This window comes from Kitasatospora sp. NPDC053308, from assembly GCF_055585785.1.
The window spans coordinates 1-114,889 of sequence record NZ_JBVJJY010000006.1; the positions used below are offsets into that span (position 1 = coordinate 1).

At 73.4% G+C, this 114,889-nt stretch carries 94 protein-coding genes, 5 tRNA genes and 1 rRNA gene (1 of these 100 cut by a window edge); 73 read left to right on the plus strand and 27 right to left on the minus strand.

Features of this window, described 5'->3' with window-relative positions; all coding sequences use genetic code 11:
• The 5 genes from rrf to ACZ6Y7_RS15470 all read left to right on the plus strand — a co-directional run.
• Nucleotides 1-69 (plus strand): 5S ribosomal RNA (gene rrf / locus ACZ6Y7_RS15450); the annotation flags it as partial.
• A 242-nt stretch (nt 70-311) separates the two neighbouring features.
• Nucleotides 312-2,918, plus strand: a complete 2,607-nt coding sequence (locus ACZ6Y7_RS15455; protein WP_465758403.1) for an ATP-binding protein — start codon at nt 312-314, stop codon at nt 2,916-2,918.
• A gap of 106 nt (nt 2,919-3,024) precedes the next feature.
• Nucleotides 3,025-3,705 (plus strand): response regulator, encoded by a 681-nt coding sequence (locus tag ACZ6Y7_RS15460; RefSeq protein ID WP_049657530.1) that lies wholly within the window; start codon nt 3,025-3,027, stop codon nt 3,703-3,705.
• A gap of 65 nt (nt 3,706-3,770) precedes the next feature.
• On the plus strand, nt 3,771-4,178 hold the full coding sequence (locus ACZ6Y7_RS15465) for an OB-fold nucleic acid binding domain-containing protein (RefSeq protein WP_402215585.1): 408 nt from the start codon (nt 3,771-3,773) through the stop codon (nt 4,176-4,178).
• A 2-nt stretch (nt 4,179-4,180) separates the two neighbouring features.
• Complete coding sequence (locus ACZ6Y7_RS15470; protein ID WP_465758404.1) at nt 4,181-4,909, plus strand: DUF3159 domain-containing protein; 729 nt, start codon at nt 4,181-4,183, stop codon at nt 4,907-4,909.
• 174 nt (nt 4,910-5,083) lie between these two features.
• On the opposite strand, the gene ACZ6Y7_RS15475 is transcribed toward ACZ6Y7_RS15470, so the two are convergent.
• Nucleotides 5,084-5,755: a potassium channel family protein gene (locus tag ACZ6Y7_RS15475; protein ID WP_030060763.1), complete on the minus strand. Its 672-nt coding sequence runs from the start codon at nt 5,753-5,755 to the stop codon at nt 5,084-5,086.
• The gene (locus tag ACZ6Y7_RS15480; RefSeq protein WP_465758405.1) at nt 5,755-6,423 is read right to left on the minus strand and encodes a potassium channel family protein; all 669 of its coding nucleotides are present in this window, start codon (nt 6,421-6,423) and stop codon (nt 5,755-5,757) included. Before ACZ6Y7_RS15480 ends, ACZ6Y7_RS15475 begins: the two co-directional genes overlap by 1 nt.
• Nucleotides 6,424-6,670: 247 nt before the next feature.
• On the opposite strand from ACZ6Y7_RS15480, the gene ACZ6Y7_RS15485 reads away from it, so the two are divergent.
• Nucleotides 6,671-8,746: an APC family permease gene (locus tag ACZ6Y7_RS15485; protein WP_465758777.1), complete on the plus strand. Its 2,076-nt coding sequence runs from the start codon at nt 6,671-6,673 to the stop codon at nt 8,744-8,746.
• A gap of 344 nt (nt 8,747-9,090) precedes the next feature.
• Nucleotides 9,091-10,437, plus strand: a complete 1,347-nt coding sequence (locus ACZ6Y7_RS15490) for a class I SAM-dependent RNA methyltransferase (protein WP_465758778.1) — start codon at nt 9,091-9,093, stop codon at nt 10,435-10,437.
• Nucleotides 10,438-10,504: 67 nt separating this feature from the next.
• Here the strand turns inward: ACZ6Y7_RS15490 and ACZ6Y7_RS15495 are convergent, their stop codons facing one another.
• On the minus strand, nt 10,505-10,699 hold the full coding sequence (locus ACZ6Y7_RS15495) for a hypothetical protein (protein WP_465758406.1): 195 nt from the start codon (nt 10,697-10,699) through the stop codon (nt 10,505-10,507).
• 303 nt (nt 10,700-11,002) lie between these two features.
• Here ACZ6Y7_RS15495 and ACZ6Y7_RS15500 point away from each other — a divergent pair, with 303 nt between their 5' ends.
• Both ACZ6Y7_RS15500 and ACZ6Y7_RS15505 read left to right on the plus strand, forming a co-directional pair.
• Nucleotides 11,003-11,239 carry a toxin-antitoxin system HicB family antitoxin gene (locus tag ACZ6Y7_RS15500; RefSeq protein WP_350526055.1) on the plus strand — a complete coding sequence of 79 codons (237 nt, stop codon included), beginning with the start codon at nt 11,003-11,005 and terminating at the stop codon, nt 11,237-11,239.
• Nucleotides 11,236-11,664, plus strand: coding sequence for a fic family toxin-antitoxin system, toxin component (locus tag ACZ6Y7_RS15505; protein ID WP_402215597.1), 429 nt, complete (start codon nt 11,236-11,238; stop codon nt 11,662-11,664). Before ACZ6Y7_RS15500 ends, ACZ6Y7_RS15505 begins: the two co-directional genes overlap by 4 nt.
• Before the next feature lie 102 nt (nt 11,665-11,766).
• On the opposite strand, the gene ACZ6Y7_RS15510 is transcribed toward ACZ6Y7_RS15505, so the two are convergent.
• Entirely contained in the window at nt 11,767-12,624 is an 858-nt protein-coding gene (locus ACZ6Y7_RS15510; protein WP_465758407.1) for a GNAT family N-acetyltransferase, read from the minus strand.
• Between the two features lie 224 nt (nt 12,625-12,848).
• Here ACZ6Y7_RS15510 and ACZ6Y7_RS15515 point away from each other — a divergent pair, with 224 nt between their 5' ends.
• The 6 genes from ACZ6Y7_RS15515 (at nt 12,849) to ACZ6Y7_RS15540 (ending at nt 18,692) form a co-directional block, all read left to right on the plus strand.
• Nucleotides 12,849-13,754 carry an ATP-grasp domain-containing protein gene (locus tag ACZ6Y7_RS15515; protein WP_465758408.1) on the plus strand — a complete coding sequence of 302 codons (906 nt, stop codon included), beginning with the start codon at nt 12,849-12,851 and terminating at the stop codon, nt 13,752-13,754.
• Nucleotides 13,751-14,623, plus strand: coding sequence for an ATP-grasp domain-containing protein (locus ACZ6Y7_RS15520; protein WP_465758409.1), 873 nt, complete (start codon nt 13,751-13,753; stop codon nt 14,621-14,623). The genes ACZ6Y7_RS15515 and ACZ6Y7_RS15520 overlap by 4 nt, the downstream gene beginning before the upstream one ends.
• A gap of 128 nt (nt 14,624-14,751) precedes the next feature.
• Nucleotides 14,752-15,600: a putative RNA methyltransferase gene (locus tag ACZ6Y7_RS15525; RefSeq protein ID WP_465758410.1), complete on the plus strand. Its 849-nt coding sequence runs from the start codon at nt 14,752-14,754 to the stop codon at nt 15,598-15,600.
• A gap of 244 nt (nt 15,601-15,844) precedes the next feature.
• A complete protein-coding gene (locus tag ACZ6Y7_RS15530) occupies nt 15,845-17,335 on the plus strand; it encodes an AAA family ATPase (protein WP_465758411.1) in 1,491 nt (496 codons plus the stop codon).
• Complete coding sequence (locus ACZ6Y7_RS15535) at nt 17,332-17,706, plus strand: nucleotide pyrophosphohydrolase (RefSeq protein WP_465758412.1); 375 nt, start codon at nt 17,332-17,334, stop codon at nt 17,704-17,706. The genes ACZ6Y7_RS15530 and ACZ6Y7_RS15535 overlap by 4 nt, the downstream gene beginning before the upstream one ends.
• 227 nt (nt 17,707-17,933) lie before the next feature.
• Nucleotides 17,934-18,692, plus strand: coding sequence for a DUF6099 family protein (locus ACZ6Y7_RS15540; RefSeq protein ID WP_465758413.1), 759 nt, complete (start codon nt 17,934-17,936; stop codon nt 18,690-18,692).
• On the opposite strand, the gene ACZ6Y7_RS15545 is transcribed toward ACZ6Y7_RS15540, so the two are convergent.
• Nucleotides 18,638-18,874: a hypothetical protein gene (locus ACZ6Y7_RS15545; protein ID WP_465758414.1), complete on the minus strand. Its 237-nt coding sequence runs from the start codon at nt 18,872-18,874 to the stop codon at nt 18,638-18,640. The genes ACZ6Y7_RS15540 and ACZ6Y7_RS15545 overlap by 55 nt on opposite strands.
• 316 nt (nt 18,875-19,190) lie before the next feature.
• On the opposite strand from ACZ6Y7_RS15545, the gene helR reads away from it, so the two are divergent.
• Nucleotides 19,191-21,362 carry an RNA polymerase recycling motor ATPase HelR gene (gene helR / locus ACZ6Y7_RS15550; RefSeq protein WP_465758415.1) on the plus strand — a complete coding sequence of 724 codons (2,172 nt, stop codon included), beginning with the start codon at nt 19,191-19,193 and terminating at the stop codon, nt 21,360-21,362.
• A gap of 204 nt (nt 21,363-21,566) precedes the next feature.
• Here the strand turns inward: helR and dapD are convergent, their stop codons facing one another.
• Nucleotides 21,567-22,571: a 2,3,4,5-tetrahydropyridine-2,6-dicarboxylate N-succinyltransferase gene (gene dapD, locus ACZ6Y7_RS15555; protein ID WP_465758416.1), complete on the minus strand. Its 1,005-nt coding sequence runs from the start codon at nt 22,569-22,571 to the stop codon at nt 21,567-21,569.
• A gap of 147 nt (nt 22,572-22,718) precedes the next feature.
• Here dapD and ACZ6Y7_RS15560 point away from each other — a divergent pair, with 147 nt between their 5' ends.
• The 3 genes from ACZ6Y7_RS15560 to argF all read left to right on the plus strand — a co-directional run bounded on the left by ACZ6Y7_RS15560 (nt 22,719) and on the right by argF (nt 28,289).
• Nucleotides 22,719-24,446, plus strand: coding sequence for a 3' terminal RNA ribose 2'-O-methyltransferase Hen1 (locus ACZ6Y7_RS15560; RefSeq protein WP_465758779.1), 1,728 nt, complete (start codon nt 22,719-22,721; stop codon nt 24,444-24,446).
• A complete protein-coding gene (locus tag ACZ6Y7_RS15565; RefSeq protein WP_465758417.1) occupies nt 24,443-27,058 on the plus strand; it encodes a polynucleotide kinase-phosphatase in 2,616 nt (871 codons plus the stop codon). The genes ACZ6Y7_RS15560 and ACZ6Y7_RS15565 overlap by 4 nt, the downstream gene beginning before the upstream one ends.
• Nucleotides 27,059-27,287: 229 nt before the next feature.
• Nucleotides 27,288-28,289: an ornithine carbamoyltransferase gene (gene argF / locus ACZ6Y7_RS15570; protein ID WP_465758418.1), complete on the plus strand. Its 1,002-nt coding sequence runs from the start codon at nt 27,288-27,290 to the stop codon at nt 28,287-28,289.
• 36 nt (nt 28,290-28,325) lie between these two features.
• Here the strand turns inward: argF and ACZ6Y7_RS15575 are convergent, their stop codons facing one another.
• The 3 genes from ACZ6Y7_RS15575 to ACZ6Y7_RS15585 form a co-directional block, all read right to left on the minus strand.
• Entirely contained in the window at nt 28,326-28,859 is a 534-nt protein-coding gene (locus tag ACZ6Y7_RS15575) for a superoxide dismutase family protein (RefSeq protein WP_465758419.1), read from the minus strand.
• A gap of 156 nt (nt 28,860-29,015) precedes the next feature.
• Complete coding sequence (locus ACZ6Y7_RS15580) at nt 29,016-29,432, minus strand: type II toxin-antitoxin system VapC family toxin (RefSeq protein WP_465758420.1); 417 nt, start codon at nt 29,430-29,432, stop codon at nt 29,016-29,018.
• A 406-nt stretch (nt 29,433-29,838) separates the two neighbouring features.
• On the minus strand, nt 29,839-30,213 hold the full coding sequence (locus ACZ6Y7_RS15585) for a hypothetical protein (protein WP_465758421.1): 375 nt from the start codon (nt 30,211-30,213) through the stop codon (nt 29,839-29,841).
• A gap of 29 nt (nt 30,214-30,242) precedes the next feature.
• Between ACZ6Y7_RS15585 and ACZ6Y7_RS15590 the strand changes: the two genes are divergently transcribed.
• The 4 genes from ACZ6Y7_RS15590 (at nt 30,243) to ACZ6Y7_RS15605 (ending at nt 35,733) form a co-directional block, all read left to right on the plus strand.
• Nucleotides 30,243-31,280 (plus strand): hypothetical protein, encoded by a 1,038-nt coding sequence (locus tag ACZ6Y7_RS15590; protein ID WP_465758422.1) that lies wholly within the window; start codon nt 30,243-30,245, stop codon nt 31,278-31,280.
• A complete protein-coding gene (locus ACZ6Y7_RS15595) occupies nt 31,277-31,432 on the plus strand; it encodes a hypothetical protein (RefSeq protein ID WP_465758423.1) in 156 nt (51 codons plus the stop codon). Before ACZ6Y7_RS15590 ends, ACZ6Y7_RS15595 begins: the two co-directional genes overlap by 4 nt.
• A 183-nt stretch (nt 31,433-31,615) precedes the next feature.
• On the plus strand, nt 31,616-34,261 hold the full coding sequence (acnA, locus tag ACZ6Y7_RS15600; RefSeq protein WP_465758424.1) for an aconitate hydratase AcnA: 2,646 nt from the start codon (nt 31,616-31,618) through the stop codon (nt 34,259-34,261).
• Between the two features lie 149 nt (nt 34,262-34,410).
• Complete coding sequence (locus ACZ6Y7_RS15605) at nt 34,411-35,733, plus strand: glycoside hydrolase family 18 protein (protein WP_465758425.1); 1,323 nt, start codon at nt 34,411-34,413, stop codon at nt 35,731-35,733.
• Between the two features lie 164 nt (nt 35,734-35,897).
• On the opposite strand, the gene pepN is transcribed toward ACZ6Y7_RS15605, so the two are convergent.
• Nucleotides 35,898-38,534: an aminopeptidase N gene (gene pepN / locus ACZ6Y7_RS15610; protein ID WP_465758426.1), complete on the minus strand. Its 2,637-nt coding sequence runs from the start codon at nt 38,532-38,534 to the stop codon at nt 35,898-35,900.
• A 245-nt stretch (nt 38,535-38,779) separates the two neighbouring features.
• Between pepN and ACZ6Y7_RS15615 the strand changes: the two genes are divergently transcribed.
• Entirely contained in the window at nt 38,780-39,412 is a 633-nt protein-coding gene (locus tag ACZ6Y7_RS15615) for a mycothiol-dependent nitroreductase Rv2466c family protein (RefSeq protein WP_465758427.1), read from the plus strand.
• 128 nt (nt 39,413-39,540) lie between these two features.
• Here ACZ6Y7_RS15615 and ACZ6Y7_RS15620 read toward each other — a convergent pair whose 3' ends face one another.
• Nucleotides 39,541-40,950, minus strand: a complete 1,410-nt coding sequence (locus ACZ6Y7_RS15620) for an amino acid permease (RefSeq protein WP_465758428.1) — start codon at nt 40,948-40,950, stop codon at nt 39,541-39,543.
• A 265-nt stretch (nt 40,951-41,215) separates the two neighbouring features.
• Here ACZ6Y7_RS15620 and ACZ6Y7_RS15625 point away from each other — a divergent pair, with 265 nt between their 5' ends.
• The 4 genes from ACZ6Y7_RS15625 (at nt 41,216) to ACZ6Y7_RS15640 (ending at nt 44,644) form a co-directional block, all read left to right on the plus strand.
• Entirely contained in the window at nt 41,216-41,815 is a 600-nt protein-coding gene (locus tag ACZ6Y7_RS15625; protein ID WP_465758429.1) for a biotin transporter BioY, read from the plus strand.
• A 67-nt stretch (nt 41,816-41,882) separates the two neighbouring features.
• On the plus strand, nt 41,883-42,368 hold the full coding sequence (locus ACZ6Y7_RS15630; RefSeq protein WP_402215670.1) for a ribose-5-phosphate isomerase: 486 nt from the start codon (nt 41,883-41,885) through the stop codon (nt 42,366-42,368).
• 405 nt (nt 42,369-42,773) lie between these two features.
• Nucleotides 42,774-43,913 (plus strand): PP2C family protein-serine/threonine phosphatase, encoded by a 1,140-nt coding sequence (locus tag ACZ6Y7_RS15635; protein ID WP_465758430.1) that lies wholly within the window; start codon nt 42,774-42,776, stop codon nt 43,911-43,913.
• Between the two features lie 533 nt (nt 43,914-44,446).
• Nucleotides 44,447-44,644 (plus strand): hypothetical protein, encoded by a 198-nt coding sequence (locus ACZ6Y7_RS15640; protein WP_030058274.1) that lies wholly within the window; start codon nt 44,447-44,449, stop codon nt 44,642-44,644.
• A 3-nt stretch (nt 44,645-44,647) separates the two neighbouring features.
• Here ACZ6Y7_RS15640 and ACZ6Y7_RS15645 read toward each other — a convergent pair whose 3' ends face one another.
• Nucleotides 44,648-45,439, minus strand: a complete 792-nt coding sequence (locus ACZ6Y7_RS15645) for a DUF6348 family protein (protein WP_465758431.1) — start codon at nt 45,437-45,439, stop codon at nt 44,648-44,650.
• Nucleotides 45,440-45,629: 190 nt separating this feature from the next.
• Between ACZ6Y7_RS15645 and ACZ6Y7_RS15650 the strand changes: the two genes are divergently transcribed.
• Nucleotides 45,630-46,202 (plus strand): DUF6197 family protein, encoded by a 573-nt coding sequence (locus ACZ6Y7_RS15650; protein ID WP_465758432.1) that lies wholly within the window; start codon nt 45,630-45,632, stop codon nt 46,200-46,202.
• Nucleotides 46,203-46,279: 77 nt separating this feature from the next.
• Here ACZ6Y7_RS15650 and ACZ6Y7_RS15655 read toward each other — a convergent pair.
• Nucleotides 46,280-46,350 (minus strand) — tRNA-Gly (locus tag ACZ6Y7_RS15655).
• A 188-nt stretch (nt 46,351-46,538) separates the two neighbouring features.
• On the opposite strand from ACZ6Y7_RS15655, the gene ACZ6Y7_RS15660 reads away from it, so the two are divergent.
• The 5 genes from ACZ6Y7_RS15660 to clpX all read left to right on the plus strand — a co-directional run bounded on the left by ACZ6Y7_RS15660 (nt 46,539) and on the right by clpX (nt 51,470).
• Nucleotides 46,539-46,612 (plus strand) — tRNA-Pro (locus ACZ6Y7_RS15660).
• Between the two features lie 292 nt (nt 46,613-46,904).
• A complete protein-coding gene (gene tig, locus ACZ6Y7_RS15665; protein WP_465758433.1) occupies nt 46,905-48,293 on the plus strand; it encodes a trigger factor in 1,389 nt (462 codons plus the stop codon).
• A gap of 268 nt (nt 48,294-48,561) precedes the next feature.
• Nucleotides 48,562-49,179 carry an ATP-dependent Clp protease proteolytic subunit gene (locus ACZ6Y7_RS15670; RefSeq protein ID WP_465758780.1) on the plus strand — a complete coding sequence of 206 codons (618 nt, stop codon included), beginning with the start codon at nt 48,562-48,564 and terminating at the stop codon, nt 49,177-49,179.
• Between the two features lie 56 nt (nt 49,180-49,235).
• Nucleotides 49,236-49,898: an ATP-dependent Clp protease proteolytic subunit gene (locus ACZ6Y7_RS15675; RefSeq protein ID WP_391489865.1), complete on the plus strand. Its 663-nt coding sequence runs from the start codon at nt 49,236-49,238 to the stop codon at nt 49,896-49,898.
• Between the two features lie 282 nt (nt 49,899-50,180).
• Entirely contained in the window at nt 50,181-51,470 is a 1,290-nt protein-coding gene (gene clpX, locus ACZ6Y7_RS15680; protein WP_465758434.1) for an ATP-dependent Clp protease ATP-binding subunit ClpX, read from the plus strand.
• Nucleotides 51,471-51,547: 77 nt separating this feature from the next.
• Here the strand turns inward: clpX and ACZ6Y7_RS15685 are convergent, their stop codons facing one another.
• Entirely contained in the window at nt 51,548-52,369 is an 822-nt protein-coding gene (locus tag ACZ6Y7_RS15685; protein WP_465758435.1) for a hypothetical protein, read from the minus strand.
• Between the two features lie 191 nt (nt 52,370-52,560).
• On the opposite strand from ACZ6Y7_RS15685, the gene ACZ6Y7_RS15690 reads away from it, so the two are divergent.
• Nucleotides 52,561-55,200: a valine--tRNA ligase gene (locus ACZ6Y7_RS15690; protein ID WP_465758436.1), complete on the plus strand. Its 2,640-nt coding sequence runs from the start codon at nt 52,561-52,563 to the stop codon at nt 55,198-55,200.
• Nucleotides 55,201-55,530: 330 nt separating this feature from the next.
• Entirely contained in the window at nt 55,531-56,055 is a 525-nt protein-coding gene (locus ACZ6Y7_RS15695) for a hypothetical protein (protein WP_465758437.1), read from the plus strand.
• Nucleotides 56,056-56,084: 29 nt separating this feature from the next.
• On the opposite strand, the gene wecB is transcribed toward ACZ6Y7_RS15695, so the two are convergent.
• Together wecB and ACZ6Y7_RS15705 are read right to left on the minus strand one after the other, a co-directional pair.
• Nucleotides 56,085-57,245: a non-hydrolyzing UDP-N-acetylglucosamine 2-epimerase gene (gene wecB / locus ACZ6Y7_RS15700; RefSeq protein ID WP_465758438.1), complete on the minus strand. Its 1,161-nt coding sequence runs from the start codon at nt 57,243-57,245 to the stop codon at nt 56,085-56,087.
• A gap of 53 nt (nt 57,246-57,298) precedes the next feature.
• Complete coding sequence (locus ACZ6Y7_RS15705) at nt 57,299-58,732, minus strand: glycosyltransferase family 2 protein (RefSeq protein ID WP_465758439.1); 1,434 nt, start codon at nt 58,730-58,732, stop codon at nt 57,299-57,301.
• 197 nt (nt 58,733-58,929) lie between these two features.
• Between ACZ6Y7_RS15705 and folC the strand changes: the two genes are divergently transcribed.
• The 8 genes from folC (at nt 58,930) to rodA (ending at nt 67,872) form a co-directional block, all read left to right on the plus strand.
• Nucleotides 58,930-60,321: a bifunctional tetrahydrofolate synthase/dihydrofolate synthase gene (gene folC, locus ACZ6Y7_RS15710; protein ID WP_465758440.1), complete on the plus strand. Its 1,392-nt coding sequence runs from the start codon at nt 58,930-58,932 to the stop codon at nt 60,319-60,321.
• Between the two features lies 1 nt (nt 60,322).
• Nucleotides 60,323-60,676 carry a DUF4233 domain-containing protein gene (locus tag ACZ6Y7_RS15715; protein WP_465758441.1) on the plus strand — a complete coding sequence of 118 codons (354 nt, stop codon included), beginning with the start codon at nt 60,323-60,325 and terminating at the stop codon, nt 60,674-60,676.
• Between the two features lie 110 nt (nt 60,677-60,786).
• Complete coding sequence (gene ndk / locus ACZ6Y7_RS15720) at nt 60,787-61,200, plus strand: nucleoside-diphosphate kinase (RefSeq protein ID WP_465758442.1); 414 nt, start codon at nt 60,787-60,789, stop codon at nt 61,198-61,200.
• A gap of 321 nt (nt 61,201-61,521) precedes the next feature.
• Entirely contained in the window at nt 61,522-62,547 is a 1,026-nt protein-coding gene (locus ACZ6Y7_RS15725) for a rod shape-determining protein (protein WP_030233797.1), read from the plus strand.
• A gap of 95 nt (nt 62,548-62,642) precedes the next feature.
• Entirely contained in the window at nt 62,643-63,593 is a 951-nt protein-coding gene (mreC, locus tag ACZ6Y7_RS15730) for a rod shape-determining protein MreC (protein WP_465758443.1), read from the plus strand.
• Between the two features lie 3 nt (nt 63,594-63,596).
• Complete coding sequence (mreD, locus tag ACZ6Y7_RS15735; protein ID WP_402215708.1) at nt 63,597-64,241, plus strand: rod shape-determining protein MreD; 645 nt, start codon at nt 63,597-63,599, stop codon at nt 64,239-64,241.
• Nucleotides 64,242-64,291: 50 nt separating this feature from the next.
• The gene (mrdA, locus tag ACZ6Y7_RS15740; RefSeq protein WP_465758444.1) at nt 64,292-66,676 is read left to right on the plus strand and encodes a penicillin-binding protein 2; all 2,385 of its coding nucleotides are present in this window, start codon (nt 64,292-64,294) and stop codon (nt 66,674-66,676) included.
• The gene (gene rodA, locus ACZ6Y7_RS15745) at nt 66,673-67,872 is read left to right on the plus strand and encodes a rod shape-determining protein RodA (RefSeq protein ID WP_465758445.1); all 1,200 of its coding nucleotides are present in this window, start codon (nt 66,673-66,675) and stop codon (nt 67,870-67,872) included. Before mrdA ends, rodA begins: the two co-directional genes overlap by 4 nt.
• 102 nt (nt 67,873-67,974) lie before the next feature.
• Here rodA and ACZ6Y7_RS15750 read toward each other — a convergent pair whose 3' ends face one another.
• Nucleotides 67,975-69,273, minus strand: a complete 1,299-nt coding sequence (locus tag ACZ6Y7_RS15750) for a M14 family zinc carboxypeptidase (protein ID WP_465758446.1) — start codon at nt 69,271-69,273, stop codon at nt 67,975-67,977.
• Nucleotides 69,274-69,766: 493 nt separating this feature from the next.
• On the opposite strand from ACZ6Y7_RS15750, the gene ACZ6Y7_RS15755 reads away from it, so the two are divergent.
• The 6 genes from ACZ6Y7_RS15755 (at nt 69,767) to obgE (ending at nt 79,088) form a co-directional block, all read left to right on the plus strand.
• A complete protein-coding gene (locus ACZ6Y7_RS15755; RefSeq protein ID WP_465758447.1) occupies nt 69,767-71,695 on the plus strand; it encodes a TIGR03960 family B12-binding radical SAM protein in 1,929 nt (642 codons plus the stop codon).
• A 255-nt stretch (nt 71,696-71,950) separates the two neighbouring features.
• The gene (locus tag ACZ6Y7_RS15760) at nt 71,951-72,751 is read left to right on the plus strand and encodes a TIGR03936 family radical SAM-associated protein (RefSeq protein ID WP_465758448.1); all 801 of its coding nucleotides are present in this window, start codon (nt 71,951-71,953) and stop codon (nt 72,749-72,751) included.
• A 397-nt stretch (nt 72,752-73,148) separates the two neighbouring features.
• Nucleotides 73,149-76,670, plus strand: coding sequence for an Rne/Rng family ribonuclease (locus ACZ6Y7_RS15765; protein ID WP_465758449.1), 3,522 nt, complete (start codon nt 73,149-73,151; stop codon nt 76,668-76,670).
• 228 nt (nt 76,671-76,898) lie between these two features.
• Nucleotides 76,899-77,216, plus strand: a complete 318-nt coding sequence (rplU, locus tag ACZ6Y7_RS15770) for a 50S ribosomal protein L21 (protein ID WP_045696828.1) — start codon at nt 76,899-76,901, stop codon at nt 77,214-77,216.
• 14 nt (nt 77,217-77,230) lie between these two features.
• Complete coding sequence (gene rpmA, locus ACZ6Y7_RS15775; RefSeq protein WP_030058248.1) at nt 77,231-77,488, plus strand: 50S ribosomal protein L27; 258 nt, start codon at nt 77,231-77,233, stop codon at nt 77,486-77,488.
• 121 nt (nt 77,489-77,609) lie between these two features.
• Nucleotides 77,610-79,088, plus strand: coding sequence for a GTPase ObgE (gene obgE / locus ACZ6Y7_RS15780; RefSeq protein WP_465758450.1), 1,479 nt, complete (start codon nt 77,610-77,612; stop codon nt 79,086-79,088).
• Between the two features lie 84 nt (nt 79,089-79,172).
• On the opposite strand, the gene ACZ6Y7_RS15785 is transcribed toward obgE, so the two are convergent.
• Nucleotides 79,173-79,946: a hypothetical protein gene (locus tag ACZ6Y7_RS15785; RefSeq protein WP_465758451.1), complete on the minus strand. Its 774-nt coding sequence runs from the start codon at nt 79,944-79,946 to the stop codon at nt 79,173-79,175.
• Between the two features lie 313 nt (nt 79,947-80,259).
• Here ACZ6Y7_RS15785 and proB point away from each other — a divergent pair, with 313 nt between their 5' ends.
• From proB to ACZ6Y7_RS15810, 5 genes are all read left to right on the plus strand, one after another.
• Complete coding sequence (proB, locus tag ACZ6Y7_RS15790) at nt 80,260-81,396, plus strand: glutamate 5-kinase (RefSeq protein ID WP_402215734.1); 1,137 nt, start codon at nt 80,260-80,262, stop codon at nt 81,394-81,396.
• Nucleotides 81,397-81,570: 174 nt separating this feature from the next.
• Entirely contained in the window at nt 81,571-82,095 is a 525-nt protein-coding gene (locus ACZ6Y7_RS15795; protein ID WP_465758452.1) for a hypothetical protein, read from the plus strand.
• A gap of 221 nt (nt 82,096-82,316) precedes the next feature.
• Nucleotides 82,317-83,639 (plus strand): glutamate-5-semialdehyde dehydrogenase, encoded by a 1,323-nt coding sequence (locus ACZ6Y7_RS15800; protein WP_465758453.1) that lies wholly within the window; start codon nt 82,317-82,319, stop codon nt 83,637-83,639.
• A 160-nt stretch (nt 83,640-83,799) separates the two neighbouring features.
• On the plus strand, nt 83,800-84,384 hold the full coding sequence (locus ACZ6Y7_RS15805) for an SCO2584 family spore wall biosynthesis protein (RefSeq protein ID WP_465758454.1): 585 nt from the start codon (nt 83,800-83,802) through the stop codon (nt 84,382-84,384).
• Between the two features lie 169 nt (nt 84,385-84,553).
• The gene (locus ACZ6Y7_RS15810; protein WP_465758455.1) at nt 84,554-85,615 is read left to right on the plus strand and encodes an SCO2583 family membrane protein; all 1,062 of its coding nucleotides are present in this window, start codon (nt 84,554-84,556) and stop codon (nt 85,613-85,615) included.
• Between the two features lie 206 nt (nt 85,616-85,821).
• Here ACZ6Y7_RS15810 and ACZ6Y7_RS15815 read toward each other — a convergent pair whose 3' ends face one another.
• The gene (locus tag ACZ6Y7_RS15815) at nt 85,822-86,913 is read right to left on the minus strand and encodes a M48 family metallopeptidase (RefSeq protein ID WP_465758456.1); all 1,092 of its coding nucleotides are present in this window, start codon (nt 86,911-86,913) and stop codon (nt 85,822-85,824) included.
• 248 nt (nt 86,914-87,161) lie between these two features.
• On the opposite strand from ACZ6Y7_RS15815, the gene ACZ6Y7_RS15820 reads away from it, so the two are divergent.
• The 8 genes from ACZ6Y7_RS15820 to ACZ6Y7_RS15855 all read left to right on the plus strand — a co-directional run bounded on the left by ACZ6Y7_RS15820 (nt 87,162) and on the right by ACZ6Y7_RS15855 (nt 92,070).
• On the plus strand, nt 87,162-87,308 hold the full coding sequence (locus ACZ6Y7_RS15820; RefSeq protein WP_465758457.1) for a hypothetical protein: 147 nt from the start codon (nt 87,162-87,164) through the stop codon (nt 87,306-87,308).
• Nucleotides 87,309-87,572: 264 nt separating this feature from the next.
• Nucleotides 87,573-87,728 carry a hypothetical protein gene (locus ACZ6Y7_RS15825; RefSeq protein WP_179852881.1) on the plus strand — a complete coding sequence of 52 codons (156 nt, stop codon included), beginning with the start codon at nt 87,573-87,575 and terminating at the stop codon, nt 87,726-87,728.
• A 147-nt stretch (nt 87,729-87,875) separates the two neighbouring features.
• Entirely contained in the window at nt 87,876-88,508 is a 633-nt protein-coding gene (nadD, locus tag ACZ6Y7_RS15830) for a nicotinate-nucleotide adenylyltransferase (RefSeq protein WP_465758458.1), read from the plus strand.
• Between the two features lie 14 nt (nt 88,509-88,522).
• A complete protein-coding gene (locus tag ACZ6Y7_RS15835) occupies nt 88,523-90,445 on the plus strand; it encodes a LytR C-terminal domain-containing protein (protein WP_465758459.1) in 1,923 nt (640 codons plus the stop codon).
• A 139-nt stretch (nt 90,446-90,584) separates the two neighbouring features.
• Entirely contained in the window at nt 90,585-91,043 is a 459-nt protein-coding gene (gene rsfS / locus ACZ6Y7_RS15840; RefSeq protein WP_224284631.1) for a ribosome silencing factor, read from the plus strand.
• A complete protein-coding gene (locus ACZ6Y7_RS15845; RefSeq protein WP_402216340.1) occupies nt 91,040-91,690 on the plus strand; it encodes a histidine phosphatase family protein in 651 nt (216 codons plus the stop codon). Before rsfS ends, ACZ6Y7_RS15845 begins: the two co-directional genes overlap by 4 nt.
• 191 nt (nt 91,691-91,881) lie before the next feature.
• Nucleotides 91,882-91,954: transfer RNA gene (locus ACZ6Y7_RS15850), tRNA-Ala, on the plus strand.
• A 43-nt stretch (nt 91,955-91,997) separates the two neighbouring features.
• Nucleotides 91,998-92,070: transfer RNA gene (locus ACZ6Y7_RS15855), tRNA-Ala, on the plus strand.
• 161 nt (nt 92,071-92,231) lie between these two features.
• Here the strand turns inward: ACZ6Y7_RS15855 and ACZ6Y7_RS15860 are convergent.
• On the minus strand, nt 92,232-93,131 hold the full coding sequence (locus ACZ6Y7_RS15860; RefSeq protein WP_465758460.1) for a helix-turn-helix transcriptional regulator: 900 nt from the start codon (nt 93,129-93,131) through the stop codon (nt 92,232-92,234).
• A 103-nt stretch (nt 93,132-93,234) separates the two neighbouring features.
• On the opposite strand from ACZ6Y7_RS15860, the gene ACZ6Y7_RS15865 reads away from it, so the two are divergent.
• From ACZ6Y7_RS15865 to ACZ6Y7_RS15900, 8 genes are all read left to right on the plus strand, one after another.
• Nucleotides 93,235-94,674 (plus strand): MFS transporter, encoded by a 1,440-nt coding sequence (locus ACZ6Y7_RS15865; RefSeq protein ID WP_465758461.1) that lies wholly within the window; start codon nt 93,235-93,237, stop codon nt 94,672-94,674.
• A 220-nt stretch (nt 94,675-94,894) separates the two neighbouring features.
• Nucleotides 94,895-94,967, plus strand: a tRNA-Ala gene (locus ACZ6Y7_RS15870).
• A 97-nt stretch (nt 94,968-95,064) separates the two neighbouring features.
• Nucleotides 95,065-96,363: a hypothetical protein gene (locus tag ACZ6Y7_RS15875; protein WP_465758462.1), complete on the plus strand. Its 1,299-nt coding sequence runs from the start codon at nt 95,065-95,067 to the stop codon at nt 96,361-96,363.
• A gap of 499 nt (nt 96,364-96,862) precedes the next feature.
• Nucleotides 96,863-99,751 (plus strand): leucine--tRNA ligase, encoded by a 2,889-nt coding sequence (gene leuS, locus ACZ6Y7_RS15880; RefSeq protein ID WP_465758463.1) that lies wholly within the window; start codon nt 96,863-96,865, stop codon nt 99,749-99,751.
• Between the two features lie 380 nt (nt 99,752-100,131).
• Nucleotides 100,132-100,914 carry a hypothetical protein gene (locus ACZ6Y7_RS15885; protein WP_465758464.1) on the plus strand — a complete coding sequence of 261 codons (783 nt, stop codon included), beginning with the start codon at nt 100,132-100,134 and terminating at the stop codon, nt 100,912-100,914.
• Between the two features lie 84 nt (nt 100,915-100,998).
• Nucleotides 100,999-101,844, plus strand: a complete 846-nt coding sequence (locus ACZ6Y7_RS15890) for a DegV family protein (RefSeq protein ID WP_465758465.1) — start codon at nt 100,999-101,001, stop codon at nt 101,842-101,844.
• Nucleotides 101,845-102,190: 346 nt separating this feature from the next.
• Nucleotides 102,191-103,315, plus strand: a complete 1,125-nt coding sequence (locus ACZ6Y7_RS15895) for a ComEA family DNA-binding protein (RefSeq protein ID WP_465758466.1) — start codon at nt 102,191-102,193, stop codon at nt 103,313-103,315.
• 42 nt (nt 103,316-103,357) lie between these two features.
• Entirely contained in the window at nt 103,358-105,997 is a 2,640-nt protein-coding gene (locus ACZ6Y7_RS15900) for a ComEC/Rec2 family competence protein (RefSeq protein WP_465758467.1), read from the plus strand.
• A gap of 525 nt (nt 105,998-106,522) precedes the next feature.
• On the opposite strand, the gene ACZ6Y7_RS15905 is transcribed toward ACZ6Y7_RS15900, so the two are convergent.
• Nucleotides 106,523-106,816 (minus strand): hypothetical protein, encoded by a 294-nt coding sequence (locus ACZ6Y7_RS15905; RefSeq protein ID WP_465758468.1) that lies wholly within the window; start codon nt 106,814-106,816, stop codon nt 106,523-106,525.
• 82 nt (nt 106,817-106,898) lie between these two features.
• Here ACZ6Y7_RS15905 and holA point away from each other — a divergent pair, with 82 nt between their 5' ends.
• Entirely contained in the window at nt 106,899-107,897 is a 999-nt protein-coding gene (gene holA, locus ACZ6Y7_RS15910) for a DNA polymerase III subunit delta (protein ID WP_465758469.1), read from the plus strand.
• A 143-nt stretch (nt 107,898-108,040) separates the two neighbouring features.
• Here the strand turns inward: holA and ACZ6Y7_RS15915 are convergent, their stop codons facing one another.
• The 3 genes from ACZ6Y7_RS15915 to ACZ6Y7_RS15925 form a co-directional block, all read right to left on the minus strand.
• Nucleotides 108,041-108,712 carry a hypothetical protein gene (locus tag ACZ6Y7_RS15915; RefSeq protein WP_465758470.1) on the minus strand — a complete coding sequence of 224 codons (672 nt, stop codon included), beginning with the start codon at nt 108,710-108,712 and terminating at the stop codon, nt 108,041-108,043.
• A gap of 518 nt (nt 108,713-109,230) precedes the next feature.
• Nucleotides 109,231-109,500, minus strand: coding sequence for a 30S ribosomal protein S20 (gene rpsT, locus ACZ6Y7_RS15920; protein ID WP_329931122.1), 270 nt, complete (start codon nt 109,498-109,500; stop codon nt 109,231-109,233).
• 234 nt (nt 109,501-109,734) lie between these two features.
• Complete coding sequence (locus ACZ6Y7_RS15925; RefSeq protein ID WP_465758471.1) at nt 109,735-110,040, minus strand: antibiotic biosynthesis monooxygenase family protein; 306 nt, start codon at nt 110,038-110,040, stop codon at nt 109,735-109,737.
• A gap of 189 nt (nt 110,041-110,229) precedes the next feature.
• Between ACZ6Y7_RS15925 and lepA the strand changes: the two genes are divergently transcribed.
• A complete protein-coding gene (gene lepA / locus ACZ6Y7_RS15930) occupies nt 110,230-112,098 on the plus strand; it encodes a translation elongation factor 4 (protein WP_465758472.1) in 1,869 nt (622 codons plus the stop codon).
• Between the two features lie 144 nt (nt 112,099-112,242).
• Here the strand turns inward: lepA and ACZ6Y7_RS15935 are convergent, their stop codons facing one another.
• From ACZ6Y7_RS15935 to ACZ6Y7_RS15945, 3 genes are all read right to left on the minus strand, one after another.
• A complete protein-coding gene (locus tag ACZ6Y7_RS15935) occupies nt 112,243-113,325 on the minus strand; it encodes an NAD(P)/FAD-dependent oxidoreductase (protein ID WP_465758473.1) in 1,083 nt (360 codons plus the stop codon).
• A 143-nt stretch (nt 113,326-113,468) separates the two neighbouring features.
• Entirely contained in the window at nt 113,469-114,380 is a 912-nt protein-coding gene (gene sigJ / locus ACZ6Y7_RS15940) for an RNA polymerase sigma factor SigJ (RefSeq protein WP_465758474.1), read from the minus strand.
• Between the two features lie 206 nt (nt 114,381-114,586).
• Nucleotides 114,587-114,889, minus strand: partial view of an ABC transporter ATP-binding protein gene (locus ACZ6Y7_RS15945; RefSeq protein ID WP_465758781.1) — the final stretch only. 1,596 nt of this gene lie beyond the right edge of the window; the window shows 303 of its 1,899 coding nt (coding positions 1,597-1,899); its start codon lies beyond the right edge, outside the window — the gene reads right to left on this strand; the stop codon is at nt 114,587-114,589.

The window sequence follows — 114,889 nt, forward strand, 5'->3', positions numbered from 1 at the left end:
GAAGCTAAGCCTCACAGCGCCGATGGTACTGCAGGGGGGACCCTGTGGGAGAGTAGGACGCCGCCGAACAATCATTCAGAAGAACCCCCGTCCGGGATCCGGACGGGGGTTCTTCGCATTTCCGGCAAAAGTCGGCCGGACCCTGCCGAGTGACCCCCGCCGACTGGCTGCTGCACCGTCAATATGTCGCTAAAACCGCCCGAGCAGTGGCCTGATCAGCGGAAAATCGCTGCTCACGCCGTAGTCTCGAAGGGAAGGGGAACAGGTGTCCGGGGGTGCTCCCGGGCATGGGCGGATCAAGAATGGTGCTCATGGGACGAGGAAGGCTGCGCATCTACCTCGGGGCGGCCCCCGGGGTCGGCAAGACGTACGCCATGCTCGCCGAGGCGCACCGGCGGCGGGAGCGCGGCACGGACGTGGTGGTGGCGTTCGTGGAGGACCACGGGCGTCGGCGCACCGCCGACATGGTCGCCGGTCTGGAGGTCGTGCTGCGGCAGCAGGTGCTGCACCGCGGCGCGAGGTTCTCCGAGATGGACCTGGACGCCGTCCTCGCCCGCCGGCCGCAGGTGGCGCTGGTGGACGAGCTGGCGCACACCAACGTCCCCGGGTGCCGGAACGAGAAGCGCTGGCAGGACGTCGAGGAGCTGCTGGCGGCCGGGATCGACGTGATCTCCACCGTCAACGTGCAGCACCTGGCGTCGCTGGGCGACGCCGTCGCGGGCATCACCGGGGTGCGCCAGCGCGAGACCGTCCCGGACGAGGTGGTCCGCCGGGCCGACCAGATCGAGCTCGTGGACATGTCCCCGCAGGCGCTGCGACGCCGGCTGGCGCACGGCAACGTGTACGCGCCGGAGAAGATCGACGCGGCCCTCGCCAACTACTTCCGCCCGGGCAACCTGACCGCGCTGCGCGAACTGGCGCTGCTGTGGACCGCCGACCGGGTGGACGAGTACCTGCAGAAGTACCGTGCCGAGCAGGGGATCGAGGGCATCTGGCAGGCGCGGGAGCGGATCGTCGTGGGCCTGACCGGCGGGCCCGAGGGAGCGACCCTGATCCGCCGGGCGGCCCGGATCGCGGCCCGCGTCTCCGGCGGTGAGCTGCTCGCCGTGCACATCTCCCGGTCGGACGGCCTGGTGGGCGCGGGCTCGCCGCAGGCCCTGATCGAGCAGCGAGCCCTGGTGGAGAGTCTCGGCGGCTCGTTCCACGCGGTCCTGGGCGACGACCCGGCCGAGGGGCTGCTGGACTTCGCCCGGGGCGTCAACGCCACCCAGATCGTGCTGGGTACCAGCCGCCGGCCCGGTTGGCAGTTCCTGTACGGGCCGGGCGTCGGCACCACGGTCACCCAGAAGGCCGGGGACATCGACGTCCACATGGTCACCCATGAGCATGCCGGGCACGGGCGGGGCCGGGTACCCGTCCGCCGGATCACCGACCTGGGCCGGACCAGGACGATCGCGGGCTGGCTGATCGGGCTGGCCGGTCCGCCGCTGATGGCGATCGTGCTGACGGCGATCGGCGGGCTTGGGCTCTCCACCGACATGCTGCTGTTCCTGTCGCTGACGGTGTGCGCAGCCCTGGTCGGTGGGCTGCTGCCGGCGATCGGCTCGGCGCTGGTCGGCTCCTCCGTGCTGAACTACTACTTCACGCCGCCGGTGCACACGTTCACCATCAACGAGCCGCAGAACATCATGGCGGTGGCGATATTCACCATCGTCGGCATCTCGGTGGCGTCCGTGGTGGACCTGGCGGCCCGGCGCACCCATCAGGCGGCCCGCAGCCAGACCGAGGCGCAGACGCTCAGCGCGCTGGCCGGCACCGTGCTGCGCGGGGCGCCGAACGGCGACGGGGTGCTGACCGCGCTGATGGAGCAGGTCCGGGAGACCTTCGGACAGGAGAGCGCCGCCCTGCTGGAGCGTGCCGATCCGCTCGGCCCGTGGGTGCCGGTGGCCGCGGCCGGCCCGCGGCCACCGGACCGGCCGGAGGAGGCCGACGTGGACGTCCCGGTCGGCGACAGCCTGGCGCTGGTGCTGCGCGGCCGGGTGCTGCCGGGGGCGGACCGGCGTCTGCTCGGGGCCTTCGCCGCGCAGGCCGCCGTGGTGCTGGAGCGCCGCCGGCTGTCCCGGGAGGCGGCCGCGGCCCGGCGGGAGGCCGAGGGCAACCGGATCCGGACCGCCCTGCTGGCCGCCGTCTCGCACGACCTGCGCACCCCCCTCGCGGGCATCAAGGCCTCGGTGACCTCGCTGCGCGCCGCGGACGTCGAGTGGGACCCGGAGGACGAGGCCGAGCTGCTGGCCGGGATCGAGGCCGGGGCCGACCGGCTGGACCACCTGATCAACAACCTGCTCGACATGAGCCGGCTGCAGACCGGGACCGTCACCCCGCTGATCCAGGAGACCGACCTGGACGAGGTGGTGCCGTACGCGCTCGGTGGCGTGGCGCCGGGGTCTGTCCGGCTGGACGTCCCGGAGACGCTGCCGATGATCCGGGCCGACGGCGGGTTGCTTGAGCGCTCGCTGGCCAACCTGGTCGAGAACGCCGTCAAGTACAGCCCGGACGGCGTCAAGGTGCTCGTGAAGGCCGACGTCCTGGAGCAGCCGGGGGTGCCGAACCGGGTCGAGCTGCGGATCGTGGACCGCGGGCCGGGCGTGCCCGAGGAGGCCAAGGAGAAGATCTTCGCGCCGTTCCAGCGCTACGGCGACGCGCCGCGCGGCGCCGGCGTGGGCCTCGGGCTCGCGGTGGCGCGCGGCTTCGTCGAGGCGATGGACGGTAGCGTCACCGCCGAGGACACCCCCGGCGGCGGTCTCACCATGGTCGTCAGTCTGCCCGCCGTCGAACGGCCGCCGGAGCCGCCGGAGCCGGAGGAGCCGGGCGGGGCGCACGGCGACGGCAGCGGTCCGCTGTCGGAGCTGATCACATGAGAACCGGCGCGCCGGCCGGGCCTCCGGCTCCCGGGCGCCGTACGTCGTACCGCAAGCCAGTCCCACAGTCCTCAACCCAGACAGCCCTGAAAGGCGGAGCCCGTCAATGACCCGGGTCCTCGTCGTGGACGACGAACCGCAGATCGTCCGCGCGCTGGTGATCAACCTCAAGGCCCGCAAGTACGAAGTGGACGCGGCCCACGACGGCGCGAGCGCGCTGGAGCTGGCCGCCGCCCGCCATCCGGACGTGGTCGTCCTCGACCTGGGCCTGCCCGACATGGACGGGGTCGAGGTGATCCGGGGACTGCGCGGCTGGACCAGGGTGCCGATCATCGTGCTGTCGGCCCGGCACGCCTCGGACGAGAAGGTCGAGGCCCTGGACGCTGGGGCCGACGACTACGTGACCAAGCCGTTCGGCATGGACGAGCTGCTCGCCCGGATGCGGGCTGCCGTGCGGCGGGCCGAGCCGGTGGCCGGTGAGGCCGACTCGCTGGTCGTCACCGAGAGCTTCACGGTCGACCTCGCGGCCAAGAAGGTCAACCGGGACGGCGCCGACGTCCGCCTCACCCCGACCGAGTGGCACCTGCTGGAGGTGCTGGTCCGCAACGCCGGGCGGCTGGTCAGCCAGACCCAGCTGCTCCAGGAGGTGTGGGGCCCCGCCTACCGCACGGAGACCAACTACCTGCGGGTCTACCTCGCCCAGCTGCGCCGCAAGCTGGAACGCGACCCCTCGCACCCGCGCCACTTCATCACCGAGCCGGGCATGGGATACCGGTTCGAGAGCTGACCGCCGTTGCCCCCGGCGGCTGAACGGCCTGCCGCCGGGGGCCCGGAAACCGGTACCCTTCCGGCATGAGTGGTGACAACAGCAGCGGCCAGCCCCAGGGGCGGTTCCGCCGCATGCTCAGTCGGCTGACCTCCTCGGCCGAGGAACTGGACGCGGAGGACCTGCGCCAGGAGAGCGCCGCGGAGTCGGGATGCACGCCGATCGCCGGCTGCGCGGACCGCGAGCTGGTCACCGTCGCGGGCACGCTGCGCACGGTGACGCTCCGCCCGCGGGCCGGGGTGCCGGCCCTGGAGGCCGAACTATTCGACGGCACCGAGGCGCTGGACGTGGTCTGGCTCGGCCGCCGCTCGATCGCGGGCATAGAACCCGGCCGCAAGCTGGTCGCCAGCGGTCGGATCAGCCACGCACGCGGGCGCCGCGTGCTGTTCAACCCCCGCTACGAGCTGCGTCCGGTCGGACACGGGAGCGAATGAGCGTGAGCAACCAGCCCGGCGGCGACGCCGCCGCCCAGCTCGACCCGGTCCGTGACGCGGCAGCGGAGGAAGCCGCTCGCAAGGCAGCCTCCAAGGAGGCCGCCGACACCGTCCTGCAGGCCTTCGGCGGCGTGCGCGGCATGATCGACATGACGCTGCCCGGCCTGGTCTTCATCGTCACGTACAACCTCACCCACCAGGTCAGTGCCGCCGCGTGGGCCGCGCTCGGCCTGAGCGCCCTGTTCGTGGTGGTCCGGCTGGCGAAGCGGGAGACCATCCAGCACGCCTTCAGCGGGGTCTTCGGGGTCGCGCTCGGGGCCTGGATCGCGATGAAGAGCGGCAAGGCCGAGGACTTCTACCTGCCCGGCCTGCTCTGGAACGTCGGCTACTGCATCGCCCTGGCGGCCTCCGCCCTGGTGCGCTGGCCGATGATCGGCGTGATGCTCGGCCCGATCACCGGTGAGATGTTCACCTGGCGCAAGGAGAACCCGGGCCGCCTCGCCGCCTACACCAAGGCGACCTGGGCCTGGGTGGTGATCATGGGCCTCAAGCCGGTGATCCTCTTCCCGCTGTACTTCACCCACAACGTCAACCTGCTCGGCTGGCTCAAGGTCGCCCTCGGCATCCCGCCGATGCTGCTGGCGATGTACGTCACCTGGCAGATCCTGCTGAAGGCGCCGCCGCCGATCAAGGCGCAGCTGGACGAGGACGAGGAGGAGCCGGCGAAGTAGCCGCCTCCACCGGAGCCGGGCGGCGCGCCGCACACGGCGAGCCCGGCACGGCGATCCCGGCATCGAGAACCCGGCACGGAGAGCCGGACACCGCGGCCAAGCCACGGCGAAGGGCCCGCACCCCACGGGGTGCGGGCCCTTCGCCGTGTGGTCCGCGCGCGGACCGCGGGGCCGCTACTGGGCGCCGGAGGTGGCCGACAGCAGCTCCTCCAGCTCCTCCTCGCGCTCCTGCGCGGCGACGAAGAGCAGTTCGTCGCCGCCCTCCAGGGTGTCGTCCTTGCCCGGCACGAGCACCCGGCCCTCGCGGATGATGGTCACCAGCGCGGTGTCCTGCGGCCAGGCCACGTCCCCGACCCGGGTGCCGACCAGCTCGGTGTCCGAGGCCAGGGTGAGTTCGACCAGGTTGGCGTTGCCCTGGCTGAAGCGCATCAGGCGGACCAGGTCGCCGACGCTGACCGCCTCCTCGACCAGGGCGGACATCAGTCGCGGGGTGGACACGGCCACGTCCACGCCCCAGGACTCGTTGAAGAGCCACTCGTTCTTCGGGTTGTTCACCCGGGCGACCACCCGCGGCACCGCGTACTCGGTCTTGGCGAGCAGCGAGACGACCAGGTTGACCTTGTCGTCACCGGTCGCGGCGATCACCACGTGGCAGCGCTGCAGGGCGGCCTCGTCCAGCGAGGTGATCTCGCAGGCGTCGGCCAGCAGCCACTCCGCCATCGGGACCCGCTCCACCGAGATGGAGTTCGGGTTCTTGTCTATCAGCAGGACCTCGTGGCCGTTCTCCAGCAGCTCGCCCGCGATCGAGCGGCCCACGGCACCGGCCCCGGCAATGGCGACCCGCATCAGTGACCCTCCTCCTTCGGCCCCTGCGCGAACGCGGCCTCGACGGCCGTCAGGTCGGCCCGGCGCAGCATCACGTGCACCAGGTCGCCCTCCTGCACCACCATCTGCGGCGTGGGCAGGATGCCCTCGCCGAGTCGGGTGACGAACGCCACCCGGGCACCGGAGGCCTCCTCCAGCTCGCCGAACCGGTGGCCGATCCAGCGCGGGTCGTAGGCGACCTCGGCCAGCTGGACGCTGCCGCTCGGGTCCTGCCAGAGCGGCTCGGCGCCGCTCGGCAGCAGTCGGCGCAGCATCTGGTCGGCCGTCCAGCGGACGGTCGCCACGGTCGGGATGCCCAGGCGCTGGTACACCTCGGCGCGGCGGGGGTCGTAGATCCGGGCGGCGACGTTCTCGACGCCGAAGTTCTCCCGGGCCACCCGAGCGGCGATGATGTTGGAGTTGTCGCCGCTGGAGACGGCGGCGAAGGCGCCGGCCTCCTCGATGCCGGCCTCGCGCAGGGTGTCCTGGTCGAAGCCGACGCCGGTCACCCGGCGCCCGTTGAACCCGGCGCCCAGCCGACGGAAGGCGGTCGGGTCCTGGTCGACCACGGCCACCGAGTGGCCCTGTTTCTCCAGCGCTCTCGCGAGGGCCGAGCCCACGCGGCCGCAGCCCATGATGACGATGTGCACCGGCGCTACCTCACCCGTTCCGTCGGGGTACTGACCTGCGCAAACACCGTTCATCTCCCTTTCCCGCCCGGCTACCCGGGGCGAGCGTTCTCGTGGGGCGCCGGCCCCGGCAACACCGGCCAATCCGAGTGTTGCCCACCGACTCGTATCCGACACGCTAGCCGGTCCGTAGAACGCAGTCGCGACGAAGGGGGGGACAAACGGCGGAGCCTCGTCCGGGGAACCCCTACGATTCCTTAACGTGCCTATGCCGAAAGACCTTCCGAAACGCATCCTGATCGGGCGAGCGCTGCGCAGCGACAAGCTGGGCGAAACCCTTCTTCCCAAGCGGATCGCGCTGCCCGTGTTCGCCTCGGACGCGCTCTCCTCGGTCGCGTACGCCCCCGAGGAGATCCTGCTCACGCTCTCCGTGGCGGGCGCCTCGGCGATCCACTTCTCGTGGCAGATCGGCCTCGTGGTCGCGATCGTCATGCTCGCCGTGGTCGCCTCGTACCGCCAGAACGTGCACGCCTACCCGAGCGGTGGCGGCGACTACGAGGTCGCGACCGTCAACCACGGGCCCGCCGCCGGGCTGGTGGTCGCCAGCGCGCTGATGGTGGACTACGTGCTCACCGTGGCCGTGTCCACCACCTCGGGCGTCGCCAACGTCGTCTCCGCCGTCCCCGCGCTGCGGGGCCACGAACTGACCGTGTCGGTCGTCGTGGTCGTCCTGCTGATGGGGATGAACCTGCGCGGGGTGCGCGAGTCCGGCACGGCCTTCGCCGTCCCCACCTACGCCTTCATGATCGGCGTCATAGGAATGGTCGGGTACGGGTTCTTCCGGCACTTCGTGCTGGGTCAGGACATGCCGGCCGAGAGCTCCGGTTTCACGCTGGAGGCCACCGCGGGCAACGCCTCGCTGGGCGGCTTCGCGCTGGTGTTCCTACTGCTGAAGTCGTTCTCCTCGGGTTGTGCCGCGCTCACCGGCGTGGAGGCGATCTCCAACGGCGTGCCGGCCTTCCGCAAGCCCAAGAGCAAGAACGCCGCGACGACGCTGCTGATGATGGCGAGCATCGCCGTGGTGATGTTCATGGGCATCATCTGGCTGGCCCGGCTGACCGGTGTCCAGATGGCCGAGAACCCGGCCGAGCAGCTCGGCGGGGCCGCGTCCGGCTACCACCAGAAGACCGCGCTGGCCCAGATCAGCGAGGCCGTGTTCAGCAACTTCACGCCCGGCTTCTACTTCGTCGCCGCCGTGACCGGCCTGATCCTGGTGCTGGCCGCCAACACCGCCTTCAACGGCTTCCCGGTGCTCGGCTCGATCCTGGCCCAGGACCGCTACCTGCCGCGTCAGCTGCACACCCGCGGTGACCGGCTGGCGTTCTCCAACGGCATCATCCTGCTGGCGATCGCCGCGATCCTGTTCATCATCGCCTTCGACGCGGACCCGAACCGGCTGATCCAGCTCTACATCGTCGGCGTCTTCGTCTCCTTCAACATGAGCCAGTCCGGGATGATCCGGCACTGGACCAGGCTGCTGCGCACCGAGACCGACCCGGCCAAGCGCCGTCACATGCAGCGCAGCCGGGCGATCAACACCTTCGGCCTGGTGATGACGATGGCCGTGCTGATCGTCGTCCTGGTCACCAAGATCAGCCACGCCTGGATCGCGATCGCGGCGATGGTCGTGCTGTTCGTGATGATGAAGGGCATCCGCCGCCACTACGACCGGGTCTCCACGGAGCTCATCGCGGCCGAGGAGCCGGACGACGTGGTGCTGCCCACCCGTGTGCACGCCATCGTGCTGGTCTCCAAGCTGCACAAGCCGGCGCTGCGCGCCCTCGCGTACGCGAAGCTGGCCCGCGCGCACACGCTGGAGGCCGTCACGGTCAACGTGGACCCGGCCGACACGGCCGCGCTGCGCCAGGAGTGGGACGAGCGGGGCATCGAGGTGCCGCTGAAGGTGCTGGACTCGCCGTTCCGCGAGATCACCGGGCCGGTCCTCGACTACGTGAAGAACCTGCGCCGCAGCAGCCCGCGCGACGTGGTGTCGGTCTACATCCCCGAGTACGTGGTCGGCCACTGGTACGAGCATCTGCTGCACAACCAGAGCGCGCTGCGGCTCAAGGGGCGGCTGCTGTTCAAGCCCGGGGTGATGGTCACCTCGGTGCCGTGGCAGCTGGAGTCCTCGGAGCGGCGCAAGCCGCAGAAGGCCTGGTCCGCGCCCGGTGCCGTCCGCCGTGGCGAGCCCCGGGCGCCGAAGGCCGTACAGTCGAAGGATTCCGTCTCCGCCGGCGCGAGCGCCGGCGAAACCTCCGACCGCAGCAAGGACTCCTCCCAGTGACCCGCAACACTCCGCCCCGCTCCTCGGGCTCCTCCGGCAAGGGCTCCCGCCGGGGCGGCTCCCAGCCCGGGCAGGTCGCCCGGCCGCGCTGGGGCCGGCCGTCCCGTCCGGAGGCCACCGACCGCGACGGCCTGACCGCGCGGACGGCGCCGATCGTCCCGGGGGAGCAGACGCCGGCGGAGGACCGGACGCCGAACCGGGGCCCGGCCGCCAAGGGCGCGGGCAAGGGCGCCGGGACGGGCGGGGCCGGCAAGGGCGCCGCGGGTGGTGCTGCCGGGGCCAAGGGCGGCGCCGGCGGTGCCCGGAAGGCGCCGCGCAAGCAGGCGGTGCGGCCGCCCAAGGCGCTGCGCACCGCCGCGCCCGCGCGGCGGCCCGAGGCGCCGTCCGGCGAGCCGCTGGCCGGGCAGCGCTACGAGGTCGAGGTCGGCCCGGTCGCGCACGGCGGCGGGCACTGCGTGGCCCGGCACGAGGGGCGGGTGCTGTTCGTGCGGCACGCGCTGCCCGGCGAGAAGGTCGTCGCGCTGGTGACCGACGGCACCACCACCTCGCGGTTCCTGCGGGCCGACGCGGTGGAAGTCCTGGAGCCCGCCAAGGACCGGATCGAGGCGCCCTGCCCGTTCGCCGGGCCGGGCAAGTGCGGCGGTTGCGACTGGCAGCACGTCACCCCGGGCGGGCAGCGCAAGCTCAAGGCGGCGGTGCTGACCGAGCAGCTGGCCAAGCTGGCCGGGCTCACCCCGGCCGAGGCGGGCTGGGACGGCAGCGTCGAGCCGGTCGGCGGCAAGCTCCCGGCCGGGCAGGTGCCGGCCTGGCGCACCCGGGTCCAGTACGCGGTGGACCCGGGGAGCGGGAAGGTCGGACTGCGCAAGCACCGCTCGCACGAGGTGCAGCCGGTGGACCGCTGCCTGATCGCCGCCGAGGGCGTCACCGAGCTGGGCATCGAGGCCCGGGACTGGCCGGGCGTGGCGAGCGTCGAGGCGATCGCCGCGACCGGTTCCTCGGACCGCCAGGTGGTGCTGACCCCGCGCGACGGCGCCCAGCTGCCGCTGGTCGAGCTGGACAAGCCGGTGTCGATCGCCCGGGTGGACGACCAGGGCGACGTGCACAAGGTGCACGGGCGCGGCTTCGTCCGCGAGCGGGCGGCCGGACGGACCTGGCGGGTCAGCAACGGCGGCTTCTGGCAGATCCACCCGGAGGCGCCGGACACCCTGGTGGACGCCGTGCTGGACGGGCTGGACCCGCAGTGGGGCGAGAACGCGCTCGACCTGTACTGCGGCGTCGGCCTGTTCGCGGGCGCGCTGGCCGACCGGGTCGGCGAGGAGGGCGCGGTGCTCGGCATCGAGTCCGCCAAGCAGGCCGTGGTCGACGCCCGGCACAACCTGGCCGCGCTGGACAACGTGCGGATCGAGTGCGACCGGGTCGAGACGCTGCTGCCGCGCACCGGCATCACCGCCACCGACCTGATCGTCCTGGACCCGCCGCGCTCGGGTGCCGGGCGCGAGACCGTGGCGCACCTGGTCGGCCTGGAGGCGCGCCGGATCGCGTACGTGGCCTGTGACCCGGCGGCGCTCGCCCGGGACCTGAAGTTCTTCCGCGAGGGCGGCTACCGGCCGGTGTCGCTGCGGGCCTTCGACCTGTTCCCGATGACGCACCACTTCGAGTGCGTGGCGATCCTGGAGCCCGCCGGGGAGTGACCGGACGGTCGAGGAGGCGGCACCCCGTGTGTACGGGGGCCGCCTCTTCGGCGTTTTCGGTGCTCGGTCACTCGTTGTGCTCCTCCTCGTCGACGCTGTGCGGAAGGTCGATGCCGTGCTGGGCGGCGAGCCGCAGGAGGGAGGCGATCCGGCCCTCGTACGCCTGGACGCCGTCGGCGTCCCCTTCGGCCCGTGCCGCCGCGAGGTCCTGCCGGGCCCGGGCGAGCTGCTGGCGCAACTCCTGGTCGAACATGGCTGTCATTGCCGGCCTCCACACCGGTCGGTGCCGCTCGGGGGAACGCTCAGGGGAGTTCAGAGTCCCGGATGGTGAAGGACTCTTCAAGTCTCGCTCGTCCTGCCGGGGGTGGGGCGGCGGTGGGCGGGTATGGAAGGTGGGCGGCCCGGCGCGGCCCGGTGCGGTGGCGGGCGGGGTCCCGGTGACGGGTCCGGGCGGCGACAGGCGAGGGCTCGGTGACGGGGAGGTTGCGTGGGGGCGTGCGGCAGGTGTGCGGGCGGTGTGCGCGCGCCCTTGTTGTGCTAGCACTTCAGCGCTAGCTTGAGGGTCATGGCCAAGAAGCAGCTGAACGTCCGCGTGGACGCCACGACCGCGGAGATGGCCCGGGAACGGGCGGAGCAGCAGGGGATCAGCATGAACCAGTACATCGAACGCCTCGTCCAGCAGGACATGGGCGAGTCCGGCCGGGCCTTCGTCGACGCGGCCGCGCAGTTCATGAAGGAGTACGAGACGGCCTTCCTCGCCGAGTTCGGGGAGCCGGGCGACCTCCAGGACGTGCGCCGTTGAACCTGGAGGTCGACCTCTCATGGCTGCTCATGACCGCGGAGCAGTACACGCCCGGTGACCCGCAGGTCACCGACTACGGCTCCCTGCTCGCGGCCGTCACCCGGCACCAGGCCGAGATATTCGACATCGCCGTCTACCCCGAGCCCCAGGACCGCGCCGCCGCGCTGATGCACCAGCTGATCCGGGTGCCGGCCCTGGAGAAGACCAACGAGCTCTTCGCGACCGCCGTCGCGTACGCCTACCTCGTCGCCAGCGGCTGCACCGTCGCCACCACCGCCCGCGAGGTGCGCAGCCTCTCCCGGGCCATCCGCGAAGGACGGCTCGGGGTGTCCGGTGTCGCCGAGCGGCTGGCGGCGTGGGTGGTGGACGAGGCCGAGGGGGAGGGCGTCAGCGGGGCGGACGAGGAGGACGAGGACGACGACTGACCGTCGCCCCCGTCCGCGTCGGCGTCCCAGCCCCCTTTCCGTCCCCGTGGTCGCCGTGCCCGCCGCCCTCCGCTCGTCCGGGCCGGCCGGTTCCGGGCCCGGTCAGGCGCCGGGTGCGGCGGGCTCGGCGATCAGGGCCGTCGCGCAGGGGCGGAAACCCGCCCGGCGGTAGATCCGGGCGACGTCCTCGTCGGCGGCGGACAGGAACACCGTCCGCGCGCCGTGGGCCCGGGCGTGCGCGACCAGGGCCGCGGTGACCGCGAGGCCGAGGCCCCGGCGGCGCGCGACGGGCAGGGTGCCCACGCCGACCACCTCGGCGACCGGGCCGACCGGGATGTACTGGCCCGCGCACAGCGCCGAGCGGTCCCTCAGCGCGGCGGCCAGCACGGTGGTGCCGTCGGTGATCCGCCGAGCGATCCGCGCCACGCCGTCCTCGGCGCGCAACGCCGCCACGCTCTGCGCCAGTTCGGGCGCGCCGGCGGTGCCGATGGCCGTGCCCCGCGAGCCGAAGGCCACGTGCGGGACGGCAACCGCTTCCGCCAGCTCGGGAGCGTCCGCGTCCAGCACCCGTACCCGGACCCCGTCCGGCAGCGCCGGCGCGCCGGCCGGTTCGTCCTGCGGGCGCAGCACCAGCAGCGGGTGCTCATGCACCGTCAGGCCCGCCTCCTCCACGGCCGCGCGCAGCTCGGGGTTCTGCTCGGCCACCCACTCGAAAGCCTCCGGCGCGCCCAGCTCGCGCTGGCGCTCCAGCACCCGGCGGACGTCCTCGGCCGTGGCGGCCGGGCCGTCGTGGCCGAGGGTGGGGCGGGCGTAGTAGTGCCAGCCGGTCTCGCCCCGGCGGACGAAGAGGGTCAGCGGGCCGAAGTCCTCGGCCCGGGCGGCGCTGCGCGGTGCGGCGTCGTAGTAGCGCTCGATCTCGTCGAGGAGGGGTCCGTCGGGGGCATGATCAGCAGAAGTCACGGCGTGCATCCAAGCAGGGGCGCGGGTGGGCTGCCAGCGATTAACGGAGGCCCGTCCGGGCGGTCGGGGTCGTTCCGACGCGGCCCGGGCGCCGATTGTTGCCGAACGCTTACCCGCTCGCAGCGATCTTGTGCGCACACGGCGTGCATGCTGATGCCTTTACAGCTCTGCCGAGGGGGACGGCGGACGTCTGCACTCGGCGAGGCAAGGGGGAAGACAGGCCCATGAGGCTCTGCTTTCTGGTGGAGGAACACTACCGGCACGACGGCATGCCGCTCGACGTGGTACGCCGGCTCACCGCGTGGGGGCACCGGGTGGACGTGCTGCGCCCCGGGGACTCGCTGCTGGCGATCTCCGAGGCGGTCCGGGCCGGGAGCCACGACGCCTGGGTGCTCAAGACCGTCTCCGGCGGCCCCGGGTTGACCCTGCTGGAGGCGGCCGCCGCCGTCGGTCTCACCACGGTGAACGACGTGCGCTCGATCCGCGGCGTCCGGGACAAGGCGCTCGCCGCGGTGATCGGCCGCACCCGCGGGCTGCCCGTCCCGGTGACGTACGCGGCCGCCCGCTGGGAGCGGCTGGCGGAGATCCCGGCCGCCGAGTACCCGCTGGTGGTCAAGCCCGCCGACGGCAGCTCGGGGCGCGCCGTCCGGCTGGTGCGCAACCCCGACCACCTGCTGGAGGTCGGGCCGGAGCTGGCCGGGGAGGGGCTGCTGATCGCCCAGCCGTACGTGCCGAACTCCGGGACCGACCTCAAGGTGTACTGCGTCGACGGCGAGTTCTACGCGACGGAACGTTCCTCTCCGCTGCACCCCGGGCAGGGCGTCCGGGAGCGGCAGGTGCCGCTGCCGGGGAGCGTCGCGCGGATCGTGGCGCAGGTCGGTGAGGTGTTCGGGCTCGACCTGTACGGCGTCGATGTGTTGCTCGGGCCGGACGGGCCCGTGGTGGTCGACATCAACGACTTCCCGAGCTTCCGGCAGGTGCCGGACGCGGTCTCCCGGGTCGCCCGGGCGGTGCTGCGGCTCGCGCGCAGCGGTACCGCCGTGTCGGTGCCCGGCGAGCCCGTCGCGCTGGTGGACGCGGGTGGCGCCGCGTACGGTCGACTGGGCTTCGGCAGCGGGGAGTTGCTGTGAGGGTCGGGCTGATCGCGGGGGATCCGGGACACCCGCTGCTGGCGGCGACGGCCGCACTGCTGGTGGAGCGGGGGCACGAGGTGGTGGCCGTCCCGCCGGTGGAGCCCACGGGCGGGGGCGGTGAGCTCGCGGGCAGCGGAGGTGGGCTCGCGGGCAGCGGCGGTGCGTGCGCGGGTGGGGGCGGTGAGCTCGCGGACGTCTATCTGCTGAAGGCCCGGACGCCCCGGGCACTGGCGCTGGCCCGGGAGTTGGAGCGGCGGGGCGCGCCCGTGGTGAACTCGGCGGCGGCGACGGAGCTCTGCCAGGACCGGGTGCGGATGGCCGACCTCGCGCGCGCCGCCGGGTTGCCGTTCGCGGCGACGGCCGACGCCGGGCGGCTGGGCGAACTCCCCGATCCGTCCTACCCGTTCGTGGTCAAGAGCCGGCGCAGCAGGCGCCACGACCTGGTCGCCCGGGTCGACGGCCCGGACCGGCTGCGCGAACTCGCCGAACAGTGGCCCGGGGAACCCGTCGTCACCCAGCCGTTCGTCCCCGGGACCGGCTGGGACCAGAAGCTGTGGGTGATCGACGGGCGGGTGTTCGCGGCCCGGCGGCGGTCCGAGCTCGCCTCCGCGGCGGGGCGGTCGGGGCCGGCGGAGGACTGGGAGCCGCCCGCCGACCGGGCCGCGCTCGCGCTGCGGGTCGGCGAGGTGTTCGGGCTCGACGTGTACGGGGTCGACCTGCTGGACGGCGCGGCCGAGCCCGTCATCGTGGACGTCAACGCCTTCCCCGGAGCCCGGGGCCGGTCCGGCGCGCCCGAGGCGCTCGCCGAACTCGCGCTGCGGGTCGCGGCGGGGCGGGGGCGGGTGCTCGTGGCGGGCGGGCGGTAGCCGGACGGGTCGGCGGGCGTCGTGGTCGGCAGGTCGGCGGACGGCGGGCGTCGTGGTCGGGCGGGCCGGGTCGTTAGGCTGGCTGGCGCCCCGACCGGCCGGGGCGTACGGCGAGAGAAGACGGAACGTTGCTGCAGGACATCGAGCCCTACCTGGCCTGCCCCCTCTGCGCGCAGGCCCTCACCCGGCACGACCGCAGCCTGCGCTGCCCCGCCGGGCACAGCTTCGACCTCGCCAAGCAGGGCTACGTCAGCCTCCTCGCCGGCGACGCCCACACCGGCACCGGAGACACCGCGGAGATGGTCGCCGCCCGGGCGGACTTCCTCGCCGCCGGGCACTACCGGCCCATCGCGGACGCCCTCGCGGAGGCCGCGGTCGCGGCGGCCCCCGTGCCGGGTGGTGCGCCCGACGGGCTGGTCGCCGACCTCGGTTCCGGGACCGGTCACTACCTGGCCCAGGTCCTGGACGCCCTACCGGACCGGGTCGGAGCGGCGCTCGACATCTCCAAGTACGCGCTGCGGCGTGCCGCCAAGGCGCACCCGCGGGTCGGCGCCGTGGTCTGCGACGCCTGGCGACCGCTGCCGCTGCGCGACGCCTCCGCCGAGCTGATGCTGAACGTCTTCGCGCCGCGCAACGGGCCCGAGATCCGCCGGGTGCTGCGCCCCGGCGGCACCCTGCTGCTGGTCTCGCCCACCGCCCGCCACCTGCGCGAACTCGTGGATGCGCTGGGGCTGTTGTCGGTGGACGAGGAGAAGCAGCGGCGGATCGACGAGAAGCTCGGGCCGTACCTGACGCCGGTGGGGCGCCGGGAGGTCGAGTTCACCCTGCGGCTCGGCCCGCAGGACGTGCGCACCGTCGTCGGCATGGGGCCCAGCGCCTGGCACACCGACCCGGAGCGGCTGGATGCCGCGCTCGCCGCGCTGCCGGACCCGGTCGAGGTGGCCGCCTCCGTGACGGTGGCCGGCTACCGGCGCTGAGGGCGTCCGGGGACGAGGCGGGGGCCGCTTCCGAGCGGATCCCGGGGACCCCCGGGGCGCTCCGGCGCTCTGCGGGGCGTTCAGGTGATGTGCGGGGCGTTCCGGCGCTCTCCCGGGGCGTTCCAGGACGGCTGCGCGCCCGGTCGGGGCGGGTGGTCAGCCGGTCGGGGTGGGGCGCCTCGTTGGGATGAATCTGCCGAGCAGGCACGTTTCTGCCGGTCGGCCTGCGGCTAACGTCCGACGGGTGAACCGCGACGCCACCAGGCCCGCTGGGCCGGCCCCCCTCCGACCGGGTGCCCCGGGGCCCGACAGGTCGCCCGTACCACGCCCCACCGTCGAGGAGCTCCGGCTGACCTCGTTCAAGTCCTACCGGCGCGCGGTCCTGCCCCTCGCGCCCCTCACCGTGCTCCACGGGCCCGCTGGGGTCGGCAAGTCCAACGCCCTCGACGCGCTCGCGGTGCTCTCCCGGCTCGCGCTCGGCGAGGAGATCGCCGACTCGCTGGACGGGCTGCCCGACCGCACCGGCCCGCTCGCCCTGCCCGTCCGGGGCGGCCTGGCCGGCTGCGTGCCGCACGGGCGGGACGCGATCATCCTCGGCTGCACCGTCCGCTCCCCGCACGGCCGGGTCCGGCTCGACGTCGTGATCCGCACCGACGGCCCGGTCCGGATCGCCCGGGAATCGCTCACCCTCGGCGGCCGGACCCTCATGGACACCGGCGAGCAGGACCTCCGCAGCCACCGGGTCAACGTCTGCTGGCACAACGACACCCGCCAGGGTGACATCCGGGCGCCCTTCCCCAGCGGCACCATGATCACCGCGCAGCTGCCGCTGCGGGTCGCGGGGTCGTCGGCCGGCGAGTGCCTGGTCCTGGCCGCTGCCGAGGACCTGCTCACCGCGTTGCGCGAGGTCTTCCCGCTGCACCCCGTCCCCGCTCTGATGCGCGGCTGGGCCACGGCCGACCCGCAGGCCCGGCTGCGCGGCAACGCCGCCAACATCTCCGCCGTCATCGCCCGGCTCAGCGAGGAGTGCCAGCGCCGGTACGGGCAGCTCCTGCGCGTCGTGCAGTCCGCCGCGCCGCACCCGCTGCTCGGGCTCACCGTGGCCGAACGGGAGACCGACGCGGGTGTGCGGCGCGTCCTGGCGGTCTTCGACGAGGGAGTCCTCGGGCGCACCGGGGCCGACCAGGCCTCCGACGGCATGCTGCGCCACCTCGCGTTCGCCGCGGTGCTGCTGACCGGCGCGGGAGTGCTCGACCTCGACGTGGCCGCCGAGGTGCCGTGGGCGCAGCGGCAGCTCACCGTGCTGGCCGAGGACCTGGGAGCCGGGCTCTCCGCCGAGCAGACCGCCACGCTGCTGCGGCTGGCCCGGGACATGGCGGAGCGCAGCCAGCTGCGGGTGGTGGCGGCGCTGCAGGAGCCGACGGCGGTGCGGGCGGCGCTGGACGCGGGCGGCGCGCGGGCGGGCGGGGCGCTGGTGGTCGAGTGCCGACGCGATCCGGCCTCGGGGTTCACGGTGCTGCGGCCGGAGACGGTTCCGGTGCCGGGCCGGGTGCCGCCCCAGGGCGGGCGCGGGGAGGCGGTCGACGGGGACGTGGTGACGGGGGACGCGGTGCCGGACGAGGGTCCGGTGACGGAGGACCCGGTGGCCCAGGGGCGGGCGGCCGAGGGGGTCGGGCCGGGGGTGGAGGGGCCCGGGGCGTCGGCGGGCGGCGATGCGGTAGACCTGGAGGGGTGAGCGAACGAGTGACGGGACCGGGGGAGCCGACCCTGGAGGACCTGCGGCAGCGGCTGGTGGACTTCGCCGCGGCCCGGCGGTGGCAGCCCTTCCACACGCCGAAGAACCTGGCGGCGGCGCTGTCCGTGGAGGCGGGGGAGCTGCTGGAGATCTTCCAGTGGCTGACGCCCGAGCAGGCGGCCGAGGTGATGGCCGAGGCGGAACGCGCTCACCGGGTGCGCGACGAGGTCGCCGACGTCCTGGCGTACCTGCTGCAGTTCTGCACGGCGGTCGGGGTGGATCCGCTGGAGGCCCTCGCGGCCAAGATCGAGCGGAACGAACTCCGCTTCCCGGTGCCGGACGGGCCGGTTGACGTCGACGGGACCGACTGAACGTCGACGGGACTGCCTGAGACCGACGGGACGGCCTGACGTCAACTCGGGTGTGGCAAACCACCCTTGCGAGGGACGAAAGTTATCCACAACCCCTGACTTGTCCACAGGTTCTGACAAGGCGGATGCGGCTTCGCGCTCCGCCTCGCACGCTGTCGCCGTGACCACCCGGCCCGCCACCGCGGGGCCCGGGTCGACGGTGACAGCGAGCGAGAGGAGCGGTGGCCATGCAGGCGCTGCGACTGATCAAGACGGCCCGGCACGCGGTGGCCGAGGCCAGGCACGTCCCGGATGTGCTGGCCGAGGCGCGGCAGGCCGCGCTGCTCACCGAGGCGGTGGGCGTCCGGCTGGCCGAGTCGGAGGACGAGGAGCTGACCGGGCTGGGCCAGCAGCTGGCCGAGGCGGGGGCGCACGCGGCGGTCTGCCTGGACCGCTCCGTCGTCCGGGCCGCCCTGGTGGGCGGGGGCCGGGCCGCGCGGCTCACCGAACTCGGCGAGCCGGCCGAGGCCTTGGGAGCGCTGGACGGGCTGCTGCGGGAGGTCGGGGAGACGCTCGTCGTGCTGGCCTGCGGGGCCGACACCGAGAGCCTCTACTGGACGTGCATCGACGGCGTCGACGCGATGTCGGAGTGCAAGGACCTCACCGGGCGGCTGCGCGAGGCGGCGGAGCGGGCCGGGGGAGCGGAGCGTACGGCGCCGGGCGGGGCGGAGCCCGAACCGGCCGACTGCGGCTCGCCGTTACTCGTCGTCCGGCTCGGCCCGCCCGACGGCGACCGTGCGACGGTCGACAGCACACGGGCAGACAGAGCGCGGGCAGACAGCGCACGGTGCGACAGAGCGCGGGGTGGCAGCCCGCCGGAGGCCGACGGGGCTCCGGACGACGACGGCCCGCCGGGGGCGGTCGGGCCCTCGGAGCGGGAGCGGGCGGCCGGCTACCGGGTGCCCGGGGCGGCCGGTGTCCCGGAGGTGTCCGTGCCGGTCGGATAGCTGTGGGGTTCGGCGTCCCGGACGCCGAAGGCCTGCAGTGCGGCGAGGTCCGCGGTCACCGAGGCGAGCAGTTCCTGCATCTGCTCCAGCAGGCTCGTGGGCGCGGCGGGCCCGGCCCAGACGCCGTCGGCCGAGCCGGTAGGGCTGCTCGGGAGCTGTGGCGTGGCAGAGGGTTCGGACATGGCGGGACCTCTTCGGTTCGGCGGTGCGGTGTGCCGCAGCGACCAACGAACCGTTCCGGCACCCGGTCACCGCACACCACTCGATGAGGTCCGACTCCGGTGCGCGGTAAGCCTCCCGGGTGACCCGGGGTTGCCGCCGCACCGGCCTCTGGGCTAGGCGCGCCGTCGTCCGAGCCGGGCCCGGCCGAGGGCGGAAGGAGAGCGGAAAGAGGGAACACCCACCCCTTGCCACTCTCAACCTATAGCGCATGGGGGGCCTTGCGGCAAGGCCCCGTCGTTGGCGCACAATCGCAGGCCTCAGATCGGAGCTGATGCCATGAACCCCCTGACCACCAGCGCGTTCGACCTTCCCGACCGTCTCGCCGCCAAGGCCGACCCGGCGTTGATCGGCGGCGACGAGCGGCACTTCGCGGCCATCGCGGAGAGCCTGGAGCAGACGGTCACCGAGCTGTCCGACCGCCTCGACGCCCTGCGCCGGGCACCGGGCGGCCTGGGCCGGGAGGCGATGGACCGGGACATCGAGGTGCACAAGCTGACCGGGCGGCTGCGTGCCCTGCGTCGCTTCGGTCTGGACCTGTGCCTCGGCCGCGTCGTCGGCGCGGACGACCCGGAGCCGGTGTACATCGGGCGGCTCGGCCTCACCGACAGCGAGGGACGCCGACTGCTGGTCGACTGGCGCTCACCCGCCGCCGAGCCCTTCTTCGCGGCGACCCACGCCGACCCGATGGGCCTGGTCAGCCGGCGCCGGTACCGCTGGAGCGGCGGCCGGATCGCCGACTACTGGGACGAGGTGTTCAGTGCCGAGGCGCGGGAGGGCCACGCCGCCCTGGACGACCAGTCCGCGTTCATCGCCAGTCTGGGCGGCAACCGCTCGGCCCGGATGCGGGACGTGCTGGCCACCATCCAGTCCGATCAGGACGCCATCATCCGGGCCGGCTCCCGGGGCGCCCTGGTGGTCGACGGCGGGCCGGGCACCGGAAAGACCGTGGTCGCCCTGCACCGCACCGCGTACCTGCTCTACTCCGATCCGCGGCTCGGCCACCGGCGCGGCGGCGTGCTGTTCGTCGGCCCGCACCAGCCGTACCTGGCCTACGTCGCCGACGTCCTGCCGAGCCTCGGCGAGGAGGGCGTGCGGACCTGCACCGTGCGCGATCTCGTCGCCGAGGGGGCGCGGGCGCGGGCCGAGGCCGATCCGGAGGTGGCCCGGCTGAAGTCCTCGGTCGACATGGTGAAGGCGATCGAGAAGGCCGTCCGGTTCTACGAGGAGCCGCCCGCCGAGGGGATGACGGTCACCACGTACTGGTCCGACCTCCGGCTGAGCGCCCAGGACTGGTCCGACGCGTTCGACGCGCCGGATCCGGGCACCCCGCACAACGAGGCGCGCGAGCAGATCTGGGAGGAGCTCGCCACGATCCTGATGGACAAGCTGGACACGGACGAGCAGGACGTGTCACCCGAGCTGTTCCGCCGCTCGCTGCGCCAGGACCGGGAGTTGGTGGAGACCCTCCACCGCGCCTGGCCGCTGCTCGACGCGGCCGATCTGGTCGGCGACCTCTGGTCGGTGCCCGCCTACCTGCGGATGTGCGCGCCCTGGCTCGACCCCGAGCAGGTCCGCGCGCTGCAGCGCAAGGACGCGCCCCAAGCCTGGACGCTGTCCGACCTGCCGCTGCTGGACGCCGCCCGCCAGCGGCTCGGAGATCCGGAGGAGGTGCGGCGTCGGCGCCGGCGCGAGGCCGCGGCCGCCGCGGAGCGCGCCCGCATGGCCGACGTCATCGGCGACCTGCTGCAGGCGGACGACGACGGCGAGGGGGCGGTGACGATGCTGCGCGGACGGGACCTCCAGGACAGCCTGGTGGACGAGAACGCCCTGCCCGTCGCCGATCCGGAACCGCTGGCAGGCCCGTTCGCGCACATCGTCGTCGACGAGGCGCAAGAGCTGACCGACGCGGAGTGGCAGATGCTCCTGCTGCGCTGCCCGTCCCGGAGCTTCACCATCGTCGGCGACCGCGCGCAGGCCAGACACGGCTTCAGCGAGTCCTGGCAGGAGCGGCTGGAGCGCATCGGGCTCGACCGCACCACGGTGGCCTCGCTGAGCATCAACTACCGGACGCCGGCGGAGGTCATGGCCGAGGCCGAACCCGCCATCCGGGCCGCGCTGCCGGACGCCAACGTGCCGACCTCCGTCCGCAGCGGCGGCGTTCCCGTCGTGCACGGGGCGGTGTCGGAGCTGGACGCGGTGCTGGACGGCTGGCTCGCCGAGCACGCCGAGGGCGTGGCCTGTGTGATCGGTGCCCCCGACTTCCGGCCCCGGCCGCAGATCCGGTCGCGGGTCCGGTCATTGACCCCGGAGCTCTCGAAGGGGCTCGAATTCGACCTGGTGGTCCTGGTCGATCCGGAGGCGTTCGGGGGCGGCGTCGAGGGCGCCGTCGACCGCTACGTCGCGATGACCCGGGCGACCCAGCGGCTGGTGGTCCTCAGGAGTTCGTGAGGCTGGAGAAGGCCGAGAGCAGAGGAGGCCGAGAGCAGAGGAGGCGGAGCGCTGAGAAGGCGGAGAGCCGGGTGGAGCACGGAGGAGGCGGAGGCCCAAGGAGGCGACCGGCGAGGCGGCGGACCGGGGGCCCGGAAGCGCGATCGGGGTCCGGCACCGTCGGCGCCGGACCCCGATCAGGACTCAACGGCCCCTGCTCACAGGTCAGTTGTGGGCGTGCAGGTCGGCGTTCAGACCGCCCCAGGACCCGGAGCGGGCGATGACCTCGACCGCGCCGGTCTGCGAGTTGCGGCGGAACAGCAGGTTGTCCTGGCCGGACAGTTCGACGGCCTTGGCCACCGTGCCGTCGGGGGTGGTGACCCGCGTGCCGGCGGTGACGTACAGGCCGGCCTCGACCACGCAGTCGCTGCCCAGCGAGATGCCGATGCCCGCGTTGGCGCCGAGCAGGCAGCGCTCGCCGACCGAGACGACCTGCTTGCCGCCGCCGGACAGGGTGCCCATGATCGAGGCGCCGCCGCCGATGTCGCTGTGGTCGCCGACGACGACGCCCGCGCTGATCCGGCCCTCGACCATGGAGGTGCCCAGCGTGCCGGCGTTGAAGTTGACGAAGCCCTCGTGCATCACGGTGGTGCCGGCGGCCAGGTGCGCGCCGAGCCGGACGCGGTCGGCGTGGGCGATGCGCACACCGGTCGGGGCGACGTAGTCGGTCATCCGCGGGAACTTGTCGACCCCGTACACGGCCAGCTGGCCGCCCTGGGCGCGCACGGCGAGGCGGGCCTGCTCGACCTTGTCCACCGGGACGGGGCCGATGCTGGTCCACGCGACGTTGGCCAGCAGGCCGAAGATGCCGTCCAGGTTCTGGCCGTGCGGCTTGACCAGTCGGTGGCTGAGCAGGTGCAGGCGCAGGTACACGTCGTGCGTGTCGAGCGGCTTCTCGTCCAGCGAGGCGATGGTGGTGCGCACGGCGACCACCTCGACGCCGCGGCGCGCGTCGGCGCGCAGCGCCTCGGCCGCGCCGGTGCCGAGCTCGGCCTCGGCCTGCTCGGCGGTCAGGCGGACGGTGCCGGCCGGGCCGGGCTCGGCGGCCAGCGCGGGGGCGGGGAACCAGGTGTCGAGGACGGTGCCGTCGGCGGCGATGGTGGCCAGGCCGGTGGCCACGGCGCCGGTCAGCGGGGAGGTCGATTCGAGGGAGGTGGATTCAGCAGTCACATCGTGCACGTTAACCAATGCGGGGCTCCAGTGCCGAACACGACCACCGTCCGGACATGCCCGGCGGATGTCCCGGCCACCGGGGCACCGGGCGGGAAAACCCGGTGCTCAGCGGCCGTGCGCTCGGCAATACTTCGGCGGGTGTTCATGTCGATCTCCACCACCGGCAGCGCCGAGGACCCGGCGACGGATCTCGGGTTCCTGCTGCACAAGCATCCCGGCAAGGTCCAGCGGTTCACGACGTCCCACGGCGAGGCCCACGTCTTCTACCCCGAGGCGGGGGACGAGGTCTGCACGGCGGCGCTGCTGCTGGACATCGACCCGGTCGCACTGGTCCGCAAGGGCCGGGGCGACGGCAGGGGGCGCGGCGGCTCGCCCGACTTCGCGCTCTCCCAGTACGTCAACGACCGCCCGTACGCCGCGTCCTCGCTGCTCGCGGTGGCGCTGCGGACGGTGTTCCGGTCCGCGATGAAGGGCGCCTGCCCGGCCCGCCCCGAACTGCCGGGCCAGGCCCGCCCGCTGCGCATCGAGCTGCCCGCCGTGCCCGCGAACGGCGCGGGCGAGGGCGGCGGTCCGGCGATGGTGTCCCGGCTCTTCGAGCCGCTGGGCTGGCGGGTCGAGGCGGCGGCGATCCCGCTGGACGAGGCGTTCCCGGAGTGGGGCGACTCCCGCTACGTGCGGATCGCGCTCACCTCCCAGACGGTCCGGCTCGCCGAGGCGCTCCAGCAGCTGTACGTGCTGCTGCCGGTGCTGGACGGCGCCAAGCACTACTGGGTCGCCCCGGACGAGGTGGACAAGCTGCTCGCGGCGGGCGAGGGCTGGTTGGCCACCCACCCGGAACGTGCCCTGATCACCCGTCGCTACCTGGCCCGGCGCTGGTCGCTGACCCGGTCCGCGATGGAGCGCCTGGAGCTGGCCCGGCTCGCCGAGGCGGACGACCGCGAGGTCGAGGAGATCGACAACGCGGTCGACGACCGTCCCGAGGAGGAGGCCGGCCCGGGAACCGCCGGGGACGACCCGCAGCACCCCGCAGACCAGCGCCCCGCGCACCCGCAGCACCCCGGGGACCTCGGGCACGCGGAGCCGGAGCAGCCGCCCCGCCCGCCGTCCCTCGCCGAGCAGCGCCGCGGTGCGATCCTCGACGCCCTGCGGGAGACCGGCGCCTCCCGGGTCGCCGACCTCGGCTGCGGCCAGGGCGAGCTGATCGGCGAGCTGCTCAAGGACGCCCGGTTCACCGGCATCCTCGGCGTGGACGTGTCCGTGCGGGCGCTGCAGGCGGCGAACCGGAAGCTGCGCCTGGATCGGTTGCCCGAGCGGCAGGCGGCCCGGGTGACGCTGACGCAGGGCGCGCTGACCTACACCGACGCCCGGCTGAAGGGCTTCGACGCGGCGGTGCTGTGCGAGGTGATCGAGCACCTGGACCTGCCGCGGCTGCCCGCCCTGGAGTACGCCGTGTTCGGCGCCGCCCGTCCGCGGGCCGTCGTCGTCACCACGCCGAACGCCGACTACAACGTGCGGTGGGAGAGCCTCCCGGCGGGCCGTGTCCGGCACGCCGACCACCGCTTCGAGTGGTCCCGCGCCGAGTTCCGGGCCTGGGCCGAGAAGGTCGCTGCCGCCTACGGCTACACCGTGGTGCTGCGCCCGGTCGGCCCGGTGGACGAGGAGGTCGGCGCGCCGACCCAGCTCGCCCTGTTCACCGCGGCCACACCCCCGGGCACCGACCCGACCCCCACCGACCCGACCCCCACCCACCCGACCCCCACCGACCCGACCCCCACCGACCCGACCCCCACCGACCCGACCCCCACCGACCCGACCCCCACCGACCCGACCCCCGCCGACCCGACGACGCCCGAAGGAGGCGAACCCCGATGACCGACGCCACCGCCGACGACACCGCCGACGAGACCGCCGAGCGCACCGCACCCCGCCGCCTCCCCGTCACCGACGTCTCGCTCGTCGTCCTGATCGGCACCAGCGGCGCGGGCAAGTCCACCTTCGCCCGCCGCCACTTCCTGCCCACCCAGGTCGTCTCCTCGGACTTCTGCCGCGGCCTGGTGTCCGACGACGAGAACGACCAGTCCGCCTCCGCCGAGGCGTTCGACCTGCTCCACTACATCGTCGGCAAGCGCCTGGCGGCCGGCCGGCTGACGGTCGTGGACGCCACGAACGTCCAGCCCGAGGCCCGCCGCCAGCTGGTCCGGATCGCCCGCGAGCACGACGTGCTGCCGATCGCGATCGTCCTGGACGTCCCGCCGGGCGTGTGCGCCGAGCGCAACCGCTCCCGTCCGGACCGCCGGCTGCCCGCCCACGTGATCCCGCGCCAGAACCGCGAACTGCGCCGTTCGTTGCGCGGCCTGGAGCGCGAGGGCTTCCGCAAGGTGCACGTCCTGCGCGGCGAGGCCGAGGTGGCGTCGGCCGAGATCGAGCTGGAGAAGCGGTACAACGACCTGCGCCACCTCACCGGTCCGTTCGACATCGTGGGCGACATCCACGGCTGCCGTTCCGAGCTGGAGGCCCTGCTGGCCCGCCTCGGCTACTCCCTGACCCGGGACGCCGAGGGCCGCCCGGTGGACGCCGTGCACCCCGCCGGCCGTACCGCCGTCTTCGTCGGCGACCTGGTCGACCGCGGCCCCGACACCCCGGGCGTGCTGCGTCTGGTGATGGGCATGGTCGCGGCCGGCCACGCGATCTGCGTGCCCGGCAACCACGAGAACAAGCTCGGCCGGGCGCTGGACGGCAGGAAGGTCACCGTCTCGCACGGCCTGCAGGAGTCGCTGGACCAGCTGGCGGGGGAGTCCGAGGAGTTCAGGGCCGAGGTGCGCGCCTTCATGCGCGGCCTGGTCAGCCACTACCTGCTGGACGGCGGCGCCCTGGTGGTCTGCCACGCCGGCCTGCCGGAGAAGTACCACGGCCGCAACTCCGGCCGGGTCCGCTCGCACGCGCTGTACGGGGAGACCACCGGTGAGACCGACGAGTACGGCCTGCCGGTGCGCTACCCGTGGGCGGAGGAGTACCGCGGCCGGGCGCTGGTCGTCTACGGCCACACCCCGGTGCCGACGGCGAGCTTCGTCAACAACACCATCTGCCTGGACACCGGCTGCGTCTTCGGCGGGAGCCTGACCGCGCTGCGCTACCCGGAGCGCGAGCTGGTGAGCGTCGAGGCCGAGCGCGAGTGGTACGCCCCGGTGCGCCCGATGATCACCGACGCCCCCGGGGCCAGGGAGGGCCGCCCGCTGGACCTCGCCGACGTGGCCGGGCGCCGGATCGTCGAGACCGGCCTGCACGGGCGGGTCGCCGTCCGGGAGGAGAACGCGGCGGCCGCGCTGGAGGTGATGAGCCGGTTCGCGCTGGACCCGCGGCTGCTCGCCTACCTGCCGCCGACCATGGCTCCCAGCGCCACCTCCCGTCGGGACGGCTACCTGGAGCACCCGGAGGAGGCCTTCCTCGCCTACCGCGCGGACGGCGTCCGGCACCTGGTCTGCGAGGAGAAGCACATGGGCTCGCGCGCGGTGCTGCTGGTGGCCCGGGACGGGTCGGCGCTGGAGCGCCGCTTCGGGGTGCCCGGTCCGGGCGCGATCTGGACCCGCACCGGCCGGGCGTTCCTCGACGACGACGGGCTGACCGCCGCCGTGCTGGACCGGGTGCGGGCGGCCGGCGAGCGCGCCGGGATCTTCGAGGAACTGGGCACCGACTGGCTGCTGCTGGACGCCGAGCTGATGCCGTGGTCGCTGAAGGCGGTCGAGCTGCTGCGCCGCCAGTACGCGGCGGTCGGCGCGGCGGCGGGTGCGGCCCTGCCGGAGGTGCTGTCCGCCCTGGAGCGGGCGGCCGGGCGCGGGCTGGACCTGGCCGGACTGACCGCCCGGCAGCGGCAGCGCTCCGCGGACGCGCGGGCGTTCACCGAGGCGTACCGGCGCTACTGCTGGCCGACCGAGGGCCTGTCGGGCATCCGGCTGGCGCCGTTCCAGCTGCTGGCCGCCGAGGGTGCGAACCTCGCGGTGCGCCCGCACGACGAGCACTTGGCCCGGATCGACCGCCTGGTGGCCGCCGACGACGGGGAGCAGCCGGTGCTGCACCGCACCGGCCGGATCCTGGTGGACACCGAGGACGAGGCCTCGACGGCCGCCGCCACCGCCTGGTGGGAGGAGCTGACCGCCGCCGGCGGCGAGGGCATGGTCGTCAAGCCGCTGGCCTCGCTGGTGCGGACCTCGCGCGGCGAGGGCCGCCCGGGCGGGCTGGTGCAGCCCGGGGTGAAGGTGCGCGGCCGGGAGTACCTGCGGATCATCTACGGTCCGGACTACACCGAGCACCTCGACCGGCTGCGGCAGCGTTCGCTGGGCCACAAGCGCTCCTTGGCGCTGCGCGAGTACGCGCTGGGCCTGGAGGCGCTGGACCGGCTGGCGGCCGGGGAACCGCTGTGGCGGGTGCACGAAGCGGTGTTCGCGGTGCTGGCGCTGGAGTCGGAGCCGGTCGACCCGCGGCTGTGACGGCGCGGGGCCGCGGGCGCGGTCTCACGGGCCGCGCGGCCACGGCGTCACACCCTGCGCGGCCACGGCGTCACACCCCGCGGGCCACGCGCCACGGGTCACCGGACCCGCGCGGAGGGGAGTCCCGGGGGACGGGACTCCCCTCGCCCACCCCACGCCTGTATAGAAATTCCGGTTGTCGTATACACTTGCCAGCCTTCCCCTTGTCCCGTCACCCCAGGAGCCCGGTATGGCCTTCAACCTCCGGAACAGGCACTTCCTCAAGGAACTCGATTTCACGCCCCAGGAGTTCCGCTTCCTGGTGGACCTCGCCGCCGGCCTCAAGGCCGCGAAGTACACGGGGACCGAGCAGCCCCGGCTGCGCGGCAAGAACATCGCGCTGATCTTCGAGAAGACCTCCACCCGCACCCGCTGCGCCTTCGAGGTCGCCGCCCACGACCAGGGCGCCACCACCACCTACCTGGACCCGGCGGCCTCGCAGATCGGTCACAAGGAGTCCATCAAGGACACCGCCCGGGTGCTCGGCCGGATGTTCGACGGCATCGAGTACCGCGGGCACGGCCAGGAGGTCGTGGAGGAACTCGCCACGCACGCCGGCGTGCCGGTCTGGAACGGCCTCACCGACGAGTGGCACCCCACCCAGATGCTGGCCGACGTGCTCACCGTCACCGAGCACACCGTCAAGCCGCTCACCGAGGTCGCCCTCGCCTACCTGGGCGACGCCCGCTCCAACATGGGCAACTCGCTGCTGGTCACCGGCGCGCTGCTCGGGATGGACATCCGGATCGTCGCCCCGCGCGTCCTCTGGCCGACCGAGGACGTGCAGAAGTCGGCGCGGGCCCTGGCCGAGTCGACCGGCGCCCGGATCACCCTGACCGAGGACGTCGCGGAGGGCGTGGCCGGCGCCGACTTCCTCTACACCGACGTCTGGGTCTCGATGGGCGAACCGAAGGAGGTGTGGGCCGAGCGGATCGAGCTGCTCAAGCCCTACCAGGTGTCGATGGACACCGTCCGGGCCACCGGCAACCCGGCCGTGAAGTTCCTGCACTGCCTGCCGGCCTTCCACGACCTCGGCACGGTGGTCGGGCGGCAGATGTACGAGGCGACCGGGATGACCGAGCTGGAGTGCACCGACGAGCTGTTCGAGTCGCCGCACTCCATCGTGTTCGACCAGGCCGAGAACCGCCTGCACACCATCAAGGCGGTCCTGGTCGCCACCCTCGGCTCCTGAGACCGACGGGCCCGGGGCCCCGGCCCAGGGCGGGCCCTACTGCTCCAGCCTGACGCAGGCCACCCGGTCGCCCGCCGCGTGCGGGCCGGCCGGGGTGCCCGCGTGCAGCACCAGCGAGCGCGCCTCGCCCGGCCGAGGCTGCCAGTCCACCGCGGCCGTGGCGGTCCCCTCGCCGCGCTCGTCGGTGCGCAGCACCAACCGCAGTTCGTTGCGCTCGTTGGCGTACGCGGGATCGGCGGACGGCTGCACCGGGTCGACCACGTCCTGGTAGTGCGGTCCGGAGGAGGCCGGGTCGGCCCCGCAGCTCCGGGTGTGCAAGTGCGCCGGGAACTCGTGGTCGGCGGCGAGCCCGGACACCGTCAGGGTGAGCACCGTCCGCCCCGGCACCGAGCGGTCGGTGACGACCCGGACGTGCGAGCCGTACGGCACCAGGTCGTCCGCGTAGCTGATCGCGGCCGGCGGGACGAAGGCGGTGGCCGGGTCGAAGTCGGCCTCCATGACGGAGAACGGCGGGACGGCGGGGGCGAGCAGGGCCAGCGGTACCAGGGCTGCGGCGAGCGGAGCGGGCATCGGTCGGGCCTTCCACGGGCAGGGCGACGGTCACCCTGCTAACGGCACCCGCCGGCGGAGGACACCCCCTGGCCCTCCGTACCACCGCACGCGCCGCCAGGACCGACTCGCGCCCCGCCCCGCAGCCCCGGACGCCCCGCGCCGAGTCGGCCCGCCTCAGCCCCCTCGGACCGGCTCGCGCCGGATCCCCCGGATCTCGCAGCGCGGCCCACTGGCCCGCATCAGCCGCAGGTCGGCGGTGACCAGCGGCGCCCCGTACCGTTCGGCGACCGCGACGTAGGCGGCGTCGTCCGGGGTCAGATTGTCCTTGAGCTCCCAGATCCGGCCGAGCAGCGGTGCCACCTCGACCTTGCGGATCGCCACCGAGGCCAGCTCGCCGGTGAGTTCGGCGACGCGGTCGGCGGTCAGCTCCTCTGCCAGGTAGAGGCCGCGCAGCGACTGCATCACCTCGACCACGATGTGCTCGGGCGCCAACCACTCCCCGTCCGAGGCGAGTTCGTCCCGGGCGGCGGCTCCGCGCGGGCCCTCGTCGGCCAGCGCCAGTACCAGCGCGGACGCGTCCACGACGATCATCGGAGTCCCCCTCTGCCTGTCAGGTCCGGGGCCACCGTACCCGGACGGTCCGGCCGCGGGCTCGGCGAGCTTTCGGTGGCCGCCGTCCGGGAGCGCGGCGGCCGAGCAGGCCCGGACGGCCGGGCGGTGGTCGCGCAGCTGTGGCCGCCGTCGTAGCCGATGACGAACGGGCCCGCCCGGAGCCCGGCTCCGGCAGGCTCCGCCGAGAACCGCCGCCGAAAACGGCCCCCGAGAACCGCCGCCGAAAACGGCCCCCGAGAACCGCCGCGAGAACGGCCGCTCGAACCGCCCCCGAGAACGGCTCCCGAGAACGGCTCCCGAGAACGGCTCCCGAGAACGGCTCCCGAGAACGGCTCCCGAGAACCGCCGCCGAGAACCGCCCGCGAGAACGGCCGCCGGCCCCGGTTCACCCCCCGAGCGGGAACCCCTTGAGCAGGCCCCCGAGCAGGAAGCCGGCGAGCACCGAGGCGGCGTTGGCGGTGGCGGAGGCGGCCCAGGGGAGCGCGGTGCGGGCCGGCAGCCCGGTGAGTGGGGCCATTAGGGCGCCCTCGACCAGGCAGACGCCGGCCTCGCCGAGCGCGAAGGCGGTCCAGTACGCTGCGGCGGGCCCGGCGGCGTACGGCCGCAGGGACCACCAGAGCAGCGGGTGCGTCAGCAGGTTGACGAGGACGGCGGCACCGGCGGCCCGGGCGGGCCGTGGGCCGCCGGCCCGGGTGAGCGCGGCGGTGTAGACGGGGACCTCGACCAGCAGGGTCAGGGCCAGGGCGAGGGCGTAGGGCACGGCGGGGATCGTGCCACGGGGAGGGGACCATGGCCACCGAGGTCGCAGCCGCACCGGCGTCGACGGTCCCGCCGCTGTGGCCCGCGCCCGGTCCGGCGGCCCGGCTGGGCGCCGGGCCGTTCGCGGGTTTCGCGCTGGCGGCGGTCCTGGCGCTGGCGCTGGCCCTGCGGGCGCCGACCGGTCTGGCGGTGCTGGGTCTGGCCGCCTTCGGCCTGCTGCACAACGTGCTGGAGCTGCGCTACGTGGCGGGCCGGTTCGCCGCCGTGCTGGCGGGCCCGCTGCTGCGGCTGCTGCTGGCGCTGGTGACGGGCATCGTGGTGTGCCGCCTGCTGCCGCCCTCCCGGGTGTCCCAGGCGGCGGAGATCCTGCTCGCGTACGGCCTGCTGGCGGCCGCCTGCCGGTACGGGCTGCGCTCGCGGCCGCGGCTGCTCGCCGGGAGCGCGGTGCTGCTGGCCGGGGCGTGTTCGGCCTCGCTCGCCTTCCCGGCATACCACTTCGTGGTGCTGGCGCACCTGCACAACGTGGTGCCGCTGCTGTTCCTGGCCGAGTGGTCGCGCCGGTTGCGGCGCGGGAGGGCGGCGTTCCTGGTGCTGCAGGGCGTGTGGGTGCTGCTGGTGCCGGCCCTGCTGCTGAGCGGCCTGCTGGACGGTCTGCTGGTGCAGCGTCCGGGCGGCTGGACGGACCGGCTGGCCGCGGCCTACACCCCGCCGGCCTGGCTGACGCCGCAGGCCGGCCTGCGCTTCCTGGCGGTGTTCGCCTTCCTGCAGACGATGCACTACGTGGTCTGGGTGTGGTTCCTGCCCCGGCACGCGCCGGAGGCGGCGGAGCGCTTCGACGCCCGGGTGCCCGCGCTGCGCGGGTGGCGGGCGTGGGCGCTGGGTGCGGGGGCCGGCGTGCTGCTGGCGCTGCTGTTCGCGGCGGACTACGCCGAGGGCCGGTCGTTGTACGCGGCGCTGGCGAGTTACCACGCCTACCTGGAGTTCCCGGTGCTGCTGGCGCTGGTCCTCGGCGTCGGCGCGCGGGTGGGTACGGAGCGGAGCGCGGATGGAGCGGAGGTGAAGAGATGAGGACGATCCTGCTGGCGGACGTCGCCCCCTCGCCGGTCGCCGGTTCGGGTGGTGAGCTGGTGGTGGTGCTGCTGATGGCAGCCGCGGTGGTGGCGGGAGCGGTCTGGCTGATCAGGCTGGAGCGCAAGCGGCGCGGCCCGGACGGCGAGTGAGCCACGGCATGCACTATGGTTTATCTCGACATCGAGATAACTGCCCCTTACGATATATCTCGACATCAAGATACTTGCCGAGAGGCGCGCACCGGCGATGCGGGCAAGGTGAGCCTAAGTAAGGCTGACCTTACCACCGCGTGGCGGCCGGATATCGCACGAAGCACCCAGAAGGAGTCAGTCGTGTCCGCGAACAGCTTCGACGCCCGCAGCTCGCTGCAGGTGGGCGACGAGTCGTACGAGATCTTCAAGCTCTCCGCCGTCGAGGGTTCCGAGCGGCTGCCGTACAGCCTCAAGGTGCTGCTGGAGAACCTGCTCCGCACGGAGGACGGCGCGAACATCACCGCCGACCACATCCGGGCCCTCGGCGGCTGGGACGCCGACGCCCAGCCGAGCCAGGAGATCCAGTTCACCCCGGCCCGCGTGATCATGCAGGACTTCACCGGTGTGCCGTGCGTGGTCGACCTCGCCACCATGCGCGAGGCCGTCAAGGAGCTGGGCGGCGACCCGGCCAAGATCAACCCGCTGGCCCCGGCCGAGCTGGTCATCGACCACTCGGTCATCGCCGACAAGTTCGGCACCAAGGACGCGTTCACCCAGAACGTCGAGATCGAGTACGGCCGCAACAAGGAGCGCTACCAGTTCCTGCGCTGGGGCCAGACCGCCTTCGACGAGTTCAAGGTCGTCCCGCCGGGCACCGGCATCGTCCACCAGGTGAACATCGAGCACCTGGCCCGCACCGTCATGGTGCGCAACGGCCAGGCCTACCCGGACACCTGCGTCGGCACCGACTCGCACACCACCATGGTCAACGGCCTGGGCGTGCTGGGCTGGGGCGTCGGCGGCATCGAGGCCGAGGCGGCCATGCTCGGCCAGCCGGTCTCCATGCTGATCCCGCGCGTCGTCGGCTTCAAGCTGACCGGTGAGCTGCCGGCCGGCACCACCGCCACCGACCTGGTGCTCACCATCACCGAGATGCTGCGCAAGCACGGTGTGGTCGGCAAGTTCGTCGAGTTCTACGGCGACGGCATCGGCGCCATCCCGCTGGCCAACCGCGCCACCATCGGCAACATGTCGCCGGAGTTCGGCTCGACCTGCGCGATCTTCCCGATCGACGCCGAGACCATCAACTACCTGCGCCTGACCGGCCGTGACGAGCAGCAGCTCGCCCTGGTCGAGGCGTACGCCAAGGAGCAGGGCCTCTGGCACGACCCGTCGGTCGAGCCGGTCTACTCCGAGTACCTGGAGCTGGACGTCTCCACCGTCGTCCCGTCGATCTCCGGCCCCAAGCGCCCGCAGGACCGCGTGGTCCTGGCCGAGGCCGCCGAGAAGTTCGCCGAGGCGCTGCCGGCCTACTCCGCCGAGGCCTCGAAGCCGACCACCGTCACCGCCCCCGACGGCTCGACCTACGAGATCGACAACGGCGCGGTCGTGATCGCCTCGATCACCTCCTGCACCAACACCTCCAACCCCTCCGTCATGCTGGGCGCCGCCCTGCTGGCGAAGAAGGCCGTGGAGAAGGGCCTGCACGTCAAGCCCTGGGTCAAGACCACCCTGGCGCCCGGCTCCAAGGTCGTCATGGACTACTACGAGAAGGCCGGCCTGCTCCCGTACATGGAGAAGCTGGGCTTCAACCTGGTCGGCTACGGCTGCGTCACCTGCATCGGCAACTCGGGCCCGCTGCCCGAGGAGGTCTCGGCCGCCGTCAACGAGTCCGACCTCGCGGTCGTCTCGGTGCTCTCCGGCAACCGCAACTTCGAGGGCCGGATCAACCCCGACGTCAAGATGAACTACCTGGCCTCCCCGCCGCTGGTGGTCGCCTACGCCCTCGCGGGCAACATGAACGTCGACATCACCAAGGACGCCCTGGGCCAGGACGCCGACGGCAACGACGTGTTCCTCGCCGACATCTGGCCGTCCGAGCAGGAGGTCGCCGACGTCGTCGCCGGCTCCATCGACGAGGCCATGTTCGACAAGGGCTACCAGGACGTCTTCGCCGGTGACCACCGCTGGCAGTCGCTCCCGGTCCCGACCGGCAACACCTTCGAGTGGGACGCCGAGTCCACCTACGTCCGCAAGCCCCCGTACTTCGAGGGCATGGCCAAGACCCCGAGCCCGGTGACCGACATCGCCGGCGCCCGCGTCCTGGCCAAGCTGGGCGACTCGGTCACCACCGACCACATCTCCCCGGCCGGCAACATCAAGCCGGGCACCCCGGCGGCGCAGTACCTGACCGCCAACGGTGTCGAGAAGCGCGACTTCAACTCCTACGGTTCCCGTCGCGGCAACCACGAGGTGATGATCCGCGGCACCTTCGCCAACATCCGCCTGCGCAACCAGATCGCGCCGGGCACCGAGGGCGGCTACACCCGCGACTTCACCCAGGCCGACGCGCCGGTGTCGTTCATCTACGACGCCTCGCAGAACTACCAGGCCGCCGGCATCCCGCTGGTCGTCCTGGCCGGCAAGGAGTACGGCTCCGGTTCGTCCCGCGACTGGGCCGCCAAGGGCACCGCGCTGCTCGGCGTCAAGGCCGTCATCGCCGAGTCCTACGAGCGCATCCACCGCTCGAACCTGATCGGCATGGGCGTCCTGCCGCTGCAGTTCCCGGAGGGCGAGAACGCCGACTCCCTCGGCCTGACCGGCGAGGAGACCTTCTCCATCACCGGCGTGACCGAGCTCAACGAGGGCCGCACCCCGAAGACCGTCAAGGTCAAGGCGGGCGACAAGGAGTTCGACGCGGTCGTCCGCATCGACACCCCCGGTGAGGCGGACTACTACCGCAACGGCGGCATCCTGCAGTACGTGCTGCGCAGCCTGATCGGCTGAACCGAGCAGTAGCCCCGAGGGGCCGGACCGCGCGCGGTCCGGCCCCTCGTGCGTTCCCCGCGCTCCCCTTGTGCGTTCCGGCGCAATGGACTAAACCTCTGTGTCGTCTGGTCCAGACCACTTGACGATGCCTCAGAGACAGGTCCGGTATGCCCACACGCGCCTCCGCCATGCTCGCCGCCGCCACCGTCGCCGCCCTGCTGACCACCACCACCGCCACCGCGACCGCCGCCGAGGCCCGCCACGCCCCCCGGCTGAAGGGCCAGCGGGTGGGCTACTTCACCCAGTGGGGCGCCGACAGCTCCGCCAAGCGCGTCCAGCAGTCCGGCCAGGCGGCCAAGCTCACCGTCATCAACTACGCCTTCGGCAACGTCTCCGCCGACGGCACCTGCTTCGAGAGCAACGACCCCGGCCAGGGCGACGCCCGCGCCGACTACCAGCGGGCCTTCTCCGCCGCCGAATCGGTGGACGGCGTGGCCGACGCCCCGGACCAGAGGCTGAAGGGCCACTTCAACCAGCTGCGCAAGCTCAAGGCGAAGAACCCGCGGCTGCGCACCGTCATCTCGCTGGGCGGCTGGAGCTGGTCCCGGTACTTCTCCGACGCGGCCGCCACCGACGAGGCCCGCAAGAAGTTCGTCTCCTCCTGCATCGACCTCTACCTCAAGGGCGACGTGCCGGTCCTGGACGGCTCCCCGGAGGGCGGCCGGGGCGCGGCCGCGGGCGTCTTCGACGGCATCGACATCGACTGGGAGTACCCGGGCGGCGGCGGGGACGCCGGCAACGTGGTCCGTCCCGAGGACGGCCGCAACTTCACGCTGCTGATGGCGGAGTTCCGCCGCCAGTTGGACGCGCTGAGCGGGCGGAAGGGCGGGCACTACCTGCTGACCGCCGCGGTGGCCGCCAACGAGACCGTCGCCGACCGGCTCGAACTGCCCGAACTGAGCGAGTCGGTGGACTGGCTCAACCTGATGACCTACGACCTGCACGGCCCCTGGGAGGGCAAGGGCCCGGCCGCCCACCAGGCCAACCTCTACCCCGACCCGGCCGACCCGGACCCCCGCCGGCGCAGCGCCGACCAGGCGGTGGAGCACTACCAGGAGCGCGGCCTGCCCGCCGAACAGCTCGTCCTCGGCGCCCCGCTCTACGGCCACGGCTGGACGGGCGTCGCCCCCGGCGGGCGCGGCGGCCTCTTCCAGAGCGCCACCGCCCCCGCACCCGACCACTCGTACCAGGAGCTCGACGCGATGCCGGGCACGGTCTACGTGGACCGCGAGCACGGCGCCTCCTGGAAGTACGACGGCACCACCTTCTACAGCTACGACACCGCCGAGGTGCTCACCCAGAAGGCGCGGTACGTGCGCCGCAACGACCTGGGCGGCGTGATGGTGTGGTCGCTGGACGGCGACGACAGCCGGGGCAGCGCGATCGCCGCGCTGGACCGCGGCCTGGACCGAGGCCCGGGCCGCGACTGACGCCCGCCGGGCCCGGCGCCCCGGGGCCCGCCGGGTTCCGCGCCCCGGGGCCCACCCCCGCCACGCCGGAGCGCCCGCCGCGTCGCAGGGCCCGCCACGCCGCAGGGCCCGCCGTGACGACACGGCGGGCCCTGCGACGGGCGGCGCCTAGGGGCGCCGGGACGTCAGGCCCGGTCGCAGGCCTGCGCCCGCAGCGCGCGGCCCAGGTCGTCCCGGCGCTCCAGCACCAGGCGGCGCAGCGCCGGCGCGGCCTGCGGGTGCCCGTCCAGCCAGGCGTCGGCCTCGGCCAGGGTCTGCTCGTCGGTCTGGGCGCCCGGGAAGAAGCCACCGACGAACCGCATCGCGATCTCGATGGTCCGCTCGGCCCAGATCTTCTCCAGCAGCTTGAAGTACGGGGCCGCGTACAGGGCGGTCAGATCGCGGTGGGCGGGCAGCGCGAAGCCGGCGATGTTGGCCTCGACCAGGGCGTTCGGCAGCTCGTCCGAGTCGACCACGGCCGACCACGCCGCGGCCTTGGCCTCCGGGGTGGGCCGGGCGGCCAGGCACTGGGTGTGCTGGCGCTTGCCGCCGGCGGTGTTGTCGGCGGCCAGCTCGGCGGCCAGTTCCTCGTCGGAGGCCTGGCCGGCGGCGGCCAGGGCCAGCCACAGCGACCAGCGCAGCTCCTGGTCGACGTCCAGGCCGTCGATCCGGGCGCTGCCGGCCAGCAGCCCGCGGACCAGACCGAGGTGCTCGGCGCCGCCCGCGGTCTGGGCGAGGAAGCGGGCCCAGGCCAGCTGGTGATCGCTGCCGGGGACGGCGTCGCGCAGCTCGCGCAGGGCGCCGTCGGCGAGCAGCCGGCCGCCCTCGCCGCGCCACGCCGGGTCGGCGTACAGGTCGACGGCCGTCTTGGCCTGGGCGTGCAGCGACTGCAGCACGCCGATGTTGCCCTCCTGGCCGGCGAAGCGCAGCACCAGGGCGACGTAGTCGCGGGCGGGCATCAGGCCGTCCCGGGTGAGATTCCAGACGGCGGACCAGGCCAGCGCGCGGGACAGGTCGTCCCGGATGTCGCCGAGGCCGGTGCGCAGGGTCTCCAGGGAGTCCTCGTCGAAGCGGATCTTGCAGTAGGTCAGGTCGTCGTCGTTGAGCAGGACGAGCGCCGGACGGGGGCGGCCGACCGCTTCGGCGACCACGGTGCGGGCGCCGGTGACGTCCAGCTCGATCCGCCCGGTGCGGACCAGGGCGCCGTCCGCGTCCCGGTCGTAGAGTCCGACCGCGATCCGGTGCGGGCGCAGGCCGCGCGACGGCGTCGCGTCATCGTCCGCCGCGCCGTCCTGCAGGACGGCGAGTTCGGTGATCCGGCCCTCGGCGTCGGTGGTGACCTGCGGGGTGAGCGCGTTGACGCCGGCGGTCTGCAGCCAGGAGGCGGCCCAGGCCTTGAGGTCGCGGCCGCTGGTCTCCTCCAGGACGTCCAGCAGGTCGGCGAGTTCGGTGTTGCCGAAGGCGTGGCGCTTGAAGTAGCGGCGGGCCCCCTCGAAGAAGGCCTCCGAACCGACGTACGCCACCAGCTGCTTGAGGACGGAGGCGCCCTTGGCGTAGGTGATGCCGTCGAAGTTGAGCTTGGCGTCCTCCAGGTCCCGGATGTCCGCGGTGATCGGGTGCGTGGTGGGGAACTGGTCCTGCCGGTACGCCCAGGCCTTGCGCTGGTTGGCGAAGGTCACCCAGGCGGAGCTGTAGCGGGTGCGGGCGCCGATCAGGGCGTAGGAGCCCATGAAGTCCGCGAAGGACTCCTTCAGCCACAGGTCGTCCCACCAGCGCATGGTGACCAGGTCGCCGAACCACATGTGCGCCATCTCGTGCAGGACGACGTTCGCGCGGGCCTCGTAGGCGGCGTCGGTGACCTTCGAGCGGAAGACGAACTCCTCCTTGAAGGTGACGCAGCCGGGGTTCTCCATCGCGCCGATGTTGTACTCGGGGACAAACACTTGGTCGTACTTGCCGAAGGGGTACGGGTAGTCGAACTCCTCGTGGAAGAAGTCGAGTCCGAGCTTGGTGACGCCGAGGATCTCGTCCGAGTCGAAGTACGGGGCGAGGGACTTGCGGCACATCGCGGAGAGCGGGATCTCCAGCGTGCTGCCGTCGGCGAGTTCGCGGCGGTAGTGGTCGCGGGCGACGTGGTAGGGGCCGGCGACGACCGCGGTGAGGTAGGTGGAGATCGGCCTGGTCGGCGCGAACTCCCAGGTGCGGGCGCCGTCCTGCGTTGCGCCGTCCTGCGCGATGACGTCCTGCGTTGCGCCGTCCTGCGCGGTGACGTTCTCGTGCGGGGCGTTGGACCACACGTCCCAGGCGGCCGGGGCGGTCACGGTGAAGGTGAACGGGGCCTTCAGGTCGGGCTGTTCGAAGGTCGCGAACACCCGGCGGGCGTCGGCCGGCTCGTAGTGGGTGTAGAGGTAGGTCTCGCCGTCCGCCGGGTCGACGAAGCGGTGCAGGCCCTCGCCGGTGCGGCTGTAGGCGCAGTCCGCCTCGACGGTCAGCACGTTCTGCGCGGCCAGGCCGTCCACGTGGACCCGGGCGCCGTCGTAGGCGGTGGCCGGGTCGAGGGCGCGCCCGTTGAGGGTGACCGAGCGGACGGCCGGGGCGAGCAGGTCGAGGAAGGTGCCCGCGCCGGGCTCGGAGCAGCGGAACGCGATCGTGGTGGTGGAGCGGAAGGTGGCCGCCGCCGGGTCCGGCGCCGAGGTCACGTCCAGCCGGACCGTGTAGCCGTCCACGGCCAGGATGCTGGCCCGCTGCTGGGCTTCGTCGCGGCTGAGGTTCTTGCCCGGCACGGCGGTACTCCTTTGTCCGGCTCGCACGGTGGTGCGCGGTTGGGGTGGTGCGGTCTGTGCGCGGGTGTCGGCCGCGTCCGCGGGGTCATCCTTTCACGCTCCCCGCCGTCGGTACCATTGCACAGACCGTCGCGTCGGCGGCGGAATCAGCGGCGTCGGCCGGGTGTTGGGCCCCTGGGGGAGTTCCCCTGTCTCGGACCACCCGTCTCGGACCACCCCGACCACCTCACGAAGGACGATCCGCAGTGACGACTGCCGCTGAGCGCAAGACCGCCGACTTCTGGTTCGACCCGGCCTGCCCGTGGGCGTGGATGACCTCCCGCTGGCTGATCGAGGTCCAGCAGCTGCGCCCGGTCGACGTGCGCTGGCACGTGATGAGCCTGTCGGTGCTGAACGAGCACCGGGACCTGCCGGACAACTACCGCGAGCTGCTGAACAACGCCTGGGGCGCGGTGCGGGTGTGCATCGCCGCCGCCGAGAAGCACGGGGAGGAGGTGCTCGGCCGGCTCTACACCGAGCTGGGCGTGCGCTTCCACAACCAGGGCCTGCCGCAGAACCGGGAGACCATCGAGGCCGCCCTGGTGGCCGCGGGCCTGCCCGCCGAGCTGGCCGACGCGGCCGGCACCGACATCCACGACGAGGCCCTGCGCGCCTCCCACCAGGAGGGCATCACCCTGGTCGGCGAGGACGTCGGCACCCCGGTGATCGCGGTGGAGGGCGCGGACGGCGAGCGGGTCGCGTTCTTCGGCCCGGTGGTCACCCCGGCCCCGAAGGGCGAGGCGGCGGCCCGGCTCTGGGACGGCACCCTGCTGGTGGCCTCCACCCCGGGCTTCTACGAGATCAAGCGCACCCGGACGGCCGGTCCCTCCTTCGAGTAGCGGCGGCCGCGCGAAGGGGCCCGGTACCGAACTCGGTACCGGGCCCCTTCGGGTGCCGGAGCCGGCGGCGGGTACCGCCGGGTGGCGCGGTCGCCGTCGGCGGCGCCGGCCGGGTCCACGGCCGGGCGTCAGCCGGCGGCGTCCCGGCGCTGCTTCAGCAGACCGGCCACGGCCAGCACCGCGACCAGCACCCCGGCCGCGTACAGCTGCTCCCGGTTGCCCTCGGTGGTGGTCATCAGCGCGAGGATGCCGGCCACGCCGGCCATCGCGACCCAGGTCAGGTACGGGTAGCCCCACATCTTCACGGTGAGCAGCTCGGGCGCCTCGCGCTCCAGGCGGCGGCGCATCCTCAGCTGGACCGCGCAGATGAACAGCCAGACCACCAGGATGGCCACGCCGGTGGTGTTCATCAGCCAGGTGAAGACGGTGTCCGGCCAGAACTTGGCGGCCAGCACGGCGCCGAAGCCGAACAGGCAGGAGGCCAGCACGGCCCGGCGCGGCACCCCGCCGCCGACCTTGGCCAGCGCCTTGGGCCCCTGGCCTCGGCCGACCAGCGAGTACGCCATCCGGGAGGCGCCGTAGATGTTGGCGTTCATCGCCGACAGCAGCGCGATCAGCACCACGATCTGCATGATCACCCCGGCGCCGGGCACCCCGAGGTGGCGCAGCACGGTGACGTACGGGCCGTCCGCGACGACCGCCGGGTCCTTCCAGGAGACCAGGGTGACGACCAGGGCCATCGAGCCGATGTAGAAGATCGCGATCCGCCACACCGCGGTGCGCACGGCGTTGGCGACGTTCTTCTTGGGGTCGTCGGACTCGGCGGCGGCGATGGTGACGGTCTCCAGACCGCCGTACGCGAAGACCGAGGCGAGCAGACCGACGATCAGTCCGCTGACACCGGTGGGCAGGAAGCCGCCGTGGCCGGTGAGGTTGGACGTGCCGGGGGCGCCGGGTCCGATCACCCCGGCGATGCCGAGCCCGCCGAGGACCAGGAAGGCGACGATCGCGGCGACCTTGACGGTGGCGAACCAGAACTCGAACTCGCCGAAGTTCTTCACCGCGGTGAGGTTGCTGGCGCAGAAGAAGACCATGAACAGCGCGACCCAGACCCAGGCGGAGACGCCCGGTATCCAGCCGTTGACGATCTTCCCCGCGGCGGTGGCCTCGGCGGCGACCCCGCAGCAGAGCATCACCCAGTACATCCAGCCCGCGGTGATCCCGGCCCACGGGCCGATCTCCTTCTCGGCGTGCACCGAGAACGAGCCGGAGGCGGGGCGGGCGGCGGACATCTCGCCGAGCATCCGCATGATCAGCATGACCAGCAGGCCGGAGAGCACGAAGGCCAGGATGATCGCCGGGCCCGCGGCGGCGATGCCCGCGCCGGAGCCGACGAAGAGGCCCGCGCCGATCACACCGCCGAGGGCGATCATCGACAGGTGACGCTGCTTCAGCCCGTGCGAGAGCTGCTGGCTTCCCGGGGCCGTGCCTGCGGCGTCGGTCGTCCCGGGCGCCGGGGGCGCGGAGGTGGGGGCCATGGAGGTGGATCCAGACTGTGCGGTATGCGGCATGAGCTGTCCAATATCCGGGGACACCTCGATCCATGCCAAGCGGGTCAGGCCCGGGACCACATGCCGGACCGGGCGGCGGCGGTGCGTCATGGACCGGTGACCGTGCGTGGCATCGGGCCGGTTCCGACAACGCCCGAGGGCGGGGCTTTGTCCGAAACCGTGTGCGAAGCGCAGTGGATCACCGCGTAGGTTCACAGGTGTTCACTCACCTGGACTCCCACGGAGGATCCCGATGGCCACTGCCACCACCCCGACACCGCACCGCGCCGTCCTCGCCGACCTGCTGCCCGCCGCCACCACGCGCCTCGGCGGCCAGGTCCGCGACCTGGCCCTGGTGGCCGGCGGCGCCGCGCTCACCGGCGTGGCCGCCCAGCTGTCGGTGAACGTCCCGGGCTCGCCGGTGCCGGTCACCGGACAGACCTTCGCCGCCCTGCTGGTCGGCACCGCGCTCGGCGCCCGCCGCGGCGTCGCCTCGCTCGCCCTCTACCTCCTCGCCGGCATGGCGGGCCTGCCCTGGTTCGCCGAGGGCACCTCCGGCTGGGCGATGCCCTCCCTCGGCTACGTGATCGGCTTCGTCCTCGCCGCCGCCCTCACCGGCGTGCTGGCCCGCCGCGGCGCCGACCGCAGCCCGGTCCGCACCGCCGTCACCATGGCCCTCGGCAGCCTCGCCGTCTACGCGGTCGGCGTCCCGTACCTGGCCCTGTCGCTGCACGTGCCGCTCGCCCGCGCCGCCGAGCTCGGCCTCTACCCCTACCTGGTCGGCGACGCCCTCAAGGCCGCCCTCGCCGCCGGCGCCCTGCCGCTGGCCTGGAAGCTGCTCGGCCGGCGCTGACACGGCCGCCGCCGGCCCCCGGCCCCCGTTGTCGGGCCCGGGCGCACCCGCATGCCACACTCATGGCATGCGCGTGTACCTGGGCTCCGACCATGCCGGATACGAACTGAAGAACCACCTCGTGGAGTGGCTGAAGGAGGCCGGCCACGAGCCGGTCGACTGCGGACCGCACATCTACGACGCCGAGGACGACTACCCGCCGTTCTGCCTGCGCGCCGCCGAGCGCACCGCCGCCGACCCGGAGGCGCTGGGCGTGGTGATCGGCGGCTCGGGCAACGGCGAGGCGATCGCCGCCAACAAGGTCAAGGGCGTCCGGGCCGCGCTGGCCTGGAGCACGCAGACCGCCGAACTCGGCCGTCAGCACAACAACGCCAACGTGATCTCCATCGGCGGCCGGATGCACACCGAGGACGAGGCCACCAAGTTCGTCGAGGTCTTCCTCAACACCCCCTACAGCGGCGAGCCGCGGCACACCCGCCGGATCGAGATGCTGAGCGAGTACGAGACCACCGGCGAGCTCCCGCCGATCCCGGCCCACCACCCCCAGGGCTGATCCCGCCACCACCGTCCGCCCGCGGCCGGCCGCACGCTCCCGTGCGGTCGGCCGCCGCCGTTCCCGGGCGCCCCGGCGGTCCGGTCCACCCTGTGGGATCGGCCACAGGCGGGCCGCAGGCCGCGGCGCGCGGACGACCCCGCGCGCGGGGCGCGCACACCGCCCACGCGAATCCTCCGCCCAACCGGCGCACGCCTCCTGACGGCCTGCCCGCACCCGCTCCGGTCGGCCGAAACCCGCTGAGCACCCCGCACTCCGGCACCCCGCCCGCGTCCGAGCCGTCGACGCCGGGCCGTGCCGTGGATAGGGTCGGACCCCATGGCTGGCAGACCGCCGGGCGCACCGCCCCAGACGACTGCGACGAGGCCCGGCGCCGCCCCGGCGTCCGAGCCCGTGACGGCCCGGTTGCGCAAGAGGCTCCGCCGGGTCCGCCGAAGGCTGCGCACGGCCGGGGTGGACTACTTCCGCGGCGGCGCCGCCGACTGGCCGGTGCTCTGCGCGCTCGCCCTGCTCGTCCCGCTGCTGATCCTGCTCAACATCTGGCTCCCCGACTGGGCCCCGCCGACCTCCCTGGTGCTGCCGATCCTGGCCGGCGCGCTGCTGCTGCGCCCCGGCAGCCTGGTGGTGCTCTACGCGCTGGCCGCGCTCGGCCTGTCCGCCGAGTCCGTGATCCACACCGGCCAGCGGGTCGCCAGCGACAACCCGGAGGCCTACGTCTACGGGGTGACCCCGGGCGCGGCCCTGGTGGTCGGCGCCGCCGGGGTCGGCGGCCTGCTGCTGGCCCAGTTCCGGGCCCGGGTCGGCGTGCCCTGGTGGGGCGGCTCCACGATGCTCTTCGACCTGCGCGAGCGGCTGCGGGTGCAGAGCCGGGTGCCCGCGCTGCCGGCCGGCTGGCACGCGGACATGGCGCTGCGCCCGGCCGGCGGCCAGTCCTTCTCCGGGGACTTCGTGGTCGCCGCCCGGACTGGCCCCGGCCAGCGGCTGCTGGAGGTGGTCCTCGCGGACGTCTCCGGCAAGGGCATGGACGCCGGCTCCCGCGCGCTGCTGCTCTCCGGCGCCTTCGGCGGCCTGGTCGGCTCGCTGCCCGCGCACGACTTCCTGCCCGCGGCCAACGGCTACCTGCTGCGCCAGTCCTGGGACGAGGGCTTCGCCACCGCCGTGCACCTGGTGCTGGACCTGGACACCGGCGAGTACGAGCTGCTGTCCGCCGGGCACCTGCCGGGCATGCAGCGGCTCGCGGGCGAGGGCCGCTGGGAGGTCAAGGAGGCCGACGGCCCGCTGCTCGGGATCTACGACGGCGCCAAGTTCGAGGGCGTGCGCGGTCGGCTGAACCGGGGCGACGTCCTGCTGCTGTGCACCGACGGCATGGTCGAGGCGCCCGGCCGGGACCTCACCGAGGGCATGGACCGGCTGATGGGCGAGGCGGACCGGCTGGTGCCCGGCGGCGGCCGGGGCGCGGGAGCGGGTGCCGCCGCGGCGCTGATCGAGACGGTGGCCCGGGACATCAACGACGACCGCGCGGTGCTGCTGCTCTGGCGCGACTGAGCGCGGACCGGGACGGGACGGTCCGGCCTGGCCGGGCACGGCCGGGCGGTGACCTGCCCGCCCGGCTTCCGGCACATGCCGCGGGCAGCGGCTGTCAAGCCTGGCAGCCGATCTTCGGCCAAATCGGACGGCCCGTCGGCTGACCGGACCAGCGGCTTCCGGTATCCGCCCCCGACCGTTTCCCGGCCGCTCAGCACGGCCCCGCCGACGATCCGTCAGCACCGACCGGCTATCGTCCCGGTCGGCGGAAACTCGTCTCGCATCGCAGGATGTCGGCGTTGGGCTGACTGTCAGACCTTTACGCAATCGGCACGGTCGACCACACTGAGTCCGGGCGGGACTGTTCAGGATTCGGGGGATAGGGGGCGTCAGGTGCGGCACGACAGACTGCGGTCGACCGCGGGCTCCCTCACCGGCGGTGTGTCGGACGGTCCGCGATTCCGCCTCGGGACCGTCGGACATGCCGGGGTCCGGCTTTCGCTGGTGTCGCCGGGTGGTGGCACCCCGCTATGAAAACGAGGAAGTGAGTCCGGGTGGCCCTCTCCGTCTCCGCGCTGGTCCTGTTCGCGATCCTGAGCATCATCTTCATCCGCAACAAGCAGATGAAGATCCCGCACGCGATCGTCGCCGCCCTGTTCGGCTTCATGCTGCACGAGACCACGGTCGCGACCTCGATCAACTCCCTGCTGGCCAACCTCGCGCACAGCATCTCCAGCATCACCGGAGGCTGATCGTCACCGCCCGGCCCGTCTGGCCTCCCGCCAGCGGGCGAACAGTCCCCGGGGGCGTGCCGCCGCCGGGGCCGGGACGCGCATCGGTGCGGGTGCCGCGGCACCCGCCGGCGCGGCCTGCGCCGGCGCCGTCCCCTCGGCCGTCAGGAGCACGAACAGCCGCGCCCAGCACAGCCGTTCGCCCCGCGGCCAGTCCAGCGCGCGCAGCGCCGCCGAGGCCGCCTCCGACACCTCGCCGCCCACCCGGACCTCGGCGACGTCGTCGCCCGCCTTCCCGCCCAGGAAGAGCTTCACCCCGATCGGCCCGGGCCCGGTCAGCTCCGTGCGCAGCGCGGGGGCCAGCGCCGGCAGCACCCGGTTCTCGGCGAGCCAGCCCGCGAGGTGCTCGTTGCCGAAGCCGAACACCGCGGCCGGCCCCTGGACCGCCCGCCAGTCCGGGAGTCCGGGCAGGTCCACGCGGTCGGCGTGCACCCCGCGGCCCTCCGCCAGCTCGACCAGCACCGAGGCGGTGGTGGTCGCCCACATCTTCACCGCGTTGGCGAGCTTCTCCTCCTCGGTCTTGCCGAGGCCGGCCGCGCAGTCCCACACCACCGGCGCGTCCGCCCGGCCGAGTTCCAGCACGAAGCCGAGGTCCACGTGTCCGGCGCCGTCGTCCCCCGGATGCTCGCGGACTGCCACCGCCGTGGTCCCCGGGCCGCGCACCACCTCGCCGTCCAGGCGGAACACCTGGCCCAGCCGCGCCATCTCCCGGACCACACAGCGCTGTATGACGGCCAGTCGCTCCTGCGGACGCACCGGGACTCCTCCACTTCGGGAGCGCGGCCGCTGAGCTCGCGCTCGAACTGCGCTCGAACGCCGCCGAGGCTATCGGCCCGGCACCCCACCGGGAAACCGTCCGGTCGCCCCGGTCCTCCGGTCGCGGAAATGTGCCGAATGCCCCACTTTGGGCAACGGAACCCTCGCACCGTCCGCCCGGAGAACCCGCATGCCCCGCACCACCGAACCGGCGCCGCCCACTCCGCTCCCGGCGCGCCCGCTCCCGGCCCGCCCGCTCCCGATCCGTCCGGACGGCTCCGGCCTGGTCGCCGAGATCGAGGCCTACCTCGCCTCGCTGCCCGCCCCCGCCCGCACCCCCGTGCCGTACGTCTGCCCCTACGGCACCACCACCAGCCCCTGGTACGCCGGCCACCCGCTGCCCCGCGCCACCCTGCTCGACCGGGCGCTGCGCCGCCCCGCCCGACCCGTCCCGGTCACCGCGGCCGACCACCTGCGGCTCGCCTCCCGCTACATCGGCGCCCACGGCTGGCTGCAGGGCGCGATGTGGGACGAGGCCGGCCGGGTCTGCCTGCTCGGCGCCCAGGCCGCGGTGCTGGCGCACGGCTACGGCACCCCGGCCACCGTCCGCACCGCCCGGGCCCAGCTGATGGAGGTGCTGCACGGCACCGGCCGCCCGGCGCGCTCCCCGGACGAGTTCAACGACCGCCCCACCACGCGGGAGGGCGACGTCCACCAACTGCTCGACCGGGCCGCCGCCCGGGCCGCCCGGCTCGGGCTGTGAGCGGCGCCGGCACCCGTGCGGCCGCCGGAAACGCAACCGGCCCCGGTGCGCGTGAGGCGCACCGGGGCCGGACGAAGAGCGGGCGACGAGAATCGAACTCGCGTGACTAGTTTGGAAGACTAGGGCTCTACCATTGAGCTACGCCCGCGCGACCGCCGGCCGTGACGGCCGGAAGTTCGGGGCACAGCCTACCTGGTCCCGGCGCCCGTGTGCACACCGCTTTCCGCTCGACCCCCGCGCACCCGGCCCGCGGGCCCGCGAAGTCCCCGTCGTGCCGGGGGTGGAAATAGTCGGCGAGCCGAACAGGCCCGCCGTGTACGCTTCCTCTCGGCACCACGGGGTGTGGCGCAGTTTGGTAGCGCGTCCGCTTTGGGAGCGGAAGGCCGTCGGTTCGAATCCGGTCACCCCGACAGTGCGGCAGGGTCTCGCCCACCGGGGCGGGGCCCTGTTCTGTTCGGCCGGTACGGTGGCGCCTGGCGTCCGCCTTTCGTGGTACCGGTAGGATGGGGCGCTGGCGGTAGTCCCTGTGGCGTCCACCCAGGTCAACCGCACGAGGGCGAGGAGTCAAGCTCACCGTCCACCCCACGGGAGATGCAGCTCCAACCGCCCATCGCCCGTCTCGTCCGACCCACCCGTACGGCTCCGCCGGGCGGCGGGGACGGGCGGAGACAACCTGACCGCAAGCCCCTAGGAGACCTAACCGTGAAGAGCGCCGTCGAGACTCTGAACCCGACCCGGGTTCGACTCACCGTCGAGGTGCCCTTCGAGGAGCTCAAGCCCAGCCTCGACGCGGCGTACAAGAAGATCAACCAGCAGGTCACGGTTCCGGGCTTCCGCAAGGGCAAGATCCCGGCTCGCGTCATCGACCAGCGCTTCGGCCGTGGTGCCGTGCTGGAGGAGGCCGTCAACGACGCCCTGCCGCGCTTCTACACGCAGGCCGTCGACGAGGGCAAGATCGAGGTCCTCGGCCAGCCCGACATCACCAACATCGAGGGTGTCGAGAAGATCGCCGACGGCGGCGACCTGAAGTTCACCGCCGAGGTGGACGTCCGCCCCGAGATCACCCTGCCGGAGTTCTCCTCCATCGAGGTGACCGTCGACCCGATCGCCGTCTCCGACGAGGACGTCGAGAAGTCGCTGGAGCAGCTGCGCGAGCGCTTCTCCTCCGTCAAGGACGTCGAGCGCGCCGCCGCCGCCGGCGACATCGTGGTCGTGGACCTGGTCGCCAAGGTCGACGGTGAGGTGCCGGAGGACGGCACCGCCACCGGCGTCAGCTACGAGATCGGCTCGGGCCGCCTGATCGACGGCATCGACGAGGCCGTCGTCGGCCTGTCGGCCGGCGAGGAGAAGACCTTCGAGACCGAGCTCAAGGGTGGCACCCAGGCGGGCAAGACCTCCGAGGTCACCGTCACCGTCACCGCCGTCCAGGAGAAGGAGCTGCCGGAGCTGGACGACGAGTTCGCCCAGCTGGCCAGCGAGTTCGACACCCTGGAGGAGCTGCGCGCCGACTCCCGCAAGCGCCTGGAGCGCATGAAGGAGTACGACCAGGCCACCCAGGCCCAGGAGAAGGTGCTGGACGCCCTCCTCGCGCTGGTCGACATCGAGTACCCCGAGAAGCTGCTCGCGGACGAGATCCAGACCCGCAAGCACAACGTCGAGCACCACCAGCTGGAGCCGATGGGCCTGAACCTCGACACCTACCTGGAGACCCAGGGCAAGACCCGCGAGGAGTGGGACGCGGAGATCGAGGAGCAGGCGAAGAAGGGCATCAAGACCCAGTTCGTCCTGGACCAGATCGTCGCCAACGAGGAGCTGGGTGTTAACCAGGAGGAGCTGACCGAGCACCTCATCCGCCGCGCCGCCGGCTCGGGCCTCACCCCCGACCAGTTCGCGCAGCAGGTCGTCCAGGGCGGCCAGGTGCCGCTGCTGGTCGGCGAGGTCGCCCGCGGCAAGGCGCTGGCCACCGTGGTCGAGGCCGCCAAGGTCGTCGACACCGAGGGCAACGAGATCAACTTCGACGACGAGGACGAGACGGCCGAGACCGTCGAGGCCGCCGCCGACGAGGCCGCCGAGGAGAAGCCCGAGGCCTGAGCCCCGGAAGCCCCCTGAGGCACGCAGTGGGCCCGGACGCCGTCAAGGTGTCCGGGCCCGCCGTGTTCCCGGCCCGGGGCCGCCGCGACCCTGCGCTCACAGCGAACAGTTCTGCGTGAGGGATTCTGCGGCCCGGCCTGCGCGTTAGGGTCCTTGGACAGCAACAATCACGACGTGATACCCGGAAGCTGTGCGACACCGTGACGGCCGTCGACCGACCGTCCAAATCGACTGAGCAGGTGGCTAAGTGACGTTCCCGCAGATGCAGATGCCTGGCCCGATGGCGCCGCACGCCGCCGCTGGTGACGTGCTCGGCGGCCTTGGCGACCAGGTCTACAACCGGCTGCTCAACGAGCGGATCATCTTCCTCGGCCAGCAGGTCGACGACGACATCGCCAACAAGATCACCGCCCAGCTGCTGCTGCTGGCCGCGGACCCGGAAAAGGACATCTTCCTCTACATCAACTCCCCGGGCGGCTCGATCTCGGCCGGCATGGCGATCTACGACACCATGCAGTACATCAAGAACGACGTCGTCACCATCGCGATGGGCATGGCCGCCTCGATGGGCCAGTTCCTGCTGACCGCCGGCGCCAAGGGCAAGCGCTTCTCGCTGCCGAACGCCAACATCCTGATGCACCAGCCCTCCGCGGGCCTCGGCGGCTCCGCCACCGACATCCGCATCCAGGCCGAGCAGCTGCTCCGCACCAAGAAGCGGATGTCCGAGCTGATCGCCTTCCACAGCGGCCAGTCCTTCGAGCAGATCACCAAGGACTCCGACCGCGACCGCTGGTTCACCCCCGAGGAGGCCCTGGAGTACGGCCTCATCGACGCGATCATGCACAGCGCCGCGGACGTCCCCGGCGGCGGCGGCACGGGCGCCTGAGCCTCGGCCCGGCCCACGAGACCACAGCCACAACGCCCCGGAGGACCGAAATCCCCATGAACATCCCCAGCCTGTCGGCCGCCCAGGCCCGCGTCGAGGACATGCGCGCCGAGGGCCGCTACATCGTCCCGCGCTTCGTCGAGCGCACCACCCAGGGCATCCGCGAGTACGACCCGTACGCCAAGCTGTTCGAGGAGCGCATCATCTTCCTCGGCTCGCAGGTGGACGACGTCTCGGCGAACGACATCATGGCGCAGCTGCTGTGCCTGGAGTCGATGGACCCGGACCGCGAGATCCAGATGTACATCAACTCGCCCGGCGGCTCGTTCACGGCCCTGACGGCCATCTACGACACCATGCAGTACGTGAAGCCGGACATCACCACGGTCTGCATGGGCCAGGCGGCCTCCGCCGCGGCCGTGCTGCTCGCCGCCGGCACCCCCGGCAAGCGGATGGCGCTGCCGAACGCCCGGATCCTGATCCACCAGCCGTACACCGAGACCGGCCGCGGCCAGGTGTCCGACCTGGAGATCCAGGCCAAGGAGATCTTCCGGATGCGCGAGCAGCTGGAGGAGATGCTGTCCAAGCACTCCAACAAGTCGGTGGAGCAGGTGCGCGACGACATCGAGCGCGACAAGATCCTCACCGCCGAGGAGGCCGTCGAGTACGGCCTGGTCGACCAGATCATCTCCACCCGCAAGACCTCGCTGACCTCCTGAGGCCGGCCGTCCTCCGGGTCCGTCCGCGGGCGCGGGGGGCCCACCGGGGCGGGACGCGCACCGTTGGTGCGCGTCCCGCCCCCACCCATCGGCGGGGTCCGTGCCACGGCATCTGTTCGGTATCAATTCGCCCAGGGCGTAGGGCAGACCTGGCGAAGAGGACGGAATCACGGGCCCGGCAGAGTACCGTCGGATAGCGAGACCGAGCGCCGTCGGCGTTGACGGTCCACAGCACCAGGCCCCGGAACCCCCGCGGGGCCCCTGGCGAAGGGGAAGCACCTCGTGGCACGCATCGGAGACGGTGGCGACCTGCTCAAGTGCTCGTTCTGCGGCAAGTCACAGAAGCAGGTGAAGAAGCTGATCGCCGGCCCAGGCGTGTACATCTGCGACGAGTGCATCGACCTGTGCAACGAGATCATCGAGGAGGAACTCGCCGAGACCTCCGAGGTGCGCTTCGAGGAACTCCCGAAGCCGCGCGAGATCTACGAGTTCCTCGACCAGTACGTGGTCGGCCAGGACCTCGCCAAGAAGGCGCTGTCGGTGGCCGTCTACAACCACTACAAGCGCGTCCAGGCGGGCGAGGCGGGGCGCAGCGGCGGCAACGGCCGCGAGGACGCCATCGAGCTGGCCAAGTCCAACATCCTGCTGCTGGGCCCCACCGGCTCCGGCAAGACGCTGCTGGCGCAGACCCTGGCCCGGATGCTCAACGTGCCGTTCGCGATCGCGGACGCCACCGCGCTCACCGAGGCCGGCTACGTCGGCGAGGACGTCGAGAACATCCTGCTCAAGCTGATCCAGGCGGCCGACTACGACGTCAAGAAGGCCGAGACCGGGATCATCTACATCGACGAGATCGACAAGGTCGCCCGCAAGAGCGAGAACCCGTCGATCACCCGGGACGTCTCCGGTGAGGGCGTGCAGCAGGCCCTGCTGAAGATCCTGGAGGGCACCACCGCGTCGGTGCCGCCGCAGGGCGGGCGCAAGCACCCGCACCAGGAGTTCATCCAGATCGACACCACCAACGTGCTGTTCATCGTCGGTGGCGCGTTCGCCGGCCTGGAGCGGATCATCGAGGGCCGCGCGGGCGCCAAGGGCATCGGCTTCGGCGCCACCATCCGTTCCAAGCGGGAGTCGGACGCCAGCGACCACTTCCGCCAGGTGATGCCCGAGGACCTGGTGAAGTTCGGCATGATCCCGGAGTTCATCGGCCGTCTGCCGGTGATCACCAGCGTGCACAACCTGGACCGCGAGGCGCTGCTGCAGATCCTCACCGAGCCGCGCAACGCGCTGGTCAAGCAGTACCGCAAGCTCTTCGAACTGGACGGCGTGGAGCTGGAGTTCTCCCGGGACGCGCTGGAGGCGATCGCCGACCAGGCGATCCTGCGCGGCACCGGCGCGCGCGGGCTGCGGGCCATCATGGAGGAGGTGCTGATGTCCGTGATGTACGAGGTCCCCTCGCGCCAGGACGTCGCCCGCGTGGTGGTGACCGGGGACGTCGTCTCCAAGCACGCCATCCCCACCCTCGTCCCCCGCGACATGATCAAGCGCGAGCGCCGCGAGAAGAGCGCCTGACGCCCGCCGTACCCGAAGGGGCCCCGCACCGGACCGGTGCGGGGCCCCTTCCGGTCGGAAGCGCCTGCGGGGGAGCGCTACTTGGCGACCTTCATGGCGTCGCGGATCGCCCGGGTCTTCTCGGCGGCCTGGGCGGGGGTGAGGCTGGGGCCGCCGCTCCCGCTGCCGCTCAGCTTGGCGAAGGTCACCCGGGCGTAGGTCGACTTGTCGGCCCAGATGCAGACCGTGGACTGGGCCTTGCCGGCCACGATCGAGTAGACGCCGCAGGAGAGCCGGCCCGAGGAGGCGTGGCTGTCCTGGGCCGGGAAGTCGGCCAGCGGCGAGCTCCAGGTGAGGCCCGTGCCGCCCTTCTTGGAGTCCTCGATGATCTGGTCGGGGTCGTTGATGGTCCCGTACAGGCCCGCCACCGAGATGCTGTCCAGCGCGTCGGCGCCCTTGTTGTAGGTGGCGACCACGACGGTCAGGTCGCTGCCGTACTTGCCGGCGTCCTTGGCGTCGGGCTTGGACGGGTCGACCGCCTCCTCCTTGGCCGTCTTCTGGTTGTAGCCGTCGGGCAGGCTCTGCGGGGTGGAGATCTTGTAGCTGCCGCCCGAGTCGCCGCCGAGGAACTTCCACGCCGCGAAGCCTCCGCCGCCCAGCACGAGCGCGCCGATCACCAGGCCGATCACCAGTCCGCCCTTGCCCTTGCGCGGCGGCGGGGCCATCGGGTAGCCGGGCTGCCCGTAGGGCGCCTGCGGCGGCACGCCGTACGGCTGTTGGGGCGCGCCGTAGGGCTGCTGCGGGTAGCCGTACTGCGGCTGCGGGGCGCCGTAGGGCTGCTGCGGGGGCGGGCCGTACTGCGGCTGGCCCCCGTAAGGCTGCGGCTGTCCCTGCGGATACTGCTGTCCCTGGCCGTACATCTGCGTCTGTGCTCCCCCGCCGCACCCGCGGCCTGTCGTGGTGTGGAGTCGATCCGTGCACGTCCGGTCAGCCGGACGAGTGCCCGCGCACGCTACCGCACGGTGACCGCCCCGGGCCCGCTCGGGCACGGCGCGTCCACGGACCGAAAGCGGTTCGTAACCCGCCCCCGCGGTTACGTAAACTGTGCGTCGTGACCGACACGACGAACCAGCGCCCCGTGAGCACCTCCGCCGGGGACGAAGCAGCCACCCTCCCGACGACCTACACCCCGGCGGACGTAGAGGGCGAGCTGTACGAGCGCTGGGTGGAGCGTGGGTACTTCAGCGCCGACGCGAAGAGCGACAAGCCGCCGTTCACCATCGTCATCCCCCCGCCCAACGTCACCGGCAGCCTGCACCTGGGCCACGCCTTCGAGCACACGCTGATCGACGCCCTGGTCCGCCGCAAGCGCATGCAGGGCTACGAGGCCCTGTGGCAGCCCGGCATGGACCACGCCGGCATCGCCACCCAGAACGTGGTCGAACGCGAGCTGGCCAAGGAGGGCAAGTCCCGCCACGACCTGGGCCGCGAGGCCTTCGTCGAGCGCGTCTGGAAGTGGAAGGCGGAGTCCGGCGGCCAGATCTCCGGCCAGATGCGGCGCCTGGGCGACGGCGTGGACTGGTCCCGCGAGCGCTTCACCATGGACGAGGGCCTCTCCCAGGCCGTCCAGACCATCTTCAAGAAGCTCTACGACGACGAGCTGATCTACCGCGCCGAGCGCATCATCAACTGGTGCCCGCGCTGTCTGACCGCCATCTCGGACATCGAGGTCGAGTACCAGGACGACGACGGCGAGCTGGTCTCGATCCGCTACGGCGAGGGCGAGAACGCCATCGTCGTCGCCACCACGCGCGCCGAGACGATGCTGGGCGACACCGCGGTGGCCGTCCACCCGGAGGACGAGCGCTACAAGCACCTGGTCGGCACCGAGATCGAGCTGCCGCTGACCGGCCGCCGGATCCCGATCGTCGCCGACGCCCACGTCGACCCGGAGTTCGGCACCGGCGCCGTCAAGGTGACGCCCGCGCACGACCCGAACGACTTCGAGATCGGGCAGCGGCACGACCTGCCGAACATCGCCGTCATGGACGAGCACGCCGTCATCACCGTGCACGGCCCCTTCCTCGGCCTGGACCGTCTGGAGGCCCGCTCGGCGATCGTCGCCGCGCTGCGCGCCGAGGGCCGGATCGTCGCCGAGAAGCGCCCGTACGTCCACTCGGTGGGCCACTGCTCGCGCTGCAAGACCACCATCGAGCCGCGGCTGTCCATGCAGTGGTGGGTCAAGGTCGGCCCGCTCGCCCAGGCCGCCGGTGACGCCGTCCGCGACGGCAAGGTCAAGATCCACCCGCAGGAGATGGAGAAGCGGTACTTCGACTGGGTCGACAACCTGCACGACTGGTGCATCTCGCGCCAGCTGTGGTGGGGCCACCGCATCCCGGTCTGGTACGGCCCGAACGGCGAGGTCGTCTGCGTCGGCCCCGACGAGCAGCCGCCCGCCGGCGAGGGCTGGCACCAGGACACCGACGTCCTGGACACCTGGTTCTCCTCCGGCCTGTGGCCGTTCTCCACGCTCGGCTGGCCGGAGCAGACCGAGAGCCTCGCGAAGTTCTACCCGAACTCCGTCCTGGTCACCGGCTACGACATCCTGTTCTTCTGGGTCGCCCGGATGATGATGTTCGGCCTCTACGCGATGGACGGCACCCCGCCGTTCCACACCATCGCGCTGCACGGCATGGTCCGTGACCAGAACGGCAAGAAGATGTCGAAGTCCTTCGGCAACGTGGTCAACCCGCTGGACTGGATGGACAAGTACGGCTCCGACGCGCTGCGCTTCACGCTCGCGCGCGGTGCCAACCCCGGCGTCGACGTGCCGATCGGCGAGGACTGGGTCCAGGCGGCCCGCAACTTCGCCAACAAGATCTGGAACGCCACCCGCTTCGCGCTGATGAACGGCGCCACCGTCGAGGGGCCGCTGCCCGCGCCGGAGGAGCTGACCGCGGCCGACCGCTGGATCCTGTCGCGGCTGGGCAGCACCGTCGCCGAGGTGGACGGGCTGTACGAGGACTACCAGTTCTCCAAGCTCTCCGAGGCGCTGTACCACTTCGCCTGGGACGAGGTCTTCGACTGGTACGTCGAGCTCTCCAAGACCACCCTGGCCAAGGGCGGCCCGCAGGCCGACGCCGCGCGCCGGGTGCTCGGCGAGGTCCTGGACGTCACGCTGCGCCTGCTGCACCCGATCGTGCCGTTCGTCACCGAGACGCTGTGGACCACGCTGACCGGCGCCGAGTCGGTGGTCATCGCCGACTGGCCGCAGGACAGCGGCTTCCGCGACGCCGCGGCCGAGGCGGAGATCGCCACCCTGCAGCAGGTCGTCACCGAGGTCCGCCGGTTCCGTACGGACCAGGGCCTCAAGCCGGGCCAGCGCGTTCCGGCGAAGCTGGAGCTGGACGGCACCGCGCTCGCCGCCCACGAGGACGCGATCCGCTCGCTGCTGCGGCTGACCGCCCCCGAGGAGGGCTTCGCGGCCACCGCTTCGCTGCCGGTGGCCGGCGCCACCGTCGCGCTCGACCTCTCCGGCACCATCGACGTCGCGGCGGAGCGCAAGCGCCTCGCCAAGGACCTCGCGGCCGCCGAGAAGGAGAAGGCCCAGACCACCGCCAAGCTCGGCAACGAGGCGTTCCTCGCCAAGGCCCCGGACGAGGTGGTCGCCAAGATCAAGGCGCGCCAGGAGGCCGCCGAGGCCGACATCGCCCGGATCACCGCCCAGCTCGCGGCGCTGCCGCAGGGCTGAGCCGGGACCGGCCCGGTCGCCGAGGGGCCGCACACCGCTTCGCGCGGGGTGCGGCCCCTCGGCGTTCCCGCCCGGGCCACCCCGCCTCGGGCCACCCCGCCCGGGGCCGTGTCAGCGGATATCCCTTACACCGAATAGAGCAGCGACATTGCTCCCTTCCGGCGAATATTCATCCTGGACCGGGTGAGGTCCTATTCCGAGCGAATTGATTCCGGTCTTGCCCGCGCGCGTTCGCGGAAGTTTCCAGGTCGGATGTGTACGGTGTGCACGGAGTTTCCGAAGGGCGTTTCTGCTGAACGTTCTGCCCAGTGACGGACGGGAGGGCACGGCGTGGTGGTGACCGAGGAGTTGGCGGACGAACTGCCTGCCGAGGCGGTGGAGGAGGCCAAGGCCAGGGCGGCGACCCTGCTGCTCGCATTCCGGCACGGAAACCAGCTCGCGTTCGACCACGAGCTGGATCTGCTGTTCGCCGAGCACGCCGGGCGGGAGGTGACCACGCTGCTCGCCTGGATCGCCGCCGAGGCCGTCCGCAAGGCGTACGCCCCCGAGGTCGGCGACCGGGTGCTGCGGGCGATGGCCCGGCGCGCCCCGGCCGACACCGGCGCGGTCGCGGTGGACGAGGAGAGCGCGAACGCCGCCCGGCTGATCGAGGCGGTGGCGGCCGGCGAGGTGGCCGTGGTGCGCGGCCTGGTCGCCTCGACGCCTGACACCACCTTCCTGCTGGGCGGTCTGCTGCAGGGTGTCGCGATGATGCTTCCGCTGCTTCCGGAGGGCGAACTGGCCGAGATCACCGCCGAGTTGCGCCGCCGGCACGGCGGCGCCGCGCACGTGCCGGAGGCCCGGGCCGGCGTCTGAGGAGACGGAACCGGCTCCCCGGAGGAGGGTCAGGCAGCCAGTAGGGCCGCGTCGGCGTCCGCGTCGGCGGACCCGGCCGACCCGGCGAGCGCGGCGGTCAGCGCGGCGATCCGGGCCGAGGCCAGGCCGTCGCCGTACGGGCTCGGGGTGGCCGCGAGCCGGGCCAGGCGCTCGGGGGTGTCGGAGAGCCAGCCGCGGGCCAGCTCGCCCAGTTCCTCGCCGGGCCGCACCAGCGCGGCGAAGCCGGCCGCCACGGCCTCCGGGCGCTCGGTGGAGCGGCGCACCACCAGCAGCGGACGGCCGAGCACGGTGCACTCCTCCTGCACCCCGCCGGAGTCGGAGACCAGCAGCGCCGCGTGGCGCGCCAGGCCCAGGAAGTCCGCGTAGCCGACCGGGCCGGTGACGGCCAGGCGCTCCAGCAGGCCCTCCAGGCCGAAGCGCTCGACGGCGGCCCGGGTGCGCGGGTGCATCGGGAACAGCACCGGCGTGCCGGCCCGGGCGATCCGGTCCAGCTCGGCGAGTACCGCGCCGAGCGCCTCGGCGGTGTCGGTGTTCTCGGGGCGGTGCACGGTGGCCAGCACGTACCCGTCCGGGCGCAGCCCGTGCGCGGCGAGCAGCGCGGCGCGGGCGGCGCCGTCCGGCAGCTGACGGCGGACCACCTCGACGACGGTGTTCCCGGTGAGCTCGATCCGGTCCTCGCCCAGGGACTCGGCGCGCAGGTTGGCGACGTTGTCCTCGGTGGCGGCGCAGAGCAGGTCGGAGACGTGGTCGACCATCACCCGGTTGTGCTCCTCGGGCATCGCCCGGTCGAAGCTGCGCAGTCCGGCCTCGACGTGGACCAGCGGGATCTCCCGGGCGTTGGCGGCCAGCGCCCCGGCGAGGGTGGCGTTGGTGTCGCCCTGGACGACCACGGCGGCGGGGCGGTCCTCGGCGAAGGCGGCGTCCAGCTGGCCGAGCGACTGGGCGATCTGGCCGGCCCGGGGGCGGCCGCCGACACCGGTGAGCAGCTCGGGCCGGGGCAGGTCCAGGTCCCGCAGGAAGCGGCCGGACATCGCCTCGTCCCAGTGCTGGCCGGTGTGCACCAGCCGGGTGGCGTCGCCGAGTTCGTGGATCAGCGGGGCGAGCTTGACCAGCTCGGGGCGGGTGCCGAGGACGACGGCGACACTGTTCGGGGGCAGGCACAGGCTCATGCGGGGGCTCCGGTGGGGACGACGGTGGAGGAGGGCGCGGGGGAGGGGGCGGCTCAGGATTCGAGCGCGGTGGGGGCGCCGAGGGCGACCTTCTCGGCGTTGCGGCGGGTCTTGGCCCAGCCGTTGCGACCGAGCAGCATCCGGACGGCGGCCCGGGCGGCCACCACGAAGAGGTGGTAGGCGTACAGCCAGACCAGGACGCCCCAGAGCAGCCCGGTCAGCCGGCTCCGGTCGGGGTGGACGACCCGGCGGTAGGCGAGGCCCCAGAACACCATCGGCAGCGTGGCGAGCCCGAACGCGAGCAGCATCCACGGCCCGTACCGGAGCTGGAAGTCGGCGGTCTCGGCGGGGAAGAGCACCAGACCGGCGGCGGTGATCCCGAGCGAGAGCGGGAACAGCAGCACCAGCAGCACGCAGACCACGGGCTGCAGGAAGGTGTACATCACCTCGGCCTTGCCGGCCCAGGTGTAGTGCGGGGAGCGCAGCACCCGGCCGGTGTAGCGCAGGCACTGCATGTTGCCCTGGGCCCAGCGGGTGCGCTGGGTGAGGAAGCGACGCAGCGAGACCAGGCCCTCCTGGGAGACCTGGGCCTCGGTGACGTGGGTGAGCCGCCAGCCGGCCAGGCGCAGGTCCAGTCCGGACTCGTAGTCCTCCAGCAGCGCGCGCTCGGGCCAGGGGCGGCCGGCCCGGCCCTCCTCGGTGGTGAGCGAGTCGAGGGCGGTGAGCCGGACGAACTGGCCGTTGCCGCCGAGGCCGACGCTGCCGGTGCGGCGGCGCAGCAGCTGCATGCCGGCGTTGTTGGCCTGGAACTCGACGTCCTGCATCCGGACGAGGGCGCGGGCGACGCCGTTGGCGGCGCGACCGCGGCCGGGCAGCGGGAGTTCCTCGTCGGCGTTGCGCATCCGCACGCCGATCTGGACGGCGCCGGTGTCGGGGGGGCCGAGCGCCTTGGTGTTGGCGACCCGGCCGAGGGTGCCCGGGTCGAGCTGTCCGTCGGCGTCGACGACGCCGATCACCACGCGGGAGCGGTCGGTGGACTCGGGCAGCCAGGCGGAGATCTCCCGGTAGGCGGCGTTGAGGGCGGCGCCCTTGCCGATCCGGGCGTGCGGGCGGCGGCGCTGGACGAGGTGGACGCGCGGGTCGCGGGCGGCCGCGGCGAGCACGAGTTCGCGGGTGGCGTCCTCGCTGTCGTCGTCGATCACCCACAGGTGGGCCTCGGGAGCACTCGCCCGCAGGCCGTCCAGGGTCTGGGTGACCACGGCCTCCTCGTCGCGGCAGGGGACCACCAGGTGCCACTGGAAGGCGGCGGGGTCGCCGGGCTCGGCGGGCCGGTCGTGCCGGAAGGCGTGGCGGGAGCCGGCCCAGTACACGAGGAAGCGCCCGAAGACGAGGACCATGTAGCCGACGAGGGCCAGCGAGATCAGTCCGGCGACCCAGACGACGGCGTCCCGGTGAAGCTCGATCCAGTCGTGCAGGGCGTCGGGCATGGCGCAGTGCTCCTCGTGATCTAAGGTCGGCGGCTCCTGTTGGTTGCGAATCGATGCTCCGTTGCGGTTCAAACTCGCTAAATGAACAGTAAAGGGAGCAAACTGGTCTGTTAAGACCAAGAGTGGGCAAAGTGGCCGTTGTCACCTCGACCCTCACCCTGTGAGGACGCCCCGCCCCCGCTCCGTAGACTGTGGTCGTGAGCGACAAGGCCGACCCGAACCCGTACACCATCCGCCCCGCCGACGGCGGCACCGGAGACGCCCTGCGCGACGTCGAGGTGGAACTCTCCAAGCGCTGGCCGGAGAACAAGCTGGAGCCCTCGCTCGACCGGATCGAGGCGCTGATGGACATCCTGGGCCAGCCCCAGCGCTCCTTCCCGTCCATCCACATCACCGGCACCAACGGCAAGACCTCCACCGCCCGGATGATCGAGCAGCTGCTCAACACCTTCGAGCTGCGCACCGGCCGCTACACCAGCCCGCACGTCGAGTCCGTCACCGAGCGGATCAGCCTCGACGGCGCCCCGATCAGCCCCGAGCGCTTCGTCGAGGTCTACCGCGACATCGAGCCCTACGTGCAGATGGTCGACGCGGCCCAGCCGGTGCCGATGTCCTTCTTCGAGGTGCTGACCGGCATGGCCTACGCCGCCTTCGCCGACGCCCCGGTGGACGTCGCCGTGGTCGAGGTCGGCATGGGCGGCTCCTGGGACGCCACCAACGTCATCGACGCGGCCGTCGCCGTGATCACTCCGATCGGCCTCGACCACACCGACAAGCTCGGCGAGACCACCGGCGAGATCGCCGTCGAGAAGTCCGGGATCGTCAAGACCGGCGCCGTCGCCGTCGTCGCCCAGCAGCAGCTGGACGCCGCCCAGGTCATCCTGCGCCGCGCCGTCGAGGTGGACGCCACGGTCGCCCGCGAGGGCATGGAGTTCGGCGTGATCCGCCGCGAACTCGCCGTCGGCGGCCAGCTCGTGACGCTGCGCGGACTCGGCGGCGAGGAGTACGAGGACGTCTTCATCCCGCTGCACGGCGAGTACCAGGCGCACAACGCGGCGCTGGCGCTGGCCGCGGTCGAGGCCTTCTTCGGCGTCGGCGGCGCCCGCGGCGGGCAGCTCGACGTGGAGAAGATCCGGCAGGCCTTCTCCGGCGTGTCCTCGCCGGGCCGCCTGGAGGTCGTCCGCCGCAGCCCCACCATCGTCCTGGACGCCGCGCACAACCCGCACGGCGCCCGCGCCACCGTCGCCGCCCTCACCGAGTCCTTCGGCTTCACCCGGCTCGTCGGCGTGATCGGCACCTCCGGTGACAAGGACGTGGCCGGCGTGCTGGAGGCCTTCGAGCCGATCCTGGCCGAGGTCGTCATCACCCAGAACTCCACCCACCGCGCGATGGACGTCGACGCGCTCGCAGCCCTGGCCGTCGAGGTCTTCGGTGAGGACCGCGTCCAGGTCGAGCCCCGCCTCGACGACGCCATCGCCGCCGCCGTCACCCTCGCCGAGGAGGAGGGCGACCTCGGCGGCGCCGGGGTGCTGGTCACCGGTTCGGTCATCACGGTGGGCGAGGCCCGCCTGCTGCTCGGGAGGAAGTGACATGAGGACGCTCTGCTCTTCGACGCTGATCGGCGAAGCGCTGCTGATCATGTTCGCGGCGCTGGTCGCGATGCGGCTCTCCGACGTCTCCACCGGGGAGATCTGGACGGTCAGCGGCATCGCGATGGCCCTGTGCATCGCGCTCTGCGGCATGATCGACCGCCCCGGCGCGGTGCCGATCGGCTGGGCGCTGCAGATCGGCCTGATCGCCAGCGGCTTCGTCCTGCCGACCATGTTCGGCCTCGGCGTGGTCTTCGCCGCCCTGTGGTGGTGCTCGGTGCACTACGGCCGCAAGGTCGACGCCTTCAAGGCCGCCCGCGCCGCCGCCACCGAGGCGGCCGCCGTACAGGCCTGAGGCCGCGGACCGGCGCACCGACACGCCGTGTACGCAAGGTAACCTCTGCCGTGTCGGGGCCCGCTCGTCGACCCGACCGTCCGCCGAACCGAATCCCCAGGAGACGCCCCGTGTCCCAGCGCACTCTCGTCCTGCTCAAGCCCGACGCCGTCCGCCGCGGCCTGGCGGGCGAGATCATCAGCCGCATCGAGCGCAAGGCCGGCTGGCGGCTCGCCGCCATGGAACTGCGCACCTTCGACCGGGCGACGCTGGAGCACCACTACGAGGAGCACGTCGGCCGCCCCTTCTACGAGCCGCTGCTGGAGTTCATGACCTCCGGCCCGTCGATCGCGCTGATCGTCGAGGGCGAGGACGTCGTGCCCGGCGTCCGCATGCTGGCCGGCGCCACCAACCCGCTGGAGGCCGGCGCCGGCACCATCCGCGGCGACTACGCGACGATCACCCGGGAGAACCTGATCCACGCCTCCGACTCCCCGGAGTCGGCCGAGCGCGAGATCAAGATCTTCTTCCCGGCCCACGCCTGAGCCGGGCCGGGCGGCACGCCCGGAGGACCTTGGGACTGCCCCGGTCGGGACCATTGGCCCGGCCGGGGCATTCTTATCGTGAAATAGGGAACTGGGGATCCCGACACGGCGTCCCAATCCGGGGAGAAGCGATCACGCTCCGGACAATGGACGGTATGCCCCACGTCGACGTCCGTACCGCGAGGCGTGACTACGATGGACGCGACTCAAGGGCCCGGTAAGGCAGCTCAGCTGGTCTCCGCCCAAGCGTGGGCGCACGCAGTCGTCCACCCCCCATGAACTCCGAGCCCGGGAAGGCACCCACACCCCATGGCGAGCAACCTGTCGTTCATCGGCCGCGACTTGGCGATCGACCTCGGAACTGCCAACACGCTGGTGTACGTCAGGGGCAAGGGCATCGTCCTGAACGAACCGTCGGTCGTCGCGGTGAACACCAACACCGGCGGCATCCTCGCCGTCGGCGCCGAGGCCAAGAAGATGATCGGCCGCACCCCGGGCAACATCGTCGCCATCCGCCCGCTCAAGGACGGCGTGATCGCCGACTTCGAGATCACCGAGCGGATGCTGCGGTACTTCATCCTCAAGATCCACCGCCGCCGCTACCTCGCCCGCCCCCGCGTCGTCGTCTGCGTGCCCTCCGGCATCACCGGCGTCGAGCGCCGCGCCGTCATCGAGGCCTCCTCCCAGGCCGGCGCGCGCCAGGTGCACATCATCGAGGAGCCGATGGCCGCCGCCATCGGCGCCGGCCTGCCCGTCCACGAGGCCACCGGCAACATGGTGGTCGACATCGGCGGCGGCACCACCGAGGTCGCGGTCATCTCCCTCGGCGGCATCGTCACCGCCCAGTCCATCCGGGTGGCCGGCGACGAACTCGACAACGCCATCGTCCAGCACATCAAGAAGGAGTACTCGCTCCTGCTCGGCGAGCGCAGCGCCGAACAGATCAAGATGAGCATCGGCAGCGCCTTCGGCCTGGAGGGCGAGAAGGACGAGCACGCCGAGATCCGCGGCCGCGACCTCGTCAGCGGCCTGCCCAAGACCGTGGTCATCTCCGCCGCCGAGGTCCGCGAGGCCATCGACGAGCCGGTCAACGCCATCATCGACGCGGTCAAGACCACCCTCGACCAGTGCCCGCCCGAGCTGGCGGGCGACGTCATGGACCGCGGCATCGTGCTCACCGGCGGCGGCGCCCTGCTGCGCGGCCTCGACGAGCGGCTGCGCCGCGAGACCGGCATGCCGATCCACATCGCCGAGAACCCGCTCGACTCCGTCGCGCTCGGCTCCGGCAAGTGCGTCGAGGAGTTCGAGGCGCTCCAGCAGGTACTCGACGCCCAGCCGCGCCGTTAGCAGCACGTACACATCCGACACTCGACTGAACGGGCGGCCGCCCGGGCCCCACAGCCCCGGGCGGCCTCCAGGTACGAAGGGGCAGTACCAGCACCGTGAGGGACACACGAGAGAGCCGGCTGCTGCTCATCCTGCTGGTGGCCGTCGCCTTCGCGCTGATCACCGTCGACATCAAGGGCGGTGAGGACTCCCCGCTCGGCCCCGCCCGGCACGCCGCCGCCGGCGTCCTCGGCCCGGTCGAGCGCGGCGCCGCCACCGTCGTCGACCCGGTCGCGGACACCGTCCGCGCCTTCCGGGACGCCGCCACCAACAGCGGCCGCACCGATCAGCTCGCCCGCGAGAACACCGAACTGCGGCAGAAGCTCGCCTCCTCCGACATGGCCGCCGGGCGCACCAAGCAGCTGGACGACCTGCTGCGCACCGCCGGCGCCGGCGGATACACCGTCAAGGCCGCCCAGGTCATCGCGATCGGCCCGGCCCAGGGCTTCTCCTGGACCATCACCATCGACGCCGGCAGCGACGACGGCCTCACCCGCGACATGACCGTGATCAACGGTCAGGGCCTGGTCGGCCGGATCACCACCGTCGGCCCGACCACCGCCACCGTGCTGCTCGCCTCCGACCCCGGCTTCTCGGCCGGCACCCGGCTGGAGGGCACCGGCGAGATCGGCTTCGCCTCCGGCGGCGGCGACAGCCCCATGAAGGTCTCCCTGCTCAACGGCAAGGCCCAGGTCAAGGCGGGCGACCGACTGGTCACCTTCGGCTCGCAGAGCGGGCGCCCGTTCGTGCCCGGCGTCCCCGTCGGCAAGGTCATCGAGGTCCAGGCCAACGCCGGACAGCTCACCAAGACCGTCCTGGTCGAGCCCTTCGTCCAGTTCACCCGGCTGGACCTGGTCGGCGTGGTCGTCGTGCCGCCGCGCGCCGACCCGCGCGACGCCGTCCTGCCGCCGGCCCCCGCCGCGCCCGCTCCGGGCCAGGCCCCGGCCGCCCCCGCCGCGCCGGCCTCGCCCGCCGCACCGCCCGCCAAGCCCAATGGGGGGAACTGAGCCATGCGCCTCGCCCGCATCCCCGTCTCCGCCGGCCTGATCCTGTTCGGCCTGATCCTCCAGGTCAGCGTCTTCGGCCGGCTCCAGCTCCCCGGAGCGACCCCGGACATACTGCTGCTCGTCGTGGTCGGCCTGGCCATGGTCTACGGGCCCACCGGCGGCTGCCTGGTCGGCTTCGCGGCCGGCCTGCTGGCCGACCTCGCACCGCCCTCCGACCACGCGATCGGCCGCTACGCGCTGGTGCTCTGCCTGATGGGCTACGCCGCCGGACTGCTGCGCCCCGACCACGGCCGGCAGCGCTCGGTCTCCAGCGCGCTGCTGGTGGTGGGCGCCGCGGCGGTCGCCTCCACGCTGCTGTACGCCATGGTCGGCGCCCTGGTCGGCGACACCGCCGCCCGGCACGTCGGCCTCGGCGGACTGGTGATCAGCGCCCTGCTGTACGACCTGCTGCTGGCGCCCTTCGTGGTGCCGCTGGTGATGATGCTCGGCCGCCGCTTCGGCCGCGACCCGGTGGCCGCGGCCGACGACGACGAGAACGGCCCGGGCCTCGGCCTGGGCTCGCTGGCCCGCTACCGCACCACCCGTGAGGTCTCGTCCGGCCCGAGCTACAAGAAGCGGCGCGTGCCCGGCTTCGTCCGCCGCCCGTAACCGTCCGGCCCCGACCTCCCGACTTCCCCGCACCCTGGAGCGCACGAGACGTGAGCAACATCCCCGAGACCGGCCGCACCCGGCGGGTGACGATCCGGCTGGTGGTGCTGCAGATCCTGGTGCTGTCGCTGCTCGCCACCCTCGGCGGGCGGCTGTGGTACCTGCAGATCCGCAACGCCAAGGAGTACACGGCCAAGGCGACCGGCAACCACATCCGCGAGGTGGTCGAGCCGGCCGTCCGCGGCGAGATCCTGGACGCCTCCGGGCGGCTGCTGGCCGGCAACGAGACCCGACTGGTCGTCTCCGTCAGCCGCACCTCGCTGCTGCAGCAGAAGGACGGCGGCAAGGCGGTGCTGTCCCGGCTGGCCGAGGTGCTCGGGATGCCCGCCAAGGACGTCCAGGAGAAGGTCCGGCTCTGCGACGCCAAGACCCCGCAGCCCTGCTGGAACGGCTCGCCCTACCAGCCGATCCCGGTCACCAAGGAGGCGACCACCCAGCAGGCGATGCAGATAATGGAGCGCCGCGAGGACTTCCCCGGGGTCACCGCGCAGCCCACCGCCGTACGCCGCTACACCGGCGTCGAGGGCGCCAACCTGGCCCAGGTGCTCGGCTACCTCTCGCCGGTCACCGACGAGGAGGTCAGCAAGACCGCGGACAAGACCGGCCTGGACCGCTACCTGCCGGCCGACCAGATCGGCCGGGCCGGCCTGGAGTCGGTGTACGACCGCGACCTGCGCGGCACCGCCGGCATCACCAAGCTGGAGGTGGACAACCTCGGCCGGGTGATCGGCACCGCCGGCACCGTCGCCCCGAAGACCGGCGACAACCTGGTCACCAGCATCGACGCCCGGGTGCAGAAGGTCGTCGAGGACAACCTGGCGCAGGCCATGAAGGACGCCCGGAACACCTTCGACAAGGTCACCAACCGCAACTACGAGGCCGACTCCGGCGCCGCCGTGGTGATGGACGTGCACACCGGGCGGATCATCGCCATGGCGAGCGCGCCGACGTACGACCCGAACCTCTGGGTGGGCGGCATCAGCGGCAAGGACTACCAGGCGCTGACCAGCAAGGAATCCAACTTCCCGCTGCTGAACCGGGCCATACAGGGTCAGTCCGCCCCCGGCTCGACCTTCAAGGTCATCTCCACCACCGCCGCCGTGCAGGCCGGCTACCCGCTGGACGGCACCTACCCGTGCCCGAAGAGCATGACCATCGGCGGTCGCGAGTTCAAGAACTTCGAGAGCGAGAGCTTCGGCTCCATCACGCTGGAGAAGGCGCTGGAGGTCTCCTGCGACACCGTCTTCTACGGCCTGGCGAACGACCAGTGGGTGAAGGACGGCGGCATCAAGCCGAAGAAGGACCCGGGCGACTGGTTCTTCAAGACCGCCCACCAGTTCGGCCTCGGCGCCAAGACCGGCATCGACCTGCCGGCCGAGGTGCCCGGCCGGGTGCCCGACCGGCAGTGGAAGCAGTCCTTCTACGACAACAACAAGGACGCCTGGTGCGCCCAGGCCAAGAAGGGCGGCAACAGCTTCTCCGACCAGATCGCCCGGGAGAACTGCGTCGACGGCTACCAGATGCGCGCCGGTGACGCCGTCAACTTCGCGATCGGCCAGGGCGACACCCTGGTCACCCCGGTCCAGATGGCCCGGATCTACTCGGCGCTGGCCAACGGCGGCACCTTCTACCGGCCGACCATCGCCAAAGCGGTGATAAGCCCGGGCGGGGACCTCGTCCGCGAGATCGCCCCGCAGGCGGACGCCAAGTTCCCCGGCGACCAGAAGCTGCTGAGCTACATCGACCAGGCCACCGCGGGCGTCATCACCAGCGGCACCGCCGCCTGGAAGTTCGCCGGAGCCGGCTGGCCGCAGGACAAGATCCAGCTGCACGCCAAGACCGGCACCGCCGAGGTCGAGGGCAAGCAGACCACCTCCTGGCTGACCACGTACAGCAAGGACTACGCGGTCGTCATGACGATAAGCCAGGGTGGCACCGGCTCCGGTGGTTCCGGTGACGCCGTCCGCCGGATCTACCAGGCGCTGTACGGCGTGGACGACAAGGGCAACGTCGACACCACGAAGGCGCTGCTGCCGACCCCGCAGGCCGAGCTGCCGAAGTTCAACCCGGACGGCACCGCGATCATCAAGCCGGCCGCCTACTCGGTCGACCGCGCGCCGGGCGCTCCGGCCCCGGCCTCCGCGCCGGTGCCGGCGCTGCTCGACCCGGCGCAGGACTCCGCGCCGGTGCCGGCGCTGCTCGACGCGGCACAGGACTCCGCCCCGGTGCCCGCGCTGCTCGACGCGGCGCGGCCGGGAGGGGCTGCGGCGGCGGCCTTCCTGGACCAGGCACCGCCGACCGACCCCGCGGTCTCGTACACCGCGGCCGATGCCGCGCTGGAACCCGGCCGCGGCCCGGGAAGGGGACGGGCATGACCTCCTACGGCTCCTACCGGCAGCTGCGGCTCGCCCCGCAGCGGGGCGGGGTGCCCAAGGCCCTCGCCAAGGACTCCCCGCTGTGGCGGCTGGACTGGATACTGCTGCTGGCCGCGCTGGCCCTCTCGGCCGGCAGCGCGCTGCTGGTCTGGTCGGCCACCCGCGGACGCGACTCGCTCACCCACGGCGACCCGCAGTACTTCCTGTACCGGCACCTGACCAACTTCGTGGTCGGGCTGGTCCTGTGCGCCGTGGTGATAGCGATAGGGAGTCGCCGCTTCCGCACGATCGTGCCGTTCCTGTACGTCGGCGTGATCCTGATGCTGCTGGCGACGCTCAGTCCGCTGGGCTCGACCATCAACGGCGCGCACTCGTGGATCCAGCTCGGCGGCGGCTTCTCGATCCAGCCCGCCGAGTTCGCGAAGCTCGGGATCGTGCTGGCGATGGCGGTCGTGCTGTCGGACCAGGTGGACGCGGGGGAGCGGGAGTTCCCCTCGAACCGGGCGGTGTTCCGCGGCCTGATCTGGGCCGCCCTGCCGATGGGCATAGTGCTGCTGATGCCGGACGCCGGCTCGGTGATGGTGATGGCCGCGATCGTGCTGGGCATCCTGCTCGGCTCGGGCGCGGCGAACCGCTGGGTCCTCGGCCTGCTGGTGGCGGGCGGCGCCGGGTGTGTGGCGATCTGGAAGTTCGGGCTGCTGAGCAAGTACCAGATCGACCGCTTCGCGGCCTTCGCCAACCCGCAGCTGGACCCGAACGGCGTCGGCTACAACACCGCCCAGGCCCGGATCGCCATCGGCTCGGGCGGACTCACCGGCAAGGGGCTGTTCCACGGGACGCAGACCACCGGGCAGTTCGTGCCGGAGCAGCAGACCGACTTCGTGTTCACCGTCGCCGGGGAGGAGCTGGGCTTCGTCGGCGCGCTGGCGATCATCGCGCTGGTCGGGGTGATCCTCTGGCGGGCCTGCCGGATCGCCCGCCAGGCGACCGACCTGTACGGGACGATCGTCGCTGCCGGGATCGTCGCCTGGCTGTCCTTCCAGGCCTTCGAGAACATAGGGATGTGCCTGGGCATCATGCCCGTCGCGGGCATCCCGCTGCCGTTCGTCTCGTACGGAGGGTCCTCGATGTTCGCGAACTGGATGGCGGTCGGACTGCTCCAGGCGGTCCGGAGCCAGCGGCCGATAGCGGCCTGAGCGACTGCGCGCGGGGGCCGGTCCGGGGAAACCCGGGCCGGCCCCCTTGGCGTGTCCAAAGTCTTTTCCCAGCGGTTCAGTTGACGGATCGTCAGGAAACCGTCAGGGGTGCAGCAGGCAGTCGGCGGCGGTCAGGACGGCGCGGGTCTGGTGGGCCAGCTGCTCCTGCACCGGGACCCAGCGGGCGCCGAAGCGGTGGCGCAGCCGGTCCAGGCTGTCGGCGACGACGGCCCGGGCGCGCTCGCGGGCGGCCTCCGCGCCCGGTCCGCGGCCGTCCGCGAGCAGCCGCAGCAGGATCGACGCGACCCGCAGCGGCAGCCGGGCCGCGACCAGGCCGGCGGTGGTCACCCGGGAGGCGGAGAGCGGCTGGGCGCCCCAGCGGTCCAGCCACTCCGCCGCCACCCGCGGGGCCACCGCCAGGTTGAACTCGGCGGTGCGCACCAACGGGCCGTACGCCTCGTGACCGTGCGCGGGGACCCGGGCCAGCAGGGCGGTGAGCTCCTCGGCGCGCGCGGTCAGCTCGTGGGCGGCCGCGGCGAGGGCCCGAGGGCCCTCCGGGTGGGACCGGGCGTCGCCGACCGCGTCCACCGCCCACATCGGGACCTCCAGCACGGCGGTGACCGCGCCGTGGCGGGCGGCGTAGGACCAGGTGGACAGCTCCGGCTCGTCCGGCAGCGCACGGGAGGCCTCGGAGCTGCCGGGCGCTGGCATCAGATAGGTGCCGGGGGAGGGGCTGGCCCAGCCCATCGCGTCGTAGGAGTCCACGTCGAGCGGCAGGCCCGCCCGGGCGGCGGAGCGGGCGAAGCGCTCGGCCAGGCCCGGCACCGGGCCGGTGAGCTGCGCGAAGGCGCCGCCGAAGTCCACCCCGTGCAGCGAGCACTGCAGGAACGGGCGCAGCTCGTCGATCAGACCGGTCAGCGCGAGGCTCTCCGGCATCGGCGGGCGGCCCGAGCCGGGGGCGGGCAGCAGCTCCGGCTGCTCCTCGAAGGCGGGGCGGAAGAAGTGCTCGTAGTGACGGCCCATGGTCAGCGGGCCGTCCAGCCAGCCGGCGTTGAGCGCCGCGCCGTCCGGGTCCAGGCAGAGCAGCAGGTGCCAGGACAGGCCGGGGACGGCCGGGCGCTCCAGCAGCAGCTCGGCGAGCCGGACCGCCCCGGCGGTGCCGATCGGCTCGTTGGGGTGCGGTCCGCCGACCACGAGCACCGCGCGCGGCCCGCGGTCGACCGAGAGCAGCAGCAGCGGGCGTCCGGCCCGCGAGCGGCCCACCTCGCGAAGCCGGCAGCGGTCCGGGTGGCGCAGGGCGAACCGCCGGGCGGCGGCCTCGGCCTGCGCCTGCGTGGGGTAGCGGGCCGGCCGGGTGTCGAGGGTCCGGAGGGGGCGGATCCGCCGACCGGTGTCGGTCATGGTTCTCCTTGCGCCGGTCGTACGGCTCGTACGGCCGCCGGGGCGCGGGCGAGCGGGTGCGCCGCCGGACACGGAGTGCGGGCGGGAGGCGGGGCACCGCGGGCCGGGGACGGCGGCCGGGCGGACACGGGACGGGCCTGGTGAGGGTGGACGGGGCCGTGCGTGCGGGGGAGGGAGAGGGTCGCGCCGGGGGAACTCCGGCGAGGGCCCGAGCGTACGACCCAACTCCTGTGTCCGGAAGGGGTACCGGTGCCTTTGGCGGAGCCCCGTCAGTACCGCACGGGCCGTCCGGGCGTGTCAACGGCGGACGGCCCCGGGCGGCGGGCGCGCACTGCGCGTGCCGGGGCGGACACCCGACGGCCGGGTCGCGCCGGAGCGCGGAGGGCCCCCACTCCGGGGCAGGCGGTCCGATCCCCGGATTGGGCTACCCTTGAGGGTCACCCCTCCCGTGCCGGCTCGCGGCACCGAATCACGTCGTAAGGGTTCCTAGTACATGACTGTCGAATCGGTCTTCCCACGCCTGGAGGCCCTCCTCCCGCACGTCCAGAAGCCGATCCAGTACGTCGGCGGCGAGCTCAACTCGACCGTCAAGGACTGGGACGCCTGCGACGTCCGCTGGGCGCTGATGTACCCCGACGCCTACGAGGTCGGGCTGCCCAACCAGGGCGTCATGATCCTCTACGAGGTGCTGAACGAGCGCGAGGGCGTGCTCGCCGAGCGCACCTACAGCGTCTGGCCGGACCTCGAGGCGCTGATGCGCGAGCACGGCGTCCCGCAGTTCACCGTCGACGCCCACCGCCCGGTGAAGGCCTTCGACGTGTTCGGCCTGTCGTTCTCCACCGAGCTCGGCTACACCAACATGCTGGCCGCGCTCGACCTGGCCGGCATCCCGCTGGAGTCCAAGGACCGCACCGACGAGGACCCGATCGTCCTGGCCGGCGGCCACGCGGCCTTCAACCCGGAGCCGATCGCGGACTTCCTGGACGCGGCGGTGATCGGCGACGGCGAGCAGGCCGTCCTCGACATGACCGAGATCATCCGCGCCTGGAAGGCCGAGGGCCGCCCGGGCGGGCGCGACGAGGTGCTGCTGCGCCTGGCCCGCACCGGCGGGTTCTACGTGCCGAAGTTCTACGACGTGGAGTACCTGGCCGACGGCCGGATCGGTCGCGTCGTGCCGAACGCCCCGGGCGTGCCGTGGCGGGTGTCCAAGCACACCGTCATGGACCTGGACGAGTGGCCGTACCCCAAGCAGCCGCTGGTCCCGCTCGCGGAGACGGTGCACGAGCGGATGTCCGTGGAGATCTTCCGCGGCTGCACCCGCGGCTGCCGCTTCTGCCAGGCCGGCATGATCACGCGCCCCGTGCGGGAGCGAAGCATCACCGGCATCGGCGAGATGGTCGAGCGCGGGCTGAAGGCGACCGGCTTCGAGGAGGTCGGCCTGCTGTCGCTGTCCAGCGCCGACCACACCGAGATCGGCGACATCGCCAAGGGCCTGGCGGACCGCTACACCGACGACAAGATCGGCCTGTCGCTGCCGTCCACCCGCGTCGACGCCTTCAACATCGACCTCGCCAACGAGCTGTCCCGCAACGGGCGCCGCTCGGGCCTCACCTTCGCCCCCGAGGGCGGCAGCGAGCGCATGCGCAAGGTGATCAACAAGATGGTGTCGGAGGAGGACCTGATCCGCACCGTCGCCACCGCCTACGGCAACGGCTGGCGCCAGGTGAAGCTGTACTTCATGTGCGGCCTGCCCACCGAGACCGACGAGGACGTGCTCCAGATCGGGGAGATGGCGAAGAACGTCATCCAGAAGGGCCGCGAGGTCACCGGCCAGAACGACATCCGCTGCACCGTCTCCATCGGCGGCTTCGTGCCCAAGCCGCACACCCCGTTCCAGTGGGCCCCGCAGCTGTCCGCCGAGGCCACCGACGCCCGGCTGGCCAAGCTGCGCGACTCCATCCGCGGTGACCGCAAATACGGGAAGAACATCGGCTACCGCTACCACGACGGCAAGCCGGGCATCATCGAGGGCCTGCTCTCCCGCGGCGACCGCCGCGTCGGCGCGGTCATCCGCGCGGTCTACGAGGACGGCGGTCGCTTCGACGGCTGGCGCGAGTACTTCTCCTACGACCGCTGGATGGCCTGCGCCGAGAAGGCCCTCGCCGGCACCGGCGTCGACGTCGACTGGTACACCACCCGCGAGCGCAGCTACGAGGAGGTGCTGCCCTGGGACCACCTGGACAGCGGCCTCGACAAGGACTGGCTGTGGGAGGACTGGCAGGACGCGCTGGAGGAGGTCGAGGTCGACGACTGCCGCTGGACGCCGTGCTTCGACTGCGGCGTGTGTCCGCAGATGGACACCCACATCCAGATCGGCCCCACCGGCAAGAAGCTGCTGCCGCTGACGGTCGTGAACTCGTAGCCGTCCGTCGTCGGCCGACACCGTCGGCGGGTGACGGGCCCCACACCTCGGACCCCCGGCCGGAACGTTCCGGCCGGGGGTTCCGGCTATGCGGCTGACCAGGGGCGGAGCGAGCGGGCCGGTGGGGCGCGTACCCTTTGTGGTGACAGAGTCCGGACAGTGGCGGGAACGCGCCACGCCGGACGGGGACAACTGACTAAGGACTGAGCGACCCTGGCACGCCGTACGCCCGACGGTCCGCCGCCCGCGCCGACGGTGCAGCGGATTCGTCTCCGCTACACCAAGCGCGGCCGGCTCCGCTTCACCAGCCACCGCGACTTCCAGCGCGCCTTCGAGCGCGCCCTGCGCCGGTCCGCCGTTCCGATGGCCTACTCGGCCGGCTTCACCCCGCACCCCAAGGTCTCCTACGCCAACGCGGCCCCCACCGGGGTGGCGAGCGAGGCGGAGTACCTGGAGATCGGCCTGGCCGCCGTGCGCGACCCCGAGCAGCTGCGGGCGCAGCTGGACGAGTCGCTGCCGAACGGCCTCGACGTGATCGACGCGGTGGAGGTGCGGACGCCGAACTTCGTGGAGCGCCTGGAGGCCTCCGAGTGGCTGGTCCGGCTCGACGGCGTCGAGCCGGACGAGGCGGCGGGTGCGGTCGCGCGCTTCCTCGCCGAGGAGCGGGTCGAGGTCGAACGCCTCACCAAGAACGGCGTGCGGGTTTTCGACGCGCGCGGCGCGGTGGCGGCGCTGGACGTCGTCCCGGCCCAGGTCGACGGCGGTGCGGACACGGAGGCAGGAACCGACCACGATGTTCGGACCGGCCGTCCCTGTGCGATACTGCGCCTGGTAGTACGACACGCCACACCCGCCGTACGACCCGACGACGTATTGTCCGGTCTCCGTGCGACGGCCGACCTGGCGCCGCCGGTCCCCGCAGAGGTGACCAGGCTGGCGCAGGGGCCGCTCGACGAGGGGACCGGCACGGTGACCGACCCGCTGGCGCTCGACCGCGCCGCGGCCCCGGCCGGCTCGGAGCCGGGCGCCGGGCCGCGCGCTACCGCGCCCGCCTAGCGGGCGGAGGCCGGGTCCAGTGCCTCACTGGACCCGATGGTCCTCCAGGGTTCCCGCGGCTCCCCAGGGGAGCGAGCGTCGTCGCAGCACAGGCCTGCCACCCGGGGCCTGCCGGCCAGGACGGCCGGTGGGCCCGGGGCCCCGTCCGGGAGCCACCCGGGGTTGGGGGACGGCGCAGCTTGGGAAAACCTTCAGAAGACTGGTCAGACCAGAAGACTTTCGACACCCCGCCGAGCGCGGGGCGCCGAGCGAGACTACGAGCCCCTGTGCGGCCTCGCGTCCGCGCGGCGGCACCGTGAACGGGTCCGGCCCGGGCATCCCCTGGATGCCGGCCGCCCACAGGTGCCGCGCCGTGCCCGGATGCGGAGCCCGGGGGCCTGACGGGAGATCCACCCGCATGCTCGATAACACCGATCCGCAGCAGAACGCGGCCACGGAACCGAACGACTCCACCGCGACCGGTGGCGAGGGCGCGTCCGCCGCGCCGCCGCGCCGCCGTCGCCGCGCGGTCTCCCGCCCGGCGGGCACCCCGCAGGGCGCGGCCGCCGAGGCGGCCGAGACCGTGCTGCCGGCCGAGGCGCCGGCGGTCGAGGCCGCCGTCGAGGCGCCGGCCGCCGCCGAGCCGGTGGCCGAGAAGCCGGTCCGGGCCCGCCGGACCCGCAAGCGCGCCGAGGCCCCGGCCGGAGCGCCCGAGACCAGCGCGATCGTGGTCACCGCGCCGGAGGCCGCAGCGGTCCCGGCCGAGGCCGCCGTCGAGGCGCCGGCCGCCGCCGAGCCGGTGGCCGAGAAGCCCGCCCGGGCCCGCCGCGCCCGCAAGCGCGCCGAGGCCCCGGCCGGAGCGCCCGCCGCCGTCGAGGCCGAGGCCCCCGCCGTGGAGGCGCCGGCCGTCGAGACCCCCGCCCCCGCGGCCGCCGAGCCGGCGGCCGAGGAGGCCCCCGCCGCTCCGGCCCGCCGTCCGCGCCGCCGTCGCGTGGTCGAGGCCGCGCCGGTCGTCGAGGCCCCGGTCGAGGAGCCCGCCGCCGAGGAGCCGCAGGCCGAGGAGCCCGCCGGCACGGAGGAGACCGAGGAGGAGGCCGCCCCGGCCGCCGCCGAGCCGGCCGCCGCGCCCGCCCCGGCCGCCGAGGCCGAGCCGCACCACCGGGTGCGCCGCCGCGCCGTCCGCCCGGCCACCGCCGTCTTCCAGGCCCCGGTCTTCCAGGAGCCGGCCCCCTACGTGGCGCCCGCGCAGCAGCAGCCCGCCGCCGCCCCGGCGCCGGTCGAGGCCCCGGCCGCGGCCGAGCGCGACGAGGACGACGAGTACGAGTACAGCGGCGTCGGCCGCCGCCGCCGGGTCCGCGCCCGGGTCGAGTCGGCCCGCCGCAAGCCGGTGGCCGCGCCCGCGCCCGCCCCCGTCGTCCAGGCCCCGGTCGAGACGCCGGCCGTCGAGGCGCCCGCCGCCGAGGCCCCCGCCGCCGGTCCGGAGACCGAGGGCGAGTGGGAGGAGGACGGCCGCCCGTCGCGCCGTCGCCGCCGGGGCGGCCGTCGCCGCCGCCGTGGCGAGGCCGAGGAGTTCGAGGCCGCCGAGGCCGCCGAGGCCGAGCAGCCCGCCGCCGAGGAGCCGGCCGAGGCCGTCGAGGAGGAGGGCGACGAGGACGACGACCTGGCCGCCGGCCTGTCCTCCTCGCGCCGTCGCCGCCGCCGTCGCCGCCGCAGCGGTGAGGCCGGCGCCGTCGAGACCGCCGAGACCACCGAGGACGGCGTCCGCACGGTCGTGAAGGTGCGCGAGCCCCGCCGCCGCTCCACCGAGCCGTCCTTCGACCCGGACGAGGTGCAGTCCATCAAGGGCTCGACCCGTCTGGAGGCGAAGAAGCAGCGCCGCCGCGAGGGCCGCGAGCTGGGCCGCCGCCGGGTGCCGATCATCACCGAGGCCGAGTTCCTGGCCCGCCGCGAGTCGGTCGAGCGCGTCATGGTGGTGCGCCAGAACGGCCAGCGCACCCAGATCGGCGTCCTCGAGGACGGCGTGCTGGTCGAGCACTACGTCAACAAGGAGCAGGCCACCTCGTACGTCGGCAACGTCTACCTGGGCAAGGTCCAGAACGTGCTGCCGTCGATGGAGGCCGCCTTCGTCGACATCGGCAAGGGCCGCAACGCGGTGCTGTACGCCGGTGAGGTCAACTTCGGCGCGCTGGGCGGCCACGGCGGCCCGCGCCGGATCGAGTCGGTGCTGAAGTCCGGCCAGTCCGTGCTGGTGCAGGTCTCCAAGGATCCGATCGGCCACAAGGGCGCCCGCCTGACCAGCCAGATCTCGCTGCCCGGCCGCTACCTCGTGTACGTGCCCGAGGGCTCGATGACCGGCATCTCGCGCAAGCTGCCGGAGAACGAGCGCGCGCGTCTGAAGCAGATCCTCAAGAAGATCGTCCCGGACGACGCGGGCGTCATCGTGCGCACCGCCGCCGAGGGTGCCTCCGAGGAGGAGCTGACCCGCGACGTCCAGCGGCTGCAGCAGCAGTGGGAGGACATCCAGAAGAAGGCCGCGACCGGCAACGCCCCGGCGCTGCTCTACGGCGAGCCGGACATGACCGTCCGGGTCGTCCGCGACATCTTCAACGAGGACTTCACCAAGGTCATCGTCTCCGGCGACGAGGCGTGGAAGACCATCCACGAGTACGTCACCAACGTGGCCCCGGACCTCGCCGAGCGGCTCCAGCGGTGGACCTCCGAGGTGGACGTGTTCGCCACCTACCGGATCGACGAGCAGCTGATGAAGGCGCTGGACCGCAAGGTCTGGCTGCCCAGCGGCGGGTCGCTGGTGATCGACCGCACCGAGGCGATGGTCGTCATCGACGTCAACACCGGGAAGTTCGTCGGCCAGGGCGGCAACCTGGAGGAGACGGTCACCCGGAACAACATCGAGGCGGCCGAGGAGATCGTGCGCCAGCTGAGGCTGCGCGACCTCGGCGGCATCATCGTGATCGACTTCATCGACATGGTGCTGGAGTCCAACCGCGACCTCGTGCTGCGCCGCCTGCTGGAGTGCCTGGGCCGGGACCGGACCAAGCACCAGGTGGCCGAGGTCACCTCGCTGGGCCTGGTCCAGATGACCCGCAAGCGGGTGGGCCAGGGCCTGCTGGAGTCCTTCTCCGAGCCCTGCGTGCACTGCAACGGCCGCGGCGTGATCGTCCACATGGAGCAGCCGAGCGCCCACGTCCACGCCCCGTCCGCCCCGGCGGGCGAGGCGGCCTCGGGCGGCGGCAAGCGCCGTCGCCGGGGCAAGGGCGGCGCGGGCCACGAGGAGCCGCAGGCCGTCGAGGCCGCGGTGGCCGAGCCGGTGGCCGCGGAGGCCGTCGAGGAGGCGGCCGAGCCGGTGCGCGAGGAGATCGAGGGCCAGCTGGCCCTGGAGGTCCCGGGCGTCGAGGCCGCCGAGACCGCCGAGGCCGCCGTGGCGGCGCCGGCCGTCGAGGCGCCGGTCGTCACGGAGGCCGCGCCGGCCGCTCCGGCGGGCCGTCCGCGCCGCCGTGCGGTGCGCAAGGCGACGGCTCCGGCCGGGTCCCCGGACACCGCCGAGATCGTGGTGCTGCAGGCGAAGGCCGAGGCGGCGCTGGAGGCGGCCCTGGAGGCCGCCGCCCCGGCCGTCGCGGCAGCCGCCGCCGAGGCGCCGGGCGAGCCGGTCGTCGTCGCGGAGGCCGCGGCCGTCGAGGCCCCGGTCGAGGAGGCCGCCGAGGCTCCCGCCGGCACCGAGGCCCCGGCCGAGGACGCCGCCGCCGAGGAGGCGCCGGCGCCGAAGAAGCGGGCCGCCCGCAAGACCGCCGCGAAGAAGACCGCCGCCAAGAAGACGACGACGGCGGCCAAGAAGACCACCGCCCGCAAGACCGCCACCAAGCGGACGAGCGCGGCGGCCAAGAAGGCCGCGGCCGCCGAGGGTGATACGGCGGCCGAGTAGTGCCCACGCCCGGGGCGGGAGCCATCCCGCCCCGGGCCGTACGGGCCGGTTTGCCCCTGGGGCGGCCGGTCCGTATTCTTGACCATCGGCGTGTCTACGCCATGCTCCCGAGCACATCACCTCCCCGAGGTCGCCGCGTCCGCGCGGAGAGCCGGGGAGAGGCTCCTGTGTCCGTACCCAGGTGGCTGGCGTCGGGGGTTCCGACCGAGCAAGGAAAGCAGGTACCGCATGTACGCGATCGTTCGCGCAGGCGGCCGCCAGCACAAGGTCGCCGTGGGCGACGTGCTGGAGATCGACCGCATCGAGGCCAAGCCGGGTGACTCGGTCGAGCTCTCGACCATCCTGGTCGTCGACGGTGACGCCGTCACCTCCGACCCGTGGGTCCTGGCCGGCGTGAAGGCTCACGCCGAGGTGGTCGACCAGACCAAGGGTGACAAGATCGTCATCCTGCGTTACAAGAACAAGACCGGCTACCGCCGCCGTCAGGGCCACCGCCAGCAGCACACCGCGGTGCGCATCACCAGCATCGACTCGGTCAGCAAGTAAGGGGTTAGCGAGATATGGCACACAAGAAGGGCGCAAGCTCTACCCGTAACGGCCGTGACTCGAACGCCCAGCGCCTCGGCGTGAAGCGCTTCGGCGGCCAGGTCGTCTCGGCCGGCGAGATCCTCGTCCGCCAGCGCGGCACCCACTTCCACCCGGGTGCGGGCGTCGGTCGCGGTGGCGACGACACCCTGTTCGCGCTGACCGCCGGTGCCGTGCAGTTCGGCAACCGCCGCGGCCGCAAGGTCGTCAACATCGTGGCCGTCGAGGCCTGAGTCCCCGCGGACTCCCGAGTCGCATAAAGACTCACAGTGAAGGGTGGGCCGGAATTCTCCGGTCCACCCTTCGCGCTTTACGCAGGTAGCAAGCAGACTCTCGCGCACTGGAGGCACACCCATGACCACCTTCGTGGACCGCGTCGAACTTCACGTCGCCGCGGGTAACGGGGGCCACGGCTGCGCCTCCGTGCACCGCGAGAAGTTCAAGCCGCTCGGCGGCCCGGACGGCGGCAACGGCGGTGAGGGCGGCAGCGTCATCCTCACCGTGGACTCGCAGGTCACCACCCTGCTCGAGTACCACCACTCGCCCAAGCGCAAGGCCACCAACGGCAAGCCCGGCGCGGGCGGCAACCGCACCGGCGCCGACGGCGAGGACCTCGTCCTGCTGGTGCCGGACGGCACCGTGGTGCTGGACCGCAAGGGCAACGTGCTGGCCGACCTGGTCGGGCACGGCACCAGCTTCGTCGCCGCCCAGGGCGGCCGCGGCGGCCTCGGCAACGCCGCGCTGGCCTCGGCCCGCCGCAAGGCGCCCGGCTTCGCGCTGCTCGGCGAGCCCGGCGAGGCCCGCGACATCGTGATGGAGCTCAAGTCCGTCGCCGACGTCGCCCTGGTGGGCTACCCGAGCGCCGGCAAGTCCTCGCTGATCTCGGTGCTCTCCGCCGCCAAGCCGAAGATCGCGGACTACCCGTTCACCACCCTGATCCCCAACCTCGGCGTGGTCACCGCGGGCGACACCGTCTACACCATCGCCGACGTGCCCGGCCTGATCCCGGGCGCCAGCCAGGGCCGCGGCCTCGGCCTGGAGTTCCTGCGGCACGTCGAGCGCTGCTCGGTGCTGGTGCACGTGCTGGACTGCGCCACCCTGGAGCCCGGCCGCGACCCGCTGACCGACCTGGAGACCATCGAGGCCGAGCTCTCCGAGTACGGCGGCCTGGACGACCGCCCGCGCCTGGTCGCGCTCAACAAGGTCGACGTGCCGGACGGCCAGGACATCGCCGACCTGACCCGCGCCTCCCTGGAGGAGCGCGGCTACCGGGTGTTCGAGGTCTCCGCCGCCTCCCGCAAGGGCCTGCGCGAACTGAGCTTCGCGATGGCCGGGATCGTCGCCGAGGCGCGCGCCGCCAAGCCGGCCGAGGAGTCCACCCGGATCGTGCTGCGGCCCAAGGCCGTCGACGACGCCGGCTTCACCATCACCGAGGAGGACGGCGCCTACCGCATCCGCGGCGTCAAGCCGGAGCGCTGGGTCCGTCAGACCGACTTCGCCAACGACGAGGCCGTCGGCTACCTCGCGGACCGGCTGGCCCGGCTCGGCGTCGAGGAGCAGCTGTGGAAGGTCGGGGCGCAGGAGGGCGACACCGTCATCATCGGCCCCGAGGAGAACGCCGTCGTCTTCGACTGGGAGCCGACCATGGCCGCCGGTGCCGAGATGCTCGGCCGCCGCGGTGAGGACCACCGCTTCGAGTCCCCGCGCCCGGCGGTCGACCGCCGTCGCGAGAAGCAGAAGGGCCGGGACGCGGCCGAGGCCGAGTTCCTCGCCTTCGAGGCGCTGTCCAGCGGTCGCCAGTCCGCCATCGAGGGCGACGACGAGGACTACTGAGCCCGTCGGGCCGCCTGACGCGCACGGCCCCCGTCACCTGTCCGGGTGACGGGGGCCGTGCGCGTCGCGAGAGGTGACGTGACGTCACTTCGTCCAGGCGGCCTGGACCTTGGTGAGGTCGGTGGAGTCGCCGTAGCTGATCATCACCGGGGAGCCGCCGGCCGCGAAGCTGACGATGTCGCAGCCCTTGAACTCGACGCCCTTGGTGGCACCCGAGAAGCTCGGGGTGTTGCACTTGGGGATCTTCACCGAGGCGACCGGGTTGGCGAACATCGCGGTGTTGCCGGCCGCGTCGTAGGCCTTGAGCTTGGAGTCGGGGGCGCTGAAGGTCAGCTTGGTGTCCCCGAGGTTCTTCATCGTCCAGCTGACGTAGAACAGCGCCCGGCCCTCCAGGCCGGCGGTGTTGGCCTTGGCGTCCTGGAAGTCCTGCAGCGAGCCCGGGACGACGCCGGTGACGGTGAACTCCAGCTTGGCGTCGGTGTTCGAGGTCTTGTCGACGAACTCCACGGTGGCGGCCTGGCCGAACTTCACCGACGCGCCGGCCTGCGGCAGCTTGCCGGCCCCGGCACCGCCGCCCGCGGCGCCGGCCGTGCCGGCCCCGCCCGCGGCCGCGCCGGCTCCGCCGGTGGCGCCGCCAGACGGAGCGGCGGTCGAGCCGCCGGCCGCGCCCCCGGCGGCCGCGCCCCCGGTGGTTCCCGCGGTGGCGCCCGGAGCGCTGCCGGTCGGCGCCGGGGCGGCACCGGTGGAGCCGCCCGCCGGGGCGGCCGGGTCGGCGTTGTCCGGGCCGCACGCGGCGAGCGACAGGGCGGTGGCCGCGGCCAGGGCGGCGACGGTGAGCTTGGTGGTGTACGAACGCATGATGCGCTTTTCTCCCGGGCGCGCGACCGCGAACCGTTGCCGGCCTGCCCAGTGCGGCGCCGCCCTCTCATGACAGCAGGGTCGAAGACGAATTGGGTCCAGCGGGCAAGAAGCCGTCCCCCGATCTGGCTTTCGGTCAGGGACCATACCAGCCGCCCGGATTGGCGTACGGACTGTGGCGAGCCCGTGACCACCCCGGGTCCAGCCGGTGAAACGGCCTGCGGGAGAACCGTGCGAATCGCGTAGATTTCGGGGGTGACGGCCGGGCCCCGGTCCGCCGTACCCGCACCACACCGGAAAGGCGTACAGCGAGATGACCGAGGACTCTCTGCGGGAGGAGGTGCTGACCGCACGGCGGATCGTGGTCAAGGTCGGCTCCTCCTCACTCACCACGGCGGCCGGCGGCCTGGACGCCGACCGCGTCGACGCACTCGTCGACGCGCTCGCCAAGGTGCGCAACCGCCCGGGGGCCCCGGAGGTCGTGCTCGTCTCCTCCGGCGCCATCGCCGCCGGACTCGCCCCGCTCGGCCTGGACAAGCGGCCCAAGGACCTGGCCCGCCAGCAGGCCGCCGCCAGCGTCGGCCAGGGGCTGCTCGTCGCCCGGTACACCGCCTCCTTCGCCCGGTACGGCATCCGGGTCGGGCAGGTGCTGCTCACCGCCGAGGACGCCAGCCGGCGCGCCCACTACCGCAACGCCTACCGCACGCTGGACCAGCTGCTGGCGATGGGGGCGATGCCGATCGTCAACGAGAACGACACCGTCGCCACCGCCGAAATCAAGTTCGGCGACAACGACCGGCTCGCCGCGCTCGTCGCCCACCTCGTCCGGGCCGACCTGCTGGTCCTGCTCTCCGACGTGGACGGCCTCTACGACGGCGACCCGTCCCGCCCCGGCACCAGCCGGATCGCGCGGGTCACCGGCCCGCACGACCTCGACGGCATCGAGATCGGCAGCGCCGGCAAGGCCGGGGTCGGCACCGGCGGCATGGTCACCAAGGTCGAGGCGGCCCGGATCGCCACCGGCGCGGGCATCCCGGTGGTCCTCACCGCGGCCAGCCACGCCGCCGACGCGCTGGCCGGCCGCCCCACCGGCACCCTCTTCCTGCGCACCGGCGCCCGCACCTCCGACCGGATGCTCTGGCTCGCCCACGCCAGCAGCCCGCGCGGCGCCCTGCACCTGGACGCGGGCGCCGTCGACGCCGTGGTCTCCGGCGGCGCCTCGCTGCTGCCGGCCGGGGTCACCAAGGTCGACGGGGACTTCGCCGCGGGTGATCCGGTGGACCTTCTTGCCGAAAACGGCCACATCGTGGCTCGCGGACTGGTCAACTTTGATGCGAGGGAGTTGCCCCGCCTGCTCGGCCGGTCCACCCGCGACCTGGCCCAGGAGTTCGGCGCCGGGTACGAGCGTGAGGTCGTCCACCGCGACGACCTGGTCGTTCTGCGCGGCTGACCGGCCCGGCGGGCCGGCACCGGCCGCCGGCCGATCGGCGCAGTGCGGACGGCGGGCCGCTCCGTACCGGGAGCGGCCCGGCCAGGGGCGAGGAAGGGCGCAGCCGTACCGGTCGGCCGAGGGCCGGCGGGGCCGGCGGGGGACGACACGAGATCGCCGAACAGGAGGCCGCCGGTGGAACGCAGGCGCGAGGCAGCGCTGACCGGAGGGACGGCGGGCCGACGGCTGACCAGTATCGACGGCGGGCGCGGGGACGGCCCCGCCGAGCCGGCCGGTCCGCCGCCGCAGGGACCGGGCGGGGCGCGCAGGCTGCGCCCCCAGCGCGCGGACGAGGCGGACCCGCCCACGGTGCCCGAACAGGCACGGCTGTGGCACGTGGTGCTCAGCGTGGCCGGGCAGGTCACCCCGCTGTCCTCGCTGCGGGCCTCGCTGGAGCAGCTGGCGCACGACCACTCGTTCTTCCTGACCGCCCGCTACGCGGCCGACCACGCCGAGATCCGGTACTGGGAACAGGCCCGGGACCTGCACGACGCGGCGGCGATCGCGCTGCGGCTGTGGGGCGAGCACAAGGTCACCGCGAACCTGCCGCCGTGGGAGATCGTCGGGCTGGAGGTGGTCGACCGGGCGACGTACCACAAGCGGGTGGCGGAGGGCTTCGGCACGCCGCCGCCGCACCTGGGCGGGGTGCACCCGTACTGACCCGGGGCCGGGGCCCGCACTGGGCGCGTGGGGCGTGAGCCTCGTCGGGGCGCGCGGGGCGTGAGCGTCGTCGGGGTGGGCGGGGCGCGTGCGCGGTGAGCCGGCGCGGGAGGGGCCTGTCCGGCCGCCCCGGGCGACCCGCCCCGACGGGACGCGGAAGCCGTGTCTCACCGGGCGAAATGCGGACCGGCGGGCGGGGCGCAGTCGCTACCCTTGGCGGCATGACCAGCGATCTCTCCACCGCCGACAGCCCCGTCCTCGCCGTAGCGCGCCGAGCCCGGGAGGCCGCCGCCGCGCTCGCCCCGCTGCCGCGCAAGGCGAAGGACACCGCGCTGCTGGCGATCGCGGACGCGCTGGTCGCCCGCCGTGCCGAGATCCTCGCGGCCAACGCCGAGGACGTGGCCCGGGCCCGGGAGGCCGGGACACCGGAGTCGGTGATCGACCGGCTGACCCTGACCGACGAGCGGATCGCCGCGATCGCCTCCGACGTGCGCGACGTGGTCGGCCTGCCCGACCCGGTCGGCGAGGTGGTGCGCGGCTACACCCTGCCGAACGGCCTGGACGTGCGGCAGGTGCGGGTGCCGCTCGGCGTGGTCGGCATCATCTACGAGGCCCGCCCGAACGTCACCGCCGACGCCGCCGCGCTCTGCCTCAAGTCCGGCAACGCCGTCCTGCTGCGCGGGTCGGCCTCGGCCTACCGCTCCAACACCGCGATGGTCGCCGTGCTGCGGGACGCCGTCGTCGCGGCCGGGCTGCCCGCCGACGTCGTCCAGCTGGTGCCGGGGGAGAGCCGTGACTCGGTGCAGGAGCTGATGCGCGCCCGCGGCCTCGTCGACGTGCTGATCCCGCGCGGCGGCGCCTCGCTGATCCGCACCGTCGTCGAGGGTTCGACCGTCCCGGTGATCGAGACCGGCACCGGCAACTGCCACGTGTACGTGGACGCCGAGACCGACCTCGCGATGGCCGTCGGCATCCTGCTGAACTCCAAGGCGCAGCGGGTCAGCGTCTGCAACTCCGCCGAGACGCTGCTGGTCCACCAGGACGTGGCGGACGCCTTCCTGCCGCTCGCACTCGCCGCCCTGGCCGAGGCCGGGGTGACGGTGCACGGCGACGAGGCGGTGCTCAAGGCTGCCGAGGGCGGCCCGGCCACCGTCGTGCCCGCGACGGACGAGGACTGGGGCGCCGAGTACCTCTCGCTGGACCTGGCCGCCGCCGTGGTGCCCTCGCTGGAGGCCGCCGTCGAGCACATCCGCCGCTGGTCCTCCGGCCACACCGAGGCGATCGTCACCACCTCGCAGGCCGCCGCCCGGCGCTTCACCCGGTTGGTCGACTCGACCACGGTGGCCGTCAACGCGTCCACCCGCTTCACCGACGGCGGCGAGTTCGGCTTCGGCGCGGAGATCGGCATCTCCACCCAGAAGCTGCACGCCCGCGGCCCGATGGGCCTGCCCGAGCTGACCAGCACCAAGTACATCGTCACCGGTGACGGGCACGTGCGGGGCGAGGCGACGCAGACCGTCGGCGGGAGCCCGGACGCCGGCTGAGCGTCCCCCCGCGGGAACCGGGCCGGCTGCGCGTTCCCGCCGAGGAACGGCGCCGCGACCCGGCCCGCCGGGCGGGACCGCGCGGTGGCCGTCACACGTGTGACGGACCAACTGCCGGGAGCCACAGACAAAACGCCCGCCCGGTAATACGCTGAATCCCGTGGCTGAGGATGTGGGGGGCTTGCCGTACCCCGACGGCGCCGACCACGGTGGTGCGGACGACGAGTTCGCCACCGTGGTCTTCGATGAGGCCTTCGTCCGGTCCGCCGCCGTGCACGAGCCGACCGCCAAGGAGCGGCAACTCGCCGCCGCCGAGGCCCGGTTCGAGCCGGACGCCGCGGGCGCGGGCTGGGGCTATGACGTCTCGGCCGGGGACGGGCTGCCGCTGGAGCTGCGCCCGTACCCGAGCGGACTCGACGAGGACCACCACTACCCCGATCCCTGGTCGGGACCCGGCCGGGCGACCGACCGCCGGGCCCGGCGCGGGTGGCGGCGCGGCTACGACCCGGTGCGCGGACGCGGCCGGTACGTGGCCCAGCAGCGCTGGCACCGGCCGGTGGCCTGGGTGCTCGCCGTGATCATGGGCGTGAGCCTGGTCGCGGTGGCGGTCGCGGCGGTCTACCAGGGCGTGGGCGGGTCGGCGGGTACGCCCCGCAGGCCGGAGTCCGGCAGCAGCAGCGCCGGGGTGGACCCGGGCCCCGCGCCGGCCGAGCCGTCACTGGCGGCCACCGCGCCCGCAGGGTAGGGCCGGCGTCCGCCGGTGTCGGCCCCGCCGCCGCGGGCGTGGTGCCGGGGCCCGGGGTCCGAACTCGGTGGCGTGCGGGAGTGCGCCCGGGGCGGGTGGTCACGGAGCGTCCCCGGGAATCTGCGCCGGGCCCCTCGTGGCGGCGCGGGTGTCCGCCTACCCTGGTGTTATGGGTGACCCGCGAGAGCCTCCTGAGGGTACGCCCGAGGGCGGTTCCGGAAACGACGACGAATTCCGCTCCGTGGTCTTCGACGAATCGTTCGTCCGGGCTGCCCGGATCCAGGAGCTGTCCGCCCGGGAGCGGCTGGCGGGCTCCTTCGGCAAGGCCACCCGGCAGCGGGTGCGGCTCGGCCCGCTGGGCAGTGTTCCGCGCCAGGCGCTCGCCCTGCTGCTGCTCATCCTGATCGCCTTCGGGGCCGCGGTGTACTTCGGGGTCAGCTCCCCGAAGGGCGCCCCGGCCCGGCCCGAGGGCAGCCAACTGACCGTCAGCCTGGTCGCGTTGAGCCCCGCTTCGGCCGTCCACCCGGTCGCCGACCCGGCGAACCCCTTCGCCGCGCTGCCGTCCGGGTACGGAGACGGCACGACCGGGCTGAACACCCCGACCGGGGCGCCCACCGAGCACTTCAGCCGGGTCGAGGTGGCCAAGGCCCTCGACACCGTCCAGCGCTACCTGGTCGCCTCCTCGCTGGCCCCCGCCACCCTCGTCCAGGGCGCCACCGCGGACGTGCGGGCCTTCGTCACACCCGGTGAGCAGGCGGAGTTCGACGAGAGCGTGACCCAGCCGGTGGACGACCGGCACCACGCGGTGACCGGCTGGATGGTCCGCTTCGACCCGGCGCAGGTCGCGCTGGCCTCGGACACCGTGAAGGTGGTCGGCGCGATGCGGATCGACGAGGCGGACAGCGGGACGCTGCAGATCACCACCGACCACACCTTCGTCTACGCGCTGAAGCCCGTCGGGGCCCCGGCCGGGGCGCCCGTCACCCTGACGACCGTCCGGCGGCAGCTGACCTTCCAGTTCGACCGGATCGACCTGGCCTCGGCGCAGCTGCGGCTGGTGGACTCGGTCCTCCAGGCCGGGCCCGCGCCCTGCGGCACCTCGATGGCGGGCTTCCTACAGCCGGTGCTGGCGACCGCGCAGGGCACGGTGGTCGCGCCGCCGACGGCCGTCGACCCCGGCAACCACGCCCGGCCCGGCTGGCAGGTGTGCGGGGTGCTGGCGGGCAGCTGAGCCGAGCGCCTTCGGGCTGGTCCGGGGGCTCGCGGACGGAGCGGGAGGACAGCACGGCGGCCGGTGACCCGGGTGGGTCACCGGCCGCCACGTCGGCGCTCAGGGGCCGGCCAGCCGGCGGCCGGCGGCCGCGCGGGGTCACCGGCTGTACGGGGTCACCGGCTGTACGGGGTCACGGCCGTACGGGGTCACCGGCCCGCGCGGGGTCAGCCCTCGCCGCGGTCGGACGAGCCGGACGGCCCGGTGGAGCCGTTCGAGCCGTTGGAACCGTTGCGGGTGCCGCCGCCGGTGAAGGTGTCGCGGAGCTTGCCGCCCACCGTCGCGGCGCCGCCGGCGACGTCCCGGAGCAGGCCCATCAGCGGGTCCTTGCTCTCCTTCACCGAGGTCGTGTAGTGGTCGGCGGCGGCCTTCCACTGCTCGCCGACCGAGGTGTCCGGGTCGTCCGCGCGGCGCGGGTAGGCGCCGGTCATGATCGAGCGGTACTCGTCGCTCTCCGCCCACTTCTTCAGCTGGGCCACCCGGACCACCGCGAACGGGTGCGTCTGCGGCAGCACCTGGAGCAGCTTGAGCACGCCGTCGCGCAGGTCGCCGGCCTTCTCGTACTCCTCGGCCTGCTCCAGGAAGGCGTCGACGTTCATCTCGGCCAGGTTGTGCCCGCCGGCCAGCTTCATCAGGGCCCGCATGGACGCCTGGAGGTCCTGCCCGGCGAGCAGGCCCGCCCGGTCGCTGGACAGCTCCGCCTTGCGGAACCACTCCTTGAGCGCGGTGACGATGGCCATGATCGCCAGGTTGCCGAGCGGCACCCAGGCGATCCGGGTGGCGATGTTGGTGAGGATCATCAGCATCGTCCGGTAGACGGCGTGGCCGGACATCGCGTGGCCGACCTCGTGGCCGATGACCGAGCGCAGCTCCTCCTCGTCGAGCAGTTCGACCAGGCCGCTGGTGATCACGATGATCGGGGTGTCGATGCCGATGGTGAACGCGTTGACCGCCGGGTCCTGGGTCACGTACAGGTCCGGGACCCGCTCCAGGTCCAGCACGTAGGCCGCGTCGCGCACCATGCTGTGGAGCTCGGGGAACTGGCGCTCGGAGGTCTTGACCGCGGTGGCCAGGAACATCAGCCGGATCGAGCGCTCGGAGACCAGCCCGGCGAGCTTCTTCAGGACGTCGTCGAAACCGGTCAGCTTGCGCAGGGCGACCAGCGCGGAGCGGTCCGCCGGGTGCTCCCAGGCACGGGTGGAGATCCCGGGGAAGCGCTCGCGGCGGCGGCTCGGGGCCTTCACGGTCGGGTCGGTCATGGTGTGAGTACCTCCTGGTCGACGGCGGCTGCGGCCCGTTGGCCGGCCCCCCGCTGGTCTTCGCCTGCAACGACTGTCTGTGCAACGTCCGTGGTTGCGTACTCGTCCCCGGGGTCAGCGTACGCGGGGGCCCGGGCGCGCCGCAGGGGGCGGTGGGCGGCGCCGGTGTGAGGCCGGTTTACCCTGAATGCCCTGGACGACCGAGACCGGACCCGGCCGCGGTACCGAGCAGTTCGAGGAGCCCCGCAATGTCCACCGACACGCTTGTCAGCCTGGCCGCGCCCATCTCCGACGAGGCCGGGCCGGGCCTCTTCCTGCGGATCATCGTGATCGCGTCCTTCGTGGGCATCGGCCTGCTGGTGTGGATCATGGCCCGGGCCTTCCGCGGCAACTAGGACGGACGGCCCCTCTGGACGGCCTCCCTCCGGGGCGGGCTCTGGACGGGTTCCCTCGGGGGCGGGCTCTGGACGGGCTCCCGCCGGGGCGGGCTCCCCGCCCGGCGGTCGGGCCCTCGCCGGAGGCCCCGGGTCACGCCCGGTCAGCGGCGGTGGGCCGCCGAGCGGTTGCCGTGTGACCCCCCGTACGATGACGGGTGGGCCCTCACCGGCCCGGAACAACCCCCCAGGTCCGTTCACCGAGCCGAGAAGGTCCCGCCGACCATGAACACTGCCGCCGCACTCCCCGTTCTGAACCTGCTCGCCGAGGGCGAGGGGGGCAACCACGACAGCCTGAACCCGGCTCTGACGGGTGGCGCCGCGCTGTTCATCCTGCTGCTCCTGCTCTTCATCACCACCCGCTTCAACCGGGACCGCTGAGCCCGTCCCGCGGACCGATCGGGGAGCGCCCGGCCCACCTGGCCGACCGCTCCCCGACGCGTCTGCGGCCAACCCTCACCGCCTCTGCGGACGACCCCCACCCGGGCGTTCCCGCACCGTAACGGGTGTCGCGTAAGGTGTGGCGGCATGGGAGAGCAGGCCGGGAATCCCGGCGGAACGGAACCGCTGAAGAGGCGGCTCGGCGTGATGGGCGGCACCTTCGACCCGATCCACCACGGCCACCTCGTCGCCGCCAGCGAGGTCGCGAGCGCGTTCCACCTGGACGAGGTGATCTTCGTCCCGACCGGGCAGCCGTGGCAGAAGAGCGACCGGCACGTCACCCCGGCCGAGGACCGCTACCTGATGACGGTCATCGCCACCGCGGAGAACCCGCAGTTCTCGGTCAGCCGGATCGACATCGACCGCGAGGGCCCGACCTACACCGTCGACACCCTGCGCGACCTGCACGCCCTGCACCCGGACGCCGACCTCTTCTTCATCACCGGCGCCGACGCGCTCGCCCAGATCCTGTCCTGGCGCGACTCCGACGAACTCTTCTCGCTGGCCCACTTCATCGGATGCACCCGCCCGGGGCACACTCTGTCGGACGCCGGGCTTCCGGTGGGCGGGGTCTCCCTGGTGGAGGTCCCGGCGTTGGCCATCTCCTCCACGGACTGCCGCAACCGGGTCGCCAAGGGCGAGCCGGTCTGGTACCTCGTCCCGGACGGCGTGGTCCGCTACATCGACAAGCGGGCGCTGTACGCGCCGCGCGGGACCTGAGCCAGGAGCGGCGCATGACCGAACGCAGCGGCGGCCAGCAGCGGCCGGAGGACTGGTCCACCGGGCAGTACCAGCAGCCGTACCAGGGCCAGGGACAAGGCCAGGGCCAGGGCCACGGTTACCAGCAGCACCCGCAGCAGGCCTACGAGTCGTACGAGCAGCCGCAGTACGACCAGTACGGGCAGCCGGTGTACTCCCAGGACCCGTACGGCTACCAGCAGCAGGGGTACCAGGGACAGCACGGGCAGCAGGGGCAGCAGGCGTACGACGGGTACCAGCAGGGCGGCCAGACCGGGCAGGCCGGGCAGACAGGGCAGACCGGGCAGTTCGCGCAGCAGCAGGCGTACGAGCTGTACGACCAGTACGGGCAGCCGCAGTACGACCAGTACGGGCAGCCGGTGTACTCCCAGGACCCGTACGGCTACCAGCAGCAGGGGTACCAGGGCTACCAGCAGCCGTACCAGACCGCCGCCGGTCCGGCCGTCGCCGAGCCGGAGGGGGCTGCGGCACCCGTCAGCCCCGCGGCACCCGCGGCACCCGCTACGCCCGCGGCACCCGCGCCCGCCGCCGTGCCGCCGCGCCCGCGGGCGGCCAGGACCGGGGCGGAGGCCGGGCCGGCCAAGCCCGAGGCGCCCTCCGAGCAGGTCGCCGGGGCGCGCGGCAAGGCCGGGAGCAAGGCGCCCAAGGACAGCTACACCACGGGCGAGTTCACCTTCGTCGACGAGGAGGCGGAGGAGACCGAGGACGTCATCGACTGGCTCAAGTTCGCCGAGTCCCGCAGCGAGGTGCGCGCCGAGCGCCGCCGCAAGCTGCGCAACCGCCTGATCGGCCTCGGCGTGGTGCTGGCCCTCGCGGCGGGCGGCGTCGGCGGCTACCTGTGGTTCACCGGCGGCAAGCCGACCGCCGCCGCCGCGGCCGGCGGGCGCCAGGTCAACGTCGTCCACCTGCGCGACCTGCAGGGCAAGGTGTCCAGCGCGCTGCTGGTCGACGACGCCTCCGGGAAGAAGGGCACCGTGCTGCTGCTGCCCGACTACCTGCGGCTGCCCGGCCCCGGCGACCCGCCGGTCACCACCGTCGGCCAGGCCATGGACGCCGTCGGCGCCTCCGCGACCCGCGACGGCCTGGCCACCGTGCTCGGTGCCCCGGTGGCCGGCACCTGGCGGCTGGACACCCCGTACCTGGAACTGCTGGTCTCCCAGCTCGGCGGTGTCCGGGTGGACACCAACGCCGAGACCCACGAGGGCGGCAAGCCGGACGGCAAGCTGCTGTCCGCGGCGGGGAAGAACACCATGCTCAGCGGAAAGGCTGCGGTCGCCTACGCCACGCTGCAGAACCCCGGGGAGAGCCGGGACGCCCAGCTGGCCCGGTTCGGGCAGGTCATGGACGCGGTGGTGCGCACCATGCCGACCGAGTTCAAGGACGCCAAGGACGACGTGCACCGGATGAACGCGGTGCTCGACCCCTCGCTGCCCGAGGACGCCCTGGCCGGAGTGCTGGCCCAGCTCGCCCAGCAGGCGAAGGACGGCCACTTCGGCACCTCGGCGCTGACCGTCAAGCCGGACGGCACCCTGGACGAGGCGACCGCGGGCAAGCAGGTCAAGGACGTGCTCGGCGGCACGGTGAAGTCCGCGGCCGCGGGCGACGCCCCGGCCCGGGTCGCCCTGCAGGACGCCAGCGGCAACGACGCGGCGGCCGCCGCCGCGCAGGTCCAGATCGTCAACTCGGGCCTGACGTTCATCCCGGGCGGCGCCAAGACGGCCGCGCAGGCCACCAGTGAGATCCGCTACACCGACGACGCCCGTCAGGGCGCGGCCAAGTCGCTGGCGACCAGCCTCGGCCTGCCGGACACGGCGGTGAAGAAGGTCACCGGGGACACCCAGAACGCGGACCTGCTGGTCGTGCTGGGCAAGGACTACCAGGCGCCGAAGAACCCGTAGGCGCGGGCGGGCGTCGGCGCGGCGGCCCGGGCGGGCCCGGAAAACGGTTCCGGGCCCGCCCGGGCGGCGTGAGATCCTGGAAGGCGACCCCGGCCCCGCGCCGGGGCGCCGCCCCAAGCCGCCGAGCCGGAAGAACACCGTGACCGTCACCGACCACAGCCAGCAGCTCATCACCGTCGCCGCGCAGGCGGCGGCCGACAAGCTCGCGCACAACATCATCGCCTTCGACGTCAGCGAGGTGCTGTCGATCACCGACGCCTTCCTGATCGCCTCCGCGAACAACGACCGCCAGGTCCGCTCGATCGCCGAGGAGATCGAGGACCAGCTGCGCGAGCAGCTGGACATCAAGCCGGTGCGCCGCGAGGGCGAGCGCGAGGGCCGCTGGATCCTGCTCGACTACCTGGACATCGTCGTGCACGTCCAGCACTCCGAGGAGCGCTCCTTCTACTCGCTCGACCGGCTCTGGAAGGACTGCCCCGAGCTGCCGCTGCCCGAGGACGCCCTGGCCTCGCGCAACCGCCCCGACGCCCACACCGACGAGGCCGGCAACGCCGTCGCCCCCGCCGACGACTTCGGCAAGCCCGAGGACCTGCACTGAGCCGCGGCGCGCGAGGCCCGCGCATCGTCTTCTGGCGGCACGGCCAGACGTCCTGGAACCTCGAATCGCGGTTCCAGGGCACCACGGACATCGAGCTGACCGGCCAGGGCGTCCTGCAGGCCCAGCGGGCGGCCCGGCTGCTCTCCGGGCTCCGCCCCGACCTGCTGATCTCCTCCGACCTCAAGCGTGCCCGGCGCACCGCCGACGAACTGGCCAGGGTCACCGGGCTGGACGTGACGCACCACGAGGGCCTGCGGGAGACGTACGCGGGCTCCTGGCAGGGCCTGACCAACGCCGAGATCCGCGAGCGCTTCCCGGAGGAGTACGCGGCCTGGGCGGCCGGTGAGCCGGTGCGGCGCGGCGGTGGCGGCGAACTCGCCACCGAGGTCGCCGACCGCTCGGTGCCGGTGGTCCTGGAAGCCGCCGCCAAGCTGCCGGAGAACGGGACGCTGGTCGTGGTCAGCCACGGCGGGACGATCCGCACCATGCTCGGACGGCTGCTGGACCTGGAGCCGGCCCAGTGGGAGTGCTTCGGCGGGCTGTCCAACTGCTGCTGGTCGGTGCTCGGCCGGGGGGCGCGCGGCTGGCGCCTGCTGGAGCACAACGCGGGCACGCTCCCGCAGCCGGTCATCGGCGACGACACCTGAGCGAGCCCGAGCGAGCCCCGAGCGGTTCCGGCACCGGCGTCCGGTCGGGCGTCCGGTGCGGGCCTGCGGCTCGGGGGTGCGGGGGGCCCACGGGAACGGATTTCGCAGTTCCGGCCCTGACCAGCTAGAGTCTTCCTCGTTCGCAGGGAAGGAACGCGGCCCGGAAGGGAAGCGGGAGATCCGGTGAGTGCGGGGCTATAGCTCAGTTGGTAGAGCGCTTGCATGGCATGCAAGAGGTCTGGGGTTCAATTCCCCATAGCTCCACTCCGCATCGGCGGTCGTGGTCAGCCAGGGTCGCCCGTGTCGCGGGGCTATAGCTCAGTTGGTAGAGCGCTTGCATGGCATGCAAGAGGTCTGGGGTTCAATTCCCCATAGCTCCACAGCAGTTCAGGAGGCCGTCACCCGAGGGTGGCGGCCTCCCGGCGTTCCCGCGGAACACTCGGTGCCGGATGCCGGATGCCGGATGCCGGATGCCGGATGCGGGGTGCGGGGTGCCGGATGCCGGATGCGGGGTGCCGGATGCGGGGGCACGGGGCGCCGCTCACAGCTCGCAGCAGTGCATCCAGCCGCCCGGCGGCAGCGAACCGAGCCGCTCCACCCGCTCCTGGTCCTGCGGACCCGCCGGCACGTACACCACGATGTAGCACTCCGGCACGCCAGGCATCGTCAGGTAGGTGGCGTTCAGCCGCAGCACCCCGAGCCGCGGGTGGCGGAACATCCGCAACCAGGTCTCCGGCGGCGCGACCTCCTGGCGGTCCCACAGCTCCCGGAACAGTGCGCTGCGCGCCGACAACCGCTGCACGTGCTCCTCCCAGGCCGGCTCGCCCACGTGCTTGCCGTACGCCGAGCGCAGCACCGCCACCATCCGCGGCAGCGCCTCGTCCCGGTTCTCGCACGGGTTGCAGCACGGCGGGGCGGTCAGCATGCACCAGAGGCTGTTGAAGACGACCCCGCCGGCCGGGCGCATCCGCTCGGTGCCGAACAGCGAACGGTACGGCCCGTTGTAGCTCAGCACGTCGAAACGGGTGTTGGAGACCGCCGCCGGCAACGGGGCGAGCGAGTCCAGGATCACCTGGATCGACGGGCTCAGCTCCGGCGGGCCCGGCTGCGCGAGCGGCGACGGGGACATCCCGGCCAGCCGGAACAGGTGCTCGCGCTCGGTGCCGTCCAGCCGCAGCGCCCGGGCCACCGCCAGCAACACCTGCTCGCTCGCGTTGATCGGCCGCCCCTGCTCCAGCCACGTGTACCAGGTGACCCCGACCCCGGCGAGCTGCGCGACCTCCTCGCGCCGCAGCCCCGGCGTACGGCGCCGCAGCCCGGGCGGCAGCCCCACCTCCTCGGGCGTGACCCGCGCCCGGCAGGCCTTCAGGAAGCGGGCCAGTTCGGTGCGGCGGCGGTCGCGACCGCCCGCGGCGGTGGGCAGTTCCTCCAGGACGGTCATGGCCACCATCGTGCCGCAGGCCCGGCAGGCGATACAGGTGCTGCCAGTACCAGGATCGGCAGGCTCTAACCACCAGTACCGGCGGGGCCGCAGGCTGACTGCCATGACGGACCTCCAGATCCGGCCCGGCGTGGCCGGAAGCACCACCGGGGCCCCGGCCGTACGCCCCGGGCTCCTCCTCGCGCTCGTCCTGTGCGGGCAGTTCATGGCCGTGCTCGACGTCTCCATCGTCAACGTCGCGGTCCCCACCATCCGCACCGACCTGGGCGCCTCCGGCGCCGCCCTGCAGCTGGTGATCGCCGGCTACACCATCGCCTACGCCGTGCTGCTCATCACCGGCGCGCGGCTCGGCGCCCGGTACGGCTACAGCCGGCTGTTCCAGCTCGGCCTGGCCGCCTTCACCGCCGCCTCGCTGGCCTGCGGCCTCGCCCCGTCCACCGGCTGGCTGATCGCCTTCCGGCTGCTCCAGGGCGCCGGCTCCGCGCTGATGGTGCCGCAGGTGATGAGCCTGCTGCAGCGCACCTTCACCGGCGCCGCCCGCACCCGGGCGCTCGGCCTCTACTCGGCGGTGCTGGCCGGCGGCATGGCGCTCGGCCAGGTCCTCGGCGGGGTGCTGGTCAGCGCCGACCTGTTCGGCACCGGCTGGCGGCCGGTGTTCCTGGTCAACGTGCCGATCGGGGTGCTGCTGCTGGCCGCCGGTGCCCGGCTGCTGCCCCGGCTGCCCGGCGACCCCTCGCGCGGCTTCGACCTCCCCGGCCTGGCGGTGCTCGGCGCGGCGCTCGGACTGCTGGTGGTGCCGCTCGTCCTCGGCCACGAGCTCGGCTGGCCCGCCTGGGGCTGGGCGATGATCGCGGGCAGCGTGCTGCTGTTCGGACTCTTCGTGGCGGTCGAGCGCCGGATCGCCCGCGGCGGCGGCCAGCCACTGATCTCCGGGCGGGTCCTGCGCGCCCCCGGGCTGCGGCCCGCGGCGGCCGGCCTGTTCGCGATCATGGCGGCCTTCGCCGGCTTCATGTTCGCCTTCGCCCTGCACCAGCAGGCCGCGCTCGGCCACACCGCCCTCAAGGCCGGGCTCTGCTCGGCACCCGTCGCCATCGGCTTCGGCCTGTCCAGCATGCACTGGCACCGGCTGCCCGGCCGGCTGCACCAGGCCCTGCCGCTCCTCGCCGGGGTGCTCCTCGGCGGCGGCTACCTGCTGCTGGGCGTCCTGCTCGGCGGCGGCGCCGGGATCGGCGCGGGACCGCTGGTGGAGATGGCCGTGCTCGGCCTGATCGCCGGCTGCGCGTACGCGCCGCTGTTCGCCCGGGCCCTCGCGGGGGTGGCGCCCGAGGACGCGGCCGACGCCAGCGGGGTGATGGTGACGGTCATCCAGCTCGGCCAGGTGATCGGGGTCGCGGTGCTCGGCTCGGTGTTCCTCGGGCAGGTCCACCTGCCGGCACCCGCCGCCGAGTCCGGGCACGCCCTGCGGACCACCCTGCTGCTCGACGCCGTCGCGGCGCTCGCCGCGGCGGGCTGCGCCGCACGCAGCGGGCGGGCGGCGCGGTAGCCCGCTCGGACGCGGACCGCGCGGCGCCGGGCGGTGCAGGGCGGTGCTGCGCGGTGCGGGCGGTGCTGCGCGGTGCCGGGCGGGCGCCTTCCGGCGAGCCGGGGAACGGGACCCCGGGAAACGGATTTCTGGAGCACGCCCCCGACCGTGTAAAGTAGTCGATGTCGCCGAGGGAAACCGGACGGAAACGGCCGAAAGCCCCGGTGACATCGCAGGTCAAGGGGCTATAGCTCAGTTGGTAGAGCGCTTGCATGGCATGCAAGAGGTCTGGGGTTCAATTCCCCATAGCTCCACAGCAGTCGAGAGCCGCCTCCCGGGAACGGGGGGCGGCTCTCCGCGTTTCCCCCCGGCCACCGGCGGGATGGCCCGCAATCCCGCTACCGTCGTGCCATGGCCGATCTGGAGCGAAGGCGGAACGAGGAACTGGCCCGGATACTCCATCAGCTCGGCTGGAGTCCGGAACGGCTCGCCCGCGAGGTGAGCCTCGCGCTGCCACCGGGCCTGGCCATCAGCTCCACCGCCCCCTACAAGTGGCGCGACCGCGGCATGGTGCCGCGCAGCCCGCACGACCAGGCGGTGTGCGAGGTGCTCAGCCGCACCCTCGGCATCGCCGTCACCTACGAGCAGCTGTGGGGCCGGATGGGCGGCCACCGCGGCGCCAAGATCCTCTCGCCCCGGCTGCTCACCGACCCGTGGACCGCCGACACCGCCCAGACCGCGCTGCGCGAGGCCGCCACCGACGCCGGTCCGGTCCGCCTCACCGACCTCTTCCGCAACGCCGACCTCGACCAGGCGGCCGCCCGGCTCGGCTCGCCGCCCCCGCCCGTCGGTGGCGGCGAGGGCGCGCTGCGCGTCGAAGCCGCGCTGGTCGGCGAACTGGGCCTGTCCTACCGCAGCAAGCAGCGACTCGAACGGTCCTGCGGCGGCGGCCTCGTCCTCGGCCCCGTCCGGGCCGAACTCGCCATGCTCGCCAAGCTGCTGGAACTCGGCGCGTACGACGAACGACTGGGCCGCGAGCTGTACGGCGCCGCAAGTAGGCTCGCCCGGCTGGCCGGCTGGGCCGCCTACGACCTCGGCCACGACGCGGCCGCCCAGCGCGCCTTCGTCGCCGCGCTGCGCGCCGCCCACGTCAGCGGCGACGCCCGGCTCGGGGTCGCCGTGCTCGGCGCGCTGGTGGTGCTCGCCACCCAGGGCCCGGGCGGCCGCGGCCTGGACGCCGTCTCCGCGCTGGAGGGCGCCCTGGACGCTCACGGAGAGGCCCTGAGCCCCACCGGGCGCGCCCGCCAGCTCGGCCGGCTCGCCCGGGCGTACGGCCGCCGGGACGAGCCGGAACGCGCCGAGGACGCCTCCCGCCGGGCCTTCGCCGAACTGGACGGCGTGCCCGGCGCCGAGGAGGCCCGCGCCTCGCTCGCCGGCATGGTGGGGGAGGGGCGGCTGGCGCTCGGCCAGTACCGGCTGGCGAAGGCGCTGCTCGCCGAGGCGGTGGCCGGGCTCGGGGCTGGGCGGGCGCGCTCCAAGGCGCTGCTGATGGTGCGCCTCGCCGAGACCCACCGGCGGCTCGGCGACCAGCGGGAGGCGGCGCGCACCGCGGCGCTGGCGCGCTCGCTCGCGGCGGGGATGCAGTCGGAGCGGCTGGCGAAGGCGCTGCGGGACTTCGACGCGGCCGGGCGGGCGGGGGCGGCACGGTGAGGCTGCGGTAGGGCGCGCGGGGGGTGTCCGGGGGTTCTCGCGGGGTCGGCTCTCGCGGGGTCGGCTCTCGCGGGGTCGGCTCTCGCGGGGTTGGCTCTCGGGGGGTCTCGTGCGGCTCCCGTGGTGCTCCCGTGGGGTTCTGGTCGGGTTCCCGTGGGACGGAGAGGTGGTGCTCGGGTGCCGCTCGCGCCGCGGACGGGTGGTGCTCGGGGACGGAGGGGCGGTGCCAGGGCGCCGCTCGCGCGGCGGTCCCGGTGGAATACCCGGCAGGACGCCGGAGCGCTTGCGGTACCCTGAGCCCATGCGAACCGTGCGCCTGCTCCTTAGCCGGCCGCGCTGACCAGGACCGGCTGAGCCCTCGGGCGGTGCCGGAGTCGGCGTGGCGTCCCCTCCTGCGAGGGGATTTTTTGTTTTCCGCCCCCGATCCCGTCCCGGGCCGGGTCCACGGGTCGGCCGCCTGCGCGGTTCGCCAACCGACACCGATGGAGCTTGAAGGACCATGAGCGAGACGACCCCTGCGTCCGGCGCGGCCGAGACCGCGACCGAGCCGTTCCGGTACAGCGCCGCGCTGGCGGCCGAGATCGAGTCCCGCTGGCAGGACCTCTGGGAGAAGGAGGGCACCTTCCACGCCCCCAACCCCACCGGTGCGCTGGCCGACCCGTCCGCCGGTGACGTCGCCGCGAAGCCGCACAGCTTCATCATGGACATGTTCCCGTACCCCTCTGGTGCGGGTCTGCACGTCGGCCACCCGCTGGGCTACATCGCCACCGACGTCTTCGCCCGCTACCAGCGGATGACCGGCCACAACGTGCTGCACACGCTGGGCTACGACGCCTTCGGCCTGCCCGCCGAGCAGTACGCGGTGCAGACCGGCACCCACCCGCGGGTCTCCACCGAGGCCAACATCGCCAACATGCGCCAGCAGCTGCGCCGGCTGGGCCTGGGCCACGACCCGCGCCGCTCGATCTCCACGATCGACCCGGACTACTACCGCTGGACCCAGTGGATCTTCCTGCAGATCTTCAACTCCTGGTACGACGAGGACGCCCGCAAGGCCCGTCCGATCGCCGAACTGGTCGCCCAGTTCGAGTCCGGCGAGCGGCAGACCCCGGACGGCCGTCCGTGGGCGTCGCTGTCCCCCGCCGAGCGCGACGAGGTGCTGGGCGAGTACCGCCTGGCGTACGCCAAGGAGGTGCCGGTCAACTGGTGCCCCGGCCTGGGCACCGTGCTGGCCAACGAGGAGGTGACCGCGGACGGCCGCTCCGAGCGCGGCAACTTCCCGGTGTTCAAGTCCAACCTGCGCCAGTGGATGATGCGCATCACCGCGTACTCCGACCGGCTGATCGAGGACCTGGACCTGCTGGACTGGCCCGAGGCCATCAAGCTGCAGCAGCGGAACTGGATCGGGCGCTCCGAAGGCGCCCGGGTCGACTTCGCCGCGCCCGGTGACCAGAAGATCACCGTCTTCACCACCCGCCCCGACACCCTGTTCGGCGCCACCTACATGGTGCTGGCCCCCGAGCACGGCCTGGTCGACTCGATCGTCCCCGCCGCCTGGCCGGAGGGCGTGCCCGCCGAGTGGACCGGCGGCGCCGCGACCCCCGCCGAGGCCGTCGCCGCCTACCGGGCCACCGCCGCCGCCAAGTCGGACGTCGAGCGCCAGGTCGAGGCCAAGGTCAAGACCGGCGTCTTCACCGGCGCCTACGCCGTCAACCCGGTCAGCGGCGCGTCCGTCCCCGTGTTCATCGCCGACTACGTGCTGATGGGCTACGGCACCGGCGCCATCATGGCCGTCCCCGCCCACGACCACCGCGACTTCGCGTTCGCCCGCGCCTTCGCCCTGCCGATGCGCTGCGTCGTCGAGCCGACGGACGGCCGGGGCTCGGACCCGGCCGAGTGGGACGACGCCTTCGACACCTACGACTCCGTCATCGTCAACTCCGTGCGGGAGCAGGGCGACCTGTCCCTGGACGGGCTGAGCGTCGTCGACGCCAAGGCCCGCGTCACCGGCTGGCTGGCCGAGCGCGGCATCGGCGAGGGCACCGTCAACTACCGCCTGCGCGACTGGCTGTTCAGCCGCCAGCGGTACTGGGGCGAGCCCTTCCCGATCGTCTACGACGAGGACGGCGTCATGCACGCGCTGCCCGAGTCGATGCTGCCGGTCGAGGTCCCCGAGGTCGACGACTACTCGCCGCGCACCTACGACGCGTACGACTCCAGCTCCTCGCCCGAGACCCCGCTGTCGCGCAACGAGGCCTGGGTCAACGTCGAACTGGACCTGGGCGACGGCCCGAAGAAGTACCGCCGCGAGACCAACACCATGCCCAACTGGGCGGGTTCCTGCTGGTACGAGCTGCGCTACGTCGACCCGACCAACCCCGAGAAGGTCGTCGACCCGGCCAACGAGAAGTACTGGCTGGGCCCGACGGACACCAAGCCCGCCGGTGGCGCCGACCTGTACGTCGGAGGCGCCGAGCACGCCGTGCTGCACCTGCTGTACGCGCGCTTCTGGCACAAGGTGCTGCACGACCTGGGCCACGTCTCGTCCGTCGAGCCGTTCCACAAGCTGTTCAACCAGGGCATGATCACCGCCGACGTCTACCGCGACGAGCGCGGCTTCCCGGTGCCCGCCGCCGAGGTCGAGGAGCGCGACGGCCAGTACTCCTGGCAGGGCGAGCCGGTCAAGCGCGAGGCCGGGAAGATGGGCAAGTCCCTGAAGAACGCCGTCGCGCCGGACGACATCGCCGACGAGTACGGCGCCGACACGCTGCGCCTGTACGAGATGTCGATGGGCCCGCTGGACGTCTCCCGCCCGTGGGACACCCGCGCCGTCGTCGGCTCGTACCGCTTCCTGCAGCGGCTGTGGCGCAACATCGTCTCGGAGACCACCGGTGAACTGGTCGTCACCGAGGAGGCGCCCGACGAGGCCACGCTGCGCGCCCTGCACAAGGCGATCGACGGCATCCGCGGCGACATGGCCGCACTGCGGTTCAACACGGCTGTCGCCAAGGCCATCGAGCTGAACAACTTCCTGGTCAAGCGCGGTTCGACGCCGCGCGCCGTGGCCGAGCAGCTGGTGCTGATGGTCGCGCCGCTGGCCCCGCACATCGCCGAGGAGCTGTGGCGCCGCCTGGGCCACGGCGAGTCGCTGGCGCACGCCGACTACCCGGTCGCCGACCCGGCGTACGTGGTGGACGAGACGGTGACCTGCGTGGTGCAGATCAAGGGCAAGGTGAAGGCCCGGCTGGAGGTCGCGCCGAGCATCTCGGACGCGGAGCTGGAGGCGCTGGCGCTGGCGGACCCGGCGGTGGTCGCGGCGATCGGCGGCGCGGAGGTGCGCAAGGTGATCGCGCGGGCGCCGAAGCTGGTGAACATCGTCACGGGCTGACGGTGGCGCCTTGGGCCCGGGTGTGAGGCCCGGGCTCGGGGCCGGTGAGCGGGCGGGCGTCCTTCGGGGCGCCCGCCCGTTTCGCTCGGGGGCGCGGGGTGTGGGGTGTGCGGCGTGTGCGGCGCGCGGGTTGGGGGCGTGTGGCCTGGGGGTGTGGCCTGGGGGGTGGCGCGCGAAGGCCGGGGTGGGGTGGGGCGAGGGGCGCCGGCGGGGGTGGGGTCGGGGTCCTCGGGGTGATCCCGGATCTGTCCCTGATCTCCGTCCGCGGGGCCCCTTCGGACGGTCCCCTGGGGCTGCTCCGGAGCTACCGTGGAACCCTCGGCGATGCGGCCCGCGTTGGGCGTGGTGGGGGCCGATACGGCAGCGGAAGGTGGCACGCGATGGACGTGTTCGGCGTGATGATCGGCCTGGTCCTGCTCTTCGGGATCGCGGCGGTCGTCCTGGCGGTGGTCGGCACGGTCAAGGCGGCCAAGGCCGTCGGCGCGAAGATCGAGAAGCACGAGGCCAACGCGCGGCGCGCCGTGGAGACCGTCGCCCTCAAGGCGAAGACGTACACCAAGGTCGGCCCGCCCGCGCAGATCGCCACCGTCCGGCTCGGCCTGCGCACCTCGCTCGACGGCACCCGGCAGGTGCTGGAGAGCGGGCTCGGCCAGGACGGCCAACTCGGCGAGGCACTCGCCCTGCTCACGCGGCTCGACACCCACGCGGCGGAACTCGACGGCGAGCTGCGGATGCTCGAACGCGAGCCCGACGCCGCGCGGATCGCCGCAAAGCTTCCGGAGCTGCGCGAGCGGGCGGAGCGGATCACGCACGCGGCGGAGAGCATGCGCTGGGCCGCCCAGGACCGGATGCACCGCTTCGCGGACGACGAGCTGAGCCGGCTCAGCCAGGAGTGCGAGAGCGAGGCGGGCGCGCTGCGGCACTGGGACACGTCGGGAGCGGGTTCGGGGGTGGGCTCCGGCTCGGCGACATCGGCGGCGGGTTCGGGCTCGGCGGCGGGTTCGGGCGCCGGTGCGGCGGGTGCCGGCGGGCGCGCCGCCCGGGCCGGGCTGACGGACGGGAAGGGGCGGACGAGCGCGGAGGAGCTGCTGGGGCTGGCCGATCCGCTGGCCAAGCTGGCGCAGCGGCTGCGCAAGCCCTCGACGGGATCCTCGGCGGGCTGAGCTCCCGCGGTCGCCCGGGCGACCGCACCACCGTCCTCCGGCGGCCGCTGTCCTCCTGCACGAACGGGGAGTAACCTCCGCCTCATGCCCTCCGACCTCGCGCTTGTCACCGATTCCACGGCCTATCTGCCGCAGGAGGCCCTCGACCGGCACGGGATCACGGTGGTCCCGCTGAGCGTCGCGGTCGGGGACTCGGTACTCAGCGAGGGCGTCGAGATCTCCCCGAAGGACGTCGCCGAGGCACTGCGGGAGAAGCAGCGGGTGACCACCTCCCGGCCGAACCCCGAGACCTTCGCGGCCACCTACCGGGCCGCCGCCGAGGCCGGTGCGCAGGGGATCGTCTCGGTGCACATCTCGGGCGAACTGTCCGGCACCGTCGAAGCCGCCCGGCTGGCGGCCGCCGAGGCACCCGTACCCGTGCGCGTGGTGGACAGCCGACTGGTCGGGATGGCGCTCGGCTACGCGGTGCTGGCGGCGGCCGAGGCCATCGCGGACGGGCAGGACCTGGCCGGCGCGTCCGGAGTGGCGACCGCGCGGGCGGAGGCGACCAGCGGATTCTTCTACGTCGACACCCTGGAGCACCTGCGCCGGGGCGGTCGGATCGGGACGGCGCGTGCGCTGCTCGGATCGGCCCTGGCGGTCAAGCCGCTGCTGCACCTGGACGCCGGGCGGATCGAGCCGCTGGAGAAGGTGCGGACGGCGTCCCGGGCGATCGCGCGGCTGGAGGAGATCGCCGTCGAGCGGTCGGGGGAGCGGGAGGTCGACATCACCGTGCACCACCTGGCGGCCGAGGACCGGGCCGAGCCGCTCGCGGAGCGGTTGCGGGCGCGGGTGCCGGGGCTGCGGGAGCTGTACGTCGGAGAGGTCGGGGCGGTGATCGGCGCGCATGTCGGGCCGGGGCTGCTCGCGGTGGTGGTCGCGCCGCGCTGAGGGGCGCGGGAGTCGGGTGGCGGCGCGGGTGTGGGGGTCGGGGCTGAGTTGGGCGGGGCGGGGCCGGGCGGTGTGTGTCGGGCGGTGCGGCGTGGGCGGTGCGGCGCTGGGCGGTGCGGCGCTGGGCGGTGCGGCGCTGGGCTGGACCGACTGAGCTGGGCGGGCGGAGCGTCCGCCCGGTCGGCTGGCTCGTGGCGGGCATTTCGTCCGTCCGACTGTCGTGTGGTCAACCTTCGGGGGTCCTGCCCACTCGTGTGAGTGACGGATTTTGTCCACAACCCCCGGGTTATCCACAGGGTTTGGGTAATTTCCGCACGTTCGCCGGGAGGCTTCTACCGTCCTCGGCATGACGACCACGGGATTGGGCTGGGGCCGAGGCGCGGCGAAGCGCCACGCGATCAACGAGACGGTACGACTGCGGCTGGCCGCACTGCTGCCGCCGGACGACCTGCCGCCGGATGACCGGCCGGTGGCTGATGAGACGGTGACCGACGTACCGGTGACCGACGTACCGGTGGCCGATGTGCCGGTCGCCGGCCCCGGCGGCACCTCGGGGCCGGCGCCGGGCACGACCGCCTCCGTGGCGGGGGAGCAGCCGGCGACCGGGCCTCCCGCGGGCTCGGCCCCGGCGCTGCCGGGCGTGGCCGGGGTGCGCGCTCGGGGTAGCGCGGGGGACTGGGGTGGCGACGCGGATCCACCGGGTGCTCGGGCGGATCACCCCGATCCCGGGCCACGGCGGTGGTTCGCGTCGATCGCCCCGGCGGTGGCGCTCGACCGGCGGGCGGTGGCGGGGTTGGTCATCCTGCTGCTGTTCGCGGTGGGCTACGCCGTGCAGCACTTCTGGCTGGCCAGACCGGAGACGGTCGCCGTTCCCGCGCTGGCGGTCTCCTCGGCGGCGCCAGGGGCCGCGACCGCCTCCGTCCCCCCGGACGAGGCATCAGGGCCCGGTCCGGCCGGCGCCGACACCGTCGTGCCCGGCTTCGCGGCCGGGTCAGGAGCCGGCGGCGGGGCGGGGCCAGGATCCGGGGTCGGGGCGGCCGTCGTGATCGACATCGGCGGCCGGGTCCACATCCCCGGCCTGCACACCCTGCCCGGCGGCTCCCGGGTGGCCGACGCCCTGCGGGCGGCGGGCGGTGTGCTGCCGGAGACCGACACCAGGAACCTCAACCTGGCGCGCGTCCTGACGGACGGTGAACAGCTGCTGGTGGGCGAGCAGGCACCCGCCCCAGCGGCGGCCGTCGGGTCCGGCACCGGAACACCCGGCCCGGCCGCGCCTCGACCGCCCGTCAGCCTCAACCGCGCCACCCTCGAACAGCTCGACACCCTCCCCGGCGTCGGTCCCACCCTCGCCCAGCGCATCCTCGCCTACCGAGCCTCGCACGGCTCCTTCCGCTCCCTCGACCAGCTCCGGCAGGTCAGCGGCATCGGGGCCCGTACATACGCGGAACTCCGTCCGCTGCTCACCCTCTGACGCTCCTCCGCGCGACTCCTCGCCCCGAAGGGAGCCATCGGCGTGTCCGCCACCAGCGCATCGATCCCGCACGCCCGCTCCTCGGGCGCCGACTTCCGGCTGCTGCTGCCCGCCGTCTCGGCCTGGGCGGTCACAGCGGCGCTCCTGCGCTTGGACGCCGGCTACGAGGCGGCGCTCCTCGGGGCGGCGGGCTGCGCCGTACTCACGGCCGTCCTGCTGCTCGCCCGGCCGGGCCCACTGCGTCGGCACGGGGCCGCGGTGACCCTGGCCGCCGCCCTGCTCACCGGAGCGGCCGCCGCGATCGCGACCCCACTGCACACCGCCGACCTGCACCGAGGCCCGCTGCCGGACCTCGCCCGCGCGGCCGAGCACGCCGCGCCGCGCTCGCCGACCGCGCCGCCCCTGGCGGTGGAGGTGGAGCTGACCATCGCGGGCGATCCCCGACTCCACACCTCCCGCGCCGGCACCACCGGCGGACAGACGCTGCTCACCGTGGACGCCGTCGCCGACCGCGTCACGCTGCTCCCCGGCGGACGGACCACCCGGGTGCGCACACCCGTGACGGTCATGGTCCGAGGGGCGGACGGCGACCCCTGGAAGCGGCTGCTCCCGTCCGAGCGACTGGCCGTGGAAGCCGAGGTCCAACCGCCGGGGGAGGGCCACGACACCGAGTCGGCGGCGCTGCTGGTCGCCCACGGCCCGCCCCGGCAGCTGGCACCGCCCAGCCTGCCGCAACGGATCGCCGGGCGGCTGCGCGACGGCCTGCGCACAGCCACCGCCGGGCTCCCGCCGGACGCGCGCGGCCTGCTCCCGGGCCTGGTCGTCGGGGACACCTCGCGTCTGCCCGACGACCTCGAAGACGCCTTCCAGGCCACCGACCTGATGCACCTGGTGGCGGTCAGCGGGGCCAACCTGGCTATCGTCCTCGGTGCGTTGCTGGGTGCACCCGGTCAGGCCGGCACACCGGAACGGCGCGGGCTGGCCGCGGTGCTGGGCCTGTCCCTGCGCACCGGCGCCCTGCTCGGCACCGGGCTGACGCTGGCCTTCGTGACCGTCTGCCGCCCCGAGCCCAGCGTGCTCCGGGCGGCCGGAACGGGACTGATCGGCATGCTCGCCCTCGCCACCGGCCGGCCCCGGCAGGCAGTACCCGCACTCACCGGGGCCGTACTGGTGCTGGTCCTGCTGGACCCATACCTGTCGCGATCGCTCGGCTTCCTGCTCTCGGTGCTCGCCACGGCCGGGCTGCTCGTCCTCGGACCGCACTGGGCGGAGGCCCTGCGAGCCCGACGCTGGCCGCACCACCTGGCGGGCGCCCTCGCGGCGACGGCAGCCGCGCAGGCACTGTGCGCGCCGGTGACGGTGGTGCTGTCCGGGCACATCAGCCTGGTCGGCGTCCCGTGCAACCTGCTGGCGGAGCTGGCGGTGGCCCCGGCGACACTGCTCGGTTTCGGCGTGCTCGTCCTGCAGCCGCTCTTCCCGGCCCTGGCCCGGCTGCTCGCGGTCCCGGCCGGGCTGCCGGCGGGCTGGCTCGCCCAGGTCGCGCGACGCGGCGCCGAGCTGCCGGGTGGTCAACTCTCCTGGCCGGGAGGATGGTTCGGGGCGGCGACGGTCGCGGTGGTGGTCCTTGCAGCCTGCTGGGCGGCGCCGCTCCTGCTGCCGCGGCGCGCCGAACCCGGCCTCCTGGTGCCCGTCCGTCCCCGGCGTCGACGGCGAGGGGTGCGGGTGCTGGTGACGGGGGTGCTGCTCGCGGTGCTGCTGGCCGTCCTGCTGCGCCCGCCGCAACTCGCCCGGATCGCCACCGGTTGGCCACCGCCCGGGTGGCGCCTGGCGATGTGCGACGTCGGTCAGGGGGACATGGTGGTCCTCGCGGCCGGTGCACCGGACAGCGCGGTGGTGATCGACACCGGGCCGGATCCGAACGCCGCGGACAGGTGCTTGCGCGATCTCGGCATCACGACGGTGCCCCTCCTGCTGCTGACGCACTTCCACGCCGACCACGTCGAGGGCGTGCCGGGGGTGTTGCGGGGTCGGACGGTCGGCGCGCTCGAGGGCACGACGCTGGACGAGCCGCCGGGGGAGGCGGCCCGCGTGGCCGGCTGGGCCGCCGGCGCCGGAGTCCCGCTGCTGCGGGCGGGGCGTGGCGAACGGCGGTCGATGGGAGCGGAGTTGGCCTGGGACGTGGTGTGGCCGGTACCCGGGGCCGGCGTCGAGGCGCCAGGCGCGAACAACGCGAGCGTCGCACTGATGGTGACGCTGACAGGAGGACTACGCATGGCACTGCTCGGAGATCTCGAACCGGCGGCCCAGTCGGCCCTGTTGGCGCACCTGGGGCGGGTCGACGTCCTGAAGGTCGCCCACCACGGGTCGGGCCACCAGGACTGGGACCTGGCGGGCGCGCTGCGCCCGCGGCTGGCCCTCATCTCCTGTGGTGAGGGCAATGCGTACGGGCACCCGGCTCCGAAGACGGTCGACCGGCTGCGCGCCCTCGGCGCGACCGTCCTGCGGACCGACCGGGTGGGCGACATCGCCGTGACCGGCGACTCGCCGGGCACCCTCGGGGTGTCCGTCCACCCGCAGCCCACGCGGGCCGACCACAAGCCGCGTCCCCGTGGCACGGCCGGCTCGGCGACGCCCACCCGGTCCGGGCAGGCACCCGGCACACCCCGGGGCCCGCCCGGGTGAAGTCCCGCTCTCCTCCTCCCAACCCCAGAGTGGGGTGGGGAAAGGGGTTGGGGGTTGGGGAGAGGAGAGCGGGAAGGGCGGGGGCGGGGCCAGGAGAAACGTTTCGGCGCGCTCCGGGCCGAGCCCGGAGCGCGCCGAGGAGAACTGCTGAGGCCCCGGGGCATGGTGCCGGCGACCGTGGCCGGAAGCGGCTGGGGGCCCGGAAACAGGTGCGGCCGAAAAGGGCTATTGCGGCGCGCTCCGGGCGGGGCCCGGAGCGCGCCGAGAAGAGCCGAAAAGAACTCGCACGCTGCCGGCTTGCGGGTGGCCGGCGGCGCGGGTCCCGGAATCAGTGGGGCCTGAGGGAGCGTGATGGCGGCGTGCTCCGGGCCGAACCCGGAACACGCCGCCCAGAAAGCCGGGAGCAAAATTTGCCCTCACGATCCCGCACCAGAACGCGCGCGACGCCCTCCGCAGAACGGACAGGCAGGAAGGGCAGGAAGGGAGAAGCAGCGCGCCGGAAGGGGCGATGCCCGGCTGGGCTCGTCAGGCCTCCTCGCGCCAGCCTTCGTGGTCGGCGGCGATGGCGTCGAGCGCGTGCAGCAGGGCAGGGGTCCACCCGGTGTCCGGGGCTTCGACGACAACGAGCCACTGGGCGTCCTCGGCGTCGTCCTCGCCGGCCAGCGCGTCGCGCACGATCTCCAGCTCGCCGATGTCGGGTTGCGTGGCGCCGAGCTCTTCGGCGGTTTCCTCCGCGGCGTCGCGGTCGGGCAGGACGAGCAGCTGCCGGGCGTGCGGGTCGTCGACGGCCGGGAGGTCGGTGGCGGGGTTCTCGGTCACCTGCCCATTGTCCAGGCCACCCGGTACGGCCGATCACGCGGGCGGGCGGGAGTGTCCGCGGCCCGTGGGATGCTGGTAGGCGATGGCCAGGAAGAGTGCACCCGACGACCTGCTCGCCCCGCTGACCCTCGCGGTCGGCCAGGAGGAGCTGCTGCTGGACCGCGCGGTCGCCCAGGTGGTGGCCGCGGCGAAGGCGGCGGACCCGGACACCGACGTACGGGACTTGCCCCCCGGGGGGCTGCAGCCCGGCAGCCTGGCCGAGCTGACCACGCCGTCGCTGTTCGCCGAGCGCAAGGTGATCGTCGTCCGGGCCGCGCAGGACCTCTCCGCGGAGTCGGTCAAGGAGGTCAAGGCGTACATCGAGGCGCCGGCCGACGAAGTGATCATGGTGCTGGTGCACGCCGGCGGCGCCAAGGGCAAGGGCCTGCTGGACGCGGGGCGCAAGGCGGGCGGCCGGGAGGTGGTCTGCGCCAAGCTGGCCAAGGCGAGCGAGCGGTTGGCCTTCGTCAAGGGCGAGTTCCGCGCGCTGGGCCGCTCGGCGACGCCGGAGGCCTGCCAGGCGCTGCTGGACGCCCTCGGCAGCGATCTGCGCGAGCTGGCGGCCGCGTGCCACCAGCTGACCTCGGACGTCGAGGGCACGATCGACGAGACGGTGGTGGCCCGCTACTACAGCGGACGGGCCGAGGCGACCGGCTTCGAGGTGGCCGACCTGGCGGTCACCGGCCGGGCCGCGGAGGCGCTGGAGCGGCTGCGCTGGGCCCTGGCCGTCGGCCAGCCGCCGACCGGCATCACCTACGCGCTGGCCTCCGGAGTGCGCAGCATCGGGCGGCTGGCGACCACCGGGCGGAACATGCGCCCGGCCGACCTGGCCCGCGAGCTGGGCATGCCGCCGTGGAAGGTGGACCGGGTCCGCCAGCAGATGCGCGGCTGGACGGGCGACGCGGTGGCCGCCGCCCTGACCGCGATCGCCCAGGCCGACGCCGCCGTCAAGGGCGGTTCGGACGATCCGGCCTTCGCCCTGGAGCGTGCGGTGGTCGCCGTCGCCCGCGCCGCCCGGGCCGGCTCTCGCCCCGCCTACTGAGACTAGCGAGGCCGAGGGGCTCGACCGCGCGCCGTGGGAGCCCACCGGTCGAGGGAGCCCACCGGCCGAGGAGCCTTCGGGCCGGGGAAGCCGACGGGCCGAGGAAGCCGACGGACGGGGCCCGGACGGCGAGGGCGGGGCGGCTACTTCTGCATGGCCCGGACGGCGTCCTGGGCGTCGGACTGCAGGATGCTCCGCAGGTCGTCCTTGGACGGCGGCTTGCCCTTGCCCTCGGTGTAGCTGGCCGAGTAGTTGATGTAGTACGTCATCCCGCCGTCGCGGACGTCCAGCTCGGCGTAGACGCTGTGGTACTTGTCGGAGCCGTCGTCCTTGTACAGGTAGTACGCCTCCTCGCCGATCCCGGAGATGTCGGTGACCTGGTAGCCGCGGGCCCGGTAGAGCTCCTTGTTGGCCGTCAGTTCGGGGCCCGGGTTGACGGCCTTGTGGAGGTCGGCGCGCAGGTAGACGGAGGCGTACTCGCTGTCGCTGTTGCCGCCCGTCCGCTTGAGGCTCATCGAGCAGTTCATGCTGTCCAGGGCCGGGTGCCGGTCGGTGTGGTGGGTCGGCGCGGAGGTGTCGGAGACGGAGTACGTCTGCAGCAGCTTGGTGGGCTTCCCGGTGGTGCAGAAGTCGTCCGAGAGGTGGTAGTTGCCGAGGCTGCGCGGCGAGGAGTCGCTGCTGACCATGCCGGGGATGACCATCACGGCGGTGGCCCAGCCGGCCGAGGCGAGTACGGCGCCGACGAACGCCCAGACGGCGTTGCGCCGCAGGTTCCCTCCGGGGCGCGGCGCACCGCCTCCCGGCGCCGCCGGCATTCCCGGCGCGGTGGGCATCCCGGGCGGCCCGGGTATCGCGGCCGAGGCGGGTGCCCCGGGGATGCCCGGCGAGGCCGGCAGCCCGGGCGGCGGCCCGAAACCGGCCGCGCCCGGCCCGCCCGGCCCGCCCGGCCCGCCCGGCCCGCCCGGCCCGCCCGGCCCGCCCGCGACGGGCTGCGCGCCCACGCCCGGCGGCTGCTGCGGGAATCCGTACCCCGGCCCGTTGGGTGCCGGCGGTGGTGGTGGCGTCGTCATGTGGTTCCCCCCCTGGCCCGGCGTCGGGGCGCTCCCCCGCACCTCGATCGCATCGGACCGACGATAGCGGCCGGACCGTGGAACGCGACAGGCGCCGCAGTGGCCTCTGGGGAAGAGGCCGACTGCGGCGCCTGCCGTACTGCTTGTGTGCACCGCACCCGCGTGGCGAACGCAGGCCGCGTGCGGTGCGAGTCTCGCGCGCCCCAGGGTCCGGGTAGAGGGCCGGATCGTCCCGAGGCGGTGGGGCCGGAGCCCCGGGGGCGTCAGGCCTGGGCGGCGGTGTTGACGCGCTTGGTGATGGCCGACTTCTTGTTGGCGGCCTGGTTGGCGTGGATGACGCCCTTGCTCACGGCCTTGTCCAGCGCCTTGGAGGCGGCGCGGGCCAGCACGACGGCCTTCTCGGTCTCGCCGGCGGCGGCGGCCTCACGGGCCTTGCGCAGAGCGGTCTTCAGCGAGGACTTGACGGCCTTGTTGCGCAGGCGCGCCTTCTCGTTGGTCTTGTTGCGCTTGATCTGGGACTTGATGTTCGCCACGAAGGAGCCTCAGTCTTGTCTAAAAGGATTGAACGGGCTGCGCCTGACGGCCGTCGGTCCAGCTGAGAGGGCATGCCGAGGCCAGGTGCAGCTGCCCACGCTACCAGGGGCCCGCCGCGCGCCCCAAACCGGCTGCCCCGCCCCGAACCGGCCGCCGCCCGCCCCGAACCGTCCGCCCCGAACCGGCCGCCCCGGGCTGCGCCCGGCGCCCGCTCCGCGCCCGCCCCGCGCCCGCTACGCGCGGAGCAGGGGCTCGCCATAGTGCTCGACCTCGGGGAACGGCCGGTAGAAGTGGTGGAGCAGGTCGCGCCAGCGCTGGTACTCGGGGGAGGTGCGGAAGCCCTCGGTGTGGTCGGCGAGGGTGTCCCAGCCCACCTGGAGGAGGAAGCGCGAGCCGCGGCCCTCGTCGAGGCATCGCCGCAGTTCCAGGGAGCGGAAGCCGGGCCGGCCGGAGATCAGCGGGCGGGCTTCGGCGAAGGCGGCGAGGAACTCCTCCTCCCGGCCGGGCAGCACGTCGAGCAGGGCGCTTTCGAGGATCACGGCGGCCATCCTGCCGCCCGGCGGCGGGCGGGGGGAAGGGCGGGCGGTGCCCGAACGGCAGCACGGGCGGCGGTCGTGGGAAGATGGGAGGAACTATTTCGATCGGACGAGACTGTCCGGTCCCCGGGAAAACCGGTCAGCGATGACCCGGACACCCCCGGCCCCGGACCAACGGAGAATCGGACCAAGGTGCCCGCGACCCCCAGCAATGTGCCAGAGCCCAGCCGTACCGACCCGGCGCTGATCCGCAACTTCTGCATCATCGCCCACATCGACCACGGCAAGTCGACGCTCGCAGACCGGATGCTGCAGATCACCGGCGTCGTCGACCCCCGGCAGATGCGCGCCCAGTACCTCGACCGCATGGACATCGAGCGTGAGCGCGGCATCACCATCAAGTCGCAGGCGGTCCGCCTCCCGTGGGCGCCGAAGACCGGGCCGGACGCCGGGACGACGCACATCCTCAACATGATCGACACCCCGGGCCACGTGGACTTCACGTACGAGGTGTCCCGCTCCCTCGCCGCGTGCGAGGGCACCATCCTGGTGGTCGACGCGGCCCAGGGCATCGAGGCGCAGACCCTCGCCAACCTGTACCTGGCGCTGGAGAACGACCTCACGATCGTCCCGGTCCTCAACAAGATCGACCTGCCGGCCGCCCAGCCGGAGAAGTACGCCGAGGAGATCGCCCACATCATCGGCTGCGACCCGGGCGACGTGCTCAAGGTCAGCGCCAAGACGGGCCTGGGCGTCGAGGACCTGCTGGACCACATCGTCAACACCGTGCCGGCCCCGGTCGGCGTCGCGGACGCCCCGGCCCGCGCGATGATCTTCGACTCGGTGTACGACGCCTACCGCGGCGTGGTCACCTACGTCCGTGTCGTGGACGGCCAGCTGAACAAGCGCGAGCGGATCGCGATGATGTCCACCGGCGCGACCCACGAGCTGCTGGAGATCGGCGTCATCTCGCCCGAGCCGAAGGTCGCGGACGGCCTGGGCGTCGGCGAGGTGGGCTACATCATCACCGGTGTGAAGGACGTCCGGCAGTCCAAGGTCGGTGACACCATCACCTCGCAGCACAAGGGTGCGACCGAGGCGCTGGGCGGCTACAAGGACCCGCGGCCGATGGTGTTCTCCGGCCTCTACCCGCTGGACGGCTCGGACTACCCGCTGCTGCGCGACGCCCTCGACAAGCTGCGGCTGAACGACGCGGCGCTGGTGTACGAGCCGGAGACCTCGGTCGCGCTCGGCTTCGGCTACCGCTGCGGCTTCCTCGGCCTGCTGCACCTGGAGATCATCCGGGAGCGCCTGGAGCGCGAGTTCAACCTCGACCTGATCTCCACCGCTCCGAACGTGATCTACCGGGTGATCATGGAGGACGGCACCGAGCACACCGTCACCAACCCGAGCGAGTTCCCCTCCGGCAAGATCGCCGAGGTCTACGAGCCGGTCGTGCGCGGCACCATCCTGGCGCCGAACGAGTTCGTCGGCGCGATCATGGAGCTCTGCCAGTCCCGCCGCGGCAACCTCCAGGGCATGGACTACCTGTCCGAGGACCGCGTCGAGCTGCGCTACACCCTGCCGCTCGCGGAGATCGTCTTCGACTTCTTCGACCAGCTGAAGTCCAAGACCCGCGGCTACGCCTCGCTCGACTACGAGCCCATCGGCGAGCAGACCGCCAACCTGGTCAAGGTCGACATCCTGCTGCACGGCGACGCGGTGGACGCCTTCTCCGCGATCGTCCACAAGGACAAGGCCTACGGCTACGGCGTGATGATGGCCGGCAAGCTGCAGAAGCTGATCCCCCGCCAGCAGTTCGAGGTGCCGATCCAGGCCGCCATCGGCTCCCGGGTCATCGCCCGCGAGACGGTCCGCGCGATCCGCAAGGACGTCCTCGCCAAGTGCTACGGCGGTGACATCTCCCGCAAGCGGAAGCTGCTGGAGAAGCAGAAGGAAGGCAAGAAGCGGATGAAGATGGTCGGCCGCGTGGAGGTCCCGCAGGAGGCCTTCATCGCCGCGCTGTCCACCGACGCCGAGGCGCCGAAGGAAAAGAAGTAGGGGAAAGAAGGAGCGGGGAAGCGCCGACGGGGCGCGAACCGAAGGGCCCGGGCGCGATGCCCGGGCCCTTCGGGGTTCCCGGTGCGTACCCGCAGCGCCTCCTCGGGACGCGCCCGTCGGCGTCCTCGGACGGCGCTGCGGCGGTCACTTCAGCGCGCTGAGGACGACCGAGACGATTCCGGCCTTGGCCAGCCGGCCCGCGGTGCCGGTGAACACGGTGGGCTTCATCGAGTCGTCCGGGTGGACCAGCTGGAGCAGGCCGTCCCGCCGGCCGAGGCTCAGGCAGTGCACGACGTACCGGAACGAGAACGGCTCCGCGGTGCGTCCGTCCAGCAGCTTGCCGACGTACTGGCCCTGCGGCAGGGCGGTGGCGCAGCCCATCCGCAGGGTGCCGACGCCGGGGACGGTGACGGCGGCGGCGTCGCCGACGACGTGGATGTCGGGGTGCGAGAGCGATCGCAGGTGGTCGTCGACCAGGGCGCGGCCGCGTTCGTCCACGGCGAGTCCGGACTCGGCGGCCAGCGGGTGCGGTTCCATCGAGGCGGCCCAGAGGGTGAGGTCGGCGTGGATCGGGCCGGCGGCGGTGCGCGGTCCTTCCGGGGTGACCTCGGTGACGGTGGCGTGCTTGTGGACCTCGACGCCGAGCCGGTCGAGGACGCGCCGGATGTGGGCGCGGCCCTTGGCGGAGTAGGTGCCGCCGACCTCGCCGGCGGCGACGATCCGCACCCGCCAGGCGGGGTGGGCCTCGGCGAGTTCGGTGGCGAGTTCGATGCCGGTGGCGCCGCCGCCGACGACGGCCAGGGTGCCGGGGCGGGGGGCTTCGGCGATCAGGCGCCGCACCTCGGCGGCCTGCTCCACGGGGTGGGCGTGCTCGACGGCGCCGGGGACGCCGTGCCAGGCGGTGCGGCTGCCGAGGGCGTAGACCAGGGTGTCGTAGGCGAGGGTGGTGCCGTCGTCCAGGGCGACCTTGTGTCCGGCCGGGTCGAGTTCGACGGCCCGGGCCCGGTGGTGGCGGATCCGGCGGCCGCGGGCCAGGTCCCCGATGGCGGGCCAGTCGCGGCCGCGGCCGGCCGCCGTCTCGTGCTGGCGGATGCGGTGCAGGAGCCGCTCCTCGGGGGCGACCAGGGTGACGTCGTGGTGCCGTCCGGCGCCCTTGGCCGCGGTGAGTCCGGCGTAGCCGGCGCCCAGGACGACGATCCGCTTCGGGCTGCTGCTGGTGCTGCTCATCTCGTCCGCCTCCGTTCGGTGCGCGCTCGGGGAGCGCTGTTCGGGAGGGGGACGACGCGGCCGTGCGGAATGTGACCGTGACCCGCGTCACGCCGCGCCGGGGGTCGGGTGGAGGGCCGGGCCGCGCGGGGTGGGCGGGGGCGTCAGCGGGGGGTGACCGGGCTGATGCGGCCGAGCTTCTCGGGGTTGACCACGACGTACGCCTCGGTGATCCGGCCGTCGGCCACGGTGAAGGCGAGCACGCCGCCGACGGTGCCGGTGGGCCGGTCGTACCAGACCAGTCCGGGTTCGCCGTTGACCAGGGCGGGGCCGGTGGCGATGGCGGGGGTGAACCACTTGGCGATCAGGCCGGTGACCGTACGGGCCACCCGGTCGGCGCCGTGGATCGGGCGGACGGCGGCCCGGATGATGCCGCCGCCGTCGGAGTGCCAGACCACGTCCGGGTCCAGGACCTCCATCAGGGCGAGGATGTCGCCGCGGGTGGTGGCGGCGGCGAAGGCCTCGACGGCTTGGCGGTGTTCGGCCGGGTCGGTGGCGCCGGCGGGGCGGCGGCCGTCCTTGACCCGGCGGCGGGCTCGGGAGGCGAGCTGGCGGGCGGCGTCGGGGGAGCGGTCCAGCGAGCTGCCGATCTCCTCGAAGCCGACCGCGAAGACGTCGTGCAGCACGAAGGCGGCCCGTTCGGCGGGGGAGAGCTGTTCGAGGACGGCGAGCAGGGCGAGGGAGACGGATTCGCCGCGCTCGGCGACTTCGGCGGGGGTGTCCGGGACGTCCGCGTAGGTGACGGCGGGTTCGGGCAGCCACTCGCCGTAGTAGGCCTCGCGGCGGGCGCGGGCGGAGCCGAGCTGGTCGTAGCAGAGCCGGGTGACGACGGTGGTCAGGAAGGCGCGCGGGTCGGTGACGGCGGAGCGGTCGGCGGCTTGCCAGCGCAGCCAGGCGTCCTGCAGGACGTCCTCGGCGTCGGTGAAGGAGCCGAGCAGCCGGTAGGCGACCGAGCCCAGGTAGCGGCGGTTGGCCTCGAACGCGTCCGGGGCGGGCGGGGCCTGGTCGTCGGTCACGGGCCCAAGGTAGCGCCCGCTGACGCCGATGGCGACGACCGGGGGCGGCGCCGGACGCGTTCGAGGGGGGAGCGAGCGGGGGCGCGGAGCGGGGCCCGGGCGGGCGGGGCCGGGACGGACGGCCGGGTCCGGAGCGCACGGGCGGGGCCCGGACGCGCGAGGGCCGGGGCGGAAGGCTCCGCCCCGGCCCGTCGGTGACGCGCGGGTCAGTCCACCTCGGCCACGGCCTCCGCGAACTGCGCCTGGTAGAGCCGGGCGTAGGCGCCGTCGGCGGCGATCAGCTCGTCGTGCGAGCCCTGTTCGACGATCGAGCCGTTCTCCATCACCAGGATCACGTCGGCGTCCCGGATGGTGGAGAGCCGGTGGGCGATCACGAAGCTGGTGCGGCCGGTGCGCAGCCGGGCCATGGCCCGCTGGATGAGCACCTCGGTGCGGGTGTCGACGGAGCTGGTCGCCTCGTCGAGCACGAGGATGGACGGCTGGGCGAGGAAGGCCCGGGCGATGGTGAT

Bases quoted from the DNA above. Each gene is read 5' to 3' on its own strand.
- holA (WP_465758469.1), top strand. From the start codon at position 106,899: ATGGCCAGGAAGAGTGCACCCGACGACCTGCTCGCCCCGCTGACCCTC.
- ACZ6Y7_RS15565 (WP_465758417.1), top strand. From the start codon at position 24,443: ATGACCGACGCCACCGCCGACGACACCGCCGACGAGACCGCCGAGCGC.
- helR (WP_465758415.1), top strand. From the start codon at position 19,191: ATGAACCCCCTGACCACCAGCGCGTTCGACCTTCCCGACCGTCTCGCC.
- argF (WP_465758418.1), top strand. From the start codon at position 27,288: ATGGCCTTCAACCTCCGGAACAGGCACTTCCTCAAGGAACTCGATTTC.
- rplU (WP_045696828.1), top strand. From the start codon at position 76,899: ATGTACGCGATCGTTCGCGCAGGCGGCCGCCAGCACAAGGTCGCCGTG.
- ACZ6Y7_RS15765 (WP_465758449.1), top strand. From the start codon at position 73,149: ATGCTCGATAACACCGATCCGCAGCAGAACGCGGCCACGGAACCGAAC.
- ACZ6Y7_RS15895 (WP_465758466.1), top strand. From the start codon at position 102,191: ATGACGACCACGGGATTGGGCTGGGGCCGAGGCGCGGCGAAGCGCCAC.
- ACZ6Y7_RS15825 (WP_179852881.1), top strand. From the start codon at position 87,573: ATGAACACTGCCGCCGCACTCCCCGTTCTGAACCTGCTCGCCGAGGGC.
- ACZ6Y7_RS15595 (WP_465758423.1), top strand. From the start codon at position 31,277: ATGAGGACGATCCTGCTGGCGGACGTCGCCCCCTCGCCGGTCGCCGGT.
- ACZ6Y7_RS15475 (WP_030060763.1), bottom strand. From the start codon at position 5,755: ATGCGGGTCGCCATTGCCGGGGCCGGTGCCGTGGGCCGCTCGATCGCG.
- ACZ6Y7_RS15500 (WP_350526055.1), top strand. From the start codon at position 11,003: ATGGCCAAGAAGCAGCTGAACGTCCGCGTGGACGCCACGACCGCGGAG.
- ACZ6Y7_RS15750 (WP_465758446.1), bottom strand. From the start codon at position 69,273: ATGACCGACACCGGTCGGCGGATCCGCCCCCTCCGGACCCTCGACACC.
- ACZ6Y7_RS15705 (WP_465758439.1), bottom strand. From the start codon at position 58,732: ATGCCCGACGCCCTGCACGACTGGATCGAGCTTCACCGGGACGCCGTC.
- ACZ6Y7_RS15625 (WP_465758429.1), top strand. From the start codon at position 41,216: ATGGCCACTGCCACCACCCCGACACCGCACCGCGCCGTCCTCGCCGAC.
- rodA (WP_465758445.1), top strand. From the start codon at position 66,673: ATGACCTCCTACGGCTCCTACCGGCAGCTGCGGCTCGCCCCGCAGCGG.
- ACZ6Y7_RS15650 (WP_465758432.1), top strand. From the start codon at position 45,630: ATGCCCCGCACCACCGAACCGGCGCCGCCCACTCCGCTCCCGGCGCGC.
- ACZ6Y7_RS15935 (WP_465758473.1), bottom strand. From the start codon at position 113,325: ATGAGCAGCACCAGCAGCAGCCCGAAGCGGATCGTCGTCCTGGGCGCC.
- ACZ6Y7_RS15800 (WP_465758453.1), top strand. From the start codon at position 82,317: ATGACCAGCGATCTCTCCACCGCCGACAGCCCCGTCCTCGCCGTAGCG.
- mreD (WP_402215708.1), top strand. From the start codon at position 63,597: ATGCGCCTCGCCCGCATCCCCGTCTCCGCCGGCCTGATCCTGTTCGGC.
- rpmA (WP_030058248.1), top strand. From the start codon at position 77,231: ATGGCACACAAGAAGGGCGCAAGCTCTACCCGTAACGGCCGTGACTCG.
- nadD (WP_465758458.1), top strand. From the start codon at position 87,876: ATGGGAGAGCAGGCCGGGAATCCCGGCGGAACGGAACCGCTGAAGAGG.
- ACZ6Y7_RS15605 (WP_465758425.1), top strand. From the start codon at position 34,411: ATGCCCACACGCGCCTCCGCCATGCTCGCCGCCGCCACCGTCGCCGCC.
- ACZ6Y7_RS15515 (WP_465758408.1), top strand. From the start codon at position 12,849: ATGAGGCTCTGCTTTCTGGTGGAGGAACACTACCGGCACGACGGCATG.
- wecB (WP_465758438.1), bottom strand. From the start codon at position 57,245: ATGAGCCTGTGCCTGCCCCCGAACAGTGTCGCCGTCGTCCTCGGCACC.
- ACZ6Y7_RS15915 (WP_465758470.1), bottom strand. From the start codon at position 108,712: ATGCCGGCGGCGCCGGGAGGCGGTGCGCCGCGCCCCGGAGGGAACCTG.
- leuS (WP_465758463.1), top strand. From the start codon at position 96,863: ATGAGCGAGACGACCCCTGCGTCCGGCGCGGCCGAGACCGCGACCGAG.
- ACZ6Y7_RS15815 (WP_465758456.1), bottom strand. From the start codon at position 86,913: ATGACCGACCCGACCGTGAAGGCCCCGAGCCGCCGCCGCGAGCGCTTC.
- ACZ6Y7_RS15495 (WP_465758406.1), bottom strand. From the start codon at position 10,699: ATGACAGCCATGTTCGACCAGGAGTTGCGCCAGCAGCTCGCCCGGGCC.
- ACZ6Y7_RS15455 (WP_465758403.1), top strand. From the start codon at position 312: ATGGGACGAGGAAGGCTGCGCATCTACCTCGGGGCGGCCCCCGGGGTC.
- proB (WP_402215734.1), top strand. From the start codon at position 80,260: ATGACCGAGGACTCTCTGCGGGAGGAGGTGCTGACCGCACGGCGGATC.
- ACZ6Y7_RS15465 (WP_402215585.1), top strand. From the start codon at position 3,771: ATGAGTGGTGACAACAGCAGCGGCCAGCCCCAGGGGCGGTTCCGCCGC.
- ACZ6Y7_RS15675 (WP_391489865.1), top strand. From the start codon at position 49,236: ATGAACATCCCCAGCCTGTCGGCCGCCCAGGCCCGCGTCGAGGACATG.
- obgE (WP_465758450.1), top strand. From the start codon at position 77,610: ATGACCACCTTCGTGGACCGCGTCGAACTTCACGTCGCCGCGGGTAAC.
- ACZ6Y7_RS15865 (WP_465758461.1), top strand. From the start codon at position 93,235: ATGACGGACCTCCAGATCCGGCCCGGCGTGGCCGGAAGCACCACCGGG.
- ACZ6Y7_RS15545 (WP_465758414.1), bottom strand. From the start codon at position 18,874: ATGTCCGAACCCTCTGCCACGCCACAGCTCCCGAGCAGCCCTACCGGC.
- ACZ6Y7_RS15875 (WP_465758462.1), top strand. From the start codon at position 95,065: ATGGCCGATCTGGAGCGAAGGCGGAACGAGGAACTGGCCCGGATACTC.
- ACZ6Y7_RS15620 (WP_465758428.1), bottom strand. From the start codon at position 40,950: ATGGCCCCCACCTCCGCGCCCCCGGCGCCCGGGACGACCGACGCCGCA.
- ACZ6Y7_RS15630 (WP_402215670.1), top strand. From the start codon at position 41,883: ATGCGCGTGTACCTGGGCTCCGACCATGCCGGATACGAACTGAAGAAC.
- ACZ6Y7_RS15835 (WP_465758459.1), top strand. From the start codon at position 88,523: ATGACCGAACGCAGCGGCGGCCAGCAGCGGCCGGAGGACTGGTCCACC.
- ACZ6Y7_RS15685 (WP_465758435.1), bottom strand. From the start codon at position 52,369: ATGTACGGCCAGGGACAGCAGTATCCGCAGGGACAGCCGCAGCCTTAC.
- ACZ6Y7_RS15860 (WP_465758460.1), bottom strand. From the start codon at position 93,131: ATGACCGTCCTGGAGGAACTGCCCACCGCCGCGGGCGGTCGCGACCGC.
- ACZ6Y7_RS15820 (WP_465758457.1), top strand. From the start codon at position 87,162: ATGTCCACCGACACGCTTGTCAGCCTGGCCGCGCCCATCTCCGACGAG.
- ACZ6Y7_RS15715 (WP_465758441.1), top strand. From the start codon at position 60,323: ATGAGGACGCTCTGCTCTTCGACGCTGATCGGCGAAGCGCTGCTGATC.
- ACZ6Y7_RS15590 (WP_465758422.1), top strand. From the start codon at position 30,243: ATGGCCACCGAGGTCGCAGCCGCACCGGCGTCGACGGTCCCGCCGCTG.
- ACZ6Y7_RS15575 (WP_465758419.1), bottom strand. From the start codon at position 28,859: ATGCCCGCTCCGCTCGCCGCAGCCCTGGTACCGCTGGCCCTGCTCGCC.
- ACZ6Y7_RS15460 (WP_049657530.1), top strand. From the start codon at position 3,025: ATGACCCGGGTCCTCGTCGTGGACGACGAACCGCAGATCGTCCGCGCG.
- ACZ6Y7_RS15485 (WP_465758777.1), top strand. From the start codon at position 6,671: ATGCCGAAAGACCTTCCGAAACGCATCCTGATCGGGCGAGCGCTGCGC.
- ACZ6Y7_RS15810 (WP_465758455.1), top strand. From the start codon at position 84,554: ATGGGTGACCCGCGAGAGCCTCCTGAGGGTACGCCCGAGGGCGGTTCC.
- ACZ6Y7_RS15560 (WP_465758779.1), top strand. From the start codon at position 22,719: ATGTCGATCTCCACCACCGGCAGCGCCGAGGACCCGGCGACGGATCTC.
- ACZ6Y7_RS15755 (WP_465758447.1), top strand. From the start codon at position 69,767: ATGACTGTCGAATCGGTCTTCCCACGCCTGGAGGCCCTCCTCCCGCAC.
- ACZ6Y7_RS15540 (WP_465758413.1), top strand. From the start codon at position 17,934: ATGCAGGCGCTGCGACTGATCAAGACGGCCCGGCACGCGGTGGCCGAG.
- ACZ6Y7_RS15580 (WP_465758420.1), bottom strand. From the start codon at position 29,432: ATGATCGTCGTGGACGCGTCCGCGCTGGTACTGGCGCTGGCCGACGAG.
- ACZ6Y7_RS15885 (WP_465758464.1), top strand. From the start codon at position 100,132: ATGGACGTGTTCGGCGTGATGATCGGCCTGGTCCTGCTCTTCGGGATC.
- ACZ6Y7_RS15670 (WP_465758780.1), top strand. From the start codon at position 48,562: ATGCCTGGCCCGATGGCGCCGCACGCCGCCGCTGGTGACGTGCTCGGC.
- ACZ6Y7_RS15785 (WP_465758451.1), bottom strand. From the start codon at position 79,946: ATGCGTTCGTACACCACCAAGCTCACCGTCGCCGCCCTGGCCGCGGCC.
- ACZ6Y7_RS15890 (WP_465758465.1), top strand. From the start codon at position 100,999: ATGCCCTCCGACCTCGCGCTTGTCACCGATTCCACGGCCTATCTGCCG.